Source organism: Rhodococcus sp. 15-2388-1-1a (assembly GCF_002259145.1).
GTDB lineage: Bacteria > Actinomycetota > Actinomycetes > Mycobacteriales > Mycobacteriaceae > Rhodococcoides.
The window spans coordinates 1-114,051 of record NZ_NPFP01000039.1; the positions used below are offsets into that span (position 1 = coordinate 1).

Below are 114,051 nucleotides of genomic sequence, written 5' to 3' on the forward strand. Positions count from 1 at the left end.
CTTCTTGGAGGTCAACACCCGCCTGCAGGTCGAGCATCCCGTCACCGAGGAAACCTCCGGCATCGACCTGGTGCTGCAGCAGTTCCGCATCGCCAACGGTGAAGAACTGTCCATCACCGAAGATCCCGAGCCGCGGGGGCATTCGTTCGAGTTCAGGATCAACGGCGAAGACGCCGGACGCGGGTTCCTGCCCGCCCCCGGACCGGTCACCACCTTCACCGCGCCGTCGGGGCCGGGTGTGCGGGTCGATTCCGGTGTCGAATCCGGCAGTGTGATCGGTGGCCAGTTCGACTCGATGCTCGCCAAGCTCATCGTCACCGGAGCCACCCGCGAGGAAGCGCTCGCGCGGTCGCGTCGTGCTTTGGCCGAATTCGATGTCCAAGGGTTGGCGACGGTGATTCCGTTCCATGCCGCGGTGGTCTCCGATCCGGCGTTCATCGGCGACGGGGAGTCGTTCTCGGTGCACACCCGCTGGATCGAGACCGAATGGGACAACCAGGTCCCCCCGTTCACCGCCGGGCAACCCATCGACGAGGACGAGGTCCTGCCGCGTCAGTCCGTGGTCGTCGAGGTCGGCGGCCGCCGTGTCGAGGTGTCCCTGCCCGGGGAACTGTCCCTCGGTAACGGAGGTGGCGGCGGTGCTGCAGGAGCGGTGCGCCGCAAACCCAAGGCCCGCACCCGCGGCGGAGCCGGAGCAGGCGCGGCATCCGGAGATGCGGTCACCGCACCGATGCAGGGCACCGTGGTCAAAGTCGCCGTCGAGGAAGGCCAAACCGTCGACGCCGGTGACCTCATCGCCGTCCTCGAAGCGATGAAAATGGAAAACCCCGTCAACGCCCACAAAGCAGGCACCATCACCGGCCTGACCGTCACCGCAGGCGACGCCATCACCCAAGGCACCGTCCTCGCAGAGATCAAGTAGGGGAGTGTCCGATGACTGCCCTCGCTGAATCGTTCGACGGTGGTACCTCGCCGGTCCATTCCACCGAGCTCGAAATCGTGTCCACAGTGCTGCGCATGGCGTCGGCCGCGCGCGTTCGTCTGGCGGAGGCACTGGACGCACAGGGGCTGAGCTGGGCGAGGTACGAGGTGCTGGAACTGGTGTCCAGGCGAGGGCCGATGTCCTACAGTGCGCTGTCTCGGGAGTTGGTACGGCACCGGACGAGTATCACCGCCACGACGGCCAGTCTCGTGGAGTCGGGGCTGCTGGTGCGGAGCGTCAATCCGCGAAATCGGCAGCAGTACATGGTCGAGGCCACCGACTCGGGGCACCGTGCGGTCGTTCGTGCCGAGCGTGCGCTCGAGCGCGCTCGGTCGAGGATGGCAGTCGATGCCGATTCGGCTCGGACGCTCGAGGTGTTGCGCGGCATCGAGAAACAGTGGAACGGCAGGCGTTGACCGGCGGGTGACAACAGCAGTCCGTCGACTCTGACATTCGAGTACCCCTGGAGGTGATACCCCCAGGGGTACTTGCATACCCCCTTGGGTATGTGCGAGGGTGGGCACGTTCGATCGTTCCGGGGTTTCGTCTGCCTCGTTCGATACCCCCACCCGTATAGGAGCACCATGTCGCTGCGCGATGCCGAAGTTGTTCGTCCACCGGATGATCGGCCTGTGGCCGAGCCGGGCCTGCTCGGCCGCGCGGGCGGCTCGATGGTGACGCACCGTCGATGGGTGTTCGGCGTGTGGCTCATCGTGCTCGTGGCCCTCGGTTCGTTTGCGCCCTCGGTGTTCTCGTCTCTCGCCGGAGCGGGATGGCAGGCGAACGGATCCGAATCCGTACAGGTTCGAGAGCTGGCCCAGCAGCACTTCGGCGGCAATTCCTCGGCGGCGGTGCAGGTGGTCGTCCACTCCGACACGGCACCCATCACCGATGCCGCCGTTCAAGATGTGATTGCCGACGTGTCCGACGTATTCGCCGGTGACTCCAGATTCGGCGACGTCGTCGCCCCGCAACCGGGGATGACGATCAGCCCGGACGGCCGCACCGGCATCGTCATCGCCGGCGCGAACGGAACGACCGACGAGATGGTCAAAGCCGTCGACGATGTGAAGGAACGGTTGACCGCGCTCTCGGGCGACGGAATCGAGGTGTATCCCACCGGTTCCTCGGCCCTGTGGTCGGACTTCAACAAGGCGAACCACGATGCGATGATCCAGGCCGAACTGTTTTCGTGGCCCGTCACTCTGGCGATCATGGTGCTTGCCTTCGGGTCACTGGTAGCCGCGGGATTGCCGCTGCTGCTCACCGTCGCCGGGCTCGTCGCATCCGCCGGTGGTCTCGTCCTGCTGAACGGCGTCACGCCGATCTCGGTGTGGGCCATGAACTTCGCGATGATGTTCGCCCTCGCGCTCGGAATCGACTACGCGCTGTTCATCGTCGCTCGATTCCGTGATGCGTTGCGAAACGCCGACCCTCGGGCGGCAGTGGCCGAAACCATGGACACCGCAGGCAAAGCCGTCGTGTTGTCCGGTCTGACGGTGTTGGTGAGTCTGTCCGCAGTACTGCTCGTCCCTGCGCCTGCGGTGCGCACCATGGCTGTCGGGATCATGCTGGCCGTCGCCTTCGTGTTGCTGGCGACCATGACGCTGCTGCCTGCGGCATTGGGGGCGCTCGGACCGAAGGTCAACGCCGCATCGTTGCCGTACGCCAAGCGTCAGGAGCATCGATCCCCGAAGTTCGCAGCATGGGGCGAGTTGTTGCACAAGCACCCGTGGCCGTTCGCCGTCGTCTCCGTGGGGATTCTGATCGCCCTGGCACTTCCGGTGCTCGGCTTGAAGGTGGCGATGCCGTCCATCGCCGTGGTGCCGGAAGATGCGCCGGTGCGGCAGGGCTACGAGCTGGTGCAGGCTCAATTCGGCCCGGGCGCACCGGGTTCGCTGCAGATCGTGGTTCCCGACGCCGATGCTCTCGACACCGCGACTGCCGCTGCGGGGGTCGACGGGATCTCGATGGTGACGCCGCCACAGACCGCGACCGACGGATCGGGATATGCACTGCTGCAGGCAATTCCGTCGGTGGATCCGTCCGACGAAGCGATGGGCTCGATTCTCGACGATCTGCGCGCCGCGCTGCCCGACTCGGCACTCGTCGGAGGAGCGCCTGCAGAGAACCTGGATCTTCAGCAGGCCTTGAACGACTACCTGCCGATCGTCGTCGGGATCATCCTGGTCCTCGGGTTCGTGCTGCTTCTGGTGGCGCTGCAGGCCCCGCTGATCGCTCTGCTCGGCACTCTGGTGAGCCTGCTGTCGACTGCCGCAGCCTTCGGAGTCGCCAAGTTGATCTTCCAGGACGGCCACGGCGCGTCACTGCTCGGCTTCACACCGCAAGGATTCCTCGACGGCTGGGGCCCGGTGTTCTTCTTCGCGATGATCTTCGCCATCGCCATGGACTACACGGTGTTCCTGCTGGCCACCGCCAAGGAACACTACGAGCGCTCGGGTGACTCCAAGGTTGCTCAGGTCGACGGGTTGGCCCACTCGGGGCGGGTCATCTTTGCCGCAGCAGCGGTGATGGTGGCAGTGTTCTTCACGTTCGCACTGTCCGAACCGTTGCCACCCAAGGAGATGGGCATCATCCTCGGTGTCGCTGTACTGCTCGACGCGTTTCTCGTTCGGCTCGTGCTGCTTCCTGTCTTGTTGCGGTTGACCGGGCACGGTGCCTGGTGGTCGCCGGCGTGGCTGCGCGCGGTGCTGCCCTCCATCCGCTTTTCGCACTGATACAACAATCTCCGAGGAGTCACCATGAACATCGCATTGTCCACCACATTGACCGACACCGATTTCGACACTGCGATCGACAACACGAGGAAGGCGTTGTCGGAGCAAGGATTCGGTGTTCTCACCGAAATCGACATGCAGGCCACCCTGAAAGCCAAGCTCGGCGAGGACATGGAGCGCTACGTGATCCTCGGTGCCTGCAACCCGGGACTGGCTCATCGCGCCGTCGGAGTGATGAAGCAGATCGGTCTGCTGTTGCCGTGCAACGTGGTGGTCCGAGAGAACACGGCAGTGGTGGGATCCGTCGTCGTCGAGGCGATGAACCCGGCCATCATGGTCGAGGTCACCGGTGAGCCCGAGTTGGGTGCGGTCGCCTCCGAGGCCACCGCGAAACTGCAGGCAGCGATTGCGGCACTGGGCGGTGCCGGATCCGATCACGCTTGATGCCCCCGGGGGTACCATCGGGTTCATTACCACAACCATCGAGGGGATCGACATGATCGGCGACGAAGACAGCATCGCACTGGTATTGAACCGGCTCAAGCGTGCGCACGGTCAGCTTGCCGGCGTGATCGGGATGATCGAGAACGGACGCGATTGCAAGGATGTGGTCACTCAGCTCGCCGCGGTCTCCCGCGCACTGGACAAGGCCGGATTCAAGATCGTGGCCACCGGTCTGCGTGAATGCATGACGGGTGAGAGTGCGGGCGAAAAGGAGCCGATGACCGAGGCCGAACTGGAGAAGCTGTTCCTGGCACTGGCCTGAGGTCGGGTCGAATCCCACGAGGGAGCGACGGGAGAGCGAACAGTGGGCGTCGTGTTCGCTCCGGGGCGGCGTTGCGGTCGACATCCGGTGAATTGGGCTGCATACTTGACTTTGTCCAGAAAAGCGGAGGATAGTATTACTGTGATGCCGATCTCACCGTACGCGGAGCTGTTACGCACCGCCGATATGCGCGTGACCCGACCCAGGGTCGCGGTGCTCGAGGTCGTCGGATCCAATCCTCATGCAGACACCGACACGATCCTCGGACTCGTGCGATCGGTGCTGCCCGAGGTGTCTCGGCAAACCGTGTACGACGTGCTCAATGCGTTGACCGCGGCGCGCCTCGTACGGCGAATCGAACCGGCAGGATCTCCCGCCCGGTACGAATCTCGTGTCGGCGACAACCACCACCACGCGGTGTGCCGCTCCTGCGGCGTCGTCGCAGACGTGGACTGCGCGGTCGGCGAAACGCCGTGTCTCACCGCATCGGACTCCGTCGGTTTCACGATCGACGAGGCGGAAGTCATCTACTGGGGCTTCTGCGCACAGTGTTCGACTGCTCGGGGGCAGTCGACAGCTCCTGTTTCGTTCCCTCCCGGTTCTCGGATACAGCAGAGTTCGTGAACCGACCTCGATCACAGCCCGATCGTCACACCCTGGAAGGAAGCACGTGTCAGAAGATCACGTAACACGCGAAAAAGAGATGAACGAGGACCAGCCACAGGAGTCGGGTGGCAAGTGTCCCGTCATGCACGACTCGATGCCGATGCCCGTCGAGGGTGGCGGCAACCGTGAGTGGTGGCCCAAGGCTCTGAACCTCAAGATTCTCAAGAAGAACCCGGCCGTCGGCGACCCGATGGGTGCCGATTACGACTACGCAGCCGAGTTCAACTCCCTCGACCTCGCCGAGGTCAAGCGCGACATCGAAGCCCTCATGACCAACTCGCAGCCCTGGTGGCCTGCAGACTTCGGTCACTACGGCCCCTTCTTCATTCGCATGGCATGGCACGCAGCGGGCACGTACCGCAAGCAGGACGGACGCGGCGGTGCCGGAGCGGGCATGCAGCGCTTCGCACCCCTGAACAGCTGGCCGGACAACGCCAGCCTGGACAAGGCTCGTCGTCTGATCTGGCCGGTCAAGCAGAAGTACGGCCGTAAGCTCTCCTGGGCCGACCTCATCGTGCTCACCGGTAACGTCGCCATCGAGTCGATGGGCCTGCCCACCTACGGCTTCGCCGGCGGCCGCGTCGACGCCTGGGAGCCGGACGAGGACGTCTACTGGGGCCCGGAGCAGACCTGGCTCGGAGACGAGCGCTACAACGGTGACCGCACGAGTCTCGAAAACCCCTTGGCCGCAGTGCAGATGGGCTTGATCTACGTCAACCCCGAGGGCCCCAACGGCAACCCGGATCCGGTGCAGTCCGCACTGGACATCCGCGAGACGTTCGGCCGGATGGCCATGAACGACATCGAGACCGCGGCACTCGCCGTCGGTGGACACACCTTCGGTAAGACGCACGGTGCAGCGGATCCCGACGAGCACATCGGTGCCGAGCCCGAGGGTGCACCCATCGAGCAGATGGGCCTCGGCTGGAAGAACAGCTACCAGAGCGGTGTCGGTGCGGACGCGATCACCAGTGGCCTCGAAGTCATCTGGACCCCCACGCCCACCCAGTGGGACAACAGCTTCCTCGAGACGCTGTACGGATTCGAGTGGGAGCTCCACAAGAGCCCCGCAGGTGCGCACCAGTGGCGCCCGAAGAACGGCGAGGGCGCAGATCTCGTTCCCGATCCCGCCGATCCCACCAAGCGTCGCCACCCGTCGATGCTGACCTCCGACATCGCGATGCGCGTCGACCCGATCTACGAGCAGATCACCCGTCGCTGGCTCGACCACCCCGAGGAGCTCGCAGAGGAATTCCAGAAGGCCTGGTTCAAGCTCACCCACCGTGACATGGGCCCGGTCTCGCGTTACCTCGGCCCCGAGGTTCCGGCGGAGCCCCTGCTCTGGCAGGACCCGATCCCGGCCGTCGATCACGAGCTGATCAACGACGCTCAGATCGCCGAGCTCAAGCAGGCGATCCTCGGTTCCGACCTGACTCAGGACCAGCTGATCTCGGCTGCCTGGGCCGCGGCATCGTCGTTCCGCGTGAGCGACAAGCGCGGCGGAGCCAACGGTGGCCGTCTGCGCCTGCAGCCGCAGGCCGGCTGGGAGGTCAACGAGCCCGACGAGCTCGCACAGGTCATCCGTGTGCTCGAAGGAATCCAGCAGTCGTTCTCCGGAACTGTCTCGTTCGCCGACCTCGTCGTGCTCGGTGGCGTTGCCGCCCTCGAGCAGGCATCGGGTGTCTCGGTCCCGTTCACCCCGGGTCGCATGGACGCGACGCAGGAGCAGACGGACGTCGATTCGTTCTCCGATCTCGAGCCGAAGGCCGACGGCTTCCGTAACTTCCTCGGCAAGGGCCAGAAGCTTCCGGCGGAGTACTCCCTCGTCGATCGGGCGAACCTGTTATCGCTCAGCGCACCCGAGATGACCGTGCTCGTCGGCGGACTGCGTGTGCTCGGAGCCAACTTCGGCAAGTCGTCGCACGGCGTCCTGACCGACAAGGTCGGAACGCTCACCAACGACTTCTTCGTCAACCTCCTCGACATGGGAACCGAATGGGTCCCCACCGCGGAGGACGGCATCTACGAGGCCAAGGACGCGGCGACCGGTGAGAAGAAGTGGACCGGAACCCGTAACGACCTGGTGTTCGGATCGAACTCCGAGTTGCGTGCTCTCGCAGAGGTTTACGCCTGCGACGACGCAAAGGACAAGTTCGTCGCGGACTTCGTCGCTGCCTGGGACAAGGTCATGATGCTCGATCGGTTCGAGCTCTCCTAGTTCTCTCTACCGAACTCGAAGTTATGGATGGAAACCGTGCTCGATCCATCCATAGCTTCGAGTTCGTCGTTATCGGTCCGTTACCTTTCGTTGCCAATTCGTGTCCTTCGTCCCCGACTCGCTGCAATTTCCGAGCGGCAGGCTACAAGACATGACACACGACGAGGGGGCGGCGGGAGCCGTCGACCACAACATGGACGAATCACGCAAGGGAGCATCCGGATTCGGGTCGTTCCTGGAGATGTTCCAGGACGCATCGACCGACAAGTCCGATCTCGAGCGCTGAGTCGGCGAAAAATTCAGCGAGTCCCGATCGTATTGGCGACCGATCCGATTCGCTCGATACTCAGTTCGACGCGATCGCCAGGGGCGATCCAGCGGTCGAGTTCGAGGCCGCATCCGCGAGGAAGCGTGCCGGACGTCAACAGCTCACCGGGATAGACGTTTTCGCCGCGACAGGCATACGCGAGAGATTCGCCGACCGAGTACCGCATGCCTGCGGTGCCGGTCGTCGACCACAGTTCGCCGTCGACCGTGACGGTGGCCGTCAACGAGTCCAGATGCGGCGTCACCTCGTCGGCGGTGACGATGTCGGCTCCCATGGAGCTGGCGAACGTCTTGGTCTTGACCACCGGACCGAACGGGGTGCGGCGCTGCTCCTCCCACTGGGTATCGCGGGCACTGATGTCGTCGAACACCACGTAGCCGCCGATCGCCGCGGTGGCCTCACGTTCCGATGCGTCGCGCACGGGCCTGGTCACCACGGCTCCGAACTCGAGCTCGAAATCCAGCGCCCGACTGTAGGACGGCCACTCGACCGGAGCCTCGTCGGCTACGACGGTGAGGTGGTTGCCGGTGTAGTAGACCGGATGATCCTCGAATCCCGGCCCCGGTCGAAGCGCTGGAAACGTCGATCGAGTGACGGCTTCGAATCCGCGGATGAAGGGAACGGCTTTCGGGAGGTTGCGACGAACCAGGTTGTGCGCAGCCAGATCCCAGTGAGCCTGCCAGCCGAGGAAGCAGCGAAGCGACGCCGGAACCACCGGAAGTGTCGGTGCCGGTCGGTCGATCACCGCGACTCCCTCGGACACCGCGCGCTGCACCACGGCCGAGGCCGCGTCGCGCGCACGTTCGCCGGCATCGAGAAACCCGAGCACGGTGCGGGTGAGTGCGCGTAGAGACTCGTCGGCACCCAACGTCGACACGGCGGCATCGAGATCGACCCACACCCCCGACTCGGGTGCGTACACGGCCAGGCGATCTGTCGAATCGGTAGCGATCAGGCGTCGCAATCGCACGTCAGGAAATCCGATCTCTGCGGGAGGGGGCCCTACAAAAACGGTCGAGGAACCAGGAGTGTAAGCGGCAGCACGGCCGTGATGTCAAGACCTCCTCGTCGAGGACTAGCGTGGACACATGAGATCGCCTGTTCCCGAATATCTCGCGTCCGTGTTGGAGGACTGTCGACAGTTCGACGGGGGGACGGTGACCGAGGGCAACCCGGTTGTGGCCGCGGCGGATCCCGACACGTTCGCAGTCGCCCTCGCCACCGTCGGGGGATCGCTGCACGGAGCGGGTGATACCGACACCGAATTCTCGATCCAATCGATAGCCAAAGCCCTCGCGTACGCGGTCGCCATCGAGGACAACGGCATCGAGGCGGTGCTCGAGGCCGTCGACGTCGAACCGTCGGGCGACTCGTTCAACGAGATATCCCTGGAATCGGAGACCGGAAGACCGCGGAACCCGTTGATCAATGCCGGTGCGCTGGCGGTGCATTCGATGATCCGAGGCCGCGGGAGCGAAGAGCGGGCGGGGCGAATGACGGATCTTCTGAGCAGGATGGCCGGACGCGAACTCTCCGTCGACCGTCAGGTGTACGAGGCCGAACTGGAATCCGACGATCGGAACACCGCGATCGCACACCTACTGAAGTCGGTCGGCCATCTCGGAGCCGAGCCCGCCGATGTCGTCGACGGCTATGCGCGTCAGTGTGCGGTGACCGTGACCTGCAACGACCTCGCCAGGATCGCCGCGGTGATGGCGAACGGCGGGAAGGATCCCGAGACGGGCGAACAAGTACTCGACCCAGCGATCGATCGCCACGTGCTGGCGGTCATGGCGACCTGTGGAATGTACGACGGCAGTGGCAGCTGGCTTGCGACCGTGGGTATCCCGGCCAAGAGCGGAGTGGCCGGGGCGATCATCGGTGTGTTGCCGGGGCAGGTGGGGATTGCCGTGCTGTCGCCGAGACTGAACGAGCACGGCAACAGCGTGCGTGGGGTGGCGGTGTTCGAGAAGCTGTCACGCGATCTGGGTCTGCACATGATGCATGTCGCACCCAGCGGTGAATCGGCCGTCCGTAGCGTGACCGAGTCGGAGGCCGTGACCACCGTGGAGCTGCAGGGCGATCTTCGATTCGCGGGTGCAGAGGCGGTCACTGCTCGGTTGGTCGAAGGTTTCGGCGAAACCACCTGTACGACGGTCGATTTCAGTGAGGTCCGTGCTATCGACGGCTCGGCTCGACGGCTCCTGCGCGATGCGTTTCGTGCGCTGGAGGACGACGGTCACCGGGTCGTCGTCCGCGACCCCGACGGGTTCATGGAGTCGCCCGACCGGTCAGAGTCGGCCGGCGAGAATCATGTTCCAGTAGGACAGCGGTAGACCGTATCGGTCGAACGCCCAGGCGGAGCGCCTGGGTTTGAGCGGATCGACGAACGACGGCAACGATGGCGTCAGCGTTCCGGTGCGATCGAACTCGGCGGCGATCAAGCTGTGTGCGCCGACCGCGATGGGCGCGACGGTGTAGCCGTTGTACTCCGACAACGGTTGCCCGCTGCGGGCCGCGATCAGATTGTCGACGAGAATCGAAATCTGCTTGCGCAGTGCGCCACCCGAGGAGTCGGTGTCGATGGCTGCGCCGTCACCCGCGGCCCAGACCTCCGGATACACCCGGTGGCGCAGAGTCCGTCCGTCGATGTCGACGACACCGTGCGGCGCGGACCCGCTCAGGTTCGATTCCTGCAGCCACTTCGGACCGCGGAACGGCGGTACGAGGTGCAGCATGTCGTAGCCGAGGCGCTCGTCGACGCCGTCGTGGTCCGTGACGGTGATGTGTCCGCTGTCCGGGTGCAATGCCGTCACCGCAGTGCGGGTCAGGATTCGCACGCCGAGCTCGCGGAGCCGTGCGAGCACCGATTCGTCGAGTTGCGGGACACCCAGTAGTCGATCGCGGTCCACCACCAGCGTGATGTCGATTCCCGGCATGCGGCCGGTGCGGGTCCAGTGGTCTGCGGCGAGGAACAACGGCTTGAGCGTGGTGCCGGTGCACCCGACCGGTGGGCGCGGCACGGTGAACACCGCGCTGCTGCGGGCAGGCAGATCGCGTACCAGCTGCCAGGTGCGTTCGGCTCGGTCGAGGTAATTGCTGGTGACACTGGGGGATCGGAGAGCAGCCCACACCCCGGGCAGCGCGTCGTTGTCGACGTCCAGGCCTTGACCGAGCACCAGATCGCGGTAGCCGTATACCGTGCCCGAAGCGCATCGCACCAGACGGTTCACCGGGTCGATCGCTGTCGCCGAGTCTTCCAGCCACACGCATCCGGTCGGAATCACCGAACGCTGGGTGCGCTCGGCCTCGGCCAGCGCCGCCTGACCGGAGCCCACGTACGACAACAGTGGGCGATAGGTGTGCACCTGCTTGGGCTCGAGCACCGCGACGTCGGTGATGCCCTTCTTCAGCAGCCGCGCTGCCGCACTGATGCCCGCGTTGCCGCCGCCGACGACGAGCACGTCGTAGGTCGTGTCAGGGGTGGTCACAGCAACACCTTTCGCGGATCGACGGGTGCCCGTACCGTCACCGAACGGATCACCTGGGGTCCGCTGTCGGCATGATCACTGGCTCGGTCGTCGATCGACGCACCTCGACGCGATCCGGTACGAGATCGATGCCGGACTGCTGCAGAGCTGGTGAAAGCATCACTGTCAGTTGCTGATTCCATCGTCCGAGTCGAATGGCGGTGGCGTCGAGCACGGAGTGGACACCCGCGGCAACGCCTGCCACCGACGACAGGTCGAGAATCAACGCTCGCCCGCGCTCGGCGGCCTCACCGAGCGTCTCGGCCAGAACAGGAACGTCCGAGTCACCGATCGTGCCGATCACTCGCACGACGATGTCGGCACCTGCGCTCTCGTCGACCGAGAGCGTCATCTCGGATTCGAGGCTCTGCGAGTCGGTCAGTGACGGAATCACTTCCGCGAGCGGGGACGTGATGGACGGTACGACGGTCATGAACACTCTCCTGAGCAGCCGAACTCTTGCCCAGCGCGCGGGGGAGTCGACAGTCGACATACGGGGACCGCGGGCTACTCCTCAACCACGCTTCACAGGACTACCCGGGGTTGGGCGTTCGTAAGCCTCGAAACGGCAACGGGTTTGACTGCGGGCCCGACGGGAATACGACAACGATCGCTACACCGTGGGAGGCACGCCGATGACGACAGCCGAATCCGATTCCGTTCGAACCCTGACGTCGGTGCACGCCGATCCCGGCGTGTACGAACCGCAGGAGGATTCGCTTCTGCTGTGCGAAATCGCGGCCACGACGGGTGTTGTTCCCGGGGCGCGAGTACTGGACATGTGCACCGGAAGTGGTGCGGTGGCCATCACCGCTGCACTGTTGGGTGCACGTGAGGTGGTGGCATTCGACATCGCACCCCGTGCAGTCCACTGTGCCCAGCGCAACGCGCGCTCGGTCGGGGTCGAGGTGGACGTCAGAGTGGGATCCTTGGCCGAGGCTGCCGAACTCGAACCGTTCGACGTGGTGCTCTGCAATCCTCCGTACGTTCCCTCCGAGGTCGTGCCGACCGGAATGGGGTTGCACCGTGCCTGGGACGCAGGCGAGGACGGCCGGATGGTGCTCGATCCACTGTGCCGAGCCGCTGCCTCCTTGCTGGCTCCGGGCGGGGTGTTGCTCGTCGTCCACTCGGAGTTCTCCGGACCGCGACGCACCGTGAACATGCTCGCCGACAACGGATTCTCGGTGGCGGAGGTCAGCAGACGAAGGATCGACTTCGGACCGGTGATGCATCGTCGCGCACAGTGGCTCGAAGCTCGTGGCGTACTGGCTGCCGGTCGTCGAACAGAGGAGTTGGTGGTTGTTCGTGGCGACAAACGATGACTCGGCAGCTGCTCGCACCACGGTGAGAATCGTTCGCGGCGGACCGATGCTGATCGACGGACCGGTGAACATCGAACTCGACGACGGTACGCGAGTGGAGTCCGATCGCTTCGTCGTCGCGGTGTGCACGTGTCGGCGCAGCAAGAACTATCCACTGTGCGACACGAGCCACCGAGCGAAGAGGCGACCCTCTCAGTCCAACGAGGACTGACCGGCAGACCATCGCCTCATCACGTGGTCGGCGAGTTCGTTCTCGACGAAATCCAATGCACGCATTCCGAACACCACGTCTTCCGCGAGTTCGGGCTCGTGGCGCAGAAGACTTCCGACCACGTCGTGACGTAGCACCTGCTCGTGCACGGCGTCGGCCTCGACGTGCTCGGCGTAGAACGCAATGCATGCCGCGGGGGCGTCGAGCCTCCGCAGCCCCTCGACATAGCGCTGCGAGCCGGGCGACGAGGTGATCTCGGTCGCGGCGAGGTGGCCGACCGTGGCACCGCGCAGACCCCGGTGCAAACCGAACAACGACATGAGATTGACCCAGGCCAGTGTCTGTGCCGGAACGCGATCGACGTAGCCGAGGTACGACGCATCGAGGTTTGCGGCCACCATCGATTCGGCCCACAGATGCTGGTGCAGTCGGTCGCCCTTGCCGCCGCCGTACTCGTCGAATTCGACTGCCACGTACGACGCCTTGGTCTGACCCGTCAATCGGGGGATGGCCCAGGCATGCGGATCGGCTTCCTTGAGGTGGTAGACGGACCGGTGCACGAAGTACTCGCACATCTGCTCCCATGTCCCCTCGTCGCGCAGGAACCATGACGGACCGGTTCCCGAGGTCGCCTCGACGGACAGCGCATCCATCTCCGCAACCGCGTCCGTGCCGGGTTCCACGTTCTCCCGTACGTACGTCAGGAAGGCGGATTCGAGCGCGGCTCGGAGTCGAAGGAGTTCGGGGTCCCATTCCCAGGCGTCTGCGACACCCTCGAACCCGCGGTAGTGCAGTTCGTAGCAGATGAGGAGTGACAGTTGCACGTCTCGTGACGTGGGATCGACCTCGGTCGGTGCCGGCGCGATCGCAGTCCCGTTCGGCTCACCCGCGGTCAGGCATCGGGTGATGGCCTCGGAGATCGGCCCACAGGGGGTGGGCAGTGCGGGAGAGCGAGCGGTGGACGGGTCGACTGAGAACAGCGCGGTCATAGTGGTGGCTACCCGCTGCGGGGCGGTACCAACCACTCACGGCGTCTGGGTTTGTCACCTGTCACAACAGGCAATGCGCAGTGCACGACATCGAACTTCGGAGTCGTTCCATCGGAAGGACCACATGCGCGCAGTGACCTGGCAAGGCAAGAGGAAAGTCAGCGTGGACACCGTTCCCGATCCGCGGATTGAACTGCCGACGGACGCGATCGTGAAGATCACGACCACCAACATTTGCGGTTCGGACCTGCATCTGTACGAAACACTCGGTGCCTTCATGGACGAAGGTGACATCCTCGGCCACGAGCCGATGGGCATCGTCGAGGAAGTCGGTTCGCAGACAGGCGATCTGGCAGTCGGAGACCGAGTGGTCATTCCGTTCCAGATTTCCTGTGGGCATTGCTACATGTGCAATTCGAGCCTGTACACCCAGTGCGAGACCACCCAGGTTCGTGAGCAGGGAATGGGCGCAGCACTGTTCGGCTTCTCCAAGCTCTACGGGCAGGTTCCCGGCGGTCAGGCCGAGTATCTCCGCGTCCCGCAGGCACAGTTCACCCACATCAAAGTTCCGGAGGGTCCGCCGGATTCGCGATTCGTCTACCTCTCCGATGTGTTGCCGACCGCATGGCAGTCCGTCGAATACGCGGCAATTCCCGACGGAGGATCGGTGACGGTTCTCGGTCTCGGGCCCATCGGAGACATGGCAGCACGCATCGCACAGCACAAGGGTGCGCGAGTGATCGCCGTCGACCTCGTTCCCGAGCGACTTGCCCGCGCCGAGGCACGGGGAATCGAGACGGTGAACCTGGCCGAGCACAGCGGTGGCGTCGGCGACGTCATTCGCGAGATGACCGACGGTCGGGGCACGGACTCGGTCATCGATGCGGTGGGCATGGAGGCGCACGGATCTCCGGTCGGCAAACTCGCGCAGCAGATCGTCGGAATGCTCCCGGACGCGGTCGCCGCGCCGATGATGCAGAAGGCCGGTGTCGATCGGCTCGGCGCGTTGTACTCGGCGATCGATATCGTCCGCCGCGGCGGAACCATCTCGATCATCGGGGTGTACGGAGGTATGGCCGATCCGCTGCCGCTGATGACCATGTTCGACAAGCAGATTCAGCTCCGTATGGGGCAGGCGAACGTCAAGAAGTGGGTCGACGACATCTTGCCGTTGCTCGGTGACGACGATCCTCTCGGTGTCGATTCGTTCGCCACACACGAGCTTTCGATCGAGGAAGCTCCGCATGCATACGAGATCTTCCAGAAGAAGCAGGACGGAGCGATCAAGGTCTTGCTGAAGCCCTAGTCGAGTGCTTCGAATACAGCGATGCGGCCCGGAAGTTCACGGGCCGCATCGGTATTCGCAGAAGGATCGGTCGATCGTCGTCAGTCGACGGAGATGACATCCTTGGCGATTGCTGCCACGCGCGTCTGTCCTGCGGACACGACTCCGTGGCGGTTCTTGTGTGCCTCTTCGTACGTCACGACGGTGCGAACGTCGGCCGGGTTCGTGAGGTCCTTGATGGCGGCGACGGCGTCCGAAACGTTCAGGTCGTCGTAGTCCGCGATCGGCAACTCGTCGGCGTCCAGGGTTCCGCCGGCCGACCGTGCGGTGTGGATCGCGTCGGCGACCGAATCGACTCCCTCGCTGCGGGTGACGTCCTCGGCTGCCTCGAGTGCCGCGTCGCGACTTGCCGTCAGAGTCTTGACAGCCACGTCACCGGCGTGAGCGCCGCGGCCCAGAAGCGCTGCGAGGCGGTCCGGGGTGGCGCGAGCTGCGTCCAATGCGCGGTCGAGTCCGCGAGCCGACCAGGTTGCCGGTGCGTTGACGATCTTGACCGCGGTGCCTGCGGCGGCCTGGAACGGAGTACGACGCAACGCTGCGGGTCCGCCAAGGGCGTCTTCCGCGAGCACGGTCTCGAGCCACTCCACCGTTGCGCTGTGCGCCGTGACCAGCCGAGACGCCAGTGCGACGACGGTGGGCTCGTCGGCTGCCGTGGCCAGTGCCTTGATGTACTTGGCGCGGCCCAGGAGCTGCTGCTCAAGTGCGAGATCGCCCAGCAGGGCCTCGTCGAACGGCTGTGCCTGCTCCGCGACCGTCTTGACGGCGGCGAGTGTGCGGCCCAGGAACGGTGCGACGAGTTCGGGCAGTCCGCCGAGTCCGCGAAGGGCTTCCTCGATGGCTGCTGCGCGCTCGCGTCCGTTCGCGGCGTTCTGAGTCAGCTCCCTGCGTACCGCCTCGGTGCGCGCCTGAACGACGCGAGTTTCCGCGATCTGGATTTCGGTGTTCGTCAGCTGCAGTGCGATGCGCAACTGCGCGATCAACGTGGATGTGCTCATGGTGCTCCCCTTTCGGTCGGGTGGTCGATTTTCTCTGGCCGATGCCTGTGGGTCACAGCGTGATGCTCGGCCCTGACAGCAGCGTTACCCGTGAGTAGGTTCGGTCAAACTGATGTGTGCGATATGTGAACATCGACACGTACCCTCCGGTCTCGTCTTGCGCTCGCCTGCTCCGGCGGTTTCGATCGGCTGCCGACTGGACATCCGACATCGATGAACACCGCGCTGTACACAGCAACTGTCTCTGCCACCGCAACGGGAGTCACCTCCGACGACGGCGTCCTCTCGCTCGGTGTGCGCGAACCCGAGCAACTCGGTGGGCCGGGGCAGTGCACCAACCCCGAGCAGCTGATGGCCGCCGCACTGTCGAGCTGCCTGGTCGAATCTCTGCGTATCGCGCTCGGAACCGTCGGAGGCAGCGTCGACGATCTTGCGGTGAAGGGCACCGTCGTACTCACCGACTCCGACGCATCCGGTTACGACGCGAGGTTCGCCCTCGCGGTTTCTCTCCCGGGCACCGACGACGCCGAAGCAGTGCTGGCGCAGGCAAAGTCGATCTGCCCGTTTCTCAAGGTCATCGACGGAGTGGACATCACCCTTGAATGAGGCCGTGAGGGTCGGCGTGTTCTTCGGTGCCCGCGCGAGATGACCGCGTGATGACCTCGATACGCACCCGGGCAGCGCGGGGAGTCGGCGCGATCAAAGCTGGATTCGCCCGCGAGGACACCACCTTGATCGCGGGCGGACTCACCTTCTACGCCGTCATCGCCGTGGTGCCGCTGCTGCTTCTCACCATCCGCGCCTGCACCCTGTTGGTGTCGGCGGACTGGGTCCGTGGCGGATTCGACGCCATGTCGGCGTTGCTGCCCGACGCCCTCGGTGCGCGCGCGGCAGTGGATGGATTGGCTACGGCCGGAGTCGAACTCGGACCGATCGGCGTCCTGATCGCCATATTTCCCGCGACGTTCTACGGTGAGGGTCTGCGACGGGCGATCGTGCGGTTCGCACCGACTCGAGAATCGTTCACCGGTTGGCGCGGTCGGCTTGCGATGGTGCCGTTCTTCGCCGCGGCACCGGTCCTACTGGCCGGCGTCCTCTGCGTTGCGCGGTTGCTCGACGCATTGACCGGGGGCGGCGGAATCGGTGCCATGACGCTGCGCGTGTTCCTCGGCTTCAACTGCCTGTGGTTGATCCTGTCGGTCCCGTTGGCGTGGACCTATCGCGTGATCGCGCCTCGCGCGGTGGGCTGGCGGGCGTTGATCGTCGGATCACTCGTCACCTCGTCCATCGTCACCGGATTCGTACACGGATTCATCTTGTTCCTGGCGATTCCGGTGGACCTGGGTGCGCCGTTCGGAGGCCTCACCGCTATCGGCGGCGGGGTGGCAATCATGTTGTGGATGTTCGTGTTCCATGTGCTGGCTCTCGCCGGCTGGCTGGTCACTGCCGAGTTCGATCGGCTCGACGATGCAACCCGAACATCAACTGGGTGAACCCGACGACCGCGAGTGCGCACGTCACCGACATTCCGATGGTCGCCGATGTTCCGGCAGCAGCCGGAGCGGCACCGGCGACGGTCGCCGTGACCAAAGCCGCGATCACCCGCGAGGGACGCTCCCACACCGTCAGGAAGCCGACATCCTCGATGCCGGAACCTACTGCGCGGGCACGGGCCATCTCGTGCAGCAACGTCGTCACGCCCACCGCGACGACGAGCGGCATCGGGGCTCCGAGAGCAAGACCGCTGGCCAGTAGCAGCAGGTCGCTGCAGCGATCGGCGACGGTGTCGAGCAGGTACCCCCATTGGGATTGGGAACGGCCGATCATCGCGACGCCGCCGTCGATACCGTCGAGCAGGCCGGAGATCGCGATCAGTACAGCTGCGATCAGTGGTGCCGAGGTGCCGGGTCGCGACAGAGCCACTGCCGCTCCTGCCACGACGACGGCGGTGAGGGTGATGGCGTGAGCGGAGACGGACGCGCGCACCAGCGGCGCGCTCAACGAGTAGACGACACGGAGCCAACCCGAGACCAGCGCGGACGAGGATGGATCGATGTGGTTGTGCAGCGTCGACCACGTCGACAGATACTCCTCGCGAGTCGCCGGCCGTGCCGGAATACGCTGCTGCTTCGACGTACTGCGCTGATTGACCATCGAGGACCCTTGCTCGGCACTGACTGAGAGGAACTCGACGAGCGGGTGACCGGCGTGTGCGCGTCGAGACTTCGAGGCGGAGTACCCGCCCACAGCGTTCTCAATCCGCACCCCGGCCGAGTCCTCAGTCGTCTTCGGAGTTGCTCGCTCTCCTGCGTGCTTTCAGTCGCGAGATCTTGATGCCGACGGCAGCGAACACGAGCAGCCATCCCGAGATCAACACTCCGCCACCGACGAACGCCGCTCGGCGCAGCGGATGTTCGTCGGCATACACGTATCCGACTGTGCCCCAGATCAATGCAACCAAGGCGATGATCGCCATCATCCAGATCATCGAATACAGCGTTCTGTTCATTGTCCACCCGACCTTGCTGTTACGTCGTCCCCGACGAGCGCGGACTCCCATTCTTCCATCAGTGGCCACCACACCGTATTCGCCATCACCAGGACAGATTCGGTTGATGTTCACCGGTCGAGATCCCGAATTCGACGGCCGTGCGGTGCATGTGCCCGAAAAGCTCTCCGGCCGCGTCGAGCGGATCACGACCGAGCGCATCGGACCACCGCGCCGCACGCGCACTCGAACGCGAACTGCGACACTCGACGACACCGCTGCCGCCGACGTCCACGGTCATGCGATCGGCGCCGGTTGCCAGCATTCGGCGCAGAGCGTGATCACCGAACAACACGAGTCCGCGCACGTGCACGACGACGTGGCTGCGACCGGTGTCGGCAGGGCGACCCAGATGAATGCGTGGGTCGACGTCGCCCCACGGCTCTCGCAACGTCGCCGCGTCCGGACCGTCCATCCACACCGCGCAATCTCGCTCGCGCAGAACGGAACCGACGGTGGCGAGCAGCGAAGCCGAACTGTGTCCGGCGGAATCGACGATCACGACGATCTCGGGCACGGCGTAGACGAGGCCGTGCGTGCGAGCGGCAGGGTCGGTGATGCGCGAGGACAGCATCAGGGCTTCGAGATTCTTGCGTTCGCGATCCCCGCCCGTCCGCTCGGCCCATTCGGGTCCGTCGTGCCAGGCGACCGCTCGGGGCAGGTGCGCGAGGACGGCGCCTGCGTCGTACGCGCGATGTGCGAAATCCCAGTCCTCTCCGCCGTATCCGACGAAGGTCTCGTCGAATCCACCGATCTCGGAGAACAGCTGACGGCTGCACGACATGACGGCGCTGATGATGTACCGGTACGAACGTCGATCGGCGTCGAGCAGGTCTCGCGAGTGGGAATACCCGTCCCGAAGCCACGCAGGCTCGGACAACTCCGGCGGTCCGGACGATCCGCCGCCGAACCATCCGGCCACGTCCTCGGCGGACCAGCCCGTCAGATCGGCGTGGCGTCGCCGACCCACGGTGAGGGCATCGGGAAGGGCCCCTGTCAGCCGTACCGATTCCGCGATGTACCCGGGTTCGGGGACGGTGTCCGCGTCCAGAAAACACAGGATCTCCCCGTCGGCGACCGATGCGCCGAGATTGCGCGCAGCCGCTGCGCGAAAGCCGAGATCCTCCTGTCGAACGACGGTGATGTCGAGAGCGGGCCGAAAGGCATCGACGTCCGGTGCTTCGGGGGACCCGTCGTCGGCCACGATCACCTGTAGCAGGGAGGCCGAGTAGCTCTGCAGTGTGAGCGCAGTGAGTACGAACTCCAGCTGACGCTGCTGGCGAAAGTACGGGATCACCACGGACACTCGCGGATCCCGATCGACGTGCTCGGCGAGATCCCACCGATTGCTCGGTACCACCCACCGGCCGTCGGGTAGCTCCGTCGCCGTTGTCGCACATCGTTCGTCGAACAATCCGCGGTACAGCGCGGCGGCCTGCTCGAGCGTGGGGTAGGTGACCACGTCGTGCTGCTGCCATGTCCTGTCGGGATGGAGCAGAGCCTCTGCCATCGCAGCGGCGAGACCCTCGACCGAATTCTCGTGAATCCACAGCGCGCCGGGGGAGTTGGCCTCCATTTCCTCCACGTATCGACCGCGCGGGACGAGTGGCCGACGGCCTGCCGCGATCCAGGAATTGATCGAACCCGATGCCGATACGTGTCGGTGGAATGCGACGGGAATCGCAACCGACCGCAGGAGCTCGTTCAGCGCGACATCGGGAACGAAACCGGTGGAGGTGAACGATCGCCCGAGTTGCTCTGCAGCACGACCGAGTTCGCCGATCATGGATTCGTGGCCCGGTGACGCGGACCCGATCGAGAGAACGTCGACATCGGTGTCCAGCGACGTCATGGCATCGAGTACCTCCTCGTGCCCCTTGCCCGGATAGACGAATCCGAGTATTCCGACGATTCTTCGCGGGGCGACGCGGTCCTCGGTCCGCGCCGCCGCGCGTCCGATCGGGAGCGGGATCACCCGAACGTCGTGCCGACGATCCAGGACGTCCTCGAGCAGCAGCCGCTCGTGCATGCTGGAGACGACGACGGCCGAGGCGCAGTGTGCCACCCGTCGATAGCAGTCCTTCCGCACCTCGAACGCGTGGCCGTCGGATGCCTGCGGAACATCGTGCACCGTGACGGTGATCGGTGCACGGTGCCGCTGCGCGAAGGCGACGAAAGCATCCGCTGCCTCCCCAGCAGTTCGGCCGAACAGCCGGTCGGTGAAGTGCACGTGGAGGGGAGTGTCGAGCGGAGGATGCTCGAGATCCGACACCACCGGACTCGCTGTTGCGGAAGCCAATTCGCGTGCGCAGCGGACGACACCGTGCTCGTTCGGCCCCATCACCAGATGATGTACCGTGCCGGTCACGGTGTCAGCTCCAGTGTTCGGATCAGCTCCGCGTGCCGTTCGAGCGCCGCACCGACGAATTCGGGACGATCTGCGTACCACTGCAGGTGAGCGCGGTGAACGGAATCCGGCGAAAGAGGAGCGCCGTCCACCGACCAATTCGGCCGCGAATCACCCTGCAGGCCAAGAGCATTCAGCACTCGTCTCTCGACTGGCGCGCGAACACCTCCGAGCAACTCGCGTCCCGGATCCCGGACCGTACTGCCGGTATCCAACTGATCGAGTATCCGTTGGGCGAGGGCACAGAGCACCACATTGGTCGCATGGTTGATCGTGTGGGTGGCGTTGCTCCCGGCACCTCCGAACAGATCGGAGGCGACGATATCGGTGTCCCGGCGTTCGCGTCGCCGCAACTCGTCGAGGCTCGCCTCGGCTGCCTGTCGCAGACCGTCGTCCGAGACCGATCGATCCCAGTCCTCGTCGCCGCCGAGGCCGCGACGGGCGGCGAGAATCGTCCGTAAGTCGTGGTACGGCACCATGTTCGGGACCGCAGCGGGGTCGCTCGGGTGTCGAACGATGACTTGGAAGGGGTGCAGCCCCGCGTATCTGAGCACCGGCCACCGGACGACGGTGGCGTCGGGTGCGAGTGCTTCCGTGAGGTCGGGCACCCCCAGCGGCAGTGACCGATAGCCGGCTCGTACCGGCTGGGTGAGCAGCACCGACGCCTGACACACGAGGCGGTCGACGTGGGGCAGGTCCGAGGATTCCAGCTCGTGCACAGGAGGGATGCGCACCGTGCGCAGCGGCATGGCCGGATCGGAAGCGAGGAGGATACGCAGCGCCTCGGCCTGGCAATTTCCCCAGACGAGCAGAAGCGGTCTGTCGTCCTGGGCGCGGAGACCCGGGTTGTCCGCCAGTTCGTAGAAGTCGCCGTAGTGGCGGGTGCGACCGTCCATGCTTGCCCCGACGTCGTGTGCTCGTTCGTGTTGGACCATTCTCTCGTCAACGTAGACCCGGTGAACGGGCTTCGCCAACCCCGATTGAATCCGGGTGCAACTGGGTACTGGCAACGTATCGCGTGTCGGGACCAGGCACGATCCGCCTGCTCGTACCCGAAGGAATTCATGATTCGCGTCGCATCGGTTCCGTCCTCGCACGCCTATGTCCGGCACCTGCAGCCCGTCGTCGGCGACGCCGCGCAGTCCGGCGACACGTCGGTGGTCGTGCTGCCCGATCCGGCCCCCGCCCGAGTCGACGTACCCGGCCAGTGGTGGCCCCCACGACTGCTCGATGCTCAGTGGCTCGCCGAGCAGACCGACGTGCACTTCGATGTTCTGCACGTGCATTTCGGGTTCGAGTCCTTCGCGCCGGACGAGCTCACCCGTACGGTCGACCATCTGCGCGCCCACCGTCAGCCATTGGTTCTGACCGTCCACGACCTGCACAATCCCCATTTCGCCGACAACGCCGATCACCTGCGACAGTTGGACGTACTGGTTCGCGCCGCCGCCGCCGTCATCACCCTCACCGCGGGAGCCGCTGCCTGGATTCGCGAGCGGTGGGGCGTCGAGGCAACGGTGGTCGACCATCCGCACGTCGTGCCGCTCGAGCGGATGGCTCTACCGCGCGCGGCGTCGGACTCGTTCGTCATCGGTGTACACGCCAAGAACCTGCGGTCCAACATGGATCCGTTGGCTGTGATGGATGCGGTGGTCGAGGCCGCTCGATCTCTGCCCGACGCCACCGTCCGGTTGGACATCGACGAGGCCGTGTTCGAGTCCTCCAGCCATTGGTACAGCCCGACGGTCGGCGCAAAGTTGCTCGACTACACGAGTTTTCCCGATGTCGACGTGCGAGTGCACCGACGTTTCGACGACGATGCGCTGTGGGACTATCTGTCCTCGATCGACGTCTCGGTGCTGCCGTACCGATTCGGCACGCACTCGGGCTGGCTCGAGGCCTGCCGCGATCTCGGTACCTCCGTTGTCGCGTCCGACTGCGGCTTCTATGCAGATCAGGCCCATGTGCACAGTTTCCGAATGGGAATCGATTCGTTCGATCCCGACACCCTCGTTGCTGCCGTGCGGGCATCGCACGCCGATCGAACGCCGGCAGTCGATTCCGACGTTCGCGCGGAGCAACGACAACGAATCGCCGCAACTCATGCAGCGATCTATTCAGCAGTGACAAAGGAGATGCGTTGAACGAGAGCCCACTTCGCATCGCGGTGCTGGCGTCGTCGAGTTTTCCGGTGGCCCAGCCATTCGCAGGCGGTCTGGAGGCACACGTCTACAACCTGGTGCGCGCGCTCGCCGAGCGTGGACATCAGGTGAGTCTGTTCGCTGCAGACGGATCGAGCGTCGACCTCGACGCGACGCTGTTGCCGGTCCGAACGCTGGATCTGACGCCGATCTCCGTCGCCGACGTTTCGATCACTCCCACCGCGATCCGCGAGCATCACGCGTACCTGGCGGTCATGTTGGAACTCGCCGGGACGCTGTCTCGGTCCTTCGACATCGTGCACAACCACAGCCTGCACTACCTACCGCTGGCGATGTCGGCGACGCTGTCGGTACCGATGGTGACGACACTGCACACACCTCCGTTCGCGTGGCTGGAGTCCGCAGTTGCGTTGGCCCCTCCCCGTGCCAACACATTTGCCGCGGTCAGCGAGTTCGCTGCCTCGCAGTGGGCCGATGTCACCGACGGAACCGTCGTCATTCGCAACGGAATCTCGTTGGCGGACTGGCCGTTCGGCACCGGCGGTGACTACGTGGTGTGGTCGGGTCGGGTGGTCCCGGAGAAGGGGCTGCACCTGGCCATTGCGGCTGCGAAGGAAGCGGGCCGCTCGCTGCGTATCGCCGGCCCGCTGAGCAATCTCGAGTACTTCCACGAGTGCGTCGAGCCGATGCTCGACGAGAACATCCAGTACGTCGGGCACCTCGATCAGCCCGCCCTGGCGGCATTGGTGGCGGGTGCCGAGGTCGCACTGGTCTCGCCGGTCTGGTCCGAACCGTACGGCCTGGTGGTGGCCGAAGCACTGGCCTGTGGCACTCCGGTCGCCGCGTTCGCCAGAGGCGGCATACCGGAGATCGTCGATGGCTTGTCGGGAGTTCTGGTGGCGGCCGACGACGTTCACGGCCTCGCCGCAGCGATCCCCGCGGCGGCAGCGCTGAAGAGGTCCGACGTCCGGGCGCGGGCGGAGAAGGTGTGCTCGATGGATCGGATGGTGGACGAGTACGAGGCGCTCTACCACTCGACACTGGCCGCATCCGCCGACTCCGTCGACGAACGACTCGCGATCGCATGATCGGCTACTACGCGCATCATCACGGGGTCGGTCACATCACCCGATCCGACGCCATCGCACGCTCAATGTCGGAACCGGTGACCGTGCTGTCCTCGAGAACTCGACCTCCGGGGCATGCGGCGGCCGAATGGCTCTCGTTACCACTCGATGTGGACGACTCCACGGACGCTGTGGCACAAGATAGTTCGGCAGGCGGAGTGCTGCACTGGGCTCCTCACGGAGTGGACGGTCTGACCGAGCGGATGGCGATCATCGCGGAATGGGTGGCGCGCGAGCGGCCGCGGGCAGTGGTGGTCGACGTATCGGTGGAGGTCGCGATGTTCTTGCGGCTCATGGGCGTTCGCGTGATCGTGATGGCAATTCCGGGAGAGCGGGACGATCCGATTCACAATCTCGCCTACCGGGCGGCGACCCACATCGTCGCGCCGTGGTCCCGCGAGGTCTACGACCCGGCCTGGCTGCGCCCCTTCGCCGAGAAGACCACCTATGCAGGCTCGATCAGCCGGTTCGCCGAACGTGAGCGAGTCGGCGCCCACGCCGATCCGACGGTGGTGGTTCTCGGCGCCGCCGGTGGCACGGCGCTGACCCGAGACCTGGTGGACTCGTGGTCGGCAGTGGACGCCCGCTTCGAGTTCCGCGCACTCGGCGTCGCAGGCGGCGACTGGGTGGACGACGTGTGGCCGGTGTTGTGTTCGGCAGCACTCGTCGTCACGCACGCCGGCCAGAACGCTGTTGCCGACGTCGCCGCCTCGGGCGCGCCCGCCATCGTGGTGCCGCAGGCTCGACCCTTCGGCGAGCAGTCGGCCACCGCCGCGGCACTGGCGCGCGGACCGTTCGCCGAAGTTCTCGACTCGTGGCCCTCCGTCGCGCGGTGGCACGCCACGGCGAATCGCGCCCGCGAGATCGGTGGTCGAGGGTGGTCCGCGTTGCGTACCGAGGGAGCGCCCGCCCGTGCCGCCAGGGCGATCGAGTTGGCCGCACCTCGAACGGTGCGACAGTGAAGACCGTCGTCGTCACCGTGGTGTCCGGTCGACACGAGCACTTGGCCGCTCAGGTGCGCGGTCTGGGCACATCGACGGAAGAGCAGGTGGAGCACGTCGTCGTCTCGATGGGGGACCACGCGATCGTCGACGTGCTCGCTCGATCGGGTTCGGCGGCGACGTGTATCGACATGCCCGCGCAGAGTCCGCTCCCGCTGGCTCGCGCCCGCAATCGGGGCGCGGCCGCAGCCCTCGAACGGGGCGGAGAACTCTTGGTGTTCCTGGACGTCGACTGCATTCCTGGCCCCGACATGATCGAGCGATACCGCCGGGCGGCAACGCTGCCAGGCAACGAACGATCCCTGCTCTGCGGTCCGGTGACCTACCTGAAAGAGAAGGACATCGGTGTCGAGGGCGAGGCTCTGACGTCGCTGACCGCGCCGCATCCGGCGCGGCCGAACCCGCCGGTCGACGCCGTCGAGCACGGAGACAACTTCGATCTGTTCTGGTCGCTGTCCTTCGCGGTCGGGGCAGCGACCTGGACCGAACTCGGCGGCTTCTGCGAGGACTACACCGGCTACGGCGGTGAGGACACCGATTTCGCGGCCAGCGCGGAGGCGTCGGGCATGGGGTTGCGGTGGGTCGGCGGGGCGCACGCCTACCACCAGTTCCATCCGGTCTCCGATCCTCCGGTGGAACATCTCGACGACATCGTCGCCAATGCGCGCACGTTCTTCGATCGATGGGGTCGGTGGCCGATGATCGGCTGGCTCGACGCCTTCGCCGCTCGCGGCCTCGTCGAGTTCGACGGCTCCGGGATTCGCCGCACGGCCGACCGATTCGTTTAGGCTGGGTCGAAATTCGGCCGAATGGAGTCTCGACGTGCCTACGCCTTCTCGTCCGTTGCGTTCGCTCGGATTTCTCACGATCGGGCTGTTCGACGAGGCCGATCCGGCACGCGGCCACGAATCGACGCTGAACATCATCGAACTCGGTGAGCAGTTGGGCTTCGACAGCGCGTGGCTTCGGCATCGTCACCTGCAGTTCGGAATTTCCTCACCCATCGCAGTCATGGCTGCGGCATCGCAGCGTACCGACCGGATAGCGCTCGGTACGGCGGTGACACCGCTGGGTTGGGAGAACCCCCTGCGGCTCGCCGAAGATCTGGCGACCGTCGACGTGTTGTCCGGTGGGCGGATCAATCCCGGAGTCAGTGTGGGACAACCGATGCAGTTCGAGCGGGTCAAACATTCGCTTTATCCCGACACCGCCGATAGCGAGGATTTCGGGTACGAACGGGTATCGAGGCTGCTCGGGTTCGTTGCCGGAGAGCCGGCGTCGGCGTGGTCGGGGACGGAGGGCATCGAGTCGTATTCCGCTCGCGTGCAGCCGTATTCACCCGGTCTGCGCAGTCGAATGTGGTACGGGGGAGCGAGCCTGCGGTCGGCGCAGTGGGCCGGTGAGAACGAGATGAATCTTCTGGTCAGCAGTGTGGTGCGCGCAGAGGAGTCGACCGATTTCGACGACATCCAGCTCTCGCACATTCGGCGCTTTCGGGAGTTCCACCCGGCCGGGGGCGATGCGAGGGTCTCGCAGGGTTTGGTGGTGATTCCGACCGACAGTGCGAGTCCTTCGCAAACGGCCAAGTACGAGGAGTACGCGCGTGGGCGATTCGCGCGCACGCTCGAGCCGCAGGGTCCGGCTCGGATGTTGTTCGCGCCCGACCTCGTCGGGACTTCGGACAGGATCGCCGAGAAGTTGTACGCCGACAGGTCGTTTCGTGAGGTGGACGAGGTGGCGTTCGCATTGCCGTTCAGCTTCGACCACGAGGACTACGTACAGATCCTGACCGACATGGCACACACGCTCGGGCCCCTGCTCGGATGGGTGCCCGCGCAGCAGTGAGGGCGACCGGCGTCGATGGCCGATCGCCCTCACCGAGGTGAACTAGCCGCCGGTGATCGGTGAGTTGAATGCACACGGGATCGACTTCGTGGGGAAGCCCTTCGGATCCAGTGCATTCTTCACGATGCCGATCGCGCGAGGCGAGACCGAGATCGACAGGTGGTCGGACAGGTCGATTCCGCAGCCGTCCTGCAGGGTGATGTTGTTGACCGTGGCGCCGGGGCCTGCGGTGAGGAACGTCGTCTTGTACGGGGTGACGACCTCGTCGTACTTGGTGCCGATCACGGTGTACTTGATGCCGGGGTCGGTGTCACCGCCCACTGCCAATCCCTTGACCAAGTCCGAGTCGATGACCTGATCCGAGGCTGCGGGTCCGGCGATGGCCCCGACGACGCCGAGCACGTTGAGGCCGATGTTGTTGATCGTGCGGCCCAGGGTGCCGATGCCGACGAGGGTCGTTCCGTGGTTCGAGCCGGCGACGCTGACGACGGTGTTCACCTTGTTCTTCGTCGGGTCGGCCGGGTTGGCACCGCCCTCGAAACGCAGGTACTGACGGGTGACGAGTCCACCCTGCGAATGGCCGACGATGTCGACCTGTGCGGAACCGGTGGCAGTACGTACTGCATCGACGTAGGTGGCGATTTCCTTGGCGCTCGACGCCACGGACGCGGTGCCGCGCAGCGACGGTAGGTTGCCGACGACGCTGGCGTCGCCGTCTCCGTAGTTCAGCGCGAAGATGCAGTAGCCCTCCTTCTTCAGGGCAGGCGACATACGAGCGAAGTTGTTGTACGCGTTCTCCCACGTGCCGTGCAGTAGCACGACCGGGCGCGGGTGGGCTGCGGACGGCTTGCAGTTCCAGTCGTTCGCACCCTGAGGCGCGACGTCGGGGTTGACGAGGCTGTAGAGGAATCCGGCCAGGAAGTTCTTCTGTTCCGGTCCGTAGCCCTTGGTCTCGGTCCGGGGGTCGTAGGTGATCGTCGCGGGAGCGGCGGATTCGATGTTCGGCTGGGCGATGCCCTGGTCGGCTGCCTTGGGCGATGCCTCGGTCGGACCGGGCGGAACAACTGTGTCGCCCTGCACGGTGGCGGGCGGAGCGGGCGTGGTGGCGGGCTGTGCCTGTGCTGCAACACCGGCACCGAGGGTGAGTGAGCACGCCATTGCCGCGATCATTGCAGCGCGCACCGTCGTTGCCTTCCGCGTCGTGCGGAAGGTGGTCCGAGAAGTGGTCATGGAGCCTGACTTTCGACGAGGTTGTTGGACAAGGCGGAACAGTAAACGCGGATTTCGGTCGATTGCGCTCTCCTGCCCGGCGTTTGGAATCCGCCCGCAACCGATGTCTCATATGTGAGAGAACGTCACAAGTGAGCTGATGTCCCGATTCAAGATGGACTGCCGGATATAATCGTCGAAACAATCCGCAGGTTTGATTTTTGTTCTACTGTTCGTGTGTCCGCATCCCGCTCGGCGTCGGTCGATACGGATGCAGTCACGCGAGGTCGGGGCCGAGCGATCGTCGAACGATGCCGGTGGGGCGGGGAAACAAACCTGAAGCAGGTTTCGAGTTCGAGGGGTGGGGTCTTCGGTGACGGCAGCAGGGAGCGTGCAGGTGTCGCAGGAGGAGTTCGTCAGTGGGCGACGGGCGTCCGATCGTCTGCGGACGCCGCGAGAGACGGCCGCACGCATGCTGGATCAGCACTTCGGCGAACCCGAGGACACACCACCGCCGCGCGAGTGCGCCCGCGGTGAGCTCGACGACATGACGACGACCTGCTGCGAGCTGGCGATCGGAGTCCTCGAGTCCGGTCGGCTGCCGATACCCGGTGCGATGGACGTCTTTCGCGACGCAGCAACCCGGTGGGCGCGTGACGGCGTACCGCTCGGCCGTATTCAACATGCGATCAACGAGGGCTGCGCACTGGCTGTGCGACAGGCACCGCGCGCGGTCGACGAGGGTGCCGACGATCGGCTCGTCGACGGAACCGTCCTGATCATGGAGCTGTTGGATGTCGTCACCGCAGCCGTGGCCGACGCCTACCTGGCCGAATTCAGGACGCTGACTCAGAACGGTCCCCGTCACGACGTGGAACTGCTCGACGCGTTGCTCACCGGTGACGGCACGGCCCGCAAGATCGCCGACCGGATGGGTACGCTGCTCGCCGAGGACTATCACGTTGTCGCCCTGCACTTTCCGACCCACGTCGACGAAGGTGGCCGACGGATCGACGCCGCGATGATGGCGGCTCGAAAGCTACGAAGAATCCACACTGCGCTGGCCACGTTCGACGCGACCTGCGCGCCCATCGCGTCCATCGGTCCCACCGGCGGTACCGTCCTGCTGCCCGACGTCCCCGGTGTCGACATCGGCGAACTGGTCGATCGTCTGGCCGAAGCGGGCCAGGTGCCGGTGACCGCGACGACCGGGTCGGCCGCGATCGACGACATCGCCACGACCTCGCCCCACCTGTACGAACTGCTGAGTCTCGTGCGTCGGCTCCGGTACGCACCCGGGACGTACCGGATTTCGGATCTCGTGTTCGAGTACCAGGTGAGCAGGCCGGGCCTGGGTCGCAGACATCTTGTGACACTGATAGATCCGCTACGCGATTCGGTCGACCTGTTGCCGACTCTGCAAGCGTTCGTCGACTCGGATTCCAACCGAAAGAAGACGGCCACCTGGCTGACGGTGCATCCGAACACCGTCGACTACCGCTTGAAGAGGGTGGAGCAGCTCACCGGACTCGATCCGATGAAGCCGTCCGGTCTGCGAAGGCTGCACGCTGCTCTGATCGCAGACCGCCTCGAAGCCCGCCGCCCGGTGGACGAGCGATCACTGTGACCGCGCCGGACGGCGCGGTGCTCGCAGCGTCGGCGGCGCTCGATCAGGTGGAGTCCGTGGCGGCTCTGTTTCAGCCCGTCGTAGAACTGGCCACCGGGGCAGTCGTCGGATACGAGGCTCTGGCCAGGTGGCCGTCTCCGAGTCTGGCCGTACCCGAGGACGTGTTCGCGCTGGCGCGAGAGCGCGGGATGGTGGGTCGCGTCGATGTCGCGTGCCGCGCCGCTGCACTCCGCGCGGCACGCGAGCGCGCGTACTCGCGTCGGGTGCGCTTCTTTCTCAACATCGAGCCGGGCTGTTTCGTCGACGAACGCGACGTCGATATCCACCTCGATGCGATCGGCGACGACCTCGACGTCGTCCTCGAGATCACCGAGCGAGACCTCGACCGAAACGTCCCGTTGTTGATGACCCTGGTTCGAGGAGCCCGCGCTCGCGGCATGTCGGTGGCCATGGACGATGTCGGTGCCACACCTGCAACGTTGGAACTGTTGGACTCGGTCGCGCCGGACATCGTCAAACTGGACGCGTCGATCGTCCGGTCCCCGTATCGCTCGCGTGCCGCGGTGCGGCAGGTGCGGGCCTATGTTCGGTCGAGTGATGCCGTTCTGCTGGCCGAAGGAATCGAAACCCCTAGGCATCTACGTCGAGCCGTGTCGCTGGGAGCAACCCTCGGTCAGGGCTGGCTGTTCGGCCGTCCGATGCCGCTGCCGAATCCGCCGATCTGACGAGTGGCCAAGGGACGAGGAAACCCCGCACCTTCACGGCCTCGGCCTTGGTGCGGGGTTTCGGTACGACCGATCGAGACGATCAGTTCGTGAACTTGTCCTTGATGTTGCCTGCGGCGTCCGAGACGTCGTCGCCGACCTGCTTGGTCTTGCCCGACGCCTGATCCTTTGCGCCTTCGGCAGCAAGGTCGTCGTTGTCGGTCTTGTGGCCGATCTTTTCCTTGGCTTCGCCCACGAGCTCTTCTGCCTTGTGCTTTGCCTTGTCGATGAAATCAGCCATGGTGAACTCCTCGAAATCGATTGTTCTATCCGTTCACGAGGAGCTATACCCGTGACAGCCCGCAGTAATCATCGAAGCGCGCGCGGGTAGTGCCGGGGTGATCGGGGTAGTCCTCGCCAATGGATACAGAGATCGGTGCACAGCCGTCACACGAAACCCCATCGGCCGAACATCGGCGCCCGAGCGGCGTGGACGATGCGACCGTGGCCGCAGTGGGAAAGATGTCCGAGGCGCTCGAGTGCGTGGAGCGGGCCCGGGGACATCTCTACTCGTTCCACCAACTGATGGGACATTCCGACCTGCTGCTGGGAGAGGCCGTCGAGGCACTTGCCGATGCAGATCACGACGCGATCGCGCAGCGAATCGACGACGACATGATCGGTCGAAACATCGCACCGGGGCGTTGGACGTTCCAGCTCGTCGAAGAATTCGACGACGGGTACTGGAGTCCGTTGCGCGAACACGAGAGGGCCGTCCGGGACGAGTTGCTCGACGGACGTCGCCACGTCTTCGAGGCCGAGATGAAGGAAAAGCGTCGAACCCACGGCCGCAGCGGGCACGAAGCGAGGCCGGCCGACTGACCGCCGGTTCACGACAAAGCACCGACCCCGCCGGTTGACGGCGAGGTCGGTGCTGGAGTGTGAGTGTCTAGCCTGCTTGCTTCGCCGCGTCGACCTCGCTGGTCGCGTTGGCGGTGGACAGCTGACCACCGGAGTTCTCCAGGTGTGCCCGCACGAACCAGTGGAAGAGTTCGAGCTGCGCGCTCTGGCCGATGAGCATGTCCTCGGTCACCGGGTCGATCTCGCCGACCTCTTCGATGTTCTTGCGGGTGGTCTCGATGACACCGGTGTAGACCAGGTCGAGAGCTCCGAGGTGCTCGATCGCCGTCGCGCGACCGATCGAGTAGTCGTCCCAGGTGCGCTCGGAGACGATGGTGCCCGGTGTGCCCTTGGCGGAGGAGCCGAGCGTCGCGATGCGCTCGGCGACATCGTCTGCGAAGCCACGAACAGCCTCGACCTGCGGGTCGAGCATCTCGTGTACCGAGATGAAGTTGGGTCCGACGACATTCCAGTGAATGTGCTTGAGCGTCAGATGGAGGTCGTTGTACGCGTTCAGTCGATCTTGCAAGATCTCGGCGACGCGCGCGCCCTTTTCCGAGGTGAGTCCGGGAACGGTGTACGAGTTCTTTTCAGCCATGATCAGTGATTGCCCCAACGCCCCGGAACACAAACATGCCCCGCCGAACAGATCGGCGGGGCATGTCTCGTGCGGTGCTTCTACTTGTCGAGTCTCGGTGAATCCGTACCGGAGGTTCCCGTCGGCGACGTGCCGGCGGTGGATGTTCCATCCGTCGGATCGACGATCGGACTGTTGGCGGCGACCTCGTCGATCTTGCCTGCTTCGTCGTCTTCCTTCGGCGGGTTCTTCAGGCTCAGGATGATCGAGCCTGCCAGGACCACGATGATGACCACCAGGCTGACCAGCGAGGGGATCTCGGGGATCGAGGTGCTGATCACCTTGTGTCCGGCCTGCAGGATCAGCTTGACGCCGATGAAGGCGAGGATGATCGCCAGTCCCTTGGACAGGTAGTGGAACTTCTCGAGCAACCCTGCGAGCAGGAAGTACAGGGCGCGAAGGCCGAGGATGGCGAACGCGTTCGAGGAGTAGACGATGAACGGGTCGTCGGTCACCGCGAGAACGGCAGGAACGCTGTCCACTGCGAAGACCAGGTCGGCGGCTTCGATCGCCACCACGACGGCGAGAAGTGGCGTGGCCACCCGCTTGCCGGCTTCCTTGACGAAGAACTTGGTGCCCTCGTATTCGTCGCGGACAGGAATGATCTTGCGAAGCAGGCGAACTGCGATCGAGGTGCTCGGGTCGTACGAGTCGTCCTCGTCCTTCATCAGCTTGTAAGCGCTGTAGAGGAGGATGGCTGCGAAGACGAACAGAACGGCAGCGAACTTGCTGACGATGGCCACACCGGCGGCCAGGAAGATCGCACGGAAGACCAGGGCACCGATCACACCGAAGAACAGCACGCGGTGCTGGTACTCACGCGGAACCTTGAAGTAACCGAAGATCAGCGCGAAGACGAAGAGGTTGTCGACGGACAGACTCTTCTCCAGCAACCAAGCCGTCGTGTATTCGACTCCGGCCGTGGTTCCCAACGTGAAGAACACCACGATGCCGAAGATGATGGCCACGCCGACCCACAGGGCGCTCCACCACGCGGCCTCCTTGAAGCCGATGATGTGGGCACCGCGGTGCGCCAACAGGTCGATGGCCAACAAGATCAGGACGACGGCACCGAATGCCGCCCATGCCCACCACGGGACGACGTTCATGAACGGCCACCTCTACTAGTGAATTTGCTGCCGAGCTGCTTCAACTTCGCCTGATTCTCGGGCTTGGTCGCATACCGACGTGCTTGATCGATCATCTTCTTGCCCTGCGGGCTGCGAGCGAACGATGTCAGCTTCTGTGTCAACGACATCTGTCACATGCTCCTTTACGTTTCTCGTACGTCCGAATTCGATGGTGTTACTGGCCGCGAGTGGACCCGGTGCGGCTCGACAAGTCGTTCCGCGGGCTCCACTCGTGCGGCTTCGACCTCGACTACTCCAGTGTGACTGTTCACTTTCCTGCAGGCATGGTCGTTTTGCGGACATCTTCTGTCGCATTTGGTTGCCGGATACCGGCAATGTAAGCATCTTTGCTAGGTCAAGATGACAGACGGGTGGACGGCCAGTCGAGCAACATTGCGCCGAGCACCGCTGTGTGCAGCGCAAATGCCTCGACGGGGTTGCCCACATCCTGCCCGGTCAAATCCTTTATTCGCGACAATCTGTAGGTGACCGCGCGCACGGACAGATGCATGCGGCGCGCAGTCGACGCAGAGTTCGCGCCTGTGTCGAAGTACACCTGCAATGTCTCGAGGAGGGGACCTGCTCCACCGCGGGCGACCAGGAGTGGGGTCAGCAACGTGTCCACCAGGTCGGCGATAGCCGCGCGATCACTGATCAGCACCCGATAGACGAGCAGATCGCGGGCGTCGACAACGGGTGCGTCGAGCCCGAGTGCCGAGGCCAGTTCGAGTGCGTCGAGCGCTTCTCGGTAGGACGCCGCAACACCGACAGCTCCACCTCGAGCGCGGCCGACCCCGATCTGTGTCCGGCCGTACTCGCCCGCCCGGCGGAGATCGACCGATTCGTTCGACGCGAGGGCGGGCGTGCCGAGGGCGCGTCCCACCCGGGTCAGTACGTGGTCGACGGCGTCCAGGTCGGGTGCCGGAAACACGAGGATCAAACGGTCCTGCTTGGTCGCGACGAGTAGTTCGGCATCGCCCTTGCTCCCCTGCACGGTGCGCTCGACGAGGCCGATCGCGGAACTGGCGTCGGTGAACGGAGTGGTCGAGGTCACGACGGCCACCGCATGTGGACTCGACAGGTCCAGCCCGAAGGCCTGTGCACGCCCGAGCACCCCGGCCACATCGGAGGTGCCCGAGAGCAGATCGTCGACGAATTCGCGTCGGGCGAGCACCTCGGCGCGCACCAGAGTGCGACGCGCGAGCTGATAGCCCTCGGCCAGTTCGGCCACCGCGTCGTCGACGGCACGCAGCATCACTTCGCCCGCGGTGACGACGCCGGAGGGATCCTCGGCGGCCGCGGCGACGGCGGGCAGCTCGCGCCACAACCGCCACGCGGAGCTCAGATACAGATCGAGCAAGGCTCGCAATGCGACTCCCGCCCGCGCCGCGGCATCGCCCTGCGCACGAAACTCGCGTAGCTGCTTGCGTCTGAGGGGGACGCCCGCATCCACCGCGTCGGTGAGAACGTGCAGAAAGCTGCCCAGTAACGCGACGTCGAGTCCGCCTGCGTCCGACGCGGCGAGCGCGGCGACCGTGTCGAGCGGTACCGCGTCCCGCTGTGTGGCCATGTGGTGTCTTGCTCCTCGTCGACTCCCATCATGGTAAGCCGCCGACACCGATCGGTTACACGGGTGTGGAAGCATCGTTGCGCTCGACTCGACGTTCGACTTAGGCAGGTAGATGATCAAGCTCGGCTCGACAGCCATCGTCGCGATCTCGTGTGCGCTGTTCTCGACTGCGTGCTCGGCACCGTCGCAATCGGGACTCGCATCCTCGGACGGACTCGTGTTGGCCGACGGCTACGAACTCGGCGGGTACAACCCGGTCGCCGGGTACGGCGCTGCCGGCGAGGCGAAAATGTACGACGGGTTGTTGCGCATCGGCGGCGGCGACGGTCTGCCACCGCTCGAACCCGCACTCGCAGTCGAGGTTCCGACGGCCAACGACGATGCCACGGTATGGACTGCGACGCTTCGCGATGGGGTGGTCTTCTCCGATGGGTCCACGTTCGACGCAGCAGACGTCGTCGCTACCTACGAGGCGATTCTGGATCCGGCTTCGGCGTCGGAGGCGCGGTCGTCGTTCGACATGATCGACGACGTCGTCGCGGTCGACGATTCGACCGTCGAATTTCGACTTGCGTACTCGTACGCGCCGTTTCCGACGAAGTTGCTCATCGGAATCGTCCCGTCGGAGGCCGTCGCGGAGCCCGGGCTCGCCGCCGAATCGCCACTCAACCGCGCTCCTGTCGGAACCGGCCCCTACGTCCTGGTCGATCTGTCACCGGATCGAGCGGAATTCGAGGCCAACGAAAACTACTGGGGCGGAGCGCCCGAGGTGAAGAAACTCACCCTGCTGTACGTCCCGGACGACAACACCAGAGCCCAGCGGATGGCGGCAGGCGACATCGACGGGACGAACCTGCCGCCGCTTCTGTCGCAGAGTCTGGACGGACGTGAAGGCATGACGTTGTCGTCCAACGTCTCCGCGGATTGGCGGGGTGTGTCGTTACCGACGAACTCACCGGTCACCGGAAATCGAGACATGCGGCTCGCCCTCAATCTCGCCGTGAATCGACAGGCGATGATCGACGGGGTCCTCGGCGGATACGGCCGACCGGCGGCCACCCCCGTACCGTCCGTGTTCGGCGAGTCCTACGAGCCGACTGCGGTGTTCGAGTACGACCCGGCCGCTGCCCGGCAGATACTGTCCGACGGCGGCTGGATCCCCGGTCCCGATGGCATTCGCGCGCGTGGTGGGCAGCGCGCGGAGATCACCGTGATGTACAACTCGACCGATACCGTACGGCGAGATCTGGCCCAGGCCTTCGCGTCCGATGCGGTGGCGGTGGGGGTCGAGGTCACCCTCGAAGCGTTGTCCTGGGACCGGATCGACCCCAGAATCGGCGTCGATTCCACGCTGCTCGGCGGTGGAGAAGAGCCCTACGATGCCGATACTCAGGCCTATCGCGCACTCGACTCGTCGTTCGTCGCGCCGGGCGTCGGAAGTATCTACGACAACGCGGCCGACTACTCGAACCCGACGGTCGACGCCGCCCTGGACACCGGCAGGCGCAGCCTCGATCCTGCGGTGCGCGCGGAGGCGTATCGGGAGATGCAGCGCGCCTACGTGGCCGATCCGGGATACGTCTTCCTCGTCTTTCTCGATCACACCTACGTATCCAAGGATTCGGACTGGACGATGTCCGGACCGGTGCTCGAGCCGCATTCCCACGGCGTCACGTGGGGTCCGTGGTGGTCGTTGCAGACGTGGGCTCGCTCTTCGTGAACGTCGATCAGCGGCACTTCACGACCTCGCGCGGCATCGGCGTGATGGTTCGCCGTCGACTGATGCTGCTGATTCCGGTGTGCGGCGTCGTCTCGCTCGGTCTCTTCGCCGCCGCAGCGGTATCCCCGTTCGATCCACTCGTCGGCTACCTCGGAACCCGATACACGACGACGACAGAGGCGGACAAGGCATCGATGACGGCTGCCCTCGGCCTCGATCGGCCGTGGTTCGTCGCCTACTGGCAGTGGTTGCAAGGTGTCGTCACAGGAGACCTCGGGCAGTCGCGATCCTATGGACAACCGGTGAGTCAGGTTCTCGTCGAACGTATTCCGTGGACGATGTTGTTGGCGGGAGTCGCGCTGACGGCTGCAGTTGCGATTGCCTTCACGGTCGGCATCGTTGCCGGCATCCGTGCCGGTGGCCGGTTGGACCGCCTCGTCGGCACTGCGTGCATCACCGTCCAGGGGGTGCCGCCGTTCGTGCTCTCGCTCGCCGCGATCGCCGTGTTCTCGCTCGGTCTCGGGTGGTTGCCCGTGGCCGGAATCTCCGACGGTGGCAGCGATCCCACCGTCGGCGGAGTGCTCCGCCATCTACTGCTTCCTACATCGGTTCTGGCCCTCTCACAGGTTCCGTGGCTGCTGCTGTCGGTTCGCGAGTCGCTCGTCTCGGCACGAGGTGAGGACTTCGTGGCCGGTGCGGTAGCTCGCGGCATTCCCACCGCGCAGATCACTCGCCGACACATCGTGCCTGCCGCATCGGCCCCCTTCGTCAACGTCGTCGGAGTTCGATTGCCCGAGTTGGTCGTCGGGGCAGTACTGGTGGAAGAGATATTCGGGTGGCCGGGGGTCGCAGGAGCCGTCGTGCAGTCGGCGCGAGATCTGGACATGCCGTTGCTGGCCGTCCTCACTCTCGGGACCACCGTTGCCGTCGTGCTCGGCTCGCTGCTCGCCGACGTACTGGTCGTGCGGCTGGACCCTCGGGTGCGCGCGGATGGATAGGCGAACGGCGATTGCGAGCGGGGCCCTCGCCGCTCTGGCCGTGTACGCGATCTTCGTCCCCATCTTCGCGGGGGTGGACGATCGGGTCGTCGACTTCTCGTCGGCGAGGCTCGGCCCTTCGGCGCAGCATCCGTTCGGCACCGACTCGGCCGGCCGAGATCTGTTCGTGCGCAGTGCATCGGCCATCGGCACATCGTTGCTCGTCGCGGTGGCCTGCGCGGTACTGGCGACGGTCCTCGGCTGCGTCGTCGGTCTGGCCGCGGGGGTGTGGGGTGGGTGGGTCGATCGAATCGTCATGCGCAGCACCGACGCCGTCAACGCGTTGCCCCACCTGCTGCTCGGCATCGTGATCGTGGCGATGTTTCGCGGTAGCGTCGTCGCCATCGTGGCGTCGATCGCATTGACACACTGGACGCAGGTGGCTCGCATCGTGCGATCGGAGATCCTTCGGCTGCGCGAGCGCGCGTTCGTCGACGTGGCAATCGTGGCCGGAGCCAGTCGGTTTCACGTGGCGACTAGACACTTCGTTCCCGCCGTGTTGCCCCAGGCCATGATCGCCGTCGTCCTGTTGCTCCCCCACGCGGTATGGCACGAATCGACGCTGTCCTTCCTGGGGTTCGGCCTGCCTCCGCACGAGCCGAGCCTGGGTACTCTGCTCGAGGAAGCCCGCAGTTCACTGCTGCTGGGGAGTTGGTGGACCTTGGTGTTCCCCGCCGCGATCCTGCTCGTCGCCACGCTGTCCGTGGCCGTACTGGGCTCGGCACTACGGGCGCGGGTGACGCCGGCGCGGCCGTCGGAGCTTCGCCTGTGACTCGTGGCCTCTCCGTCCGACGCCTGTCCGTCCGCATTCCGATCGGTCGACGGTGGGTGCACGCTGCCTCCGATGTCGATCTCGAGGTACCGGCCGGGACGGTGAGCGCGCTGGTCGGCGAGTCGGGCTGTGGCAAGTCGATTCTCGCGGCGACGGTGATGGCGATGTTGCCGGTCGGGACCACCGTGAGCGGGTCGGTCGTGGTCACCACCGCGGAGCGAGAATTCGACGTGACGAGAGCGGCAGGGTTTCGGGGCAGAGACGTCGCGCTGATTCCCCAGTCCGCGGCAACGCATCTCACGCCCACCCGTACCGCCCGATCGCAACTCGACGAAACGATCGCCGCACACGGAGCCTCGTCCACGCCCGATCGGCTGGCGGAGCGGGTGGGGCTTGCTCCGGCACACCTCGATCGCTACCCGCATCAACTCTCCGGCGGAATGGCGCAGCGGGTCGCTCTCGCCGGAGCGCTGGCCGCGGATCCCACGGTGATCGTCGCAGACGAGCCCACCTCGAACCTCGACCGCGCCGCCGCCGACCACGTGCTCGCCCTGCTGCGGGCGGCCGCCGACGACGGCGCAGCCGTACTGCTGATCACCCACGACCTGTCGTCGTTGATCAGGACGAAAGTCGCCGACCGCATCGCCGTCATGTACGCCTCACGAATCATGGAAACGGGCCCTGCCGCGTCGGTGCTCGAGGAACCGCTGCACGAGTACACCCGGGACCTGCTGGGCGCGCTGCCGTCCCGAGGGATGACTCCACTACCGGGATCGCCGCCCGAGTTGACGGACCTACCCGACGAATGCGTCTACCACCTCCGCCGTCCACTGTCTTCACAGTCCGGTGGACCCACGGAAATGGTGACGGTCGGCGCGCGGTCGTACCGAACGAGAGTGCACCGATGAGCCTCGATGCGGTGGCCGTGAGCGCCGGCTACCCAGGTGGCTGTGATGTGTTGACGGAGGTCACCGTCTCTGTCGAGCCGGGAACGATCACGGGACTGACCGGCCCGTCCGGTAGCGGAAAGACAACCCTCGCGAGAGTGCTTGCGTTGCTGCAGAAACCCCACACCGGAACGGTGCTGCTCGACGGAACCGCCGTGCGAGGCGTCGGATATTCGGTACCCGCGAGCTCGCGTGCACAGATCGCGTTGCTGTTCCAGTCTCCGCGGCAGGCGACCGATCCACGGATGACCCTGCGATCGATCATCGAGCAACCGGGGGTCATCGCCGGGCGCACCGTCGATGTCGCGGATCTGGCAGAGCAGGTGGGTCTGACCGCCGATCTGCTGACCCGTCGGCCGCACCAGGTCAGCGATGGGCAACTGCAGCGCGCCTGTGTCGCACGGGCGTTGGCCCAACGGCCGCGCTATCTGATCTGCGACGAGGTGACGTCGATGCTCGACGCGGCGACGACGGCGTCGATCGCGAGGGTGCTGCAGCGTCAGGCCGTCGATTCGGGGGTCGGTGTCCTCGTGATCAGCCACGACGCGGATCTGTTGGACGCACTGTGCTCGTCGGTGCACCACCTGAGCTGAGAACGACCTGGAGTGCTCGCGGAAATGTGCGAGTCGGTTCGGTGTGCGAATCACTCGATCGGGGAGCAGAATCAGCCGAACCGGTTGATTCGAGAGTTTCTCTCCAGGTTGGGAGTCGCCTACATGACCTCGTCGAACAGACCTGCATCGAGTCTGCGATCGCAACTGCTTCGTAGGAAGCCGATCGTGGATCCGGACCAGCAGAGCAGTGGCGGACTGGAACGGACCATCGGCACCTTCCAACTGACGATGTTCGGCGTCGGTGCCACCATCGGTACCGGCATCTTCTTCGTCCTGTCGCTCGCGGTTCCCGAAGCCGGTCCCGCAGTGGTGCTCTCGTTCCTGGCCGCGGGTATCGCGGCCGGGCTCGCCGCCATCTGTTACGCCGAAATGGCATCGGCGGTGCCGGTTTCGGGCTCGACCTATTCCTACGCGTACGTGACGATGGGCGAGGTGGTCGCGATGGGCGTCGCCGCCTGCCTGTTGCTCGAGTACGGAGTGTCCAGCGCTGCCGTCGCCGTCGGGTGGAGCGGGTACCTCAACGAGCTGTTGAACAACCTCTTCGGCTTCACCATCCCGCACGCGTTGTCCGCTGCGCCGGGTGACGCCGACCCCGGCATCATGAATCTGCCTGCGGTTGTGCTGATCGTGCTGTGCGCAGTTCTGCTCATTCGCGGTGCGAGCGAGTCGGCGGCCGTCAATGCCGTCATGGTCGTCATCAAACTCGGTGTGCTGGCTCTGTTTGCGATCGTCGGATTCACTGCCTTCGACTCCGGCAATTTCTCCGACTTCATGCCCTTGGGCGCAGCAGGTGTGACGGCTGCCGCGGGCACGATCTTCTTCTCGTTCATCGGACTCGACGCGGTGTCCACCGCGGGCGACGAGGTGAAAGATCCGCAGAAGACCATGCCGCGAGCCATCATTGCAGCACTGATCGTCGTCATCGTCTTCTATCTCGTCGTGGCCGTGGCCGCTCTGGGGACTCAGCCCTGGACCGACTTCGCCGGCCAGGAGGAAGCCGGGCTGGCGGAGATCCTGCGCAACGTGACCGGGCAAGCCTGGCCGGCAACGATTCTGGCCGCAGGTGCGGTCATCTCCATCTTCTCGGTGACCCTGGTGACGATGTACGGACAGACTCGAATCCTGTTCGCCATGGGTCGGGACGGCATGTTGCCCAAAGCTTTTGCCAAGGTCAGTCCTCGTACGCACACGCCGGTCAACAACACGATCGTCGTCGCCGTCGTGATCTCGATCCTCGCCGCGTTCATTCCGCTCGACAAGCTGGCGGACCTGGTGTCGATCGGCACCCTCGTCGCGTTCATCGTCGTGTCCATCGGAGTGATCGTGCTGCGCCGCTCGATGCCCGATCTCGAACGGCCGTTCAAGGTTCCGGGATACCCGGTGACTCCGGTGCTGTCGGTCCTCGCGTGCCTGTACATCCTGTCCGGACTGCACTGGACCACGTGGTTCTGGTTCGGACTCTGGCTCGCGGTGGTGTTGACGTTCTACTACTTCTGGGGTCGGCACCACTCGACGCTGCGTGGTGAAGAGCAGGGCGCACGATGAGCGTCCTGATCGCTTTCGCACCGGGGAAAGGCAGCGTCGGTGCCCTCGATCTCGGTGCCCAGCTCGCTCGGTCGTCGGGCACCGACATCGATGTGGCGACGGTGGTTCCCAAGCCGTGGTCGACTCCGTCGATGGCACGGGTCGATGCGGAGTTCGCCGACTGGGCTGTGACGACCGCAGCCGAGTCGGAGGCGAAAGCGCGCCACTACCTCGAAGATCGAGCACCCGACATCGCCGCGTCGTTCCATCGATTCGCACACCGCTCGGTGTCGACGGCGTTGACCGAGGCGGCCGAGAGCATCTCGGCCTCGGTACTGGTTCTCGGGTCCTCGGGCGACGGCGCTCTGGGGCAGGTGGTCGTCGGGTCGACGGCAGACAAGCTGCTGCATTCGTCCCCGGTGACCGTGGCGCTCGCTCCTCGCGGCTATCGGATGCGCGAACGCGCCACTTTGACCCGGATCACGTGCGCGTTCTCCGGTGACAGCGAGGCCTCGCGCGTCGTGGGCCCGACCGCCGAACTCGCCCGCGACGCGGGCATTCCGCTCCGCCTCGCGTCGTTCGTCGTCCGCGGGGCGACGATGTATCCGCCCGAAGTCGGCCTACGCGTCGAGGACGACGTCGCCACCGAACTCGCCGTCGGGTTGAGCGAGGCCTTGACCGCAGCGATGGACGACGCAGTCGCAGTAGGGCTTCCGGCCGAACAGGTGACAACCGAACTGGCCATGGCAAGTAGCTGGCGCGAGGCTCTCGACGAAGTTCACTGGCAGGACGGCGAAGTGCTGGCCATCGGATCGTCCGGGCCACTGGGGCCGATAGCCCGAGTGTTCCTCGGGTCGCGGGCGACCAAGATCATCCGGCACTCACCGGTGCCGATCCTGGTGTTGCCACGGCGGTGATGCGGGCGAGTCATCGGTTGAGGGCCAGCACCGACAACAGCTCGTAGGCAACATGTGCCGCCGCGATTCCGGTGATCTCGGCGTGATCGTAAGCGGGTGCCACCTCGACGATGTCGGCACCGACCACGTTCAGGCCGACGAGTCCGCGCAGGGTGTTGAGCAACTCTCGGGACGTCATGCCACCGGCCTCGGGAGTGCCGGTACCCGGCGCATGTGCCGGGTCGAGAACGTCGATGTCGACGGAGACGTAGACCGGGCCGCCGTCGAGACGTCGGCGCATCCGTTCGACGATGCTGGCCACGCCGTCGACCTCGTAGTCGTCGGACCGAATCACCTGGAAGCCGAGCACACGATCGTCCTCGAGGTCCTGCTCGCTGTAGAGCGGGCCGCGAATGCCGATGTGCTGTGAGCGTTCCAGATCGATCAGACCCTCTTCGCTGGCTCGTCGGAACGGGGTGCCGTGTGTGTAGGGAGCACCGAAGTACGTGTCCCACGTGTCGAGGTGCGCGTCGAAATGCAGCACCGCGATCGGCCCGTGATCGCGTGCGAGCGAACGCAGGATCGGTAGTGCGATGGTGTGGTCGCCGCCGAGGGTGAGAACCGACGAACCGTCGGCGCGCAGGTCCGTCACCGCGTCGTGCACCGTGGTCAGTGCCTCGGTGATGTCGAACGGATTGACGCCGATGTCACCGAAATCCGCCACCTGTTGGCGGGCGAAGGGAGAGACCTGCAGCGCTGGGTTGTAGGGCCGCAACAGTTTCGACGCTGCCCTAATGTGTCCCGGGCCGAAGCGTGCGCCGGGCCGGTAGCTCACTCCGGAATCGAACGGGACGCCGAGGATGGTCACGTCGGCGCGAGACACCTCGTCGAGCCTGGGCAGCCGTGCGAAGGTGGTCGGCTCGGCGTACCGGGGCACCTTCGTGGCGTCGACCGGGCCGATCGGTCCGTGCTCGGGATTGCTCGGGTTCATCGAGAATTCCTTCCGAAGTCGAGGTGACCGGTCACCGTGGGGTCGACCATGTCGCCCGCCAAGCGTTACGCTGATGCCCGGTCTTGTCAACACGTGTTTCCTGAAAGGTGGAGCGGTGTCGGTAGCTACCGCGGTCGTCGGTGATGCGCCGCGTATCGGTGCGCGGCTCAAGGAGGCGCGGCAGAAGAAGCGACTGACTCTCGATGCACTCGCCGACACCTGTGGAGTGACCAAGGGGTATCTGTCCAAGCTCGAACGCGACCAGGTCAATGCGTCGGTGGCGTCGCTGGTCAAGGTCTGTGCCGCTTTGGAGCTTCCGGTCGGCTCCCTGTTCGACGACGCCCCGTCCGGCGAGGTGGTTCGGGCGCAGTCGTTGCCGCGCATCATGTTCGGCGGAGAGTCGATGACCGAGTACCTGCTGACACCGGTGGGGGAGCGTCGGGTGCAGGTGCTGCTGAGCCGCATCGACGCCGGCGGCGGGAGTGGAGCCGAGGCGTACAGCCTCCCGCTCGACGTCACGTTCGTACACGTGATCACGGGTGAGTTGCGGGTGAGCTTCGAGGCCGAAGCGGACGGTACGTTCGCGGGCGACGAGGTGCTGCTCGGTCCTGGAGATGCGTTCACCTTCTCGCCGCGTCGCAGGCACAGTTTTCGAGCCGAAGGCAGGGGCGGTGCTCAGGTCCTGTGGGTGTTGGCACCCGCACTGCCCGAGGAGTTGCCGACGAGGAAACAGGAGTTGCCGCAATGACCGTCACCGTGTCGCTGTTCCAAGGGCCGGAGAACGCCGGCGATGTCGACGCGAACCTCGCCGCACTCGACGACGCAGCGAGGAGCGCGGCCGCGGCCGGCGCGTCCATCCTGGTGACTCCGGAGATGTCGGTCAGCGGGTACGACATCGGCGATCTGGTGCTCGAACGAGCCGAACCGTTCGACGGTCCGATCTTCGAGAAGGTGTCCGCAATTGCTCGATCTCGCCGCGTCGCAATCGTCTACGGATATCCCGAACGCAGTCACTCGAAGCTCGGTGGTGAGGCGGTGTTCAATGCGGTGCAGGTGGTCGATGCATCCGGTCGGTCGGTGGCGCGCTACCGCAAGACCCACCTGTTCGGTGAACTCGATCGCGCTCACTTCACTCCCGGGCCGGAACTGTTGGTGCAGTTCGACTTCGGTGGACTGCGGTGCGGCCTGCTCACCTGCTACGACGTCGAATTTCCGGAAACCGTTCGCGCGCACGCCGACGCCGGAACGCAGTGGCTCATCGTCCCGACCGGCCTGATGACCCCGTTCGAGATCATCGCAACCCACGTCGTCCCGACTCGGGCGTACGAGAGCCAGCTGTTCCTCACCTACGTCAACCGCTGTGGCACGGAGACGAGTCTGACCTACTGCGGACTGACCTGCGCCGTCGCGCCGGGCGGCACCGACCTCGCGCGGGCCGGTGCGCACGAACAGCTGCTGACGGTGGATCTGGATCCGGCCGAACTCCAACGATCACGCGCCGTCAACACCCACCTGGCCGACCGCCGAACCGACCTCTACCCGACAGGACCCTCGCGGGCCGAGCAGGAGACCGACCGATGACCACACCCGTCACCCCGGACAGCGCAATCGAATCCGAGGACGACCAGCCGCTCACGATGTTCGGTCCGGACTTCCCGTTCGCCTACGACGATTACCTGGCGCACCCGGCCGGCCTCGGCAGCGTTCCCGACGCTGCCCTCGGTACCGAGGTCGCGGTGATCGGGGGTGGTCTCGCGGGTATGGTCGTCGCGCGCGAGCTGCTCGAACTCGGGCTGAAACCCGTTGTGTACGAGTCCGATCGGATCGGCGGGCGCATGCGTTCGGTGCCGTTCGACGGGCACCCGGGTGTGGTGGCCGAGATGGGCGCGATGCGGTTTCCACCGTCGTCGACCGCGCTGTTCCACTACCTCGACGCCGTCGGGCTCGAAACGACGCCGTTTCCGAACCCGCTGGCCGAGGTGACCCCGAGTACGGTGATCGATCTGAAGGGCGAGAGTCACTACGCGCAGAAACTCGACGACCTTCCGCCGATCTTCGCCGAGGTGGCCGAGGCGTGGAACAGGACGCTCGAGGATCACGCCGAACTGATTCCCCTGCAACGTGCCATCCGCAGGCGGGACGTGGAGACGATCAAGCGAATCTGGAACGAGCTGATCGTGAAGTTCGACGATCAGACCTTCTACGGATTTCTCGCTGCGTCCGAGCACTTCTCGTCGTTCCGAATGCGAGAGTTGTTCGGCCAGGTCGGCTTCGGAACGGGCGGATGGGACACCGATTATCCCAACTCCATTCTCGAGATCCTTCGTGTCGTCATCACCGCAGCGGACGATCACCATCGCGGAATCGTCGGCGGATCACAGCAACTGCCGTTGCGGCTGTGGACCGACCCGCCCGCGACCATGGCGCACTGGCCCGCGGGTACCTCGGTGGCCTCGCTGAACGGCGGCACCACGATGTCGCGAGTCACCGAGATCAGGCGCACCGACGGCGGCACCACGATCCACGACGACCGCGGCAACATCCGCACCTACGCTGCCGCCGTGGTGACCGCACAGAGTTGGATGTTGCTCAGCAACATCAGATGTGACGACGATCTGTTCCCCATCGACCACTGGACCGCCATCGAACGCACCCACTACATGGGGTCGACCAAAGTGTTCGCACTCGTCGATCGGCCGTTCTGGAAGGACAAGGATCCGGTCACCGGTCGAGACCTGGTCAGCATGACGCTGACCGATCGAATGAGTCGCGGCACCTACCTACTCGACCAGGGCGAGGGCAAGCCCGGGCTGATCTGCCTGTCCTACACGTGGTCCGACGATTCGCTCAAGCTGCTGGCCCTCGACCCGACCGAGCGCATGAACATCATGCTGCGCTCACTGGAGGAGATCTATCCCGGCGTCGACTTCCGCAGCCACATCATCTCGACCCCGGTGACACTGTCCTGGGAAACCGAACGCGATTTCATGGGTGCCTTCAAAGCCAATCTGCCGGGCCACTACCGCTACCAGGAAAGACTGTTCACCCACTTCGTCCAGCACCAGCTCGACCCCAGGCATCGAGGAATCTTTCTCGCCGGTGACGACATCTCGTGGACCGCGGGCTGGGCCGAGGGTGCCATCCACACCGCGCTCAATGCGGTGTGGGGCGTCGTGCATCACTTGGGCGGTTCGTCGGCAGAAGGCAACCCGGGACCGGGCGATGTGTTCGAGTCGATTGCTCCGCTTCGGTTGGGCGACTGACCTTTCGGGGCCAGCGACCTGGGTGTGTGCTCGTCGAACACGAACAGTGCCAGAGCGATGGTCAGCATCACGGCAACCACCCAGATCGCCCGTAGCCCGAACAGCTCGACCGCGACTGCGCCGAGCAGCGCCCCGCCGAAGAATCCCGAGATCACTGCGCCGAACCGTCGGGTGCGGGTGCCGGCCTCCAGATCGTGTTCGACCACTCGATGGAATGCAGCCATCGCCATACTGCGGAGATTGCCTGTCGTCATGGTGGTGTTGAACGGCGAATCCACCAGCACGCGAAAGGTGGTCACCTGCACGCCTGCAACGTGAGCGAGGATCACCGAGACCACCGCATCGGGCACGGTCGCCGGCAGAAATCCGACGACGAGGACCACGAGGATCTCGAACACCAGCACTGCCCGCACCGGTCGTCGCACGATCTTCGCAACCGCGGGCAGCGCGATGAACTCCGCGGTCGCGACGCCCAGGACGAAGGCCGCCAACGGGGGTAGGAACGCCAGTGCCTCGACCCAGCGGCCGCCGGCGACATCGACGCCGAGTAGCACCACGTTGCCGGTCTGCGCGCCGGCGAACACTCCGCCACGGGTGATGTAGGTGTACGCGTCGAGGAATCCACCGACTGCCGCCAGCAGTACTCCGAGCCGAACCGACTTCGCAGTGGCGACGGCGGTATGGGGTTCGGGACGAGGCGTGGTCATCGGGAAATCCTGACACGAAGGCCGATATTCACGTTGTCGCGGCAAGCAGCGAGAGCAACAATTCGGCTCGCACCCGCGCCGACGTCAGATCCACCGCGAGCAATTCCTCGCACCGCGTGATCCGGTTTCGCAGCGTGTGACGATGAACCGACAGGTGTGCCGCAGCGGTTTCCCAATGCCCGTTCGCCTCGAGGAAAGCCCGAAGTGATCCCACCAGATCGGCGGAATGGGTGCGGTCGTACTCGGCCAGTACCGCGATGGTCACTGCAGCCATGGCGCGCAACGACTCCTGTACCGGTTCGGAGGCCAGCAGCATCGATCCGGTGAATTCGACGATCCGGTCGTGGGGACCCGCCGCCGCGCAGGCGAGTGTGGCTTGCCGCAGCGCCGCAGGCGACTCGTAGATGTGCAGCCGGGAACTGATGCCTGCACACGTCGACCGAGGGAGTGATTCGACGAGGTGAGCGACGAATCGGGTGTCGTCGGAGCCGCGCAGCAGCAGTTCGCAGCCGGTATCGGTGCGACGGGCGTAGGTCGGCCGCGCGCGGAGCCGGCACTCGGCATCGACTGCGTCGGCGATGCGTTCGGACGGTCCGCGGATCACCGCAACCCTGATGTGGGAGTCGTCGTCGGCAGCATCGGCGAGATAGCTCGGTAGGGCCGTGTCGTGGGTGGGCGGGAGGTGCCCGTCGAGCAACAACCCGAGTGCGAGGGTGTTGAGCCTGGACTGCTCCGCGCGCAAACGTGCCGGCTTCTCGAGGTCGAGCGTCACCAGTGATACCGCGTGTCCCAGCAGGATCTGCTCGACCCCGGTCATCGGCCCTGTGGTGCGAATGGCCAGGAAAGTCGGAGCGCCACCGGTGATCGCAACCGCATGCAGGGTCACTGTGCGCCCCGGTTCGCTCGCCGACACGGTGGCGGGAGAGGACGACGGCCGGATGCTGCGGGCGATCTCGCGGGCCTGCTCGACGAGGTCGGAAGCGTCTGCGGGATGAAACGGCTCGGTGCGCCGGCCGATCAGCGCCACCGATGTCGACGTGGCAACGGCGAGTTCACGGACGATCGCGTTCACGCCGCCGTGCAGTGCTGCCCGAGTGATGCGGTTCTGCACGGAGGCCGCGCGAACGACCTGCTCGTACTCCTGCTCGGAGATTCTCTTCATGACCGCGCGAATGACGGCGGCGAAGGGAATGTCGTAGGGGACCTCCACGACGGGAAGGCCCACATCCTCGGCGGTCTCGAGGATGTGTCGCGGAATTGTGCTGTGGGACAGTCCGACTCCAAAACCGAGGCAGGCGACACCAGCGGCGGCGAGGGTGCGGACGTAGGTGGACAGCGCGGGGCCGTCGGAGTCGAACCCGAGCCCGGTCGTCAGAATCAGCTCACCGCCGGACAGCCACGGGCTGGGGTCGGTGAGCTCGGTCGCCTGCGCGAAGGTGATGGGTACGGCGCTGCGTTCGGGTCCTCCGCGGTGACTCAGTCGAAGGTGTCGTTGCCTCAGCAGCCAGGACATCTGCACGCTCACCTGTCGAACTGTAAACCCCGGGTCGACGAAATGGAGTGCAACCTCCCCTTCGAATGGACGAATTGGCAGCAGGCCTGGGCGGTCGACCGGTCGCATACTTGCTGGACCAGCCCACACGAAAGGTGCGACCATGGCCTCGATCGAGTACCGACTTCCGCAGGAGCGCAAGATCGTCACCGCCTTCCCCGGGCCGAAGTCGGCGGCGTTGGCGCAGCGCCGCAAGGCCGTCGTCGGTGCAGGCGTGTCGTCGACGTTGCCGGTGTACGTGGCCGACGCGGACGGTGGCGTCGTGGTCGATGTCGACGGGAATTCGCTGATCGACCTCGGGGCCGGAATCGCCGTGACGACAGTCGGTGCGTCCAACCCGGCAGTCGTTGCTGCAGTGCAGGATCAGGTCGGACACTTCACCCACACGTGTTTCATGATCGCGCCGTACGAGGGTTACATCGAGGTCGCCGAGAAGCTGGCCGAGTTGACGCCGGGCGATCACGACAAGCGCAGCGTTCTGTTCAACAGTGGTGCCGAGGCCGTCGAGAACGCGGTCAAGATCGCACGTCACGCCACCGGGCGGTCGGCTGTCGTCGTGTTCGACCACGCGTACCACGGTCGTACCAATCTGACGATGGCGCTGACGTCCAAGTCGATGCCGTACAAGAGTGGGTTCGGGCCGTTCGCTCCCGAGGTCTATCGAGCGCCGATGTCGTATCCGTTCAGGGAGGGCCTGAACGCCGACGGTTCCGCGGTGACCGGTGCCCAGGCTGCGGCCCGGGCGATCTCCGTCATCGAGAAGCAGGTCGGCGCGGGCAATCTCGCGGCCATCCTGATCGAGCCGATCCAGGGCGAGGGCGGCTTCATCGTGCCCGCAGAAGGATTCCTCCCGGCACTGGCGGACTGGGCACGCGAGAACGGCGTCGTGTTCATCGCAGACGAGGTGCAGGCCGGATTCACCCGCACCGGTGCGTGGTTCGCGAGCGAACACGAGGGCATCGTGCCGGATCTGATCACCATGGCGAAGGGTATCGCAGGAGGTATGCCGCTGGCCGCGGTCACCGGCCGTGCCGATCTGATCGACGCCGTGCACCCCGGTGGACTCGGTGGCACCTACGGCGGCAACCCCGTCGCCTGCGCCGCGGCACTGGCGTCCATCGAGCAGATGGAGACACTCGACCTCAATGCACGCGCCCGCGACATCGAACGCATCGTGTTCGAGCGACTGAATGCGCTGCGTACCGAGATCGGCATCATCGGTGAGGTGCGTGGTCGCGGAGCCATGCTTGCGATCGAACTCGTCCTGCCGGGTGGGCGTGAGCCCAACCCGGAGGCCACCAAAGCCGTTGCGGCGGCGGCACTCGAGGCCGGGGTGATAGTGCTGACGTGCGGCACCTACGGCAATGTCATCCGGTTGCTGCCGCCACTGGTGATCTCCGACGACTTGCTGAGCGAGGCGCTCACCGTCCTCGAAGATGCGCTCCGCGCTGTTGCACAGGGGAACTGACATGTCGGCTGCCGACCTGATCTCCTCACTGCCCACCGATCTGTGGCTCGGCGGCGTGCAGTCGACCTCTGCGTCGGGTGCACGATTCGCCGTGCTGAACCCGGCGACCGGCGAGGAGTTGACCACCGTCGCCGACGCGACCGCGGCCGATGGCATCACCGCGCTCGACTGTGCCGCCGAGGCGCAGCCGGGATGGGCGGCAACGCCCGCTCGTGAGCGAGCCGAGATTCTGCGGCGCGCCTTCGACCTGCTGCAGGAGCGTGCTGCCGACTTCGCTCTGCTGATGACGCTCGAAATGGGAAAGTCGTTGGCGGAGAGCCACGGTGAGGTGAAGTACGGCAGCGAATTCCTACGCTGGTTCGGTGAGGAAGCCGTCCGAATCGGTGGACGGTTCACCCCCGCCCCTGCGGGTAACGGCTCGATCCTGGTCACCAAGTCGCCGGTCGGCCCGGTCCTGGCGATCACCCCGTGGAACTTTCCGCTGGCCATGGGCACACGCAAGATCGGCCCGGCACTGGCGGCGGGCTGCACCGTCATCGTCAAACCGGCCGAGGACACCCCACTGACGATGCTTCTGCTCGGCCAGGTGTTCGCCGACGCAGGGTTGCCGAGTGGTGTGTTGTCGATGCTTCCCACCTCCGACGCCGCCTCCGTCACCGGCCCGTTGATGGACGATCCGAGGCTGCGGAAGATCACGTTCACCGGATCGACCGGAGTCGGAAAGCTGTTGGTGCGCAACGCAGCAGATCGACTGCTGCGGACGTCGATGGAACTCGGTGGCAACGCTCCGTTCATCGTGTTCGACGACGCAGACATCGACGCCGCTGTCGACGGAGCGATGCTGGCCAAGATGCGCAACGGCGGCGAGGCCTGCACGGCGGCCAACCGCCTGTACGTCGCGAACTCCGTGCGTGAGGAATTCACCGCGAAGCTGACCGCGCGGATCGAGGCACTGACGGTCGGTCCGGGTGACCGCGAGGGCACCGACATCGGGCCGCTCATCAACGACAAACAGCGTCGAACTGTCACCGCCCTCGTCGACGACGCCGTCGCGAAGGGAGCACGGGTGCGCACCGGCGGAGCTGCACCCGAGGGGCCCGGATTCTTCTACGCGCCGACGGTTCTCGACAGCATCCCGGCCGACGCGAATCTGTTGCAGGACGAGATCTTCGGCCCGGTCGCAGCGATCGTCGGATTCGACACCGAGGACGAGGCCGTGGCCGCGGCCAACGACACCAGGTACGGGTTGGTGGCGTACTTCTACACCGAGAGCCTCGACCGCGCCCTTCGGGTGTCGGCGGCTCTGGACACCGGCATGGTCGGCGTCAATCGCGGTGCGATCTCCGACGCCGCAGCCCCGTTCGGTGGTGTCAAGGAATCGGGCTTCGGACGCGAGGGCGGGTCGGAGGGTATCGAGGAATACCTCGAGACCAAGTACATCGCGCTCAGGTAGCGGTGCACGTATCGCTCCACTCCGCGACCGAGGGCGCGGGAATCCGCGACTTTCGGCCGGGAGTGGAGCGAGAGGGTGCTGAGATCATCGACCCATCTGTCGGTCCAGTTCGTACCTGACCGCGTCGAGGAACTGCTCGGTGGTCAGGTAGTCCTGGTCTTTTCCGATCAGTGTGGCGAGGTCCTTCGTCATTCGACCGTCTTCGACGGTCCTCACGACGACGTGTTCGAGTAGTCGGGCGAACCGGCCCACTTCGGGTGTTCCGTCCAACTTGCTGCGGTGTTCGAGGCCGCGAGTCCACGCGAAGATCGACGCGAGCGGGTTGGTCGATGTGGGTTCGCCGGCCTCGTGCTCACGGAAGTGCCGTCGTACGGTTCCATGGGCAGCTTCGGCCAGGCATGTTCTGCCGTCCGGTGTCAGCAGGATGGACGTCATCAAACCCGGTGAGCCGAATCCCTGTGCAACCGAGTCCGATTGCACGTCACCGTCGTAGTTCTTGCAGGCCCAGATATACCCACCTTTCCACTTCATGGCCGACGCGACCATGTCGTCGATGAGGCGGTGTTCGTACGTCAGGCCGGCTGCCTCGAACTCGGCCTCGAACTCGGTCCGGTAGATGTGCTCGAAGACGTCCTTGAATCGACCGTCGTACGCCTTCAGGATGGTGTTCTTCGTCGACAGGTAGACCGGATAGTTCTGCTGCAAACCGTAGTTCAACGAGGCGCGCGCGAAATCGATGATGGACTGGGTGAAGTTGTACTGGCCCTGCACCACTCCGCCGAGGCTCTCGTCGGTGAACCTCACCAACTCGTGCTGTATCGATTCGCTTCCGTTGTCGGGGGTGTAGGTGATGGTGACGGTACCCGGCCCGGGTACCGTGAAATCGGTTGCGCGGTACTGATCGCCGAAAGCATGACGCCCGATGACGATAGGTTCGGTCCACCCAGGAACGAGTCGGGGAACATTCGAGATTATGATGGGGGATCGAAAGATAGTTCCTCCGAGTACATTCCGGATGGTGCCGTTGGGCGAGCGCCACATCTGTCTCAGGCCGAACTCCTCCACTCTGTCGGCGTCGGGCGTGATGGTGGCGCACTTGACGCCGACACCGTACTTCTCGATAGCTCGTGCAGCGTCGATGGTGACCTGATCATCGGTGGAGTCGCGAGACCGGATGCCCAGGTCGTAGTACTCGAGGTTCACATCGAGATACGGAAGGATCAGATGATCCCTGGTGTACTGCCAGATGATTCGGGTCATCTCGTCGCCGTCCAGTTCGACGACGGTGCCCTCGACTCGGGTCTTGGATTTCGGCATGAGAGTTGAGTCCCTTCAGCGGGCTCTGCACTGCGGCAGAGTCATTCGTTGTATCCGAAAATCGAATTCCACGCGGCCTGATCCTCGGCGGAATGGGTGGTCGATTCCTCCTGGGTGATCCGGTGCACCTTGGGATCGGTGAAGTCGGGGAGCTGAACACCGAGAATGTTCGGCGGATCGACGTCGGTCCGTACCGAGTACTCACCGAGGTCGGTGAACACGCGCTGGCCGCGGGTGGAGAGGTTCCAGTTCATGAATACCTGTGCGGCAGCAAGATTGCGTGCGGTGTCGGCCACTCCGGTGTAGTAGTCGTACGAGGTGACTCCCTCGTCCGGTACGACGAAATCGACAGGGGCGTTCTCGTTGTTCGCGATGTTCACGCTGCTCACGACGACGGTGCCGGCATTTATTTCGCCGCGGGCCAAGGCGTCGAGCTGGGCCCCGATGGAGTCGAACACTCGAGCCTCCGAGGAGTATCGGCGGAGGTAGTCGTCGCCGAGGACATCGCGCTGAAATCGAGTCAGAGCGAGCGCGCTTCCGCCCGAACCGGCCTGCGCGATACCGAGTTTGTCGTCCCAACGATCCTCGAGAAGAGAATTCCACGACGTGGGGGTGTCGGTGTCGTCGACGACTGCGCGGTTGTAGCCGAAAGTGTAGATCGGGTTGAACGTGCGGAAATATCGGTTGTCGTCGAACGAGACGTCATCCTGCAGATTGTTCGCAGTACCTGGCAAGTAAGGTTGGAACAGTCCGCGCTCGGCCAAACCCCGAACGAACCCCGGGTCGGAGATCCGGATGACGTCTGCATCGAGGCGACCGGTGCTGTATTCGGCCGTGAGGCGTTCGTAGAGCCGATTCGACGTCAAGCGAACGAGTTTCACATCGATACCGGTGTCGGCCTCGAACTGTTCGAGCACCTCGGATTCGGTGTCCTGGGTGTATCCGCTGTACAGCGTGATCGTGCCCTCCGACGTTGCTTGCGACCACAGATCAGGGTCTGCGATCTGCTCGCCGTCGATCACCAGAGCACCACCTGGTTCGGTGATGGACGCGGCGGACTGTGCCAGCGAGGGGGCTTGCGGTGGTGGACTGCATGCGGGCACCGCGGCGACTGCGATTGCGCACACTGCGGCACCGAATCGCCGGATCGTCGATGTGGTCATCTACTTGGACTCCTTTGCGCCGAATCGGCGGGACAGTGCGGCAAGAACGCCGATCACGACGCAGTAGAGCAACCCGAGTTCGGCGGCCGATCGGATGGATCCGTTGTCGTAGGCGTCGAAGATCGCGATGGACAGCAATCTCGTATCGGAGGTGAAAAGGAAGAGAGCGGCTGTCAATTCGCGCACCGACAACATGAGCAGCAGCAGAAAGGTCGAGGACAGGCCGATGCGGAGCAGGGGCACTGTGACGAATCGGATGGCCTTCGCTCGGCTCGCGCCGAGCATCACTGCGCTGTCCTCCAGGTCCTGGTCGAGCTGAACGATGGAGGATGACACTCCGCGGTATCCCTGCGGCAGGAAGACTGCGATGAATGCGACGACGAGGACGGCGAGAGTTCCATAGATCGGAACGGGCAACGCCAGCCAGGTCCAGAGCAAACCCAGCCCGAGCACGATCGCGGGAACTGCCAACGGCAGCATTGCCACGTACTCCAGCACCGATCGTCCAGGCGACCTGGTCCGGTAGCGGGTGTACGCCAGCGCGAAACAGAAGGTAGTGCCGATGGCCGCGGTCGAGACACCGACGATGACACTGTTGAGCACAACGTTGTGGAAGTCCGGGTCCTGAACTGTTTGCCCCAGGCTCCACAAGGACAATGCGCCGGCGTCGAACAACTCCCCGAGTCGGGCCAGGTACGGGCTGGTCTGGATTGACGCCACTACGAGGGCTCCCATCGGGAGCGCCACGGCGAGAACGAAGTACAGCCATGCGAGAGCGGCGGCCGGCCAACGCCAGCCTCGAAGCGGCACCTGCCGTGCGCGCACTCCTTTGCCGCTCACCGTGGTGTATTCCTTGCTGCCGGTCACTCTGTTCTGCAAGGCCACGACAATCACGAGCAGAACGGTGAGGACGACTGCGATGGCTGCCGCATCGTTGCTGCGAGCCGGCGCAGCGTTCATGAGTCGATAGATGAGGGTGGGCAGGGTGTCCACGCCGCCGGGCACACCGATGACCTGTGCGACGGCGAAGTTCTCGACGGTCAGGGCGAAGACGAGTATGCCGGATCCGATCGTGGCAGGAAGCACGAGCGGAAAGGTGATCTTGCGGAGCATCTGGGTGAGCCCTGCACCGTGCAGGCTGGCCGCATCTTCGAGATCCGGATTCATCAACGACAACGCCGAGTGAATCATCAGGAACGGGTACGGAGCGTAATACAGGCCGAGAACGAAGATCATTCCGGCGAAACTGTAGATGTCGACGAATCCGGGCAGTCCGAGGGCAGTCAGGGCGAGATTGAGGTAGCCGGTTGCGGGTCCCGCGAGCAGAGCCCACGCCAGCGCGCCGACGAGAGATGGCAGGAACAGCGGAGCAATGCCGATGCCGTAGATCAACTTTCGACCCGGGATATTGGTTCTGGCGGCCAAGAACGCCAGTGTCGCACCGATGAGGAGGGCGAGAATCGACGATCCGATTCCGACGATTGCGGAGCTCCACATCGCCTCCTGAGCCGACGCACGCCCCAGTGGAGCGAAATTGTCGAAGGTGAAGTTGCCGAAGTCGAAGACGTTGCTGCGGTCGGGATTGTCGGTGAAGGCACCCATGACGATGAAGAACATCGGGCACAGGACGATGAGCGCGAGAAGCGCGAGTTGGACGAGTGTCGGAAGGCTCCGGCGCAGCCGAGGGTTGCGGGTGCGCGAAACCGAGACACCCGGCGTCGGTGCCGGTGCTTGCCGCGGACGGTCGGTGGTCGGCGTGCTCACGAGAGAGCCCCGACGAGCTGGTTGCGGTCGTCGACTAGCAGCTGTGCAGCTCCCGGTGGGACATCGACGGCGACCCGTTCTCCTATGTGCAGCGCCCCTTTCGAGGATCCGGTGGCGAGCGCCTCGATACTCGGCCCGCCGTCGAGAGTGATGCGGTAGCGAACGGACGCCCCCTGGTAGCTCGCGACGTCGATACGCCCCGCCCACCCCACTCCCGCAGTCGTCTCTTCGTGCAGGGGCGTGACGGTCAGGTCCTCGGGACGCAGACACACGAGCAGTCGGTCCGAATGGTCGGGCACGGTGGCGTCGACTCTGATCGTGAAATCGTGGTCGGTGAGCGTCACGGCTCCGGACAGGCCAGGAGTAGGTGAGCACGCGAACAGGTTGCCCACGCCGAGGAACTCTGCGATCGACCCACTAGCGGGTGCGGTGTAGATCTGATCGGGTGCCCCACTCTGGACGATGCGACCGTTCAGCATCAGCGCAATGCGGTCGGCCAGGGCGAACGCTTCCACCTGATCGTGCGTGACGTAGATCGTGGTGAGGCCGAGTCGTAGTTGCAGTTCACGTAGTTCCATTCGCAGGCGTTCGCGCAGGCGCGCATCGAGATTGGACAGCGGCTCGTCGAGCAACAGGACGTTGGGACGCATGACCAGACTCCGCGCGAGCGCTACCCGCTGCATCTGCCCACCGCTCAACAGGCTGGCTCCGCGCTCGGCCAACTCACGCAGCCCGACCAGATCGAGTGTCTCGTGCACACGAGAGACGAGTTCGTCCTTACCGACTTTCTGCATCTGCAACGAGAATGCGACATTCTCGAACACGGTGCGATGAGGCCATACCGCGTACGACTGAAAGACCATTCCGACGTTGCGCTTGTTCGGCGGTACGGTTCGACCGCTGGACGAATTGTGCATCACGTTGTCGCCGATGGTGATTCGTCCTTCGTTCGGACTTTCGAGACCTGCAACGCAACGCATGGTGCTGGTTTTGCCGCAGCCCGATTGGCCGAGTAAAACGAGAGATTCTCCGTCGGCAATCTCGAGATCGAGCTCGCGAACGACGGTGTTCTTGCCGTAGGCAAGGGTCAAGTTCTCTATCGATACTTTCATGGGAATTCCTTCGATTTGTCGGTTCTTCTCAGACCCGAGACTCGACGAGCTGATGCAACGCTCGAATATCGCTGTCGTCGAGCGTGATCCCGTCTCGGATCTGCTCGTGGTACCGCGCCATCTCGTATTCGCCCGGTAGTCGAACGGGATCGGCGGGATCGGTTGCCGGAACCGAATGCAACCGATCACCGAAGTCCTGGACGCGCTCGTGCAAATCGGGCCCGGAGAGCAGCAGCTCGGTGTCGACGAGGATGAAGAAATGACCCAGGTTCTGGGCCCGCTCCGGTGAGACACTCCATGAGCTGACCTTGTCCAGATATGCTGCACCGGAGAGTAATCCGGCGAACAGGTCGACCATTACCGCCAGCCCGTATCCCTTGTGACCCGCGATCGGCTGCAGGAAGCCCGAGAGCGCAGCGCTCGGATCGGTCGTAGGGCGGCCCGCGCTATCGGTGGCCCAGGTGGCGGGAATGGCGCGGCCATCGGTTTGGGCGGCGCGAATCTTTGCTCGCGCTGCGACGCTCAACGCGATGTCGAGAAAAATGGGGTCGCCACCCGGATTGGGGACGCCCCATCCCATCGGGTTGTTGCCCACTCGCGTGGCCTTCCCTCCGGACGGCGCGATCGTGGTCGTCGCATTGCTGGCGATGATCGCCGCAAATCCCTCCGAGGCAGCCTTGAAAAGATATGGCATGACCGGGCCGAAATGGTTGCTGTGTCTTGCGAACGCCGCTCCCACGCCGCATGTTCGGGCACCGTCCATGGCTGCGGCGAGTGCAGCACTACCGACCAGAGGTCCCACCGCGTTGGCACCGTCGATCAAGGCCAGAGCCGGGGCCGGCCGAGCGGTGGTCACCACCGCGTACGGATCGATGCCCCCGACGGTGGCGCGATCGAGGTACTGCGGGACCCGTTGTATTCCGTGAGTATGAATGCCGAACAGGTCGGCCAACACGAGGACTTCGGCGATGGTCCGAGCTGAGGCCTCGGACATGCCGCACGTGATCAGTGCTCGCGATGCGAGATCCTCGAGGTGGGTGGCGGAAACCGTAACTGTCGACATGGCGCCATGGCTTTCTGTGCGGTCGGGGGAGTGACGAGGACGTTCGTCGAACAGGTCCGGTGAACGGTGGCCTATGGCCTGGATCACTCTCGAAAGCCACTATGGCAGCGCTGGCCGATAAGTAGTAGTCAAGGTTTCTTGAGCCCGACATAAGCGGTGCTAAAGTCGGGCCGATGAAGGCTGATTTGACCCGACTGCAGATCTTGTCAGCTGTCGGACGACACGGATCGATGGCCGCCGCAGCAGACGAGCTGAGATACACCTCTTCGGCTATCTCGCAGCAGATCAGCAAGCTGGAGTCCGAACTGGGCGTCGAGCTCGTCGAACGACATGCCCGCGGTGTGCGCTTGACCGAGGCCGGGCGAGCGGTTGTCGTGAGGGCACGCGCCATCGACGAGCAACTCGACGGCATGAAAGACGATCTCCGTGAGCTCGCCGGAGGGTTCACCGGGACCGTTCGCTTCGGAGTATTTCCCACGTTTGCCGCGTCGTTGTTGCCCGACGTCGTCATCGGACTACGTGAGACACATCCGGGAATTCGCCTGTCGGTACATTCGAGCCGAATCGCACCCTTGCAGGAGTTGCTCGAGACCCGGCAGCTCGATCTGGCGCTGACGTGGGACTATCCGTGGAATCGAACCGTCGACGAAGGTCTGACCGTTCGCGAAATTCTCAGCGACTCAACGGTATTGATCGTTCGGCGCGATCACGAACTTGCGCACGCGGATACGGTCGAGCTCTCGGATCTGAGCAACGACGACTGGATCGTGCGAGCTGGCGGTCACCCCACCGCGGAGCATCTCTGGCGCTGTGCCCACACTGCCGGCTTCAGGCCGACGGTGGCGGTCGAGGCGAGCGACTACCAGGAAACGCAGGCCATGGTCGCTGCGGGTCTCGGCGTTACGCTGTGCCCCCAACTGGCCACCAGCTACGTCCGCGGCGAGGTCGTCGTCAAGCGGCTCGCCGCGTCCGTGCCGCCACGGCGCATCTGTACGGCCCGTCCGTCGGACGTCAAACCGTCCGTCGCCAGTCTCCGCCTGGAGGGACTTCTTCACCAGGTTGTGAAGGGGTACAACCTTTCTCAGGGGTAGGCCTCCGACAGGCCGTCGTCGGTGCGGGATGTCGGAGTGATACCTCCTCTCAGTTCTGCGCGGCGGCGATTCGATCCTCGGCCAGGCGATCGGCTGCGGCTCCCAGCAGGATGCCCTCGGCGCGAGCGATGGCGAAGATGCCCGCGACCGTGCTGCGGATCTTGCCGATCGTGGCCATCACCTCGGTCGAATCCTTGCCGCGCAGTTCGCCTTCCACCTGGATCAGGCCGCCGGCGTTGGCAACGTAGTCGGGTACCCAGACAATCCCGCGCGCAGCCAGCATGGCTTCGACATCGGGTGTGAGGAGTTGATTGTTCGCTGCGCCGCACACGATGGACGCCGACAGCCGGGCCACCGACGAGGCGTCGAGAGTGGCACCCATGGCGCACGGCGCATAGACGTCGATGTCGGCACCGATGATGTCGGATTCGACGGTGACACCGGGGAAGTCGGTGACGATGCGATCGAGGGCGGGCGCGTAGGAGTCGCTGACGATCACCTCGGCACCTGCCTCGCGAAGCAGTGCGACGAGGTTGTAGCCCACTTTGCCCGCACCTTCGACGCCGACGCGCTTGCCGGTCAGATCGTCGGAGCCCCAGGTCGATTCGGCTGCGGCCAGAAGAGAAAGGAAGACTCCGAGCGCGGTTTGGGGGCCGCTGTCGCCGGTGCCGCCTGCGGTGGTGTTCTTGCCGACTACGTGCGCCGTCTCCTCGGCGATCATGTCGAGATCGTCGCTGTTGGTGCCCACATCGCCTGCGGTCACGTATGTTCCGCCGAGCGACTCGACGAACCGGCCGTACGCGCCCAGTAGCGTCGGGGTCTTGATGGCGTTGGGGTTGCCGATGATCACCGCTTTTCCGCCGCCGAGATCGACGCCCGCAACGGCGGCCTTGTAGGTCATTCCCCGGGAGAGCCGTAGTACATCGGTCAACGCATCCTGCTCGGATGCGTAGGGGTAGAAGCGCGTTCCGCCGAGAGCGGGTCCCAACGCAGTGGAGTGGACCGCGATGATCGCGCGCAACCCGGTGTCGCGATCCTGGCAGAACACGACGCGCTCGTGTGCGGAGTCGCGCGGCATGTCGGGACGATCGAACACGCCCGTCGGCAGGGGATCGTTCGAGGTGGGTACGACGGCGGGGTGGTCGGCAACGATGGACACAGGCAGTCTCTTTCGGTGATGAGGCGGCGGTACCCGGAAATGGATGGTGTCCGGGAACATGTCCGTCGAAGAGTGCCGTGAACGTGCACGCTGGTCAACCACCGTTGCCGAGAACGTGCATGTTGCACTGTGGCGCGTGAATCGACTCGGCAGAGCTGGTCTGGCTGCTCAGCGTCGGCCCTCCTCGGCGAGCTGCTCGAGCAACGGCTTGGTGCGGTACTGGATCAGCTCCGACATCGCGATGGACATGTTGGTGCGCTCGACGCCGGGAATGTCGAGGATGAGACCTGCGATGCGATACAGGTCGTCGGCGTCGACGGCGGCGATGCGGATGTGCATGTCCGCAGCCCCGGACAGCCCGAACACCTCGAGCACTTCCGGAATGGTGCGCAGGTGTTCGGTGACCGCCGCCAGGGTGTGCTGGTTGACCTGTGCGGTGACGAAGGCCTGCAGCGGGCGTCCCAGCGACTTCGGCGGAATGCGGTGATCGATCGGGGTCAGTGATCCTTTGTCGTCCCATCGACCGAGGCGTGCCTGGACGGTGTTGCGAGACAGGTTCAGTGTGGTGGCGAGTTCGACACCGGTGGCTCGTGGCCTCGCGCAGAGGGCGAGCAGGAGCCGGGCGTCGGTCTTGTCCAAATCGGTCATTGCGCACTTCCTGTCGCTCGGTCGTTACCCAATATTGTGCACGCTGCGCAGTTCTGAAGTCATCGCTTGTGCAGTGTGGATGTCGGTGGTGTCCTTGTGAAGGACATCACATCAGGACGGAGAGTGCCACGACCATGAACACCAACTCGCTGGTTCAGCTGATCAAAGAATCGGGAACAGTGGTGCGCAACGAGACCTACTCGCCCCTCGTCGCCGACATCGACACGGCCGCGATGATGGAGATGTACCGCGATCTCGTTGTCGTCCGGCGTATCGATTCCGAGGCCACCGCCCTGCAGCGACAGGGCGAACTGGGCTTGTGGGCACCGTTGCTCGGGCAGGAAGCAGCACAGGTCGGATCCGCTCGTGCGCTCGACACCGAGGACTTCGTGTTCGCCAGCTACCGCGAGCATGGTGTCGCTTACTGTCGCGGAGTAGACCCCACCCAGATGCTGCGGTTCTGGCGCGGATCGACACTGTCCGGCTGGGACCCGTACGAGTACCGCATGACTACACCGGCGATCATCGTCGGATCGCAGGGTCTTCACGCGACCGGTTACGCGATCGGTATGCAGCTCGAGGGCGCCGAGGGCGCAGCCATCACCTACTTCGGTGACGGCGCGACCAGCCAGGGCGACATCTCCGAGGCGCTGGGTTTCGCCGCCAGTTTCCATGCACCGGTGGTGTTCTTCTGTCAGAACAATCAGTGGGCGATCTCCGAACCGGTGACGGTGCAGACGAAGGCGACGATCGCCGCTCGCGGTGAGGGCTACGGAATTCCATCGGTGCGCGTCGACGGTAACGACGTCCTCGCGGTTCTGGCGGTGACCAGGGCAGCGCTGGCGCGGGCGCGTGAAGGCAGTGGCCCGACGCTCATCGAGGCCGTCACCTACCGCATGGGCCCGCACACCACCTCCGACGATCCGACGCGGTACCGCTCGGGTGCCACCGACGACGAATGGCGCGCCAAGGATCCGATCGACCGAATCGAGAAGCTGCTCAAGCGAATCGGCGTGTTCGACGACGCGTTCGCCGCCTCGGTGAAGCGCACGGCCGACGACGTCGCCGCCGAGCTTCGTCGCGGATGCCTGGAGACAGTCGAACCGGCGGCGATGTCGGTGTTCGACAACGTCTACGCCGACCCCCACCCCCTCCTGGACGACGAGCGAGCCCAGTTCGCCTCGTACCAAGCCGGATTCGAAGGAGCCATGTCATGACCACCCTGGAACGGCCCACCAGTCTTCCGTTGGGCAAGGCCATCAACGCAGGTCTGCGACGAGCGATGGAGAACGATCCGAAAGTCCTGCTGATGGGCGAGGACATCGGCAAGCTCGGCGGCGTCTTCCGCATCACCGACGGCCTGCAGAAAGACTTCGGCCCCGGTCGTGTACTCGACATGCCGCTGGCCGAATCGGGCATCATCGGCACCGCAGTCGGACTCGCGATGCGAGGATTCCGCCCCGTGTGCGAGATCCAGTTCGACGGCTTCATCTATCCGGCGTTCGACCAGATCGTCTCGCAGGTCGCCAAACTGCACTACCGCACCAGTGGAAACGTCAAGATCCCGATGACGATCAGAGTGCCCTACGGTGGCGGAATCGGTGCCGTCGAGCATCATTCGGAGTCTCCCGAAGGATATTTCGCGCAGACCGCAGGCCTTCGTGTCGTCACCTGCAGCAATGCCGCGGACGGCTACTCGATGATTCAGCAGGCCATCGCCAGCGACGACCCGGTCCTGTTCTTCGAGCCGAAGCGCCGGTACTGGGAGAAGAGCCCGATCGATCTGGAGTCGCGTGATCTCGACGCGTCCTACCCTCTGCATCGCGCGCGGGTGGTCACCGAGGGCACCGACATCACCCTCATCGCCTACGGCCCACTCGTTGCCACCGCCCGCAAGGCGGCCGAAGTCGCTGCCCACGAGGGAATCTCGATCGAGGTCATCGACCTGCGTTCTCTTTCGCCGATCGACTTCGAGACCATCGAGGCTTCGGTGCGCAAGACCGGACGGCTGGTCGTCACGCACGAGGCCCCCGTGTTCATGGGCCTCGGCTCCGAGATCGCCGCTCGGATCTCCGAACGCTGCTTCTACAACCTCGAAGCGCCGGTGCTGCGCGTCGGTGGCTTCGGTACTCCGTACCCGGCATCGAAGCTGGAGAAGTTCTATCTCCCCGACGTCGACCGGATTCTCGACGCAGTCGACCGCTGCCGCTCGCACTGACCTCGCGCTCACCGACCGCCGCCGATACGTACCGAACAGGATTCGACGATGCCCACCATCAAGAGCTTTCCGTTGCCCGACCTCGGGGAAGGACTCACCGAAGCCGATCTGCTGACCTGGCTCGTCGCCGTCGGTGACACCATCGAGCTGAATCAGAACATCGCCGAGGTCGAAACGGCCAAGGCCGCCGTCGAACTTCCCTCACCGTTCGCGGGCGTCGTTGCTGCCCTTCATGTGTCGGAAGGTGACACCGTCGAGGTCGGCGTCCCGATCATCGACATCCGCGTCGATGGAGGCACCGACGATGTCGCAGCTACCCCCGAGCTAGCCGCCGATGTGGACGAAGCGAGTCCGGTGGAGGACAGCGAGGAACGCGTCCCGGTTCTCGTCGGCTACGGCGTGGCGAAGGAAGGGTCGAGTCGACGCGGCGGCAGAGGGACCACGCCGGTCGCTTCGACCTCGAGTGGCCAGAACGGTAAACCGCTCGCTACACCGCCGGTGCGAAAGATTGCCAAGGACAACGCTGTCGATCTTGCCGAGGTACCCCCGACCGGAGCTCGCGGCGACGTCACCCGCGACGATGTCGAGTCGTATCTGCACGGAGCGGACACTGCAGGGGAGCAGACCCCACCGCGGGTCGGACGCGAGGTGCGCACACCGATCAAGGGAGTGCGCAAGCACACGGCGGATGCGATGGTGCGCAGTGCATTCACCGCTCCACACGTCACCGAGTTCGTGACCGTGGACGTCACCGAGACCCTGACACTGCTGGAATCCCTGAAGTCCTCGGCTCACTTCGCCGACGTGCGGCTGACTCCGCTGGCTCTGGTCGCCAAGGCGGTTCTCGTTGCGTTGAAATCGAATCCCTCGCTCAATTCGTCCTGGGACGAGGCAGCTCAGGAGATCGTCACCAAGTACTACGTGAACCTCGGCATCGCCGCGGCGACCCCGCGCGGATTGATGGTTCCCAACATCAAGGATGCCCACGAACTCTCGTTGGTGGATATCGCGCGCGCACTGGCAGAGCTGACGCGCACGGCCAAAGAGGGCAAGAGCAGTCCTGCCGACCTGGCCGACGGCACAATCACCATCACCAACGTCGGAGTGTTCGGTGTCGATGCAGGCACTCCCATCCTCAATCCCGGCGAAGCTGCCATCCTGTGCTTCGGTTCGATCCGCCGCATGCCCTGGGAACACGAGGGTGCCATCGCACTGCGGTCGGTGACGACACTGTCGCTCTCGTTCGATCACCGTCTCGTCGACGGCCAGCAGGGATCGCAGTTCCTCGCCCTCGTAGGCCGGTTGCTCAGCACTCCGATGGATATGATCGCCCTGAGCTGATTCACGCAGCTCGGCTCGATGGAGACGGCTCTACGGGAACAAGGGTGCGAGTGTGGCCGAGGCGATCGACGAGTACTTCCTGCAGCAGGTTCGGTCGATCCGGCCCGGTCGGTCGGTCGACGCGGATCCGCAGCGTCTGATCCGGTACTTCGACGCGCAACTCGCGAGCCGGCATCTCGACTTCGCCGCGCGCTGGTTGCAGTCCGCGGGCTTCGGCTACTACACCATCGGCTCGTCCGGGCACGAGGCCAACTCAGCTGTCGGTGCCGCGACCACGGTCACCGACCCGGCGCTCCTGCACTACCGATCCGGCGGCTTCTATGCCGCACGCGCACAACAGTATCCGGGTTCGACGCCGATCCAGAACGTGCTGGCGAGCCTGATTGCCTCGACATCCGATCCCATGTCCGGTGGCCGCCACAAGGTGTTCGGGCATCCGGACCTGGGCATCGTTCCGCAGACATCGACCATCGGTTCACAGGTGCCGCGCGCGGTCGGTCTGGCGTTCGCACTGGGGCGGGCGAAGGCACTCCGGCATCGAACCCCGTGGCCCGAGGACGCCATCGTCGTGTGCAGCTTCGGCGATGCCTCGGCCAATCATTCGACGACGGTGGGTGCGCTGAACTCTGCGGCCTATTGCGCACACCAATCCGTTCCGATGCCGATCCTGTTCGTCTGCGAGGACAACGGAATCGGGATCAGTACCCGATCGCCGCGGGGTTGGATCGCGCAGTCGCTCGGCCGATTACCGTCGATCGAGTACGTGCGCGCCGACGGCGATGATCCGATCGAACTGATGCGCACCGTCGACGCTGCGGTAGCGACGGTACGGGCAAGGCGGCGTCCGGTGGTCCTCCACCTCGAAACGGTGCGGTTGATGGGCCACGCCGGTTCCGATGCCGAACTCGCGTACCGCACCAACGCAGACATCGTCGGTGACTACGCACGAGATCCGTTGCTCGCCGGCGCACGCGCGCTGATCGGGGCCGGTGTGCTCTCGGCAGCCGACGTCGAAGGCCGCTACGAGGCGATGCGCGAGACCGTCATGACCGAGGCCGAGGCAATGGTCGAGTCCCTGCGGTCCGGGGCGTCGTCGCGCCTGGCTACCGCGGACGCGGTGATGGCCCCGCTCACCGAACGGCGACCGACTGCGGTAACCGCCACCGAACAGAGCCTGCGACCTGCAGAGGGCGGGTCGCGTCTGACGCTTGCAGCCATGATCAACAGGACGCTCACCGACATCATGGCGGCGCGACCGGACGTCCTCGTGTTCGGCGAGGATGTGGCCGTCAAGGGTGGCGTCTACGGCGTCACGAAAGGCTTACGCAAGAAGTTCGGCGCAGCACGGGTTTTCGATACGCTGCTCGACGAGCAGACCGTGCTCGGCACCGCCCTCGGTGCTGCGCTCGCGGGATTCGTCCCCATACCCGAGATTCAGTATCTCGCCTACCTGCACAACGCCGAGGACCAGCTTCGCGGCGAGGCGGCGTCGCTGAAGTTCTTCTCCGACGCCCAGTACACCAACGGGATGGTGGTGCGCATCGCCGGTCTGGCGTATCAACGCGGTTTCGGCGGACATTTCCACAACGACAATGCGGTCGCCGTTCTGCGCGACATTCCGGGCATAGTGGTTGCTGTCCCGAGTTCGGCGGCGGAGGCCGCCGGTCTGCTCCGAACGTGTGTGGCACTGGCCGTCGAGGAGGGGCGGGTGTGCGTTTTACTGGAGCCGATCGCGTTGTATCACCGCACCGACCTGCTCGACGGTGACGGGGCATTGCGTTGTGCCGACCATGCTTCGACCGAATTCGGCACGGTCGCAACGCATGGCGATGGCGTCGATCTGGCGATCGTCACGTTCGGGAACGGCGTGGTGATGAGTAGACGAGCCGCGTCCACGTTGCGCGAACACGGGATCGCTGTCACGGTTGTCGATCTGCGATGGGTCGTTCCGCTCCCGAGCGAGGATCTGCTGCACCGGCTCTCGGAATTCGATCGGGTACTGATCGCCGACGAGACCCGGCACGACGGGGGAGTGGGCGAGGGTGTTGTGACCGCTCTGGTCGAGGGAGGCTACGACGGTGCCATCCACAGAGTGTCGAGTGCGAATTCGTTCGTACCACTCGGTGCCGCGGCCGATCTGGTCCTCCTGTCGGAAGACCGGATCGTCGCCGCGGCCCTGAAGCTGATCGAAGTCGAGTGACTCAGTGAACCGGTTGGGCAGGGGCGACGGCGTCGCGATCACTGCGCGCCGGTGCCCGGATGAAGAACGACGCTGCCACCGCCACCAGTGACACGGCCCCGCCGTAGAGGAAGGCGGTGTGGATCCCGGCCTCGGAGCCGCCCACAGCGGTTGCGCCGTCGGCGATTCGGGCTGCTGCGGTGTTCGACATCACGGTGACGAACAGTGCGGTACCTGCGGCACCTGCCAACTGCTGAACCGTGCTGAAGATAGCGCTACCGTGCGAATACAGCTGGGTGGGAAGCGATCCCAGCGACGAGGTCATGAGCGGCGTCATGATGAGCGCGAGGCCGGCCGAGAGCAGCATGTGGATACCGATCACGAGCGGAAGGGCGGACTGCGCGTCCAGGACGGTCATCGACCACAGCGCGGCGCTCACCACCATCGCACCTGGAATGACCAACGGGCGCGGTCCGATTCGGTCGAAGATGCGTCCGACGAACGGCGCGAGCAGGCCCATCAGCAGTCCGCCGGGGAGCAGCATCAGGCCGGTGTCCAGGGTGTCGAGACCGCGGACGTTCTGCAGGTACATCGGTAGCAGGATCAGAGCGCCGAACAGGGCCATCATCGAGATCGCGATCATGCCGAGGCCGATGCTGAAGGTGGGGGTACGGAACGGACGCATGTCCAGTAGAGCTCCACCCTGATCTTGCCGGGCGATCTGACGCAGCACGAACACCACCAGGGCAATCGCTCCGACCACCAGTGGCAGCCATACCGGCACCACGGACTCCTCGGCCGAGTGTCCCAGGCTGCTCAGGCCATAGACGATCCCGCCGAAAGCCAACGCGGACAATACGACCGACGGCGGATCGAACGACGGCCGACCGGTCTGGGTCACGTTCTTCACCAGAGTGGTCCCGATGGCGAACGCGACGAGTGCGATCGGCAGGACGAGCCAGAACATCCAACGCCAGTTCAGCGAATCGAGGATGACTCCAGAGATGGTCGGACCGATGGCGGGGGCCACGGCGATGACGATGGAGATCACGCCCATCATCGCGCCGCGCTTGTGCGCCGGAACCACCGTGAGCACGGTGGTCATCAGCAGCGGCAACATGATCGCCGTGCCGCTGGCCTGGGTGACGCGTCCGAGCAGGAGCAGCTCGAAGCCAGGGGCAGAGGCTGCGAGCAGCGTGCCGACGGTGAACAGAGTCATCGCCGCCACGAATACCTGGCGCAGTGTGAAGCGCTGGAACAGGAATCCGGTGATGGGGATGACCACCGCCATCGTCAGCAGAAATCCGGTGGTGAGCCACTGTGCGGTGGTCGCCGTGATGCTCAGGTCGACCATCAGTGTGGGCAGCGCCACGCTCATGATCGTCTCGTTGAGGATCATGACGAACGCGGCGATGACGAGGATGCCGATCAACAACTTGCTGCCCGGCGCGAGCTGCCCGTCGGGTGCGTGGTCGGTCTCAGGTGTGGTCATGTGTCGAGAACTTTCGCGTATGGGTTCAAAGGTGCAAAGGAATACTGTCGAGACAGCCTGACTCATTGTGACAGTGACTGTCAACTTGAATATTACTGGTAAGTTGACGGCGAGAATACCGAGAAGCGGGCGATGGGTGGAGGACGATGAGCGAGCACGTACCGGATCTGCGAGAGCGTCGTCGCCGAGAAACCCAGCTCGAGATCACCCGTGCCGCGCTCGAACTGTTCGAGACGCAGGGCTGCGCCGCGACGACGGTCGACCAGATCGCACGTCGGGCCGGAGTATCGCCCAGCACGTTCTTTCGTAGCTTTGCATCCAAGGAAGAATCGGTTCTCGGCCTCGCCCCGGAGTTCGAGCTCGACATCGACGCCTGGCTGGCGTCGTCCGCACCCGAGGACATCACCCTCACTGCGATCGAAGCACTCTACGAGCGATCGGTCGAACGATTTTCCGCCGCCCCGCACGAGGCGCGGGATCGACTACTGCGTACCCGACGGCTCATCGGGCGTGACGACCACCTCCGAGCCGCTGCCTTCGCGACCGAGGCCATGACGCTGTGTCGCGTCACCGACTCGGTGGCCGCCAAACTCGGTGGCCACGAATCACGTTCGTACGCACGGTTGCTGATCGAGGGTGCCGGAATGGCCATGCGCATCGCCTTCGACGACTGGGCCGAGCGCATCGACGCCGGGCAGGACGCCGACCTGGTGGACATCTACCGAACCACGCTGCGCGATCTACGACGCGTCGTGGGCGGCTGACGTCGCACGTCGTGCATGGAACTTCGTAGCAGGGGTCGAGTTTTCGTGCACGTGGCGCGAAGCGCCTCTCACCCCAAGCGACTGGGCGAGAGGTCCGCTTCGACGAGTCCGCGCTCGGTGACGTCGACCGGAAGTGGTTGCCGCCGAACCAGAGACGCGCCGACTCTGGCCAGCGCCGCACACGTCTGGATTCCGTATCCGCCCTGACCGGCGCACCAGAAGAAGCCCTCGAGCTTCGTGTCGAAGCCCACGACCGGGGTGCGATCGGGGACGAAACTGCGCAGACCCGCCCAGGACGAGCGCAGATGTCGTCCCGTCAGCGTGGTCGCCTCGGCAATGTCGTCGAACGCTCGGGCGATCTCCAACTCGTCCGGGCGGGCATCGCTGGGCTCGGTGGGCGTCTCATCGGCAGGTGAACACAATAGTTGTGCGCCTTCCGGTTTGATGTAGAACTTCTCGTCCATATCGCTCAACGTCGCAAGATTCGCGGTGTCGAGATTTTCGGGCGCGGCGACCATGAACACCGACCGACGCATCGGGACGAGTCCGATCGGATCGGCACCCGCCAGTGCGCCCACGACGTCCGCCCATGCGCCTGCTGCGTCGACGACGAGCGGCGCAGTGTGGACCGAACCGTCCGTGGTGTGCACGTGCCACAGTCCGTCGATGCGTCTCAGTTGCGTCACGCCTGCCCCGGTGTGGACTCGACCACCTCGATCGCGCAGCCCCCGCACGAACCCCTGATGCAGCGCGTGTACGTCGACCTCCATCGAATGTGGTTCGTACAGTGCACAATCGATCAGTTCGGGGCGCAGCGGCGGAAAGAACGCACGCGCGTCGGTAGGAGAGACCAATTGGGCGTCGGGTGTCAGTCGGCTGACATCGGCGTACATCGCCTCGAGCGCGTCACCTCGCCCGACGGCCGCGATCTGCAGCAGCGGACGCGGGGCGAGCAGTTCGGACCGGAAGTGCTCCGGCGGGTTCATCAGGAATTCACGACTGGCGGTCGTCAGAGCACGAATGGTGCTGTTGCCGTAGGTCTCCAGGAACAGCGCGGCCGAGCGGCCGGTGGTGTGGAAGGCGAGGGTCTTCTCGCGCTCGAGCAGTGTGACGCGTCGGTCGCTCGCGAGTTCGTAACCGAGCGAGACGCCCCCGATTCCGCCGCCGATCACGATGACGTCGGTGGAGTTCGGTTCTCGCTCGGACGTGGTCATGGATTGCTCCCGTTCGTTGTCTCTGCGGTCCACTGCGCGCCGGGGCCGATCGACTCGTCGAAGATCAGCCAGGTTCGCGTCGACAGTATCCCGTCGAGTCCCTGCAGCTTGTCGAGCACCAGATGGCGTAGTGCCGACGTGTCCGGAGCCCGAACCAGGACGAGCGCGTCGAAATCTCCGCCCATGAGGCTGACGTGTTCGACGAACGGGAAGGTGCTCAGGTCGTCGGCGACGGCGCGCCAGGAATCCTGCCGAATGGACAGAGCCACATACGCCGACGCGCCGAACCCCGCTTTCTCGTAGGAGATGCGTGCGGTGAATCCCTCGATGACCCCTTCGTCGACGAGACGGTCGACGCGCACGTAGGCGTGTGCTCGCGAGATGTGGGTGGCCTCGGCCAGGGCGCGCATGGACATCCGGCCGTCCCGGCTGAGCTCGGTGACGATGCGTCGGTCCACGTCGTCGAGTCGGTACTCGGGTCCGTGCTGTGCCATCCGTCCACTCCAGGTCGCTCGAGAACGGTCTGTGTAGACGAATTGTCACATTCTTTGGCACATCAAGCCATCGATCTTCGTTTCCGCTCACGATTTGAATGTCGGTCCATCTGGCCGCACTCTGTGTAGAACACATCGATCCGCGACGAACACGAGCAGAAGGGGTACCGCATGACCACGACCGATACGCTCGATCACGTCACGACCTCGGTCGCACGACGCGTCCGTCAGGGATACGAAGCCGACTTCGTGGAGTGGACCGATCGCGGTATGGATCTCGTCCGAACCTTTCCCGGATTTCTCGGTGGCGGTTGGCTGCGCAGTTCCGGTGATTCCAGCGACTACCACGTGGTCTATCGATTCGAGACACACGACAACCTCGACGCCTGGCTGCGCTCGGATGCCCGGCGCACCTGGCTCAGCACCGGCCGTCCCATCGCCGACGACGTTGCGACACATCGACTCTCCGGTGTGGAGGGATGGTTCGAGCCGCAGTCCAACCTCACCGACGCCGTCCGGGTCATCGGTGGTCCGCCGCCGCGGTGGAAGCAGGCGATCTCGATCGGCGTGGCCTTCTACGCCGTCAGTCTGCTCGTCAACATCGTTCTCACGCCACATCTGACGGACCTGAACGTGGCTCTGCGCACTGCACTGGTGGTGATGATGTGCACGCCGCTGATGGTCTACGTGGTGATGCCGTTCGTCACCGCCCGGCTGCGTCGGTGGTTGGTACCGCGCTCGTAGCATCACCTTCGATAGGGTCGAAACCATGCGCAACGCCCCGGTACACGATCAATTCGCCCTCGACGGGGCCTGGAACTTCCGCGATCTCGGCGGTACGCGCACCACGGACGGGGCGACGATCCGGCCCGGATTGTTCTATCGCGCATCCGAATTGAGTGGGTTGACGGAGATCGGGCAGCGCGCTGTCGCGGATCTGGGCATTCGTACCGTGTTCGATCTCCGCGGCGATTCGGAGGCCGAACGGAGCGGCGTCGACCGAGTTCCCGACGGCGTCGAGTCGATCTCCGTGCCGTACGAGAATCTGAAAGGTGAGCGAGCCCCACACGAGGCAGCTCCGATTCAGGACGAGCAGACTCAAGTGGACTACATGATGCGGGCGTATGCCTCCTTCTCGACTCTCGACGGAGCGTCCCACGCGATCAAGCGGGTGGTGGACGAGATCGTGGAGCAACGCGGCGGCGTCCTGGTGCACTGCGCAGCGGGCAAGGACCGGGCAGGGTGGACGGTCGCGACGGTGTTGCGGGCGGCCGGCGTCGACGAGGACGACATCGTCGCGGACTATCTGAGAAGCAACGACGCGATGGAGCCGTTGCTCGCGCACGTCCGCCGAACCTGGACCGGACTCCACGACGTTCTCCCCACCGAGGCGATACTGGGTGTCCGCGCGTCCTACCTGGAGCACGGCCTGGAGGTCATGGCGAGGTCGCACGGCTCGTTCGACGGGTACCTGAACTACCTGGGCATCGATCGGGATCTCCGACGACGTCTGACTGCCTCGCTCGTACAGGACTGAGCGGTACCCTCTGCGTCATGCGAATCGGACGGACGGCCCCGGATTTCGAGCTCCCCGATCATTCGGGTGAATCCCGTGCGCTCTCCGAGCTGACCGAGTCGGGTCCGGTCGTACTGTTCTTCTACCCGGCGGCCAACAGTCCCATCTGTACCGCCGAGGCATGTCACTTTCGTGACCTGGGAGCAGAATTCGAACGGTTCGGTGCTCAGCGAGTAGGGATCAGCACCGACACCCGCGACAAGAATCAGCATTTCGCTCTGCAGAGGTCGTTCGACTTTCCGTTGCTGTCCGATCCCGACGGTGCGGTGGCCGAACAATTCGGCGTGCGACGCGGCGGGTGGTTCACTCGGCGGCGTAGGCTTCGAGAGCTCGAACGCGGCCACTCGAACGCGGGTCGACGCGGGTATCTGAGGCAGTTGCTGTCTGTGAAGAGGACGACGTTCGTGATCGATCGGCACCGAGTGGTGCGGATGATGGTGCAGAGTGAGCGCGGTCACGTGCATGCGACCAAGGCGCTGGAGTACCTGCGCTACCTGTCGTGAGAGTTGTTCGTTGTCGTCCGAACGTCAGTCGTTCGCGCCGCTGAACAGGGCGGTGTAGACGGCAGGCTTCGAGGCTTCGGCGTGCGCATCGGTCGATGCGTCGTCGGGGTGGCTGAAGAGTGCCTCGTTCTTGTCTTTGTGTTCCATTCCCCGAGCATGCCCCTGATTCGCCGCAATAGCCACTTGCCGCGCGGAACGACCGTGTCCGACCGGTCGGGTTCGGGTGGGATACTGCCCGTGTGCCCGATGAATCCCTGTTCGACGCCCTGCGGCGTGAGCCCGACGCCGAGGCACCCAACCTCCATGCCGTCGATGCTGCGGACCGCCTCGTCCTCGATACCGCCGACGAACTCCCCGGAATCGACAGGACGACGCCGATCGCGGTGATCGGCGACCGGTACGGAGCCCTGACCCTCGGAGCCGTTTCTCTCGGGTTCACCGCGGTCCGAGTTCATCAGGACGCCGTCACGGGCGCGCGGGCGCTCGAGCTGAACGCCGCGCGGGTTGCGATGACCGGGTCGTACACCCAGCACGCATTGGGTGCCGAACTGCTCGACGGCGTCGGGGTGGTGTTGATGCAGTTGCCGCGAGGTCTGGCCGAACTGACCGAGATCGCCGAACACATCGCCGCACATGCGCCGGCGGACGTCGTCGTCCTCGCAGGCGGACGAGACAAGCACATGACCCCGGCGATGAACGACGTCCTGCGGAAGTCGTTCGAGACGGTCACGGCCGGCCGCGGCCGGCAGAAAGCCCGAGTGCTCACCGCACGCGGCGCGGTGGCGTCGGGCATGACGTATCCGGTGAGCAAGCGGATTGCCGACCTGGACCTGACGGTGGTGGCGCACGGTGCGGTGTTCGCGGGGGCCGGTCTCGACATCGGGACGCGATACCTGTTGGAATACGTTCCGAAGATGCTCCCGCGAGCCCGTGTTGCCGTCGACTTGGGCTGTGGCACAGGAATTCTCGCGACCGAGTTGGCCCGAACGAGGCCCGATCTCGAGGTGATCGCCACCGATCGCTCGTCCGCAGCCATCGCGTCGGCAGCGGCCACCGCGGAGGCGAACGGGACGAGTGTCGCGGTGATCGCGGACGACGCGATGTCGACGTTCGAGTCGGAATCGGTCGATCTGGTGGTGTGCAACCCGCCGTTCCACGAGGGGGCGGCGGTGCACACGGGTGGGGCCAGCAAGTTGTTCGTCGCGGCCGGTCGGGTGCTGCGGCCGGGCGGTCAGCTGTGGACGGTGTTCAACACCCACCTGAACTACCGACGTGAACTGGCCGACGCCGTTGGCCCCACCGACCTGATGGGGCGCAACGGCAAGTTCACCGTCGCTCGCTCGGTACGCCCGAGCGAGCAACGGTAGACGGTCAGCTGACCGGGCCACCGTCCTCCGGGGTTCCGTCGATCTGTCCCCGGTTGCGTCCGAGATCCTCGACGAGAGTGCCCTCGACGATCTCGGCCTGACGCTGGCCCTCCGCGTAGTCGATGTCGGGATCCTCGTCGGATTCCTCGATGACGTGGTCGACCAGTTCCTCGGTCAACTCCTCGTCGGGGGTCTCGGTGATCGGGCGGTCGAGATCTTCCTCGACGGCGACATCGGGTTCTTCCTCGCTGAGCTTGAGGTCCAGGCTCTCGCCCTCGGCTGCCTCGCGGGCGGTGGTGCCGAAGCTGTTGGCCTCGCTCCAGTGGTCGGGAGGATCGACCACGGTGTCACCGTCGTCGTTGCGCACCTCGTCGGAGTCGACGCTTTCACTGGGGTCCAAGGTCTGGTCGGGTCCGTCTTCGATTGCCATTTCCTCATAGTGCCCGTTTCGATTCGGTGTCACACACGCGGTCGTCTCCGCGTGTCGGGGCCCTACCCGGTAGAGTCCGATTTGTCCGTCGTAGAAGTTCTCCTCCTGGGAACTTTTGTCCGGATGTCAGACGTTCTACTGATGACCGACGGGGAGATCCCCGGTGGGGATCAGAACTTACGAAGGGAAGAGACACGGTGCGCACCTCCAGCAACCCGGTGTTCCGCAACCTGCCCAAGCAGCAGGGCGGCGGATACGCCACATTCGGATCTGCGACGGCTGGAGCCTCGCAGGCCGCAACCTTCGGCCAGCATCCCGGAACGCAGGCCGATCCGTACACCACGCAGCCCGCACAGCGGGCCATGACGATCGACGACGTTGTCACCAAGACCGGCATCACCCTCGGTGTGCTGAGCGTGACGGCGATCATCTCGTACCTCCTCGTCTCCAACAACACCGACTTGGCCATCCCGTTCGTGATCGGCGGCGGTTTGATCGGCTTCGGTCTGGTCATGTTCGCGACCTTCGGTCGCAAGATGGACAACAAGGCCATCGTTCTCGCCTACGCCGCCGCTGAAGGCGTGTTCCTCGGCGCTCTGTCGCTCATGTTCACCGGCGTCGCGTTCGGCGGAGTCGGTGGATCGGCCCTCATCGGCCAGGCCGTCCTCGGAACCTTCGGCGTGTTCTTCGGCATGCTGATCGTCTACAAGACCGGCGCGATCCGTGTCACCCCGCGGTTGACCCGCATGGTCGTCGGTGCCCTCATCGGCGTCGTCGTGCTGATGCTCGGCAACCTCGTCGCGAGCTTCTTCATGGAAGACGGCTTCGGACTCCGCTCCGGCGGACCGCTGGCCATCATCTTCAGCCTCGTCTGCATCGGCATCGCCGCGTTCAGCTTCCTGCTCGACTTCGACCAGGCCGATCAGCTGATCCGTGCACAGGCTCCGGAGAAGGCAGCCTGGGGCGTCGCCCTCGGTCTGACCATCACGTTGGTCTGGCTGTACGTCGAGATCCTGCGTCTGCTGAGCTACTTCCAGAACGACTAGTACTCACGCGAAAAGCCCCGCCACTCCATCGAGGAGGGCGGGGCTTTTTCGTTGTGACTCGGATCAGCTCAGGCGTTCCAGCACCATCGCCATACCCATGCCGCCGCCGACGCACATGGTTTCGACGCCGAACGTCTTGTCGTGGGTGGTTAGGTTGTTCAGCAGGGTGGTGGTGATACGGGCACCGGTCATGCCGAACGGGTGGCCGATCGCGATGGCACCACCGGAGACGTTGAGTTTGTCCTCCTCGATGCCGAGGTCGCGTGCCGAGCCGAGGACCTGAACAGCGAAGGCCTCGTTGATCTCGAACAGGTCGATGTCGGAGATCGACATGCCCGCGATCTTCAGCGCCTTGCGGGTGGCCTCGATGGGGCCCAGGCCCATGATCTCGGGGGACGTGCCGGTGACTCCGGTGGAGACGATGCGAGCCAGCGGGGTCAGGCCCAGTTCCTTGGCCTTGGTGTCGCTCATGATGACGAGCGCTGCTGCGCCGTCGTTGAGCGGGCACGCGTTACCGGCGGTGATGGTGCCGTTGGGGCGGAAGACCGGCTTGAGCTGGCTGATCTTCTCGTAGGTGGTGCCGGCGCGAGGGCCGTCGTCGGTGTTGACGACGGTGCCGTCGGGCAGGGTCACCGGGGTGATCTCCCGCTCGAAGAAGCCGGCGTTGATGGCCTCTTCGGCGCGGTTCTGGCTGCGGACGCCCCAGTGGTCCTGATCCTCGCGGGTGATGCCGGTGAGCAGTGCGACGTTCTCGGCCGTCTGGCCCATCGCGATGTACGCGTCGGGCAGCTCGCCGTTCTCGCGGGGGTCGGTCCAGCTGTCCGCGCCCTCTTCCTGTGCCTTCTTGGTGCGGGCCTCGGCGTCGGCGAAGATCGGGTTGTGGCTTGCCGGAAGCGAATCCGAGCTGCCGTGGATGAAGCTCGACACACTCTCGACGCCTGCGGAGATGAACACGTCGCCTTCGCCTGCCTTGATCGCGTGCAGCGCCATGCGGGTGGTCTGCAGCGAGGACGAACAGTAGCGGGTGATCGTCGTTCCGGGCAGGGAGTCGTAGCCGAGCTGCACTGCGACGATACGAGCGAGGTTGTTGCCCTGCATGCCGCCGGGCAGACCGCAGCCCAGGAGCAGGTCGTCGATGTCCTTGGGGTCCAGCGAAGGCACCTTGGCCAGCGCGGCGGCGACCATCTGAGCGGTGAGGTCGTCAGGACGAATGTCCTTGAGCGACCCCTTCATCGCCCTGCCGATCGGTGAGCGCGCGGTGGCGACGATGACTGCCTCTGGCATGAGATCTCCTTCGAATCGATACTGCTTACCTGCTCTGTTACCGCCGAGTAGGCGATGTCTCCTGACCGAACTTACAACCCCGCCCGACCGCCGCCGCCACGACGTACGAGATCCTCCGATGCAGTGACGATCTCGGCGTCGAGCTCCGCGGTTCTGCGACGCAGGAAGCGGTCGAGTGCGGCCGTGGCGCGGGGGATGGCCTTGCGTGATTCGGCGGCGGCGGACACGGTCGGCAGCTCGGGCAGCGGGCCACCGTGCCACACCCCGAGCGCCGATGCGAGCACCGGCAGAATCTGCTGCGCGGCGAGCTCGTAGCCGGCGGCCGACGGATGGAAACGATCCGCCGAGAACATCGTGTCGGGTGCCGCGAGAAACTCGGGGGAGAGCAGATCCGCCACCGCCACCGGATGCCCGCCGGCGCTGAGCGTGCGGGCCGTCTGCGCGTGCGCGAGGCGTCGACCCCAATTGCGGACGACGGTGCGCAGAGGCTGCGGGATGGCCGTCACGACACCGAGGTCGGGGCACGTCCCCACGGCGACGACACAGCCCTTGGCCGTCAGCCGCTCGACCGCGTCGCCCAGTCGCGCCGCCGACGCGGGAATGGAGAACTTCTTGGTGACGTCGTTCGCGCCGACGAAGATGACCGCTGCATCCGGGGGCGGGCCCGCGACGAACATCGCGTCGACCTGGCCTTCGAGCCCCTTCGAGGTGGCACCGGCAATTGCTTTGGTACTCAATCGAATTCGTTGCCCGGTTTCCTCGGCCAGTCCGCGGGCGAGCAGAACCCCGGGAACTTCGTCGGCGACGACGCAGCCCACGCCTGCCGCCGTGGAGTCGCCGAAGATCATCAGATGAATATCTGCTGAACTTCCCATCCGCCACCGTTCGGGGGCCGCGCATCCCGCTGTGTAGACGCCGTCGGCCTCCGGTGGCTTGGCGGTGGTACGCCCGATGACGCCGCGCGCCGCAGCGGCCTGCGCCATCAGATGTCGGTAGGCGGCCCAGGACGCAGTCCCTGCTCCAGAGCCCGCAAGTACCGTCGCGGCGCTCGCCTTCGCAGCGGTTCGCCATCCGCTCGCCGTCACAGATCGATCCCTCTCGTCGCGCCGTCGACACCATCGTAGGCGGGCGTCGACAGCCGTGGCCGAGAGTCGAATACCTGCATCTGGGAAGATGGTGCAATGCGCATCGCTCAGCACATCACCGAACTCATCGGCAACACCCCGTTGGTGAAGCTGTCCACCGTCATCGGCGACGGCGTCGGCACGGTCGCGGCCAAGATCGAGTACCTCAACCCGGGTGGTTCGTCCAAGGACCGCATCGCGGTCAAGATGATCGACGCGGCCGAGGCATCCGGCGAATTGAAGCCCGGCGGCACCATCGTCGAACCCACGTCCGGCAACACCGGCGTCGGTCTCGCGCTCGTCGCGCAGCAGCGCGGCTACAAGTGTGTGTTCGTGTGCCCCGACAAGGTCGGTGAGGACAAGCGGAACGTGCTGCGCGCCTACGGAGCAGAGGTCGTCGTCTGCCCGACGGCTGTCGCACCCGAGGACCCCAACAGCTACTACAGCGTCTCCGATCGACTCGTTCGCGAGATCGAGGGAGCCTGGAAGCCCAACCAGTACTCCAACCCGGCCGGACCGGCCAGCCACTACGAGACCACCGGCCCCGAGATCTGGGCCGACACCGACGGAAAGATCACGCACTTCGTCGCAGGCGTCGGCACCGGCGGCACCATTTCCGGCACCGGCAAATACCTCAAGGAGGTCTCCGGCGGCAAGGTCAAGGTCATCGGCGTCGATCCCGAGGGCTCGGTCTACTCCGGCGGCACGGGACGACCGTACCTCGTCGAAGGTGTCGGTGAGGATTTCTGGCCGACGGCCTACGACCCGTCCATCCCGGACGAGATCATCGCCGTCTCCGACGCCGATTCCTTCGACATGACCCGTCGCCTCGCCCGCGAGGAAGGCCTGTTGGTCGGCGGCTCGTGCGGGATGGCCGCCGTTGCCGCTATCCAGGTTGCCGAGCGCGAAGGTCCCGACGCGTTGGTCGTCGTCCTGCTGCCCGACGGCGGGCGCGGCTACCTGGCGAAGATCTTCAACGACTCGTGGATGTCGTCGTACGGATTCCTGCGTTCGCGTCTGGACGGCACAACCGAGGAGACCTCCGTCGGCGCTGTGCTGCGCGGAAAGTCCGGTGCGCTGCCGGATCTGGTGCACACCCACCCGTCGGAAACCGTGCGCGACGCCATCGAGATTCTGCGCGAGTACGGCGTCTCCCAGATGCCGGTCGTCGGAGCCGAGCCGCCCGTCATGGCAGGCGAGGTAGCAGGCAGTGTCACCGAACGGGATCTGCTCAGCGCAGTGTTCGAGGGTCGCGCAGCGTTGGCCGATCCGGTCGCCAAGCACATGAGTGACCCGTTCCCGCTGATCGGTGCCGGCGAAACCGTCTCCGACGCCACCAAGGCGCTCGGCGAATCCGACGCGCTGATGGTCGTCGAAGAAGGCAAGCCCGTCGGCGTCATCACTCGCCACGATCTGCTCGGATTCCTCAGCAAGGGTGCCTAGCGGCAGTGGTGTGGTCGATTGCCCCTGATGGGCACTCGACCCACACCACTGCGCGTCAGCGCACCGCGCTGGTGCCGGTCAGCGCCTGCCCGATCACCAGTTGATGGACCTCGGACGTGCCCTCGTAGGTGAGGACGGATTCGAGGTTGTTGGCGTGACGGAGCACCGGGTACTCCAGCGTGATTCCGTTGGCGGCCAGAATCGTTCGGCATTCACGTGCGATCTTGATGGCCTCGCGGACGTTGTTGAGCTTGCCGAGTGACACTCGCTCGCCCGGCAGTTCGCCCTTGTCCTTGAGTCGACCCAGATGCAGAGCGAGCAGTTGGCCCTTGCCGAGTTCGAGAGCCATGTTGGCGAGCTTGGCCTGGGTGAGCTGGTAGCCGGCGAGTGGCTTGTCGAACACCGCGCGGGTCTTGGAGTACTCGACGGCCGATTCGATGCAGTCCCGCGCCGCGCCCATCGCGCCGAAGACGATGCCGAAGCGCGCTTCGTTGAGGCAACTCAGGGGTCCGCGGAGACCGCTGGCCTCGGGCAGCATCGCGTCTGCGGGGAGTCGGACGTCGTCGAACACCAACTCGCCGGTGATCGACGCACGCAGCGACAGCTTCTTCTTGACCGTGTTGGCGGTGAATCCCGGTGTGTCGGTGGGGACGACGAATCCGCGGATCTTGTCGTCTGTCTGTGCCCACACCACGGCGACGTCGGCGACGGGTCCGTTGGTGATCCACATCTTGCTGCCGTTGAGGATCCAGTCGTCACCGTCGCGCTTGGCGCGGGTGAGCATGCCGCCGGGGTTCGATCCGTAGTCGGCCTCGGTGAGTCCGAAGCAGCCGATCAGCGTTCCCTCGGCCATCCCCGGAAGCCACTGCTGCTTCTGCTCCTCGGAGCCGTACTTCCAGATGGCGAACATCGCCAGCGAGCCCTGCACCGAGACCAGCGACCGGATGCCGGAGTCGATGGCTTCGAGCTCGAGGCAGGCCAGGCCGTACGCCGTCGCCGAGGTTCCGGCGCAGCCGTAGCCCTCGAGGTGCATGCCGAGCAGGCCGAGCGAGCCCAGCTCCTTGGCCAGTTCGCGCACCGGGACCGTGCCTTCGTCGAACCAGTCGGCGATGTGCGGCCGGATGCGCTCGTTGCCGAACTTGCGCACGGTGTCCCGGATCTGCCGCTCCTCGTCGTCGAGGAGTGAATCGATCGCGAACAGTTCGTCGACGCTCTGGGAGTTGGCCACGGTGCCTCTTTCCGCTGGGGGTTGTCTTCGCAGGTTACCCACGCCCCCGCCTGACGACGAAGGCCGATTAGGGTGGAGGCCATGAGTGAGCAGCGCAGCAAGGCAGACAACACCTCCTGGCAGGGCTTTTCCACCAAGGCGGTTCACGCCGGCTACGAGCCGGATCCGCTGACCGGCGCAGTGAACGTGCCGATCTATGCCAGCTCCACCTTCGCCCAGGACGGCGTCGGCGGCATGCGCAGCGGATTCGAGTACGCGCGCACCGGCAACCCGACGCGTCGGCCGCTCGAAGCCAATCTCGCGGCCATCGAGTCCGGCACCTACGGGCGCGCGTTCTCCTCGGGCATGGCGGCCACGGACTGCCTGCTGCGCTCGGCGCTGCGTCCCGGTGACCACCTCGTCATCCCCAACGACGCCTACGGCGGCACGTACCGATTGATCGACAAGGTCTTCACCCAGTGGGGCATCGAGTACTCGGTTGCCGCAGTGTCGGACGTCGACGAGGTCCGTGCAGCGATGCGTCCGAACACCAAGCTCGTCTGGGTCGAGACGCCCACCAACCCGCTGCTCAACGTCGGTGACATCGAGGCCCTCTCGGGCGTCGCGCACGAGGGTGGGGCCAAGCTCGTCGTCGACAACACCTTCGCCTCTCCGTATCTGCAGCAGCCGCTGAGCCTCGGTGCCGACGTGGTGCTGCACTCGACCACCAAGTACATCGGCGGACACTCCGATGTGGTGGGCGGCGCACTGGTCACCGACAGCGAAGAACTCGATACGGCGTTCGCGTTCCTGCAGAACGGCGCGGGCGGTGTTCCCGGACCGTTCGACGCATTCCTGACCTTGCGCGGCATCAAGACTCTCGCGTTGCGGATGGAGCGACACAGCGACAACGCCGAGAAGATCGTCGAATTCCTCGACGGCCATCCGGCCATCTCGCAGGTCATCTACCCCGGGCTCGAATCCCACCCGTCCCACGCGGTCGCCGCGAAGCAGATGCGACGCTTCGGCGGGATGGTCTCGGTGCGTCTGGCCGGTGGCAAGCAGGCAGCACTGGACTTCTGCGCGAAAACCGAGATCTTCACTCTCGCCGAATCCTTGGGCGGCGTCGAATCGTTGATCGAACACCCCGGCGCGATGACCCATGCGTCGACGGCCGGTTCGTTGCTCGAGGTGCCCGACGATCTGGTGCGTCTGTCGGTCGGCATCGAGGACGGTGCCGATCTGGTCGGTGACGTCGAGCAAGCGCTGGCATGATCGTCGCACTGATCGACTCGGGCCTGGGGATGCTTCCGACGGCTGCGCGGCTACGACAAGCGCGCCCCGAGCTCGATCTGGTGCTGATGATGGACCCCGACAACGCTCCGTGGGGACCCAAGCCGGACGGTTGGGTCGTCGACCGGGTAGTCGGCACAGCGCAGCATGCGGTCGAACTCGGTGCCGAGGTGGTTGTGCTTCCGTGCAACACCGCCAGTGTGACGGCGCTGAGTCACGTCCGGGCCGCGCTCGGTGACACGATTCCGGTGGTGGGTACCGTCCCGGCGATCAAACCCGCTGCAGCGGTGAGCGATCGGATCGCGATCTGGGCGACGGCGGCCACGACCGCCAGCGCCTATCAGGGGCGTCTGATCGAGCAGTTCGCCTCGCACCGAACGGTGACGAGTGTGGCGTGCCACGGTCTGGCGGATTCGATCGATCGCGGTGATGTTCGCGGGATCGGTGCGGCCATCACCGCGGCCGTGGCAGCCACGCCCACGGACGTCGACTCGATCGTGCTGGGGTGCACGCACTACCCGCTGGTGTCGGCCGAGATCGTCTCGCAGCTGCCGAGCGGCATCACGATGTTCGACAGCGCCGAGGCGGTGGCCAACCAGACGGTGCGACGCGTCGACGAAGTCGGTTCCAGCGGTTCGGGAACCGGACGTGTATCGGTGTGGTTGAGCGGAATCGAGGGCGGTTTGCCTGCGAGCGCGCAGCGGTACCGCGAGGGCCAGCTGCTGCTCGACGGTGCGGGAGCACACCGACTCTGAGTCCGTCGGGAATGCGAGACCTTCCTACGCGTTGTCCTTCACTGAGGTAACGGTCGCTGCGGTGGAGGGACAACACATGGTCGACGTGGACGTGCGGGGTAGTGCAGGAAGGACTGCGGTGAGGATGCCGCACCGGTACGCCTTCTGGGTGGTCGGTACCGCCTTCATCGTGCTGATGGCGTCCTCGGCAGCACCGTCACCGTTGTACCCGGTCTACCAGCAGTCCTGGGGATTCAGCGCGATCACGCTCACGGTCATCTTCGCCGTGTACGCCCTTGCTCTGCTGCTCACGTTGCTCACCGTCGGTAGTTTGTCGGACCACATCGGGCGTAAACCAATTCTGATCGCGTCGCTGTTGCTGCTGATCGTCGGCCTGGTGTTGTTCATCGTCGCCGACAGCGTGCCGCTTCTCATCGCGGCTCGCGTCGTGCAGGGAATTGCTGCCGGTGCGGCTACGGGTGCTATGAGTGCGGCCATCATCGATCTGCAGCCCAACGTCTCCACCGGGCCGTTGCTCAACAGTGTGGCCCCATCGTTCGGCCTGGCGGCCGGGGCGCTCGGTGCCGGCTTGCTGGTGCAGCTCGCACCGGCACCGGAGATCCTCGTGTTCGCCCTGTTGATCGGCGCGGCGTCGGTTCTCACGGTGGCACTGCTGTTCGTGCCCGAGACCTCGGCGTTGCGCGGCTTCGATTCCCGCCGTCATCTCGCGTCGACGCTGCTGCCGAGGGCATCGATGCCGAAATCGGTCCGGGCACCCTTCGTCGTCATCGCTCCCGCGCTGTTCGCCACCTGGTCCCTCGGCGGGTTCCATCTCTCGCTGGGGCCGTCGATCATCGGCACCGTCTTCGGTATCGACAACCACATCGTGGGCGGGTTGGAGATCTTCGCACTGTTCGGTTCCGGTTCGATAGCAGCTGCCGTGGTGCGCAACGGATTTCCTCGCCGGGTGATGATGATCGGTGCGTCTGTGCTCGCAATCGGTGTGGCGCTGACCTTGGTTTCGGTCCAGATCGGCTCGATCGGGCTGTACTTCGTCGGTGCCGTCATCGCCGGGTCGGGTTGGGGAGCAACATTTCTCGGCGCGATGCGTACGCTCGGTGCCCTGGTCCCCGCCGCGGAGCGAGGCGGGGTCTTCGCCACGACATTCGTCATCAGCTACCTCGCCTTCAGCGTGCCCGCCGTGGTCGCAGGACTGGCCGTACACCGACTGGGGCTCAGCACGACGGTGGAACTGTACGGAGGATTCGTCATCACGCTCGCTCTGATCTCGGTTCTCGGATTCTCGCTGGCGCAGCGGCGAGATCGGTAGTGCGCCAGAGTCCGTGAGTCTTCCTCTGCCGAGGGTGAGCGAGTACTCCTACCCGATCGGGTAGTTCGGTCGGGTCGTTGGCAGGGTTCCCGCCTCGAGGTGTTCCCACGCGGTGCAGGGCAGTGGAGTGTGTTCACCAGTGAGACGCCGATCACAAAAGAAGGCGTCTTGTCACTCACACTCACCGAGGAGACACCGATGGTCATCGAGCTCAACCAGATCTGGGAATTCCCCATCAAGGAGTTTCACCCGCTGCCGCGCGCCAAGCTGGGAGTCGGCGCCCACGACATGATCGGTGTCGAGGCCAAGGAACTCGGGTTCAAGCGCTCTCTGCTCGTCACCACCGGACTGCGCGGTTCCGGAATCATCGAGGAACTGATCGGCAAGATCGAGTACCAGGGCGTCGAGGTGGTCCTCTACGACAAGGTCGAGTCCAACCCCAAGGACTACAACGTCATGGACGGTGCCGCGCTCTACCAGAAGGAGAAGTGCGACAGCGTCATCTCCGTCGGTGGTGGCTCGAGCCACGACGCAGCCAAGGGCATCCGCGTCGTCGTCGCCCACGACGGCCGCAACATCAACGAGTTCGAGGGCTTCTCCAAGTCCACGAACAAGCAGAACCCGCCGCACATCGCGGTATCCACCACTGCCGGAACAGGGTCGGAGACGTCCTGGGCCTACGTCATCACCGATACCTCGGACATGGAGAAGCCGCACAAGTGGCTCGCCTTCGACGAGGCGTCGACACCGACTCTGGCTTTGGACGATCCGCTGCTCTACTACACCTGCCCCCAGCAGTGGACCGCGTTCTGTGGCTTCGACGTCCTGGCACACGGTGCCGAGCCGTACGTCTCGCGTCTGGATTTCGCGCCGTCGCTGGGTAACGCGATCTACTCGATCGGTCTGGTGTCCAAGCACCTCCGCGAGGCCGTGTACGACCCGGGCAACCTGAAGGCCCGTGAGGGCATGATGAACGCTCAGTACATCGCGACACAGGCGTTCAACTCCGGCGGACTCGGTGTCATCCACTCGATCTCGCACGCGATCAGCGCGTTCTACGACAGCGCTCACGGCCTGAACAACGCCATCGCATTGCCGCGCGTGTGGGAGTACAACCTGCCCTCGCGCTACGAGCGCTATGCCGAAATCGCTGTGGCCATGGGCGTCGACACGAAGAACATGACCACCGTGCAGGCAGCCGATGCTGCCGTGGAAGCCGCCATCAGGCTCGCCAAGGACGTCGGCATTCCCGACAACTTCGGATCGATCCGTTCCGCGACGTACGACAAGAACCGGATGAACACCGGAAAGTACGCGGGTAAGGGCGACGTCATCAAGGGCGACGAGAAGTCGGTTCTGAAGATCTCCGAGCACATCCAGGAGGACTGGTGCACCCCGGGCAACCCCCGTGAGGTCACCGTCGAGTCGATGATTCCCGTCGTTTCTCACGCGATCAACGAGTCGTACTAACCGCCACCCATGTGAGCGGAACTTCGTAGCAGGGAACGAGGTTCCGCTCACATGCGGCGCAGCCGCCTTCCGAAGGGACACACATGACCTCGCTGTCGACAGTGCGTAGCGACGACACCGGCACCGTTCGATTCACCGACGCGGCTCATCTGCAGCGCGCGCTCGGCGAGCAGGACTACATCGCCGACGACGACCTCGCCACCGTGGTGCATCTGGCGACAGCACTCGATCGCCCGCTCCTGCTCGAAGGCCCTGCGGGCGTGGGCAAGACCGAGCTGGCCAAGTCCCTCGCCGCGGCGAGCGGACGCAAGCTGGTTCGGCTGCAGTGCTACGAGGGCCTCGACGACAACCGGGCCCTCTACGAGTGGGACTACGCCAAGCAACTGCTGCACGTGCAGATGCTGCGCGAGCACATCGGTGCGCTCACCCAGCACGTCACCGATATCGACGACGCCTCGAAGATGCTCGCCGCCAAAGACTTCGGCCTCTACTCCGAGCCCTTCCTCGCCGTACGCCCCCTGCTGGAGTCGGTGCTCTCGGAGGAGCCGGTGGTGCTTCTGGTCGACGAGGTCGATCGCACCGAGGAATCGATGGAGGCGTTGCTGCTCGAGGTTCTGGCGGAGAAGCAGGTGACCATCCCCGAGGTGGGTACGTTCACCGCGCGCAGCGATCCGTGGGTGATATTGACTTCCAACGACACTCGCGAGCTGTCCTCGGCGCTCAAGCGTCGCTGCCTGCACTTTCACCTCGACTACCCGACGGCCTCGCGCGAACGTGAGATCGTCACCGCTCGCGCTCCCGAGGTGCCCGCACACATCGTGGCCGAGATCGTGGCACTGGCCACAGAGTTGCGAGAGCTACCGCTCCGCAAGAGCCCGTCCATCTCGGAGGTGATCGACGCGGCCCGCATCGCGTCGGTCCTCGGACACACCGACGACACCCGCAAGTATCTGCTCGCCGCGCTGGTCAAGTACTCCTCGGACATGAAGATCGCGCTGGCCGGACCGGTAGCAGAAACATCCTCTGCAGCAACGTCACTCGGCACGGTCGTCAACACGACCGCGACGGCTTTCCGAGGGCACGGTGGACGCGACAAGGGCGGCATCGGAATACGACGATGACTGCTGTACAGCCGTTCACGCCGTCGGTAGTACTCGACGTGTTGGCGGCGGTCTTCGGGCGGACGCTGCGGCGCTTCGGAGTGGCGGCGTCGCCGGCCGAGGTCATCGAGGTTCGACGCGTCCTCGGTCTCCTCGGGGGCCGTGACCTCACGATTCTGCGTGCCGCTCTGCGCGCGACGTGTGCCAAGTACGACCACGAACAGCACGGTTTCGATCTCGCCTTCGAGTCGATGTTCGAGGCCCCCATCGACAGTGCTGTGGACGGGCATCGTTCGTCCGTGGGTGCTCAGGTCGCGGGCGGACTTCCGACGGACCTGGACGTGGGAGCGGATCAGGAGGCCGCCAAGTACGCCGAGTACAACGAGCGTGCCGTCGAGATCGGGGATCTGCTCGATGCCCCGGAAGCGGACAAGGGCTTCAACCCCCACAAGGACGACGACGACATCAGCCTCTCGTCCGAGGATCACGATCTGTCGATCGACACCGACGGCGACATGGGACGGCGGGGCGTCACCTACACCGTCGACCTGGAGCGGTCCGGATCGACGGCGGCAGGGGAGTTGGCGTCGAGCACCAGTGGAGCGGTTGCGGGACAGCTGAACTGGGAAGATCCGGCGAGCATCCTGGCGTGGTTCGATGCCTACGATCCGAGTGGCGTCTACGGCGACGGGGATGATTACGGTCCGCTGAGTGCAGCGATGCTCGACCGCATCACCGATGCCGTCGAAGCCTTCGTCGCAGCGCTGGGGGATCTGACCGGGGCGATGTCGTCACCGGCGCCGGACGACGGTGCCGCGCAGGCGATCGGCCGGCACGCCGAGATCGAGCGCGCGAGTCACGAAGTGCTCAAACACATGCGGGGCACTCCTCGCCCTCGGCCGCGCGAACATTCACGCGGCCCGCTCGACATGCGGCGCACCGTCCGGTCCAGTCTGCGTACCGACGGCATCCCCTTCCGTCTGGTGACGAAAACTCCTGTACCCGGCAAGGTTCGATTGCTGGTGTTGGCGGACGTGTCGTTGTCGGTTCGGCCCATCACCGCGTTCACGTTGAGGCTCGCGCAAGCCATGCATGCGCGCGCACACCGATGCACGGTGATGGGGTTCGTCGACGCACCGGTGGACGTGACGACCACCCTGCTCGGCAGCACCGGCGACGGCGCACTCGCTGCCGTGCTCGCCGATGCGCGACTGGACCTGGAAGCGAGCAGCGATTACGGCAGAACCTTTGCGGACCTGTTGGACTCGCACGGGGACGTGCTGGACAAGCGGACGGCCGTGATCGTCGTGGGGGACGGCCGGTGCAACGGCCGTCCGTCCGGACTCGATGCGTTGGAGAAAATTCGGTCCAAGGTCCATCGGATCGCGTGGATCACCCCCGAAGCTCGTCGCTACTGGGCGCAGGCAGCGTGCTCGATGGAGGAGTACGAGCAGATCTGCGACCGGGTCGTGGTTGCGAGGGACGGGGAACAGCTGACTGCGCAGGCAGCCGAACTGGGGCATGCGCTGTCGTGACCTGACCGAGTGCACCGTGGACCTACCCGATCGGGTAGGTCCCAACCTGGCCGGGCGCTGGTGGGATCGAACCGGCCACGCCCGTAAGGTTGTAACCTGAATCACAGGTCCGGATATTTTCGGACCGAAGGACAGCGAGGGTGAGAACGGTGGACCAGGCAGCTACTGCGGACGTCGGCAAGGCGCTGCACGACCTCGATGCCCAGCGCAGCCGGACCGAGGCACCTCGAGTTCTCAAGTTCCATGCACCCGAGATCGTGTTCGGTCCGGATTCTCTGGGGGAGGTCGCGCACGCGACACGTCGTCTCGGTGGGGTACGGCCGATGCTTGTCACCGACTCGGGGTTGCTCGACAGTGGCTGGGCGGGACAGTTGGTCGACCTGCTGGTTGCGCAGGGCCTCGAACCCCAGGTCTGGAGTGCGTTGACACCCAACCCCAAGGACTTCGAGATCGAGGCCGGGCATGGCTACTACGCCGACTACGGCTGCGATGTGCTGGTGGCGATCGGCGGAGGATCGGTCATGGATGCGGCCAAGGGGATTGCCATCCTCGCCGGAAACGGTGGCAGAATTCTCGACTACGAGGGCGTCGATCAGGCCACGCGGCCGATTCCGCCTCTGGTGATGGTGCCGACGACCTCCGGCACCGGGGCCGACGTCTCTCAGTTCTGCATCGTCACCGATACGGCACGCTCGACCAAGATCACCATTCTCGGCCGTGCCCTCGTTCCGGACATCACCGTGATCGATCCGATGTTGCTGACCACGATGCCCGAATGGCTCAACGCCGCAACCGGTTTGGATGCCCTCACGCACGGGATCGAGGCATTCGTCTCCCTCGGTCACAACCAGCTCACCGACCATCACGCGCTTCGAGCCATCACCATGGTGATGTCGCAACTGGCCCGCACCATCGACGAACCTACCGACATGGTTGCCCGCGGATCGATGGCGCAGGCAAGTCTGGAAGCAGGTCTGGCGTTCACCAACGCGATCCTCGGTGCCACGCACGCCATGAGCCATCAGGTGGGTGGCCTGCTCGACCTGCCGCACGGGGTGATCAACGGGGTACTGCTGCCACACGTCATCCGCTTCAACGCCGCAGAGGATCCGTTACCGTACGTCGCCATCGCGATGAGCCTCGGACTACCCGAGGGTAGGGCAAGGCCGGAGGAGGCCGCCATGGCCGTCGCGGACCGGGTCGATCGCCTTGCACGTCAGGTCGGTGTCCCTACCGGTCTTGCGCAGATCGGTGTCAGCGAGACCGACTTGGATGTGTTGGCGACCAACGCATTACGGGACGCCTGTATGTCCACCAATCCGCGCTCGGCCACGCACCGCGAAATGGTCGATCTGTTCAGGAGTGCGCTGTGACATCCGGGCCCGACCTGTCGCTGCTGACGGGACTGCGCTCGGGTAAGAACACGTTCTACCCCCAGTATCGCGGCGCGGCAGAACGTCTGGAGCGTGTCGTCTATGCGCTGGAACTGATTTCGCGGGCGCTGGTGCGCACGGTCGACGGTCCGGAAACGCTGGTGTGCGCTGTGGCCGAGGCCGCCCGCGCCCATCTGAGTGCCCGCTGGGTCGTGTTCGCTCTCGCCGACGGCGCTCTCCCGGACGCCGGTCCTCGCCGCCTGGTGCTCGGACCCGACGCCACACCGTTTCTGGTCGACAACGTGGAGGGGCCACCGTTGCCGGACGATGTCGTCGACTGCCTCGAGTCGATTCGAAAGTCGACGTGCGGCGACGGGCAGACCCCGGTGATCTCTGCTCATCACGCGTTCGTGCCGATCGCGTTCGACGGCGGTGTCGTGGGCGCGTTCGCCGCCTGGACCGGAGAGCAGCGGGTGCTCGACGCCACCGACGCCGCGGTGTTGAGCATCCTCGCCAGTCAAACGGCTGTGGCTCTGCAGAATTCGGCGCTCTTTCAGAGTCGGCGGCAGTTGCTCGAGCGCACCGAGAACGCATACGCCCAGGCGAACCGCACAGCGGCCGATCTCGCAGCCCGCAATGCCGAACTGTTGCTGACGCAGCGGCAACTGGGTGCCGCACATCGGCATCAGGTCCTCGACGACGAACGGCACCGCATCGCTCGCGAACTGCACGACAGCGTTACCCAGGCCGTGTTGTCGGCGGGTATGCAGATCGAAGTGTGTCGCAGCGACATCTCGGCCGAGGAGCGTGGGGACAGGTTGGATCTGGCCAAGGATCTGACGCGTCGAGCCGTCGAACAGCTGCGGTCGGCGATCTACGCACTCAATCACCCTCAGGACGCCGATCGGACGTCGCTGCCCGAGATGCTCGAGCAACTCTCGGTGGTTCACATGCCGGACGAGTTGCAGGTGTCGTTGCGGGTGGAGGGAACTCCGGTCGAGCTCAGCAGCGAATGCGAGCACGCCCTTCTGCGCATCGCCGGCGAGGCACTGTTCAACACTGCGGTGCACGCGCATGCGTCGCGAGCGATTCTCAGACTGACCTACTCGTCCGATCAGGTGCAGTTGTCGATAGCCGACGACGGTGACGGCGATCCGGCCCATCTGCGGATGATGCTGCATCTGTCCGAGTCCACCGACGTCGACGGTCGGCATCGGGGATTGGCGAACATGGCGGCCCGTACCCGTGAACACGGTGGTGTCTTCGAGATCAGACGTGCCCGTACCGGGGGAGTGCGTGTGGCAGCACGCATTCCGTTCCAGAGACAATCCGAGAAGGGCCGAGAACAGTGAGCGTTCCGACGGTACGTACGGGCATGGGGCAGGTGGCCGCACCCACGGTCCGCATCGTGCTGGTCGACGATCATGCGATTCTGCGCGACGGGTTACGGTCGGTGCTCGAACGTGAGTCCGACCTGACGATCGTGGGGGAGGCGTCGACGCGGGAGGAGGGCTTGGCCGTCGTCGCGCGGGTGGAGCCCGACATCGTGCTGATGGACCTCAAGCTCTCGGCCAGCTCGGATTACGAGGGCTTGGCTCTGTGCGCACAACTGGCCAAGGCGCACAACGGGATCGGATTGCTGGTGCTCACGACCTTCCTCGACGACCGACTCGTGGTGGAGGCCGTGCACGCGGGAGCGCGGGGCTACGTGGTCAAGGACGTCGACACCACCGAGTTGGTTCGCGCGATCCGCGCCGTCTCGCGAGGTGAGAGCGCCTTCGACTCGCGGAGCGCCTCGGCCGTCGTTCGTTCTCTCAACGGCACGCCGAGCAGTATCGAGCGCCTGACCGAGCGTGAACTCGAAGTGCTTCGTCTCCTGGCAACGGGATTGTCCAACAACATGATCGGAACCAGACTCTTCATCTCTGCGACAACCGTCAAATTTCACGTCAGCAACATCATGCGCAAGCTTGCGGTGTCGAGACGAGCCGAGGCCGTGTACGCGGCGAGCAAGCAGGGTTTGATCTGAGCGACGACCGATGAGGCACCGAGCGCAAAGTAGACGGCGCTCCGCGTCCTGTTCGGCGCGTTCGGGAGGTGCAGGCTTCGGATAACACACACCAGTGATATCCATGCCGAGGAGCACCCATGACCGTTCAGGAAGACACACGCCCAGACGACGCTCCCACGGATCGCCCCACGGAGCTCACCGTTCTCGGGGCCTGCGGCCAGGACTGTCCGGACTCCTGCTCGATGGTGGTCACCGTCGCGGACGGTGTGGCGACCAGCGTCAGCGGGAGCAAAACCAACCCGTACACCAACGGTGGGCTGTGCGTGAAGGTGGACAATTACCTGGACAAGGTCTACAGCCCCGATCGAGTTCTGTACCCGCTCAAACGGTCCGGACCCAAAGGCTCCGGCCGCTTCGAACGAATCTCGTGGGACGAAGCCGTGGCCACCATCGCGGAGAAGTTCACCGCCATCGCCGAGGAATTCGGTCCGGAAGCGATCATGCCGTGCAACTACCTCGGCACCCAGGGGATCACGCAGGGGCTCAACGTCGGGGACGCATTCTTCAACCGCCTCGGAGCGACGGTCGCCGAGCGCACCTACTGCGACGCCGGCTCGTGCACTGCCTACGCGATGACGGTCGGCGACACGGCGGGCGTCGACCCCGAAAGCTTCGTCCATTCCAAGTTCATCCTGATCTGGGCGTCGAACATCATGAGCACCAATCTGCACCTCTGGCCGTATGTGGCCGAGGCGAAGAAGCGCGGTGCCAAGGTCGTGGTCATCGATCCGGTCAAGACCAGAACCGCGAAGGCTGCGAGTTGGTACATCCCCATCCGGCCCGGCACCGACGGCGCACTCGCACTGGCGATGATGCACGTGATCATCGACGAGGGACTGACGGACGCCGACTACATCGAGCAGCACACCATCGGCTTCGACGAGTTGGCCGAGCGCGTGCAGCAATACACCCCGCAGTGGGCATCGGAGGAGACGGGCATTCCCGTCGAGGACATCTACACGTTGGCAAGGGAATACGCGCAGAGTCAGCCGTCCGTGATTCGTATCGGCGTCGCGATCGAGCGCAGTGCCGGTGGTGGACAGAGCGTTCGGGCCATTTCGTGTCTCCCCTCGTTGGTGGGGGCGTGGCGCAAGCCCGGTGGAGGAATTCTCCAACTACCCCTATGGGCATTCCCGGTCAACTGGCCCGAATTCCTGCAGACGGATCTGCAGACTCCGGGTACTCGCGTGATCAATCTGTACCAGCTCGGCGAAGCACTGACCGGCGGGCTGAATCTGGATACGCCACTCAAGGGCCTGATGGTCTACAACTCGAATCCGGTGGTGGTGTGCCCCGATCAGAAGCGGATGATCGACGGGCTCAGCCGCGAGGATCTGTTCACCGTCGTCAGCGACCATTTCATCACCGACACAGCCGATTACGCGGACATCATCCTGCCTGCCACCACTCAGCTCGAGCAGGACGACATCAATTTCTCGTGGGGCCACCTGTTCGTCACCTACAACAACCGTTCGATCGAGCCGATGGGTGAAGCAGTCCCCAACACCGAGATGTTCCGGCGATTGGCCAAGGCAATGGGGTTCACCGAGCCGGTGTTCTCTCGAACCGACGACGAGCTCATCGGTCTCGCCTACGACTGGAATGCCCCGGCGATGGAGGGCATCACCATCGAGTCGCTCAAACGGCTCGGCTGGCAGAGACTCAATCTGCCCGGTCCCGACGAGTACGCGCCACACGCCGACGGAAATTTCAGGACCCCCTCCGGCAAAACGGAATTCCTGTCCTCGGCAGCGGCGGGCGGCAACTTCGTTCTTCCTCTGTTCCGGCAGGGCTCGAACGATCACCAACCGGGCCAGCCGGTCGATCCGCTGCCGCACTACATCGCGCCCCGCGAATCGCTGCGCACCAACCCCGAACTGGCGCAGAAGTATCCGCTCAACCTGCTGACTCCCAAGTCGCACGCCTATCTGAATTCGAGCTTCGGGAATTTGGACATGCATCGCAAGGTGCAGAAGGAGCCGACATTGCTCATCAACCCAGTCGATGCCGAGCGTCGGGGAATCGCGTCGGGGGATGTGGTGCGGGTCTTCAACGATCGTGGAGAGTTCACCGTTGTTGCCAAGCCGGACAAGACGGTCATGGAGGGCGTCACGGTCTGTGCGATGGGCGCGTGGCGCAAGAACATGCTGTCGCTGTCGACTCCGGCTTCGCTGAACCCGACCGTGTTCGCAGACCTCGGAAACGCCCCGACGTTCTCCGACACCCTCGTCGAAGTGCGACCACTCGACGCCTGATCATCGTCACCACTACGAACAAGAGGATTTCGCCATGGCCTACGTCGTCACCGAAGCGTGCATCGACCTACTCGACAAGGCATGCACCGAGGAGTGCCCCGTCGACTGCATCTACGAGGGCGCTCGGATGATGTACATCAATCCCGACGAGTGCGTCGACTGCGGAAAGTGCATGCCCGCGTGCCCGAACGACGCGATCTTCTGGGAACACAAGATCCCGGACGAGCAGAAGCGATTCGTCGACATCGCAGTGGAGTTCTGCGAGGACGCCGAGGCCTCCGGCGGCGCGGAGGATCTCGGGCCGGTCGGGCACGACCATCCGACGATCGACGAAGTGGCGAAGAAGTGAGTGACACAACGGTTTCCGAGTGTGACCTGATCATCGTCGGAGCCGGCCCGGCAGGGCTCTACGGTGCCTACTACGCGGGCTTCCGAGGACTGACGGTCACCGTCGTCGATGCCCTGCCACACCCCGGCGGCCAACTGGCCGCGCTGTACCCGGAGAAGAAGATCTTCGACGTCGCGGGCTTCCCGGCGATCAAGGCGCAACATCTGGTCGACGCACTGGTCGAGCAAGCCGAGCAGGCGAGACCGACGTATCTGATGGGACACGTCGCGACCGAGCTCGAGGAGTTCGAGGACTCCGTTCGCATCACCACCGACAAGGGTGCCACCGTCGTCGCGAAGGCCGTACTGGTGGCAGCGGGGATCGGGAAGTTCACGCCGAGGCCGCTGCCCGCCGGGTCGGAGTTCCACGACCGCGGGTTACGGTATTTCGTGCCCAGGCTGAACGATCTGGCCGGCGAACACGTGATGATCGTGGGCGGCGGTGATTCGGCGGTGGATTGGGCACTGAGCTTGGAGCCGATCGCAAAATCGGTCGTACTGGTGCACCGGCGCAACGACTTTCGAGCGCACGCCCACAGTCTGGGTCTGCTCGAGCGGTCGAGTGTCGATGTTCTCACTCCGTTCGAGGTCGAGGAGATCGCAGGCGAGGACGCTGTCGAATCGGTGACGATCGTCGACGGTGCCGGGGTGGAGCGGCGACAGCTGGCGGTGTCGAGTGTGGTTGCCGCACTGGGATTCAAGGCGGCGCTCGGACCCATCGCAACGTGGGGGTTGGACAAGTACCAACGCGACATCGCCGTCGACCGAACGATGCGCACCAACCGGAGGCGAGTGTTCGCGGTGGGTGACGTTGCCGGACACGAGGACAAGGTCAAATTGATCGCGGTCGGCTTCGCGGAGGCAGCCACCGCGGTCAATCACATCGCTCCGCTGGTGGACGGCTCGGCACCGATCGTGCCGGGGCACTCGAGCGACTCGATTCACTGACCCCAGCGGGTCCTACGGGTCAGTTCGGTCGCATCGAGCGGGTGATCGCTCGTGGGTCGTCCGAGTGGGCGCACGCAGCGGCGCGGTACTGACGGGGGCTCATGCCGTATTGCTCGCGGAATGCCCGGCTGAACACGGCGAGGTCCGCAAATCCCCACCGTCGACTGATCTGCCCGAGAGAACGGTCGGCCGAGATGCTGGCGATGATCTCACGACGGCACCGCTCGAGTCGCTTGACGCGGATGCTGCGGGCCACCGTCGTGCCACTGGCGGCGAAGACGCGGTGAAGTTGGCGGGTCGAGACGAGCATCGCCGCCGCGACCGTGCCGGGCGAGAGCTCGGGGTCCGCGAGATGATCGTCGATGTACCGCTGTGCGGACCGCACGAGTGCTGCAGTAGGGGAGTCGATCGTCGGGTTGGTGGTGGTGTTGCGGGCGATCACGCTGACCAGATCTCCGACCTCGTCGGCTATCGCCTGGGCCCCGGAGGCACCGAGTGCCGAGCGGGTCGACCCCAGGTCGTGCAGAAATCGTCCGAGGAGGCCGCTGAAGCCGGCCGACCCGTCGAAGGCCATGGCTGTCATGTCGCTGGACTCGCGGTCGTCGAGTCGAAGCATGTGCCGTGGCCAGGTGAAGACCTCGAGCTCCCATTGGTCGTCGTCGGGGTGGCCGTCGATGATCCAGTCGAACGGTCGCGAGGTGTCGTAGATGGCGAAGTCGCCGCGTGAGAGCGAACATTCGCGACCGTCCTGAACCACGATCGCGCGGCCCCGACGGATCATCCCGATCTGCACGTACTCGATACGGTCCTTCTCGATGAGCGAGTCGGTACGAGCGATGCGTTGTGTCGTGGATCGAACGCTCGAAACCTGCAGGTGCGCAAGCGACATCGAGCGAACGGCCCCGGTGAATCGGCTGTCGGCCACATCGGCGACATCGAGTGCCACGAAGTGTTCGTTCAACATGTCGCACCAGTCCCCGCGGCTGGTCGTCCGGGCCGGGATGGAGAATCCGGATCTGGAGAGCATGAGAACCCCTTGTCGTAGGAGCCCACCGTGATCGACTCGTCGTGATCGTGTCGATCACCGCGATGGAGGGGCTTCGTTCGAGGTTAACGCGCAATGTTTCGGCTCGATTGGCTGTTCGTAACATTGCCGGAAAGTCCTGCGACGACGTCGCAGCGTGGTCTCTGCGGATCAACTAGCCGTCACTGACGGTCAACTGTGGATCACCCGATTCGGCAATCCTCGGTGCACACGAGGTGGAAGGGGTGTGCCGTGGGCGAAGTCGACACTGTCCGAGAAGTGGATGCGAATACGACTCCGAAAGCACGCGCGACCGATACGTATGTCGCCGTGGTAGCCGACGATCTGTCGGTCGAGGCGACGATCGACTGGGCGACACTGCCGCAGTGCGGGGCCGTCGTGATCTTCACCGGGGTGGTTCGCGAATACTCGACGGACGTCGCGGGTCGCCCCGCAGATGGTGTCGTGTCGATCGACTACCAGGCCTACGAGTCGGTGGCGCGAGTGCGACTGTTCGAGATCGCGGCCGCGGCGCGAGACCGGTGGCCGGGAATCGGACGTATCGCGTTGCTGCACAGAGTCGGATCGGTTCCACTCGGTGAGGCCGGCGTCCTCGTCTGTGTGTCCTCGGGTCATCGCGTCGATGCCTTCCTGGCCGCGCAGTTCTGCATCGACGTTCTCAAAGCGTCCGTGCCGGTGTGGAAGCTCGAACAGCGGGCCGGAGTCAGCGACTGGGTCGAGACCGGAGTGCAGATCGAGGGCGTCGAGCGGGCGGCCTCGCAGTGGCTGCCCGCCACCTACGGACGTTCCTCGTGAGCGGACTCGACGTGGGCGTTCGCGATACTCGTGGGCGAGTCCTTCGCGATCTACGGATCTCGGTCACCGATCGGTGCAATTTTCGCTGCGTGTACTGCATGCCCCGTGCCGAATTCGGCCCCGATCATTCGTTCCTGAATGCGAGCAGGCTGCTGTCCTTCGACGAGATCGACAGAGTTGCCCGCGCGGCGGCAACCATCGGAATTCGCAAGGTACGTCTCACCGGCGGTGAACCGCTGCTACGCGCCGGAATCACCACGCTGATAGAGCGATTGAGTTCGATCGAGAACATCGATCTGGCGATGACCACCAATGGTTCACTGCTCGCTGCGCATGCCGAAGAACTCGTGGCGGCCGGGTTGCGCCGTGTCACCGTCAGCCTCGATTCAACGGATCCGGATACGTTCGCCCGGATGAGCGACACCCGCGTGCCTGTGCAGACCGTGCTCGACGGCATCGACGCGGCTGTGCGGGCCGGGATGTCGCCGGTCAAGGTGAACGTCGTGGTGCGCCGGGGAGTGAACGACGGCTCGATCCTGGCCGTTGCCGAACGGTTCCGAGGCACCGACGTCGTGGTGCGCTTCATCGAATACATGGATGTGGGCGCGACCAACAGGTGGGAGCTGGCCCAGGTCGTCGACGTCGAATCGATCGTCGACACGATCGGACGGAGCCATCCGCTGGAGAGAGTCGACGCGGAATACGACGGTGAGGTGGCGGTGCGGTATCGCTACCTCGACGGCAGCGGCGAAATCGGCGTGATCGGTTCGGTATCGGAACCGTTCTGCGGAACGTGCACCCGCGCGAGGTTGTCCGCTGACGGCAAGGTGTTCACGTGTCTGTTCTCCTCGACGGGAACCGATCTGCGGGCCCTGCTGCGATCGGGAGCCTCGCAGGACGACCTCGTTGCGCGCTTGTCGGCGCTGTGGCTGCGCCGCGACGATCGCTACTCGGAGCTACGAGCCGGAACGAACGACGGTGCAGTGCGCGACCGCATCGAAATGTCCTACATCGGTGGATGATCGGAGAGTGAGAGGTTCATGGCCGAAGTCCTGATGTTCGCAGCGGCCCGTCAGATCGCCGGTGAGGCGGCGCGAGAGATTCCTGGGTCGACCGTCCGAGGGGTGCTCGATTCCGCGGTCGAACGGTACGGCGCGCCCTTCGCGGATGTGCTTGCTGTGTCTCGGATCTGGATAAACGGTCGTTCGCTGGGTCGTAGCGAGGATTCGCCGTGCTCGGACCGGGACGAGATCGCAGTGCTGCCTCCGATTTCCGGCGGATGAAGTCGGCAGGAGTCGATATTCGTCCGACGTCGCATCGGACGGTCGACGAACATCGCTGTGCTGTGGACCGACTGGGCGTGTCGCCACGCGTTCGCTCGGTGCCGATCCACAGTGCCGTGGGACGAGTGTTGGCCGAGGACATCGTTGCCGACCACGCGTTGCCGGCGTTCGACAACTCGGCGGTCGACGGATTCGCCGTCCGCGCTGCCGATGTGGACGGTGCGGGCCGTGCGCCCGTTCGGTTGCTCGTCTCCGCTCGCAGCGTCGCAGGCAGGCAACCGGTGCCGCTGCACGTTCTGCCGGGTCAGTGCGTCCAGATCATGACCGGGGCCGTGGTGCCGTTCGGTGCAGACGTGGTGATCCCGGTCGAGAGAACCAGCGGATTCGTCGAGTCGTTCGGTTCGGCCGAGGTCACCGTCCACTCGCTCGATTCCAAGAGCAACATTCGCGCCCGGGCGTCGGATCTGGAGGTCGGTGATATCGCTGTCGGGGTAGGGACGATGGTCACCCCCGCCCAGGTCGGCCTGTTCGCCGCTCTCGGCCGCACCCACGTTCGGGTCGAATCGTCTCTGGTTGTCGCTGTGCTCTCGACGGGATCGGAGATCCGCGGCCTCGGGACCGAACTCGCGAACGGTGAGTTTCACGATGCCAACGCCGCGATGATCGTCGCCGATCTCACCCGGTGCGGTGCCGACGTGCACCTCGAACCGGCTGTGGCCGATGACGTGGACGCATGTCGGGCGGCACTCGCCCGGTGCGCCGACGCTGCGGACGTCATCGTCACGACCGGTGGTATCAGCGCCGGTACCGAGGAAGTGGTTCGGCTGGCACTCGCGGATCAGGAGGTCGACTTCGTCTCTGTCGCAGTCAGGCCGGGAAAACCGCAGGCGTGCGGTCGATTCGGCGGAACTCCGATCGTGTGCCTGCCGGGAAATCCGGTCAGCGCATTGATCTCCTACGAACTGTTCGTCCGGCCGGTGGTCGTTACGGCACTGCGAAACCCGCAGGCGGAAAGAACGATGAGAACGGTCAGGGCGCAGGGGCAGACGCCTCCTGCCTCGGCGATACCCCGGGTGATGCTGGGCGTCGTCGACGGTGACGACGCCACGATCATTCGATCGCACTCGGTCGGTGCGCTCGCCCATGCCAACTGTCTGATCGTGATTCCGCCCTCCGACGGCGGCCTGGGTCCGCCGGATGAGTACCCCGCCTGGATGCTCGACTCGGTCGCGTCGACGCGGTGAGGTACCTGCCTCCGACGGCGCGGGGAACCTCTCCGCGCCCTGCACGCCGGTGTGAGGAGAGTGCACGCATTTCGTAACGCAAATGCCTCGGATGGCTTACGCCCAAGGCTTACCGTGTGTGCACTCGAACCTAGCGCGGAGTGCATCATGACGTCGTATTGGACAACCCGGGGACTCGGCCCGGCCGATCAGATGAGCTATTGGGCCGATGTTCTCTGCCAGGCATTCACCCCTCTTGCACCGTGGCGATCCCGGGATCACGTCGAACACAGTTCGTCGCGTTCCGGACTTCCCGGATGGGTGCGCTCCGCGGCGATCGGGGGTGGCAACGCAGCGGAGATCGCCTCCTGCACACAGCGAATCGATCACGGAAGGCGCGAGGTCGCCCGCGCGGACGAGGACGTCGTCTTCGTCAATCTGCAGCTCGACGGCCACTGTACGACCACTCAGGACGGGCGGCAGTGCACGGTCTCCCGAGGCGAGTTCGCCATCGTCGACTCGACTCGCCCGTACCGGCTCGAGTTCGTCGAGCCCGGCAACGACGAACTGTGGCGAGTGCTGTCCTTCCGACTGCCGCGCCCTCTGCTGGCAGATGTGGTCGGCCCGTCGGCAGCGACCACTGCGCGGCGTTTCGCAAGTTCGTCGGGTTCTGCTCGCCTGCTCAGCTCGTTGATGGTGGAGACCTGGCGGACCGATTCCTCGCTGCAGACCGCCGAGCGGCAGATGATCGGTGCTGCCCATGTCGATCTGCTGCGTGCAGTACTGGGAGGGACACAACGGGGTACTGGATGCTCGTCGGAGACCGACGAAGCACTTCGGGTGTCCGTAGTTCGGTACATCGACTCCAGGCTTGCATTCGGCCGAGTTCCCGCTACCGATGCGGCCCGCCATGTCGGGGTATCGGTACGCACGCTCCATGCGCTCTTCGAGAGGACGGGAACCACGTTCGGTGCCGTCGTACGTGAGCATCGCGTCGAAGCGTGTCGCCGTGAGCTTGCCGATTCGCGTGACACTCGATCGATCGGAACGATAGCTGCAGCGTGGGGTTTCTCGGATTCGGCCCATCTGGCCAAGACCTTTCGATCGCGCTTCGGATGCAGTCCGGTCGAATACCGCGCGTCGGTGAAGACAGGGGAAATGTCGCAGTTGGCGTAGGAGGACTCTCTGTTCGGGAGTGCAGAACGGTACCGACGACGGCGCAGTCCGGTACAAGACCGGGATGCATCGGGCCGTGAAACATGGTGTGCAGGGCAGCGTCGCCCGATTCCGTTCTTCACCCCCACCAGGACAGACATCGAGGAGTCTCACATGACCCTGAGTTTCGAGCTCAGCCCCGAGCAGATGGCAGTGCGCATGCAGGCGCGGCAAGTGGCGGACGACATTCTGAGCGAAGTAGCGCCCGCTATTTCCTCCATCCCGCGCCCCGAGGATCGCTTCTACGCACTGCAGCCGGTCTACAAGCAGCTGGCCGGTCTCGGATTCGTCAAGGGACTGGTTCCCGATCAATACGGCGGCGCGTACTTCGACAATCTCACCTTCGCGCTGGCGGCGGAGGAACTCGCTCGGGTCGACATCAACACTCCGACTGCATTGCTGGGCACGGGATTGGGACTCAACCCGATCATCAACTTCGGTACCGAGGAGCAGAAGAATCGTTGGCTCCCGTTGTTCTGCGACGGCGAACCCCGATTGGCTGCGATCGCCTACACAGAGGTGACCGGCGGAGCGAATTACGATTCGGAGGACCCGACCGTCGGAATTCGGACCTTCGCGCGTCGCGAGGGCGACGAGTGGGTCATCAACGGTGCCAAGCACTACACCACCAATGCCTCGGGCTGGGACGGTCAGGGTGCCGACCTGATCAGTGTGGTCTGCCGTACCGATCCTGCACTGCCGCCGTCGGAGTCGCTCGCCGTCATCGTCGTGGAGAAGGGAACGCCCGGGGTCGAGATCACCGACATGATCGACACCATCGGACATCGCGCCACCAATTCGCCGCGGGTGGAATTCCGCGACGTACGGGTGCCGGTCGGCAACCTCATCGGCAAGCCGGGCGACGGGTTGGACATCGTCGCCACTGCCTTCTCCTGGACCTGCTCGTCCATCGCTGCCGCGTGCGTGGGCAGGATGCGAGCTGCATTCGACTACTCACTGCACTTCGCCAAGACCGACCACCGCTCCGGTCCGGTACCGGTCATCGAGTATCAGAACGCCGGATACATGTTGGTGGACATCAAGACTCGTATCGAGGCGGTCCGCTACTTCGCGTGGAAGGCCGCCGACCACTTCGACCGCACCGGCGGACGCGATCGTGAATTGGCGAACGAGGCAAAGATTTTCGCGTCCGAGACGGCCGTGCAGGTGGTGTACGACGCGATGCGTCTCGTCGGCGTCGATGCGTACACGAACCTGACCCCGATCGCCGCGATCATGGAAGACGTCCTGTGTTTCCCGGTCTACGACGGCGGCAACATGGGGGTCCGACGGCGCAACGTCCACAATCTGCTGAAGGCAGACGGATTCGACTCACTCGCCGCTGCAGAGAATCGACTGTCGGTACCCGAGCACGCCTAGACCCACAGAGGCAGTGGTGTCAGGATCCACTGCGATCCTGACACCACACCGGTACTGCCGTGTGCTGTCTCCAGCGGCCGGTCAGACCAATTGGTGAGTCGTGGCCTTGTCGATCACGAGCCACCCGCCGTGGTGTTCGGACGTCCGAAACTGCCGGCCTGTCGACCGACCGAGCTCGACCAACGACGCCTCGTCGAACGTGCGGACGTGTCCGTGGCAGGCGGTGGTCTCGGTCTCGAAGGGCACGGCAACCACAACACGAGTGCGTGCGATGCGTAGCGCTTCTTCCACTATGCGGGAGCCGGTCTCGGCGTCGACGTGTTCGAGGAGATGCAGTGCAGTCACCGTGTCGGCACTGCCGTCGGCAACGGGAACATCCGCAGCGTCGCACACCATGGTGTCGAGCGTGATCCCGAGGTGCGGGGCAACGGTGGCGAGCAACCGCATGGTGCCCGCCGACAGGTCCGTCGCAGTCACCGAGTGACCCTTCATCGCCAGGCGTAGCGGAAAGAAGCCGAAACACGAACCCAGGTCGAGGACCGATCCGACGACCGATTTCTCGGCGCGTTCGTGGACCGGTGCGAAGTCGGCGGTTCCCGAGAGCAGCTCGTCCAGCGAATTTCGGTAATAGGTGGCCCATGCGTCGACCGGATCGGCGACGGTGGTGCGGACGATCCCGACCAGGACCAGCTCGAACTCGCGCTGAGAGAGACCCACATGACGCGCCTGTGCGGTCACGATCGGAACGAGGCGCTCACCGATGTCGGCCGACGTCAGGCCGTGGCCGACCTGCACGGTCGACCCCGTCCGGGCCGCGTCGAACTCCAGTCCGGGAAGATGCCGAACGACCACGTTCTCGTGAGCCCACACTCCATCCGGGCTCGGTGCCAGTGCATCCAGCTCGGTCATCGAAAGCCATTCTGTTCGTCGGACGCCCGGTGAGGTCGTCCCCTCGGTGAGGTCGAGCGTTCCACACGACGCTCGGCGAATCTGCCGCTCCGGAGCAGTTCGGGCCGCTCGGACGCTGCGGACCCCGCGCGCCGGACGGGCGGCTACCTACCCGGATGGTCAGTTGCTTTCGACGGCCGACCGATTCCTCCCGTCATGCCGGCCCCTCGGACGGTCGCCGGTGTCAGTCCGCTTCCTCGCCGATCCACTGTGCCAGCAGGTGGTGGATGTGCCGGATCTTGACTTCCTGGTATCGAGCCAGCGGCAGCGTCTTCGACTGCGCCGACTTCAAGCCCTTCTGTACCTTGGGCATGTTGTACGCGTCCTGGTCGAACACCCGCGCCGAACTGCCGAGCACGGTTGCCTCCAGCCACGACTGCTCCGGTCGCAACCACTGGGTCTTGGCAGGCTTGGGCCGTTCGCCCTTGAACGGTGCGAGTAGGTACACATCCATGATCGAGGTCTCGTGGTCGTCACCGTTGGGTCGGAATCGGTAGACGATGCGCTGGTATGCGCCCCAGGGATGGAAGTTCGGGAACACGGTGTAGTAGATGCTGTCCAGTGATTCCGCGTCGGACATGTTGTCCGCCTTGACATCACCGATGATCTCGCGCAGACCCTCGCGGGCCAGCATGCCGGACATCTCGCGCGCGGTGACACCCTCGGGGAGCGTCACCATCGGGTCCTCGTCGATGCGGGCATCGATCATCGAGTCGAACATCTCCTGCTCGGACGGGACGAAGTTGATGTGCGGGCTCGGTACGCCGTTCGCCGTGATACCGCGGTTGAAGTTGCCCCAGCTGTCGTACTGGCTGTTGGAGTCACCGGTGCCCACGACGCGCTGTGGGTGAGTGGTGATCACGTGGAAAGCTTCGGAGAACGCCTCTTGCGCGATCTTCCAGTTGGCCGCAATGACCTGCGCAACGTGCGCTTGGATGAAGCGATCTTCCAGAGGCCAGGCCTCGAAGTGCTTTCCGAGGTCACCGAGAAAGCTGTCCAGTGATTCGGACTCGGGGTCCATGTTGACGAACACGAAGCCGCCCCAGGTGTCGACCTTGACCTGCGGCAGATCCATCTTCGACTTGTCGACCTGGGGGAAGTCCCAGGCACAGGTCATCGACTTGAGCGAGCCGTCGAAGTTCCAGGCGAAACCGTGGAAGGGGCAACGGATTTCGTTTCCGGCCGGGCCGTCCTCTTCGCGGAGGGTGCGGCCACGGTGCAGGCACGAGTTGTAGAACGCACGGATGCCCATGTCCTTACCGCGGACGAGGAGAATCGACTTCTCGCAGATCTCGTACACGAGCGTGTCGCCCGGCTCGGGGATCTCTTCTTCACGGCACGCCATCTGCCATACCTTGTACCAGACTCGATCTCGCTCGAGTTCGTGATACTTGCGACTGATGTAGCGCGACACCGGAACGAAGTTCTGGTCGGCGTATTGCTCGTGCGACTCTTCGCGCAGGATGTCCGGCACCGGATGAGTATCGGTCTCGAGCAGTCGTTGGTACCCCGTCCCGTTCTCGACGGGTGGTGTGGCGCGCTCATCGATATCGGTCACAGCTTGCCTCCCTGTTCCAGCGTGATGGCGAGGGCGTCCTGCGCCTGTTTGTCGGCCTGCATCTTCTCGAGCAGCTTCGCAGCGCCCATGAAACGTCGGTTCTGGGTGATGGGAACGGGAGCGCGGGGGCCGAGCCCCACCCATCGGGCCAGTTCGGGATCCACAGCCTTCACCTCGCCGTGGAGGTAGCGACCTTCCGGGTCGAACGTGCCGGTCTTGCCGTCGCGAGTGGTGACCAGGACGTTGAAGTCGTCGTCGAACTCGTAGATCGCGTGGCTCATCGGATGCTTGATCTGTCGCATCGCAATCTCCTTGATGATCAGTAGAGGTGTTACTTAATGCTCTATCCACTAACTGTATCAGCGAACAGTGACGATGAGCACAGTTTTCTTTAGTGCGACTCCAATAACTATTGCCGAGCGGCCCATCGGAGCGCTGCCCCCACGAGCCTGCGGTAGACGGGGTCCGACAGGGTGGGAGCCCCGTCGCCCGGTTGCAGGTAGGCCAGCCGGCTACGACCGTTCGTCTTGGTCCACCCGACCAGCGACGAGCCGGGCGCGTGCTGCCATCCCGTGCGATCGTCGCGCCTGCCCGCCATGGCCGAGGCGGTCGAGAAGTGAACGGCGTCGGTCATCTCGGCGTCGGTTCGCAGCAGCGGTGTCACGTCGTCCTCGAAGACTTCGCACAGGTAGGTCTCGTCGGTCAGGTCGAACGACTCGGGAATCCCTGCGACGATCGGATGGTCGGTGTCGACGACGGAGATGTGCTGCGGAACCGCGTGTCGATAGCCCGAATCGGGTCGCTCGACGCCCCGCACCACGCCTGGTCGATACAGGTAGCGGCCGCCGACGAACTCGGCCCACTCGTCCCAGGCGGCCCACGATGCGATGGCGTGGTGGAGCACGACATACCCGTGTCCGGACTTCGGTGCGGCCCTCACTGCGTCGCGTAGTGAATCGGGGGGCGCGGACGGCCGGGGCAACGTGCCCGGCATGTCGTAGTGCAGTGAGACGTCGAACGCTTCCGGCCCCGGATTCGCGTCCGGGTGCTCGAACCAGGTGACTTCACCGGGCATCGACTCCAGAAATCCGGCGAACGCGTCGCGATCGAAGGAGTGTCCACCGGAAAAAGCCGCGATACGCATGAGGGACGTCCATTCAGAGTCTCGACTGTTGTTTCAGTCAAGTTACTCGACGGTGGTGCCCGTCCGTCGGAGGTTCAGCGACCCTCGATCATTTTCGCGCACACATCGGTGGTGGCCGACCGGAGACGCGACACCGCGATGTTGGACAAGGGCCCGCCCTCGATCCTCAGGGGCTGGATGGCGATGGTCGTCGCAATCATCGTGCGTGCTCGCAGCGATCGCGCGGCGTGCTGCGCCGCGGCCGATCGCTTGTTCGCCGGTATCTCGGCGTCGGGGAAATAGTCGAAGGCGCGACGGACGTGCCTGTCCTCGTATTCCTTCGTCAGCAGACGTGTCCCCGGCGTGGCACCGCCGGCCACCTGCAGAAACAACATCCGGGCCGCATTGGGATGTTCCTCGGTCCAGTCCCATACGGCATCGACGACATCCTTGAACGCAGCGGCATCGGCCTCGGTGTCGTCCGGTCGAACTGCCTGGGCTGCGGCGGTACTGGCATCCATCGCGTAGCCCAGTGCGGTATCGAACAGCTCTTCCTTGCTGGCGAAGTGGTAGTAGACCGCAGTCGGGACCATGCCCGCTGCCTCGGCGATCTCCTGAATCGACGTCTCCGCGAATCCTTTGCGGGAGAAGACGCGCACCGCTGCCTGGACGATGAGGTGGCGTCGAGAGGGCCGGTGGGCAGATCCTTTGAGGGATGCGGCATCCGGCTCGGACGCAACGGGAGAATCGGCGGCAGCCTCCGGCTCGGAACTCTCGTCGACTTTCGACTGTGAGCTGCTGGTTCGTCGCGGCACAGCGTCCTCCTCGGCACCCGGGTCACTGCATGGTGCCATGATCTACGTCATGGCAGCAAAGGCAGTGAAGCCGAAATCGACGGTGACGCCCCCGGCGGACAAGGGTGCCAAGCGTGCGGCGCACCGGCCGTCGCGACGCGAAGTAGTGGTGGACGCTGCCATGCATCTGTATTCGGTCAGGTCCATCGAGGACGTGACCGTGGCCGATATCGCTGCGGAGGCCCAGATGACGTCGGCGGCCGTCTACTACCACTACCCGTCGAAGGACGAGGTTCTGCTCGCCGGGTTGCGTTTGTTCGCGGACGGCCTTCTCGGCGAACTGCGGGCAGAGATCGCGGCCGATCCGGACGCTGCTCTCGGTGACATCATTTCGTCGTTGCTCGAATGGACGGATCAGCACCGTGCTGCGGCATTGGTGTACTTCACCCGATCGCCCGGTTGGAGTCTGTCCATCGAAACTCTGCGAAGAGAAGTGCGTTCGGTGATGCTGGCGCTGTTCTCGGCCGAATTGCGCACTCGAAGCGGCATCGCGTCCAAAGCGAAGCAGGGTGCGGCCGCTGTCGCGTTGACGACCCTGCTCGAAGTGTCGGCCTCGTCGTGGCTCACCGAGGACGCGGTCCTGGCCGATCTCGGACGTCGTCGATTCTCCGAGGAAGTTCGCGAGCTCGCGGCCGACATCTCGAGCGTCTGAAAGGGCTCTCGCGGCACCGATTTTGCGAAGTATCTTTAGAGCGACGACAGTTTGTGGTTGACTTGGGTTCATGCCGCGCGCCAGGTCGATCGATCTCGACAATCCCTTTGCCCCGCTGACCGGGCTCTGTGAACTGATTCTGGTTCGGCACGGTGAGCAGGTACTGAGCAGAGAACTCAGTGCGCGGGAGACCGTCGACCCACCCCTGTCCGAACTCGGTGAGCGACAAGCGGAGGCGGTCGCGAACCGACTCGCGCGCACACGGGTGGATGCGGTCTACAGCTCCCCGTTGCGTCGCGCACTACGTACCGGCACTCTCATCGCGAGTAAGCACGGGTTGGAGCCCGTCGTGCGTGACGAACTCTCCGAATACGAACCGTGGCAGAAGTTTCCGGCCGACCAGTCTCCGTTCGAGGTGCTACCGCACGAGGAGGTCGCGGCCATGTTCCGCGATCACATTCGCACTCGTCGCTACGGTGCGTTCACCTACGCCGAGGACGGCGCAGAGTTTCATGCGCGCGTTCTCCGCCAGATCTCGTCGATCGTCGACGCGCATCTGGGCCGGCGAGTGGTGATCAGCTGCCACGGTGGTGTCATCAATGCCGTGCTCGCCGACGCATTGGGTAGCGCATTCGACATGCCGGTCCGAGTCCACCACACCTCGCTGAGTGTGGTGCGCGGTGCCGATACGCGTCGCGCGGTCCAATCGGTGAACGATTTCACTCATGTACTCGACTTCCAGTCGCACGTCGGAGCCATGAATCTATAAGTCCTGCAGTCGAATCACGTCATATTCAAGGAGTCTCACATGGATCTCGATCTTCGCGGAAAACGCGCAATCATCAGTGGCGCGAGCCGCGGCATCGGCCTGTCGATCGCCCGCACACTTCTGGCGGAGGGTGCCTCCGTCGGTGTGTGCGCCCGCGGCGAGGAGCATCTGAACGAGGTTGCCGGAGAACTGTCCGCATTGGGGACCGTCTTCCACAAGGCGGTCGACGTGGGTGATGCCGCCGCGGTTGCATCGTTCGTCGAGGATGCAGCCGGTGCCCTCGGTGGAATCGACATCGTCGTGGTCAACGCCTCCGCTGCAACGGGCAAAGGCGCGCAGGCATGGCAGAACAGCTTCGACGTCGACCTGATGAGCCTGGTGAACTTCATCGAAGCGGCCAAGCCACACCTCGAGAAGTCCGGCTCCGCATCGGTGGTCACGATCAGCACGACGTCCGCGCTCGAGGCCGGACCGATCAGTACGGCCAACAGCTACGGTGCACTCAAGGCCGCTGTCCTGCAACATTCGTCGGCGCAGGCCCGCGCACTCGGACCTGCCGGTATCCGAGTGAACGCGGTATCACCGGGCCCCGTCTTCTTCGAGGGCGGTGCCTGGGACACCATCAAGACGAGTCGTCCGGCACTGTACGAGGCTGCCCTCGAGTCGGCCTCGCTCGGTAAACTGGCTGCGGCACAGGACGTTGCGAATGCCGTGGCCTTCCTGTCCTCGCCCGCCGCCGGGCACATCACCGGAATCAACATGGTGGTCGACGGCGGCTTCACCAACCGCTTCGATTTCTGAGCGCGGCGTGACACGTGAGCTGACGGGCACCGCCGACGTCGTCATCCTCGGCGGCGGTTCGGGCGGGTACGCCTGTGCACTGCGGGCAGCCCAGCTCGGCATGTCGGTCATCATGATCGAGGCCGGCAGGCTCGGCGGCACGTGCTTGCACACCGGATGCATTCCCACCAAGGCGCTGCTGCACGCGGCCGAGATCGCCGATTCGGTCCGAGAGGCATCGACTTTCGGGATCGAGGCGACGCTCGACGGCGTCGACATGACTGCGGTGAACAAGTACAAGGACGAGGTGGTGGCCGGCCTGTACCGCGGACTGCAGGGGCTGGTGGCGTCCCGTGAGATCGAGCTCGTCGCCGGTCGCGGACGTGTCGTGGACAATCGCACCGTGCAGGTCGAACTCGCCGACGGCGGAACCGGCACGTACCGCGGTGAAGCCCTGGTGCTGGCCACGGGCTCTCGACCGAAGTCGTTGCCTGGCCTGAACATCGGCGGTTCGGTCATGACCAGCGATCGTGCTCTGGAGTTGAATGTCGTTCCGGACAGTGTCGTCGTGCTGGGCGGCGGTGTGATCGGATGCGAGTTCGCCAGCGTCTGGACCTCGCTCGGCGCGCACGTGACCGTTGTCGAGGCCGCCGCGACGCTACTGCCGACGGAGGATCCGTGGACAACCAAACAGATAGAACGAGCCTTCCGCAAACGAGGTCTCACTCTGCGTACCGGGACTTCGTTCAGCGGAGTCACCGAACGACCGGGCGGCGGCGTGCACGTCGATCTCAGCGACGGATCGCAGCTCGAAGCGGACCTGATGCTCGTGGCCGTCGGCCGTGGGCCGCGTACTGCGGACATGGGGTTCGAGGAGGCGGGAATCGAGCTCGACCGGGGGTTCGTCGTCATCGACGAATGGCTGCAGACGACGGTTCCCGGGGTCTTCGCGGTGGGCGATATCGTGGCCGGTCCGCAACTGGCACACCGTGGTTTCGCTCAGGGCATTCTGGTTGCCGAGCAGTTGGCAGGGTTGGACTGCACTCCCATCGAGGACACCGGAATTCCGCGAGTCACCTACTCGAACCCGGAGGTTGCGTCGGTGGGATTGACCGAGAGCGAAGCCGCGAAGCAGTTCGGTGAGGTCGCAACGGTGGTCTACGACCTCGCCGGTAACGGCAAGAGTCGGATTCTCCGCACGTCCGGCGGGGTCAAGCTCGTCCAGGCGGGACCGGAGGGTCGCGTTGTGGGAATCCACCTGGTGGGCGAGCGTGTCGGTGAACTGATCGGGGAGGCTCAGCTCATCTACAACTGGCAGGCGACCGCAGGGGACGTCGCCCAGCACGTACACGCCCATCCGACCCAGGCAGAAGCTCTGGGGGAGGCGCACCTCGCGTTGGCGGGGAAAGCGCTGCACGCGCACAGCTGACGAACAAGGAGAAGCAATGCCGGGACCGGCAGGCCGACTCGATGCTGTTCTCGTATGCGGAGGGCAGTGGCACGACTTCGATTACGCACGCCTGCAATTGTTGTCGGCAGTGGCCGAGTACGAGCAGGTTCGGACCAGAGTGTTCGAGGACTACGACTGTATCGAGGCGGTGGCCACGGCCGACCTCCTCATCACGTACACGTGCAATCGGGTTCCCGATCAAGCGCAGCAGAATGCTTTGGCGCAGTTCGTCTCTCGCGGTGGACGATGGCTGGCCCTGCACGGCACCAACTCGGCGATCGAGAGGACTTCACCCGGATCGGCGAGCAAATACGTGACGCCACGATCTCTGAGCACCATTGCTCCCGTGCTGGGAAGCCAGTTCCTCGGTCACCCACCGATCGCGCCGTACACGGTCGAGATCACCGATCCGGCCCACCCGTTCGTGGCCGGGATCGACTCGTTCGAGGTGACCGACGAGCTCTACGTCAGCGAACTCCATCAACCGATTCAGGTCCTGGCGCACACTCGATTCGTCGGTGAGTCGACGGGTTTCGAGGAAGGACACACCGCCGACGACGAGCCACGTCCGGTGCTATACCTCAAGGACCACGGTCGCGGGACCGTCTGTTATTTCACGCTCGGTCACTGCCGAGGGCGATTCGACGTACAGGATCTCGGCATCGACGATCTGGGCCGGGTGGACCGGGGGAGCTGGACGGTTCCGGAGTTCCGCACCGTGTTCGAGCGGTGCCTGTCGTGGGCCGTCACCGGAGATGCAGCGGCCCACGACTGACCGAGTGCTCAGATGATGTCGACGGTGTCGAGAATTTTCTCGGCGTAGGCTCGGTCACCCTCGATCGAGACATGCGCTCGCCACGGACTTCGTGTGGTGCCCCAGAGCACGAAATCCGTTGCAGTCGAACGGACCACGGTATCGGCACCCGAGATTCCGGATTCGACCGTCAGGAGTTGCGAGCCGGGCCGAAGGGTCCATTCGCCGCCGCCTGCACCGGTGAGTTGTACGCCGAGCGGCCGGTCGAGGACGCCGCTGACCGGGGTGCACATCTGCGGTAGGCCGGTCCACATCCAATCGACGGCAGTGCGGACCAGGTCGTCTTCGGGATCGGGTGTATCGCGTGTCACCGGACCGTCGGGTCCGAGCAGGTCGACGTAGAGATGGCACCACATGTCGAACGCGAACGCATCCGAGAGTTGATGGGTGGGATAGGTTCCCAGATCGGTCAGTGTCATCGGGGTCGCTGCCAGCTCGCTGCCCTGCATCGCCTCGAGCACGCCGAGTGCGCCGTCCGCGTTGGACAGGAATTCGTCGGCCACCTGCGCGCTCGACCAGTCGCGTCGTGCATCGACCAGTAGGTTCTGCGCCTGTTCCGCTGTCGTCGGAACGGGTGCCGACGGGTCGTGGGCCGGCGGGTCCACCATGATCTTGAAATTCGATCCCGTGTGCGCGACGAGGTCTTTGACGGACCATCCGGCGCAGCGACTGGGGGCAGCCCACTCGTCCGCGGTGAGCCCTCTGATCACCACCGAATAGCGCTCGGCGAGTTCGCGACTGGCAGACAATCCGGCTGTGCTCATGAATGAATCCTCGTCGTGTTCATGGCCGGTTCACTGCACCGGCGTCGATGGAGTACTGGGAGGCCGTTACGTTGCGTGCTTGGTCCGATGCGAGCCAGGCAACGAGGTTGCTCACCTCACGCGGGTCGATCCACGGAACGGGCAGCAGGTTGGATACCTTCATCGCCTCTGCGGCTTTCTCTCTGGTCGGGCTGGGATCGCCGGGCGAGAACAACCCCCACGTCCGCTCGTTCTGAATCATCGGTGTGTCGACGCCGGTGGGGTGAATGGAGTTCACCCGAATGCCATGTGGCCCAAGCTCTTGCGCGAGGCTCTTCATCAAGCCGACCACTCCGTGCTTGCTCGCCGTGTAGTGCGGAGCGTTTGCATAACCCTGTATGCCTGCCGTAGAGCTGGTCAACAGGATGACGCCGCCCTCGCCTTGTTCGATCAGTCGCGGAATGGCTACCTGCGCCGTGAAGAACACACCCGTGAGATTGATGTCGATGACGTCGCGCCACGCTTGCTCTGGTGCGTCCGCAGCGTCGTGGCTGATGAAGATGCCTGCGTTGGCCAGCACGATGTCGACTCGGCCGAGTTCGGCGAGGCCCTCCTCGAACGCATTCCTCAAGCTCGTCAGGTCACGGACGTCTGCCTCACGGGCGACGATCCGCCTGCCCAGGCCCTCCACGAGATCGACCGTGTCCGCGAGGTCGGACGGTTCGGCCAGTGAATAGAAGGGAGTCACACTGTCGATGGGTTTACAGATGTCGACAGCGATGATGTCGGCACCCTCCTCGGCGAGGCGGACGGCGTGCGAACGCCCCTGGCCCCGTGCTGCTCCGGTGATGAATGCGACTTTGCCGTCGAACTGACCCATGATCTTCTTTCGGTTGTCGGTTGTCGGTTGTCGGTTGGCGATCGGGGGAGCTCAGTAGGACGCAGTGCCGCCGTCGACGCTGAGGATGGCACCGGTGATTCCGGCACCTGCGTCCGATGCGAGCAACATGGCCATTGCCGACACTTCCTCGATCGTGTTGGGGCGCTTGATGGCCGACTCCTCGGCGAACAGAGCGACCATCTCCTCGAACGACATTCCCATTGCGGCGGCGGTGCTGGGGCCGTTGTTCTTGATGATGTCGGTGATGACAAGTCCGGGGCAGATCGAGTTGACAGTGATCCCTTGGGTTCCGACTTCACGGGCGATCGACTTCGTCATTCCGTTGATGGCGTGCTTCGCCGCGACGTATGCCGTGAACACGGGCTTGCCGTGCTTGCCTTCGACGGACGAGATGTTGATGATGCGGCCGTACTTGTTGGGCAGCATGTGTTTCAGGGCTCGGCGGGTCGCCCAGAAGTTGGAGTTCAGGTTCCAGTTCATCACCAACGTCCACTCCTCGTCGCTGAGATCGACCGTGGGCTGCAAGTCCTTCGCGCCACCGGCGTTGTTCACCAGTACGTCGATTCGACCGAAGGTGGAGACCGTCTGCTCGATGAAGTTCTCGACGTCCGCCTGAACGGTGACGTCTCCTGCGAAGAACGCGGCGCGATCTCCGACACCGAATTCGGCGAGGGCCTTGTCACCTTTCTCGGCCGAGCGGCCGTTGAGTGAGACCTTCGCGCCCTCGGCCAAGGCCGCCTCGGCGATGCCACGACCGATGCCCTGAGTTCCACCGGTGACGGCAACAACCTTGTCTTGCAGTTTCATCGAAGTTCTCCTCGGAAATGTCGGACGGGATCTCGGACAAGTAACTTGTCATCGTCTACAGTCTTGCATGTAGAGTGGCGGAAGTCACAGCAATGTGCAGAACGAATCAAAAAACTATCCACCGAGACGTCGACGATGACGTCAGAGACGAGAAGCGACATGTCCGAACAGCGTTGGTTGGTCGATACCGAGCCGAGCACCCGTCTCCCCGTGTACACACGTTTGAACGCGAGTGACGTGCTGTCGGACCCGATCACGCCGCTCGGCGCAGATCTGGGCTGGATTCAGAACATCCTGCCGGGATGGAACTTCGGC

At 64.8% G+C, this 114,051-nt stretch carries 112 protein-coding genes (1 of these 112 only partly in view); 70 read left to right on the forward strand and 42 right to left on the reverse strand.

Annotated features, from left to right (window positions below; all coding sequences use genetic code 11):
• The 8 genes from CH302_RS20480 to CH302_RS30680 all read left to right on the forward strand — a co-directional run.
• A partial coding sequence (locus CH302_RS20480) for a biotin/lipoyl-containing protein (RefSeq protein ID WP_141216699.1) occupies positions 1-922 on the forward strand: 922 nt, incomplete at its 5' end.
• Positions 923-933: 11 nt separating this feature from the next.
• Entirely contained in the window at positions 934-1,398 is a 465-nt protein-coding gene (locus tag CH302_RS20485) for a MarR family transcriptional regulator (protein WP_052047656.1), read from the forward strand.
• 168 nt (positions 1,399-1,566) lie between these two features.
• Entirely contained in the window at positions 1,567-3,720 is a 2,154-nt protein-coding gene (locus CH302_RS20490) for an MMPL family transporter (RefSeq protein WP_037190627.1), read from the forward strand.
• 24 nt (positions 3,721-3,744) lie between these two features.
• Entirely contained in the window at positions 3,745-4,164 is a 420-nt protein-coding gene (locus CH302_RS20495) for a DUF302 domain-containing protein (RefSeq protein ID WP_037190629.1), read from the forward strand.
• A 52-nt stretch (positions 4,165-4,216) separates the two neighbouring features.
• Complete coding sequence (locus tag CH302_RS20500) at positions 4,217-4,486, forward strand: metal-sensitive transcriptional regulator (protein WP_032397635.1); 270 nt, start codon at positions 4,217-4,219, stop codon at positions 4,484-4,486.
• Between the two features lie 144 nt (positions 4,487-4,630).
• Positions 4,631-5,110, forward strand: a complete 480-nt coding sequence (locus tag CH302_RS20505) for a Fur family transcriptional regulator (protein WP_037190630.1) — start codon at positions 4,631-4,633, stop codon at positions 5,108-5,110.
• A 79-nt stretch (positions 5,111-5,189) separates the two neighbouring features.
• Positions 5,190-7,370, forward strand: a complete 2,181-nt coding sequence (katG, locus tag CH302_RS20510) for a catalase/peroxidase HPI (RefSeq protein ID WP_052047657.1) — start codon at positions 5,190-5,192, stop codon at positions 7,368-7,370.
• 151 nt (positions 7,371-7,521) lie between these two features.
• Positions 7,522-7,656, forward strand: coding sequence for a hypothetical protein (locus CH302_RS30680; RefSeq protein WP_255138680.1), 135 nt, complete (start codon positions 7,522-7,524; stop codon positions 7,654-7,656).
• 13 nt (positions 7,657-7,669) lie between these two features.
• Here the strand turns inward: CH302_RS30680 and CH302_RS20515 are convergent, their stop codons facing one another.
• The gene (locus CH302_RS20515; RefSeq protein WP_037190634.1) at positions 7,670-8,668 is read right to left on the reverse strand and encodes a fumarylacetoacetate hydrolase family protein; all 999 of its coding nucleotides are present in this window, start codon (positions 8,666-8,668) and stop codon (positions 7,670-7,672) included.
• A gap of 118 nt (positions 8,669-8,786) precedes the next feature.
• On the opposite strand from CH302_RS20515, the gene glsA reads away from it, so the two are divergent.
• Positions 8,787-10,034 (forward strand): glutaminase A, encoded by a 1,248-nt coding sequence (glsA, locus tag CH302_RS20520; RefSeq protein ID WP_037190636.1) that lies wholly within the window; start codon positions 8,787-8,789, stop codon positions 10,032-10,034.
• On the opposite strand, the gene CH302_RS20525 is transcribed toward glsA, so the two are convergent.
• The gene (locus CH302_RS20525) at positions 9,990-11,189 is read right to left on the reverse strand and encodes an NAD(P)/FAD-dependent oxidoreductase (protein ID WP_037190637.1); all 1,200 of its coding nucleotides are present in this window, start codon (positions 11,187-11,189) and stop codon (positions 9,990-9,992) included. The two genes, glsA and CH302_RS20525, sit on opposite strands and share 45 nt — an antisense overlap.
• Before the next feature lie 49 nt (positions 11,190-11,238).
• Positions 11,239-11,661, reverse strand: coding sequence for a hypothetical protein (locus CH302_RS20530; RefSeq protein ID WP_037190638.1), 423 nt, complete (start codon positions 11,659-11,661; stop codon positions 11,239-11,241).
• A 202-nt stretch (positions 11,662-11,863) separates the two neighbouring features.
• Between CH302_RS20530 and CH302_RS20535 the strand changes: the two genes are divergently transcribed.
• Positions 11,864-12,550, forward strand: coding sequence for a HemK2/MTQ2 family protein methyltransferase (locus CH302_RS20535; protein ID WP_037190639.1), 687 nt, complete (start codon positions 11,864-11,866; stop codon positions 12,548-12,550).
• Between the two features lie 46 nt (positions 12,551-12,596).
• Positions 12,597-12,761 (forward strand): CDGSH iron-sulfur domain-containing protein, encoded by a 165-nt coding sequence (locus tag CH302_RS20540; protein ID WP_082323658.1) that lies wholly within the window; start codon positions 12,597-12,599, stop codon positions 12,759-12,761.
• On the opposite strand, the gene CH302_RS20545 is transcribed toward CH302_RS20540, so the two are convergent.
• The gene (locus tag CH302_RS20545; RefSeq protein WP_037190641.1) at positions 12,743-13,750 is read right to left on the reverse strand and encodes an iron-containing redox enzyme family protein; all 1,008 of its coding nucleotides are present in this window, start codon (positions 13,748-13,750) and stop codon (positions 12,743-12,745) included. The two genes, CH302_RS20540 and CH302_RS20545, sit on opposite strands and share 19 nt — an antisense overlap.
• A gap of 124 nt (positions 13,751-13,874) precedes the next feature.
• On the opposite strand from CH302_RS20545, the gene CH302_RS20550 reads away from it, so the two are divergent.
• Complete coding sequence (locus CH302_RS20550) at positions 13,875-15,056, forward strand: zinc-dependent alcohol dehydrogenase (RefSeq protein ID WP_037190642.1); 1,182 nt, start codon at positions 13,875-13,877, stop codon at positions 15,054-15,056.
• An 80-nt stretch (positions 15,057-15,136) separates the two neighbouring features.
• On the opposite strand, the gene CH302_RS20555 is transcribed toward CH302_RS20550, so the two are convergent.
• Positions 15,137-16,090, reverse strand: coding sequence for a hypothetical protein (locus CH302_RS20555; RefSeq protein ID WP_037190644.1), 954 nt, complete (start codon positions 16,088-16,090; stop codon positions 15,137-15,139).
• A gap of 213 nt (positions 16,091-16,303) precedes the next feature.
• Here CH302_RS20555 and CH302_RS20560 point away from each other — a divergent pair, with 213 nt between their 5' ends.
• Positions 16,304-16,696, forward strand: a complete 393-nt coding sequence (locus CH302_RS20560) for an OsmC family protein (RefSeq protein WP_037190645.1) — start codon at positions 16,304-16,306, stop codon at positions 16,694-16,696.
• Positions 16,697-16,746: 50 nt separating this feature from the next.
• Positions 16,747-17,583 (forward strand): YihY/virulence factor BrkB family protein, encoded by an 837-nt coding sequence (locus tag CH302_RS20565; RefSeq protein WP_037190646.1) that lies wholly within the window; start codon positions 16,747-16,749, stop codon positions 17,581-17,583.
• Here CH302_RS20565 and CH302_RS20570 read toward each other — a convergent pair.
• The 4 genes from CH302_RS20570 to CH302_RS20585 all read right to left on the reverse strand — a co-directional run bounded on the left by CH302_RS20570 (position 17,531) and on the right by CH302_RS20585 (position 21,941).
• The gene (locus CH302_RS20570; RefSeq protein ID WP_094650019.1) at positions 17,531-18,355 is read right to left on the reverse strand and encodes a CDP-alcohol phosphatidyltransferase family protein; all 825 of its coding nucleotides are present in this window, start codon (positions 18,353-18,355) and stop codon (positions 17,531-17,533) included. The two genes, CH302_RS20565 and CH302_RS20570, sit on opposite strands and share 53 nt — an antisense overlap.
• Before the next feature lie 13 nt (positions 18,356-18,368).
• Entirely contained in the window at positions 18,369-18,599 is a 231-nt protein-coding gene (locus tag CH302_RS20575) for a hypothetical protein (RefSeq protein ID WP_230596266.1), read from the reverse strand.
• A gap of 85 nt (positions 18,600-18,684) precedes the next feature.
• Positions 18,685-21,006 (reverse strand): glycosyltransferase, encoded by a 2,322-nt coding sequence (locus CH302_RS30685; RefSeq protein WP_230596267.1) that lies wholly within the window; start codon positions 21,004-21,006, stop codon positions 18,685-18,687.
• Entirely contained in the window at positions 21,003-21,941 is a 939-nt protein-coding gene (locus CH302_RS20585; protein ID WP_037190647.1) for a WcbI family polysaccharide biosynthesis putative acetyltransferase, read from the reverse strand. The genes CH302_RS30685 and CH302_RS20585 overlap by 4 nt, the downstream gene beginning before the upstream one ends.
• Positions 21,942-22,109: 168 nt before the next feature.
• Here CH302_RS20585 and CH302_RS20590 point away from each other — a divergent pair, with 168 nt between their 5' ends.
• From CH302_RS20590 to CH302_RS20610, 5 genes are read left to right on the forward strand one after another with little or no spacing between them, the layout of a single operon-like run.
• A complete protein-coding gene (locus tag CH302_RS20590) occupies positions 22,110-23,189 on the forward strand; it encodes a glycosyltransferase (RefSeq protein ID WP_037190668.1) in 1,080 nt (359 codons plus the stop codon).
• Positions 23,186-24,295, forward strand: a complete 1,110-nt coding sequence (locus CH302_RS20595; RefSeq protein ID WP_037190648.1) for a glycosyltransferase — start codon at positions 23,186-23,188, stop codon at positions 24,293-24,295. The genes CH302_RS20590 and CH302_RS20595 overlap by 4 nt, the downstream gene beginning before the upstream one ends.
• A complete protein-coding gene (locus CH302_RS20600; protein WP_037190650.1) occupies positions 24,292-25,296 on the forward strand; it encodes a glycosyltransferase in 1,005 nt (334 codons plus the stop codon). The genes CH302_RS20595 and CH302_RS20600 overlap by 4 nt, the downstream gene beginning before the upstream one ends.
• Positions 25,293-26,123 (forward strand): galactosyltransferase-related protein, encoded by an 831-nt coding sequence (locus CH302_RS20605; protein ID WP_037190651.1) that lies wholly within the window; start codon positions 25,293-25,295, stop codon positions 26,121-26,123. Before CH302_RS20600 ends, CH302_RS20605 begins: the two co-directional genes overlap by 4 nt.
• 34 nt (positions 26,124-26,157) lie before the next feature.
• Positions 26,158-27,180 (forward strand): LLM class flavin-dependent oxidoreductase, encoded by a 1,023-nt coding sequence (locus CH302_RS20610; RefSeq protein ID WP_037190652.1) that lies wholly within the window; start codon positions 26,158-26,160, stop codon positions 27,178-27,180.
• 42 nt (positions 27,181-27,222) lie between these two features.
• Here CH302_RS20610 and CH302_RS20615 read toward each other — a convergent pair whose 3' ends face one another.
• Positions 27,223-28,410, reverse strand: a complete 1,188-nt coding sequence (locus tag CH302_RS20615; RefSeq protein ID WP_037190653.1) for an esterase/lipase family protein — start codon at positions 28,408-28,410, stop codon at positions 27,223-27,225.
• A 352-nt stretch (positions 28,411-28,762) separates the two neighbouring features.
• Between CH302_RS20615 and CH302_RS20620 the strand changes: the two genes are divergently transcribed.
• Positions 28,763-30,016, forward strand: coding sequence for a PucR family transcriptional regulator (locus CH302_RS20620; RefSeq protein ID WP_037190655.1), 1,254 nt, complete (start codon positions 28,763-28,765; stop codon positions 30,014-30,016).
• A complete protein-coding gene (locus tag CH302_RS20625; RefSeq protein ID WP_230596268.1) occupies positions 30,013-30,741 on the forward strand; it encodes an EAL domain-containing protein in 729 nt (242 codons plus the stop codon). The genes CH302_RS20620 and CH302_RS20625 overlap by 4 nt, the downstream gene beginning before the upstream one ends.
• 82 nt (positions 30,742-30,823) lie before the next feature.
• Here the strand turns inward: CH302_RS20625 and CH302_RS20630 are convergent, their stop codons facing one another.
• On the reverse strand, positions 30,824-31,021 hold the full coding sequence (locus CH302_RS20630) for a CsbD family protein (protein WP_027496220.1): 198 nt from the start codon (positions 31,019-31,021) through the stop codon (positions 30,824-30,826).
• A 119-nt stretch (positions 31,022-31,140) separates the two neighbouring features.
• Between CH302_RS20630 and CH302_RS20635 the strand changes: the two genes are divergently transcribed.
• Positions 31,141-31,602: a hypothetical protein gene (locus CH302_RS20635; RefSeq protein WP_037190657.1), complete on the forward strand. Its 462-nt coding sequence runs from the start codon at positions 31,141-31,143 to the stop codon at positions 31,600-31,602.
• A 67-nt stretch (positions 31,603-31,669) separates the two neighbouring features.
• Here the strand turns inward: CH302_RS20635 and CH302_RS20640 are convergent, their stop codons facing one another.
• The 4 genes from CH302_RS20640 to CH302_RS20650 all read right to left on the reverse strand — a co-directional run bounded on the left by CH302_RS20640 (position 31,670) and on the right by CH302_RS20650 (position 34,957).
• Positions 31,670-32,218 (reverse strand): Dps family protein, encoded by a 549-nt coding sequence (locus tag CH302_RS20640; RefSeq protein WP_037190670.1) that lies wholly within the window; start codon positions 32,216-32,218, stop codon positions 31,670-31,672.
• Between the two features lie 80 nt (positions 32,219-32,298).
• A complete protein-coding gene (locus CH302_RS20645) occupies positions 32,299-33,366 on the reverse strand; it encodes a TerC family protein (RefSeq protein ID WP_037190659.1) in 1,068 nt (355 codons plus the stop codon).
• Positions 33,363-33,515 (reverse strand): hypothetical protein, encoded by a 153-nt coding sequence (locus CH302_RS30225; RefSeq protein ID WP_170945704.1) that lies wholly within the window; start codon positions 33,513-33,515, stop codon positions 33,363-33,365. Before CH302_RS30225 ends, CH302_RS20645 begins: the two co-directional genes overlap by 4 nt.
• Before the next feature lie 227 nt (positions 33,516-33,742).
• Complete coding sequence (locus tag CH302_RS20650) at positions 33,743-34,957, reverse strand: PucR family transcriptional regulator (protein ID WP_037190661.1); 1,215 nt, start codon at positions 34,955-34,957, stop codon at positions 33,743-33,745.
• Between the two features lie 112 nt (positions 34,958-35,069).
• Between CH302_RS20650 and CH302_RS20655 the strand changes: the two genes are divergently transcribed.
• The 7 genes from CH302_RS20655 (at position 35,070) to CH302_RS20685 (ending at position 42,488) form a co-directional block, all read left to right on the forward strand.
• Positions 35,070-36,677, forward strand: a complete 1,608-nt coding sequence (locus CH302_RS20655; RefSeq protein ID WP_052047661.1) for an ABC transporter substrate-binding protein — start codon at positions 35,070-35,072, stop codon at positions 36,675-36,677.
• The gene (locus CH302_RS20660) at positions 36,632-37,675 is read left to right on the forward strand and encodes an ABC transporter permease (protein WP_371828444.1); all 1,044 of its coding nucleotides are present in this window, start codon (positions 36,632-36,634) and stop codon (positions 37,673-37,675) included. The genes CH302_RS20655 and CH302_RS20660 overlap by 46 nt, the downstream gene beginning before the upstream one ends.
• Positions 37,668-38,486, forward strand: a complete 819-nt coding sequence (locus CH302_RS20665) for an ABC transporter permease (RefSeq protein WP_094650021.1) — start codon at positions 37,668-37,670, stop codon at positions 38,484-38,486. Before CH302_RS20660 ends, CH302_RS20665 begins: the two co-directional genes overlap by 8 nt.
• The gene (locus CH302_RS20670; protein WP_037190675.1) at positions 38,483-39,394 is read left to right on the forward strand and encodes an ABC transporter ATP-binding protein; all 912 of its coding nucleotides are present in this window, start codon (positions 38,483-38,485) and stop codon (positions 39,392-39,394) included. Before CH302_RS20665 ends, CH302_RS20670 begins: the two co-directional genes overlap by 4 nt.
• Complete coding sequence (locus CH302_RS20675; RefSeq protein WP_037190676.1) at positions 39,391-40,026, forward strand: ABC transporter ATP-binding protein; 636 nt, start codon at positions 39,391-39,393, stop codon at positions 40,024-40,026. Before CH302_RS20670 ends, CH302_RS20675 begins: the two co-directional genes overlap by 4 nt.
• A gap of 123 nt (positions 40,027-40,149) precedes the next feature.
• Complete coding sequence (locus CH302_RS20680) at positions 40,150-41,592, forward strand: amino acid permease (protein WP_037190687.1); 1,443 nt, start codon at positions 40,150-40,152, stop codon at positions 41,590-41,592.
• Positions 41,589-42,488 (forward strand): universal stress protein, encoded by a 900-nt coding sequence (locus CH302_RS20685; RefSeq protein WP_037190677.1) that lies wholly within the window; start codon positions 41,589-41,591, stop codon positions 42,486-42,488. Before CH302_RS20680 ends, CH302_RS20685 begins: the two co-directional genes overlap by 4 nt.
• Before the next feature lie 10 nt (positions 42,489-42,498).
• On the opposite strand, the gene speB is transcribed toward CH302_RS20685, so the two are convergent.
• On the reverse strand, positions 42,499-43,458 hold the full coding sequence (speB, locus tag CH302_RS20690) for an agmatinase (RefSeq protein WP_037190678.1): 960 nt from the start codon (positions 43,456-43,458) through the stop codon (positions 42,499-42,501).
• Between the two features lie 115 nt (positions 43,459-43,573).
• Here speB and CH302_RS20695 point away from each other — a divergent pair, with 115 nt between their 5' ends.
• From CH302_RS20695 to CH302_RS20705, 3 genes are read left to right on the forward strand one after another with little or no spacing between them, the layout of a single operon-like run.
• Positions 43,574-44,206, forward strand: coding sequence for a helix-turn-helix domain-containing protein (locus CH302_RS20695; protein WP_037190689.1), 633 nt, complete (start codon positions 43,574-43,576; stop codon positions 44,204-44,206).
• Entirely contained in the window at positions 44,203-45,039 is an 837-nt protein-coding gene (locus CH302_RS20700; protein WP_037190679.1) for a carbon-nitrogen hydrolase family protein, read from the forward strand. The genes CH302_RS20695 and CH302_RS20700 overlap by 4 nt, the downstream gene beginning before the upstream one ends.
• Positions 45,036-46,721 (forward strand): flavin monoamine oxidase family protein, encoded by a 1,686-nt coding sequence (locus CH302_RS20705; protein WP_037190680.1) that lies wholly within the window; start codon positions 45,036-45,038, stop codon positions 46,719-46,721. Before CH302_RS20700 ends, CH302_RS20705 begins: the two co-directional genes overlap by 4 nt.
• On the opposite strand, the gene CH302_RS20710 is transcribed toward CH302_RS20705, so the two are convergent.
• Positions 46,637-47,428, reverse strand: a complete 792-nt coding sequence (locus tag CH302_RS20710; RefSeq protein WP_082323661.1) for a YoaK family protein — start codon at positions 47,426-47,428, stop codon at positions 46,637-46,639. The two genes, CH302_RS20705 and CH302_RS20710, sit on opposite strands and share 85 nt — an antisense overlap.
• Before the next feature lie 28 nt (positions 47,429-47,456).
• On the reverse strand, positions 47,457-48,953 hold the full coding sequence (locus CH302_RS20715) for a PucR family transcriptional regulator (RefSeq protein WP_037190681.1): 1,497 nt from the start codon (positions 48,951-48,953) through the stop codon (positions 47,457-47,459).
• A 130-nt stretch (positions 48,954-49,083) separates the two neighbouring features.
• On the opposite strand from CH302_RS20715, the gene gabT reads away from it, so the two are divergent.
• Positions 49,084-50,448, forward strand: coding sequence for a 4-aminobutyrate--2-oxoglutarate transaminase (gene gabT, locus CH302_RS20720; protein WP_037190682.1), 1,365 nt, complete (start codon positions 49,084-49,086; stop codon positions 50,446-50,448).
• A gap of 1 nt (position 50,449) precedes the next feature.
• Positions 50,450-51,901 (forward strand): NAD-dependent succinate-semialdehyde dehydrogenase, encoded by a 1,452-nt coding sequence (locus tag CH302_RS20725; protein ID WP_037190683.1) that lies wholly within the window; start codon positions 50,450-50,452, stop codon positions 51,899-51,901.
• A gap of 84 nt (positions 51,902-51,985) precedes the next feature.
• On the opposite strand, the gene CH302_RS20730 is transcribed toward CH302_RS20725, so the two are convergent.
• From CH302_RS20730 to CH302_RS20750, 5 genes are read right to left on the reverse strand one after another with little or no spacing between them, the layout of a single operon-like run.
• Positions 51,986-53,218 carry an NADP-dependent isocitrate dehydrogenase gene (locus tag CH302_RS20730; protein WP_037190684.1) on the reverse strand — a complete coding sequence of 411 codons (1,233 nt, stop codon included), beginning with the start codon at positions 53,216-53,218 and terminating at the stop codon, positions 51,986-51,988.
• 41 nt (positions 53,219-53,259) lie between these two features.
• Positions 53,260-54,381 (reverse strand): ABC transporter substrate-binding protein, encoded by a 1,122-nt coding sequence (locus CH302_RS20735; protein WP_037190685.1) that lies wholly within the window; start codon positions 54,379-54,381, stop codon positions 53,260-53,262.
• Complete coding sequence (locus tag CH302_RS20740; RefSeq protein WP_037190686.1) at positions 54,382-56,145, reverse strand: ABC transporter permease; 1,764 nt, start codon at positions 56,143-56,145, stop codon at positions 54,382-54,384.
• Positions 56,142-57,257 (reverse strand): ABC transporter ATP-binding protein, encoded by a 1,116-nt coding sequence (locus CH302_RS20745; RefSeq protein ID WP_094650023.1) that lies wholly within the window; start codon positions 57,255-57,257, stop codon positions 56,142-56,144. The genes CH302_RS20740 and CH302_RS20745 overlap by 4 nt, the downstream gene beginning before the upstream one ends.
• 28 nt (positions 57,258-57,285) lie before the next feature.
• On the reverse strand, positions 57,286-58,320 hold the full coding sequence (locus tag CH302_RS20750; protein ID WP_037188520.1) for an Ldh family oxidoreductase: 1,035 nt from the start codon (positions 58,318-58,320) through the stop codon (positions 57,286-57,288).
• Positions 58,321-58,493: 173 nt separating this feature from the next.
• On the opposite strand from CH302_RS20750, the gene CH302_RS20755 reads away from it, so the two are divergent.
• On the forward strand, positions 58,494-59,411 hold the full coding sequence (locus CH302_RS20755) for a LysR family transcriptional regulator (RefSeq protein ID WP_037188518.1): 918 nt from the start codon (positions 58,494-58,496) through the stop codon (positions 59,409-59,411).
• A 49-nt stretch (positions 59,412-59,460) separates the two neighbouring features.
• Here CH302_RS20755 and CH302_RS20760 read toward each other — a convergent pair whose 3' ends face one another.
• Positions 59,461-60,570 carry a Glu/Leu/Phe/Val family dehydrogenase gene (locus CH302_RS20760; protein WP_037188514.1) on the reverse strand — a complete coding sequence of 370 codons (1,110 nt, stop codon included), beginning with the start codon at positions 60,568-60,570 and terminating at the stop codon, positions 59,461-59,463.
• A gap of 168 nt (positions 60,571-60,738) precedes the next feature.
• Positions 60,739-61,218 carry an Lrp/AsnC family transcriptional regulator gene (locus tag CH302_RS20765; RefSeq protein ID WP_037188511.1) on the reverse strand — a complete coding sequence of 160 codons (480 nt, stop codon included), beginning with the start codon at positions 61,216-61,218 and terminating at the stop codon, positions 60,739-60,741.
• A gap of 134 nt (positions 61,219-61,352) precedes the next feature.
• Here CH302_RS20765 and pdhA point away from each other — a divergent pair, with 134 nt between their 5' ends.
• From pdhA to CH302_RS20785, 4 genes are read left to right on the forward strand one after another with little or no spacing between them, the layout of a single operon-like run.
• Positions 61,353-62,435 carry a pyruvate dehydrogenase (acetyl-transferring) E1 component subunit alpha gene (gene pdhA / locus CH302_RS20770; protein WP_037188508.1) on the forward strand — a complete coding sequence of 361 codons (1,083 nt, stop codon included), beginning with the start codon at positions 61,353-61,355 and terminating at the stop codon, positions 62,433-62,435.
• Positions 62,432-63,436 (forward strand): alpha-ketoacid dehydrogenase subunit beta, encoded by a 1,005-nt coding sequence (locus tag CH302_RS20775; protein WP_037188505.1) that lies wholly within the window; start codon positions 62,432-62,434, stop codon positions 63,434-63,436. The genes pdhA and CH302_RS20775 overlap by 4 nt, the downstream gene beginning before the upstream one ends.
• A 48-nt stretch (positions 63,437-63,484) precedes the next feature.
• Positions 63,485-64,777 carry a dihydrolipoamide acetyltransferase family protein gene (locus tag CH302_RS20780; RefSeq protein ID WP_037188503.1) on the forward strand — a complete coding sequence of 431 codons (1,293 nt, stop codon included), beginning with the start codon at positions 63,485-63,487 and terminating at the stop codon, positions 64,775-64,777.
• Between the two features lie 52 nt (positions 64,778-64,829).
• Positions 64,830-66,977 (forward strand): thiamine pyrophosphate-dependent enzyme, encoded by a 2,148-nt coding sequence (locus CH302_RS20785; RefSeq protein WP_037188500.1) that lies wholly within the window; start codon positions 64,830-64,832, stop codon positions 66,975-66,977.
• Position 66,978: 1 nt separating this feature from the next.
• On the opposite strand, the gene CH302_RS20790 is transcribed toward CH302_RS20785, so the two are convergent.
• On the reverse strand, positions 66,979-68,448 hold the full coding sequence (locus CH302_RS20790; protein WP_037188497.1) for an MDR family MFS transporter: 1,470 nt from the start codon (positions 68,446-68,448) through the stop codon (positions 66,979-66,981).
• Between the two features lie 146 nt (positions 68,449-68,594).
• On the opposite strand from CH302_RS20790, the gene CH302_RS20795 reads away from it, so the two are divergent.
• Positions 68,595-69,212, forward strand: coding sequence for a TetR/AcrR family transcriptional regulator (locus CH302_RS20795; protein ID WP_037188494.1), 618 nt, complete (start codon positions 68,595-68,597; stop codon positions 69,210-69,212).
• Positions 69,213-69,280: 68 nt separating this feature from the next.
• Here the strand turns inward: CH302_RS20795 and CH302_RS20800 are convergent, their stop codons facing one another.
• Positions 69,281-70,426: an NAD(P)/FAD-dependent oxidoreductase gene (locus tag CH302_RS20800; protein ID WP_037188491.1), complete on the reverse strand. Its 1,146-nt coding sequence runs from the start codon at positions 70,424-70,426 to the stop codon at positions 69,281-69,283.
• A complete protein-coding gene (locus CH302_RS20805) occupies positions 70,423-70,920 on the reverse strand; it encodes an Lrp/AsnC family transcriptional regulator (protein ID WP_037188489.1) in 498 nt (165 codons plus the stop codon). Before CH302_RS20805 ends, CH302_RS20800 begins: the two co-directional genes overlap by 4 nt.
• A gap of 171 nt (positions 70,921-71,091) precedes the next feature.
• Between CH302_RS20805 and CH302_RS20810 the strand changes: the two genes are divergently transcribed.
• From CH302_RS20810 to CH302_RS20820, 3 genes are read left to right on the forward strand one after another with little or no spacing between them, the layout of a single operon-like run.
• On the forward strand, positions 71,092-71,664 hold the full coding sequence (locus CH302_RS20810) for an antibiotic biosynthesis monooxygenase (RefSeq protein WP_037188487.1): 573 nt from the start codon (positions 71,092-71,094) through the stop codon (positions 71,662-71,664).
• Positions 71,665-71,689: 25 nt separating this feature from the next.
• Positions 71,690-72,457 (forward strand): tyrosine-protein phosphatase, encoded by a 768-nt coding sequence (locus CH302_RS20815; protein WP_037188485.1) that lies wholly within the window; start codon positions 71,690-71,692, stop codon positions 72,455-72,457.
• Between the two features lie 17 nt (positions 72,458-72,474).
• The gene (locus CH302_RS20820; protein ID WP_037188483.1) at positions 72,475-72,999 is read left to right on the forward strand and encodes a peroxiredoxin; all 525 of its coding nucleotides are present in this window, start codon (positions 72,475-72,477) and stop codon (positions 72,997-72,999) included.
• 24 nt (positions 73,000-73,023) lie between these two features.
• Here CH302_RS20820 and CH302_RS30690 read toward each other — a convergent pair whose 3' ends face one another.
• Positions 73,024-73,146 (reverse strand): hypothetical protein, encoded by a 123-nt coding sequence (locus CH302_RS30690; RefSeq protein ID WP_255138702.1) that lies wholly within the window; start codon positions 73,144-73,146, stop codon positions 73,024-73,026.
• A gap of 92 nt (positions 73,147-73,238) precedes the next feature.
• Here CH302_RS30690 and CH302_RS20825 point away from each other — a divergent pair, with 92 nt between their 5' ends.
• Entirely contained in the window at positions 73,239-74,366 is a 1,128-nt protein-coding gene (locus tag CH302_RS20825) for a class I SAM-dependent methyltransferase (RefSeq protein WP_037188480.1), read from the forward strand.
• Between the two features lie 4 nt (positions 74,367-74,370).
• Here CH302_RS20825 and CH302_RS20830 read toward each other — a convergent pair whose 3' ends face one another.
• A complete protein-coding gene (locus tag CH302_RS20830; RefSeq protein ID WP_037188477.1) occupies positions 74,371-74,796 on the reverse strand; it encodes a hypothetical protein in 426 nt (141 codons plus the stop codon).
• 197 nt (positions 74,797-74,993) lie between these two features.
• Here CH302_RS20830 and CH302_RS20835 point away from each other — a divergent pair, with 197 nt between their 5' ends.
• Complete coding sequence (locus tag CH302_RS20835) at positions 74,994-75,842, forward strand: Bax inhibitor-1/YccA family protein (RefSeq protein WP_037188475.1); 849 nt, start codon at positions 74,994-74,996, stop codon at positions 75,840-75,842.
• A gap of 63 nt (positions 75,843-75,905) precedes the next feature.
• On the opposite strand, the gene CH302_RS20840 is transcribed toward CH302_RS20835, so the two are convergent.
• Together CH302_RS20840 and CH302_RS20845 are read right to left on the reverse strand one after the other, a co-directional pair.
• Positions 75,906-77,126 (reverse strand): acetyl-CoA C-acetyltransferase, encoded by a 1,221-nt coding sequence (locus CH302_RS20840; protein WP_037188472.1) that lies wholly within the window; start codon positions 77,124-77,126, stop codon positions 75,906-75,908.
• 71 nt (positions 77,127-77,197) lie between these two features.
• Positions 77,198-78,211 carry an SGNH/GDSL hydrolase family protein gene (locus CH302_RS20845; RefSeq protein ID WP_094650027.1) on the reverse strand — a complete coding sequence of 338 codons (1,014 nt, stop codon included), beginning with the start codon at positions 78,209-78,211 and terminating at the stop codon, positions 77,198-77,200.
• Positions 78,212-78,307: 96 nt separating this feature from the next.
• Here CH302_RS20845 and CH302_RS20850 point away from each other — a divergent pair, with 96 nt between their 5' ends.
• Positions 78,308-79,693: a cystathionine beta-synthase gene (locus CH302_RS20850; RefSeq protein WP_037188468.1), complete on the forward strand. Its 1,386-nt coding sequence runs from the start codon at positions 78,308-78,310 to the stop codon at positions 79,691-79,693.
• A gap of 55 nt (positions 79,694-79,748) precedes the next feature.
• Here CH302_RS20850 and CH302_RS20855 read toward each other — a convergent pair whose 3' ends face one another.
• Positions 79,749-80,921, reverse strand: coding sequence for an acyl-CoA dehydrogenase family protein (locus tag CH302_RS20855; protein WP_037188465.1), 1,173 nt, complete (start codon positions 80,919-80,921; stop codon positions 79,749-79,751).
• An 81-nt stretch (positions 80,922-81,002) separates the two neighbouring features.
• On the opposite strand from CH302_RS20855, the gene CH302_RS20860 reads away from it, so the two are divergent.
• The 12 genes from CH302_RS20860 to CH302_RS20915 all read left to right on the forward strand — a co-directional run bounded on the left by CH302_RS20860 (position 81,003) and on the right by CH302_RS20915 (position 95,396).
• Positions 81,003-82,175 (forward strand): cystathionine gamma-synthase, encoded by a 1,173-nt coding sequence (locus CH302_RS20860; RefSeq protein WP_032376589.1) that lies wholly within the window; start codon positions 81,003-81,005, stop codon positions 82,173-82,175.
• Positions 82,172-82,948, forward strand: a complete 777-nt coding sequence (locus tag CH302_RS20865; RefSeq protein WP_037188463.1) for a glutamate racemase — start codon at positions 82,172-82,174, stop codon at positions 82,946-82,948. Before CH302_RS20860 ends, CH302_RS20865 begins: the two co-directional genes overlap by 4 nt.
• A gap of 76 nt (positions 82,949-83,024) precedes the next feature.
• A complete protein-coding gene (locus CH302_RS20870; protein ID WP_037188461.1) occupies positions 83,025-84,257 on the forward strand; it encodes an MFS transporter in 1,233 nt (410 codons plus the stop codon).
• 198 nt (positions 84,258-84,455) lie between these two features.
• A complete protein-coding gene (gene mdo, locus CH302_RS20875) occupies positions 84,456-85,727 on the forward strand; it encodes an NDMA-dependent methanol dehydrogenase (RefSeq protein WP_032376592.1) in 1,272 nt (423 codons plus the stop codon).
• Positions 85,728-85,810: 83 nt separating this feature from the next.
• Complete coding sequence (locus CH302_RS20880; protein WP_037188459.1) at positions 85,811-86,848, forward strand: MadB family AAA-type ATPase; 1,038 nt, start codon at positions 85,811-85,813, stop codon at positions 86,846-86,848.
• Complete coding sequence (gene madC, locus CH302_RS20885; protein WP_037188457.1) at positions 86,845-88,362, forward strand: MadC family VWA domain-containing protein; 1,518 nt, start codon at positions 86,845-86,847, stop codon at positions 88,360-88,362. Before CH302_RS20880 ends, madC begins: the two co-directional genes overlap by 4 nt.
• A 185-nt stretch (positions 88,363-88,547) precedes the next feature.
• On the forward strand, positions 88,548-89,735 hold the full coding sequence (locus tag CH302_RS20890) for an iron-containing alcohol dehydrogenase (RefSeq protein ID WP_037189041.1): 1,188 nt from the start codon (positions 88,548-88,550) through the stop codon (positions 89,733-89,735).
• The gene (locus tag CH302_RS20895; protein WP_037188455.1) at positions 89,732-91,087 is read left to right on the forward strand and encodes a MadS family sensor histidine kinase; all 1,356 of its coding nucleotides are present in this window, start codon (positions 89,732-89,734) and stop codon (positions 91,085-91,087) included. The genes CH302_RS20890 and CH302_RS20895 overlap by 4 nt, the downstream gene beginning before the upstream one ends.
• A 23-nt stretch (positions 91,088-91,110) precedes the next feature.
• Positions 91,111-91,764 (forward strand): MadR family response regulator transcription factor, encoded by a 654-nt coding sequence (locus tag CH302_RS20900; RefSeq protein WP_032405004.1) that lies wholly within the window; start codon positions 91,111-91,113, stop codon positions 91,762-91,764.
• A gap of 119 nt (positions 91,765-91,883) precedes the next feature.
• Positions 91,884-94,061, forward strand: coding sequence for a molybdopterin-containing oxidoreductase family protein (locus CH302_RS20905; RefSeq protein ID WP_037188453.1), 2,178 nt, complete (start codon positions 91,884-91,886; stop codon positions 94,059-94,061).
• Between the two features lie 34 nt (positions 94,062-94,095).
• Entirely contained in the window at positions 94,096-94,410 is a 315-nt protein-coding gene (gene fdxA / locus CH302_RS30450) for a ferredoxin (protein ID WP_037188451.1), read from the forward strand.
• On the forward strand, positions 94,407-95,396 hold the full coding sequence (locus CH302_RS20915; protein ID WP_037188449.1) for an NAD(P)/FAD-dependent oxidoreductase: 990 nt from the start codon (positions 94,407-94,409) through the stop codon (positions 95,394-95,396). Before fdxA ends, CH302_RS20915 begins: the two co-directional genes overlap by 4 nt.
• Before the next feature lie 19 nt (positions 95,397-95,415).
• On the opposite strand, the gene CH302_RS20920 is transcribed toward CH302_RS20915, so the two are convergent.
• Entirely contained in the window at positions 95,416-96,423 is a 1,008-nt protein-coding gene (locus CH302_RS20920; RefSeq protein WP_037188448.1) for a helix-turn-helix domain-containing protein, read from the reverse strand.
• 249 nt (positions 96,424-96,672) lie between these two features.
• Between CH302_RS20920 and CH302_RS20925 the strand changes: the two genes are divergently transcribed.
• The 6 genes from CH302_RS20925 (at position 96,673) to CH302_RS20950 (ending at position 102,337) form a co-directional block, all read left to right on the forward strand.
• Entirely contained in the window at positions 96,673-97,236 is a 564-nt protein-coding gene (locus CH302_RS20925; RefSeq protein WP_052047387.1) for a molybdopterin synthase catalytic subunit, read from the forward strand.
• The gene (gene moaA, locus CH302_RS20930; RefSeq protein ID WP_230596171.1) at positions 97,233-98,258 is read left to right on the forward strand and encodes a GTP 3',8-cyclase MoaA; all 1,026 of its coding nucleotides are present in this window, start codon (positions 97,233-97,235) and stop codon (positions 98,256-98,258) included. The genes CH302_RS20925 and moaA overlap by 4 nt, the downstream gene beginning before the upstream one ends.
• Before the next feature lie 18 nt (positions 98,259-98,276).
• Positions 98,277-98,519, forward strand: a complete 243-nt coding sequence (locus CH302_RS20935) for a MoaD/ThiS family protein (protein WP_037188446.1) — start codon at positions 98,277-98,279, stop codon at positions 98,517-98,519.
• Positions 98,516-99,763, forward strand: a complete 1,248-nt coding sequence (locus CH302_RS20940) for a molybdopterin molybdotransferase MoeA (protein WP_052047386.1) — start codon at positions 98,516-98,518, stop codon at positions 99,761-99,763. The genes CH302_RS20935 and CH302_RS20940 overlap by 4 nt, the downstream gene beginning before the upstream one ends.
• Before the next feature lie 147 nt (positions 99,764-99,910).
• A complete protein-coding gene (locus CH302_RS20945; RefSeq protein WP_082323508.1) occupies positions 99,911-100,918 on the forward strand; it encodes a helix-turn-helix domain-containing protein in 1,008 nt (335 codons plus the stop codon).
• A 153-nt stretch (positions 100,919-101,071) separates the two neighbouring features.
• On the forward strand, positions 101,072-102,337 hold the full coding sequence (locus tag CH302_RS20950) for an acyl-CoA dehydrogenase family protein (protein ID WP_032404639.1): 1,266 nt from the start codon (positions 101,072-101,074) through the stop codon (positions 102,335-102,337).
• 81 nt (positions 102,338-102,418) lie between these two features.
• On the opposite strand, the gene mftM is transcribed toward CH302_RS20950, so the two are convergent.
• The 5 genes from mftM to CH302_RS20975 all read right to left on the reverse strand — a co-directional run bounded on the left by mftM (position 102,419) and on the right by CH302_RS20975 (position 106,781).
• Positions 102,419-103,246 (reverse strand): mycofactocin oligosaccharide methyltransferase MftM, encoded by an 828-nt coding sequence (gene mftM, locus CH302_RS20955; RefSeq protein WP_037188445.1) that lies wholly within the window; start codon positions 103,244-103,246, stop codon positions 102,419-102,421.
• A gap of 223 nt (positions 103,247-103,469) precedes the next feature.
• Positions 103,470-104,843 carry an aromatic ring-hydroxylating oxygenase subunit alpha gene (locus CH302_RS20960; protein WP_037188444.1) on the reverse strand — a complete coding sequence of 458 codons (1,374 nt, stop codon included), beginning with the start codon at positions 104,841-104,843 and terminating at the stop codon, positions 103,470-103,472.
• Complete coding sequence (locus CH302_RS20965) at positions 104,840-105,145, reverse strand: hypothetical protein (protein WP_052047385.1); 306 nt, start codon at positions 105,143-105,145, stop codon at positions 104,840-104,842. The genes CH302_RS20960 and CH302_RS20965 overlap by 4 nt, the downstream gene beginning before the upstream one ends.
• A 107-nt stretch (positions 105,146-105,252) precedes the next feature.
• Entirely contained in the window at positions 105,253-105,987 is a 735-nt protein-coding gene (locus tag CH302_RS20970) for a ThuA domain-containing protein (protein WP_037188442.1), read from the reverse strand.
• Between the two features lie 74 nt (positions 105,988-106,061).
• A complete protein-coding gene (locus CH302_RS20975) occupies positions 106,062-106,781 on the reverse strand; it encodes a TetR/AcrR family transcriptional regulator (RefSeq protein ID WP_230596169.1) in 720 nt (239 codons plus the stop codon).
• A gap of 49 nt (positions 106,782-106,830) precedes the next feature.
• Between CH302_RS20975 and CH302_RS20980 the strand changes: the two genes are divergently transcribed.
• From CH302_RS20980 to CH302_RS21000, 5 genes are all read left to right on the forward strand, one after another.
• Positions 106,831-107,472 (forward strand): TetR/AcrR family transcriptional regulator, encoded by a 642-nt coding sequence (locus tag CH302_RS20980; protein WP_230596168.1) that lies wholly within the window; start codon positions 106,831-106,833, stop codon positions 107,470-107,472.
• Positions 107,473-107,542: 70 nt separating this feature from the next.
• Complete coding sequence (locus tag CH302_RS20985; RefSeq protein WP_037188440.1) at positions 107,543-108,241, forward strand: histidine phosphatase family protein; 699 nt, start codon at positions 107,543-107,545, stop codon at positions 108,239-108,241.
• A gap of 39 nt (positions 108,242-108,280) precedes the next feature.
• Entirely contained in the window at positions 108,281-109,042 is a 762-nt protein-coding gene (locus CH302_RS20990; protein ID WP_037188435.1) for an SDR family NAD(P)-dependent oxidoreductase, read from the forward strand.
• 19 nt (positions 109,043-109,061) lie between these two features.
• Positions 109,062-110,450, forward strand: a complete 1,389-nt coding sequence (gene lpdA, locus CH302_RS20995) for a dihydrolipoyl dehydrogenase (RefSeq protein ID WP_037189035.1) — start codon at positions 109,062-109,064, stop codon at positions 110,448-110,450.
• 16 nt (positions 110,451-110,466) lie between these two features.
• The gene (locus tag CH302_RS21000; protein ID WP_037188434.1) at positions 110,467-111,246 is read left to right on the forward strand and encodes a ThuA domain-containing protein; all 780 of its coding nucleotides are present in this window, start codon (positions 110,467-110,469) and stop codon (positions 111,244-111,246) included.
• Positions 111,247-111,254: 8 nt separating this feature from the next.
• On the opposite strand, the gene CH302_RS21005 is transcribed toward CH302_RS21000, so the two are convergent.
• Genes CH302_RS21005 through CH302_RS21015 form a run of 3 tightly spaced genes read right to left on the reverse strand, consistent with a single transcriptional unit; the run spans position 111,255 to position 113,736 of the window.
• A complete protein-coding gene (locus CH302_RS21005) occupies positions 111,255-112,049 on the reverse strand; it encodes a maleylpyruvate isomerase family mycothiol-dependent enzyme (protein ID WP_037188433.1) in 795 nt (264 codons plus the stop codon).
• Positions 112,050-112,068: 19 nt separating this feature from the next.
• Entirely contained in the window at positions 112,069-112,911 is an 843-nt protein-coding gene (locus CH302_RS21010; protein WP_037188432.1) for a mycofactocin-coupled SDR family oxidoreductase, read from the reverse strand.
• Between the two features lie 48 nt (positions 112,912-112,959).
• Positions 112,960-113,736: an SDR family NAD(P)-dependent oxidoreductase gene (locus CH302_RS21015; RefSeq protein WP_037188431.1), complete on the reverse strand. Its 777-nt coding sequence runs from the start codon at positions 113,734-113,736 to the stop codon at positions 112,960-112,962.
• A 159-nt stretch (positions 113,737-113,895) separates the two neighbouring features.
• Here CH302_RS21015 and CH302_RS21020 point away from each other — a divergent pair, with 159 nt between their 5' ends.
• A protein-coding gene (locus tag CH302_RS21020; RefSeq protein ID WP_037188429.1) for a PEP-utilizing enzyme crosses the window boundary here: on the forward strand, positions 113,896-114,051 show its beginning. It continues 1,569 nt past the right edge of the window; 156 of the gene's 1,725 nt are visible here — the first part of the coding sequence; the start codon lies at positions 113,896-113,898; its stop codon lies beyond the right edge, outside the window.

Coding starts and splice junctions, on each gene's coding strand:
- CH302_RS20900 (WP_032405004.1), top strand. CDS start 91,111: ATGGGGCAGGTGGCCGCACCCACGGTCCGCATCGTGCTGGTCGACGAT.
- CH302_RS20765 (WP_037188511.1), bottom strand. CDS start 61,218: ATGACCGATTTGGACAAGACCGACGCCCGGCTCCTGCTCGCCCTCTGC.
- glsA (WP_037190636.1), top strand. CDS start 8,787: ATGAGATCGCCTGTTCCCGAATATCTCGCGTCCGTGTTGGAGGACTGT.
- katG (WP_052047657.1), top strand. CDS start 5,190: ATGAACGAGGACCAGCCACAGGAGTCGGGTGGCAAGTGTCCCGTCATG.
- CH302_RS20865 (WP_037188463.1), top strand. CDS start 82,172: ATGATCGTCGCACTGATCGACTCGGGCCTGGGGATGCTTCCGACGGCT.
- CH302_RS20815 (WP_037188485.1), top strand. CDS start 71,690: ATGCGCAACGCCCCGGTACACGATCAATTCGCCCTCGACGGGGCCTGG.
- CH302_RS20810 (WP_037188487.1), top strand. CDS start 71,092: ATGACCACGACCGATACGCTCGATCACGTCACGACCTCGGTCGCACGA.
- CH302_RS20485 (WP_052047656.1), top strand. CDS start 934: ATGACTGCCCTCGCTGAATCGTTCGACGGTGGTACCTCGCCGGTCCAT.
- madC (WP_037188457.1), top strand. CDS start 86,845: ATGACTGCTGTACAGCCGTTCACGCCGTCGGTAGTACTCGACGTGTTG.
- CH302_RS20945 (WP_082323508.1), top strand. CDS start 99,911: ATGACGTCGTATTGGACAACCCGGGGACTCGGCCCGGCCGATCAGATG.
- CH302_RS20750 (WP_037188520.1), bottom strand. CDS start 58,320: ATGTCGACAGTTACGGTTTCCGCCACCCACCTCGAGGATCTCGCATCG.
- CH302_RS20840 (WP_037188472.1), bottom strand. CDS start 77,126: ATGCCAGAGGCAGTCATCGTCGCCACCGCGCGCTCACCGATCGGCAGG.
- CH302_RS20550 (WP_037190642.1), top strand. CDS start 13,875: ATGCGCGCAGTGACCTGGCAAGGCAAGAGGAAAGTCAGCGTGGACACC.
- CH302_RS20665 (WP_094650021.1), top strand. CDS start 37,668: ATGGATAGGCGAACGGCGATTGCGAGCGGGGCCCTCGCCGCTCTGGCC.
- mdo (WP_032376592.1), top strand. CDS start 84,456: ATGGTCATCGAGCTCAACCAGATCTGGGAATTCCCCATCAAGGAGTTT.
- CH302_RS20545 (WP_037190641.1), bottom strand. CDS start 13,750: ATGACCGCGCTGTTCTCAGTCGACCCGTCCACCGCTCGCTCTCCCGCA.
- CH302_RS20705 (WP_037190680.1), top strand. CDS start 45,036: ATGACCACACCCGTCACCCCGGACAGCGCAATCGAATCCGAGGACGAC.
- CH302_RS20700 (WP_037190679.1), top strand. CDS start 44,203: ATGACCGTCACCGTGTCGCTGTTCCAAGGGCCGGAGAACGCCGGCGAT.
- CH302_RS20540 (WP_082323658.1), top strand. CDS start 12,597: ATGCTGATCGACGGACCGGTGAACATCGAACTCGACGACGGTACGCGA.
- pdhA (WP_037188508.1), top strand. CDS start 61,353: ATGAACACCAACTCGCTGGTTCAGCTGATCAAAGAATCGGGAACAGTG.
- CH302_RS20745 (WP_094650023.1), bottom strand. CDS start 57,257: ATGAAAGTATCGATAGAGAACTTGACCCTTGCCTACGGCAAGAACACC.
- CH302_RS20780 (WP_037188503.1), top strand. CDS start 63,485: ATGCCCACCATCAAGAGCTTTCCGTTGCCCGACCTCGGGGAAGGACTC.
- CH302_RS30690 (WP_255138702.1), bottom strand. CDS start 73,146: ATGGAACACAAAGACAAGAACGAGGCACTCTTCAGCCACCCCGACGAC.
- CH302_RS20555 (WP_037190644.1), bottom strand. CDS start 16,090: ATGAGCACATCCACGTTGATCGCGCAGTTGCGCATCGCACTGCAGCTG.
- CH302_RS20500 (WP_032397635.1), top strand. CDS start 4,217: ATGATCGGCGACGAAGACAGCATCGCACTGGTATTGAACCGGCTCAAG.
- fdxA (WP_037188451.1), top strand. CDS start 94,096: ATGGCCTACGTCGTCACCGAAGCGTGCATCGACCTACTCGACAAGGCA.
- CH302_RS20980 (WP_230596168.1), top strand. CDS start 106,831: ATGGCAGCAAAGGCAGTGAAGCCGAAATCGACGGTGACGCCCCCGGCG.
- CH302_RS20600 (WP_037190650.1), top strand. CDS start 24,292: ATGATCGGCTACTACGCGCATCATCACGGGGTCGGTCACATCACCCGA.
- CH302_RS20710 (WP_082323661.1), bottom strand. CDS start 47,428: ATGACCACGCCTCGTCCCGAACCCCATACCGCCGTCGCCACTGCGAAG.
- CH302_RS20985 (WP_037188440.1), top strand. CDS start 107,543: ATGCCGCGCGCCAGGTCGATCGATCTCGACAATCCCTTTGCCCCGCTG.
- CH302_RS20675 (WP_037190676.1), top strand. CDS start 39,391: ATGAGCCTCGATGCGGTGGCCGTGAGCGCCGGCTACCCAGGTGGCTGT.
- CH302_RS20680 (WP_037190687.1), top strand. CDS start 40,150: ATGACCTCGTCGAACAGACCTGCATCGAGTCTGCGATCGCAACTGCTT.
- CH302_RS20565 (WP_037190646.1), top strand. CDS start 16,747: ATGACCTCGATACGCACCCGGGCAGCGCGGGGAGTCGGCGCGATCAAA.
- CH302_RS20615 (WP_037190653.1), bottom strand. CDS start 28,410: ATGACCACTTCTCGGACCACCTTCCGCACGACGCGGAAGGCAACGACG.
- CH302_RS30225 (WP_170945704.1), bottom strand. CDS start 33,515: ATGTCGTTGACACAGAAGCTGACATCGTTCGCTCGCAGCCCGCAGGGC.
- CH302_RS20730 (WP_037190684.1), bottom strand. CDS start 53,218: ATGCCGAAATCCAAGACCCGAGTCGAGGGCACCGTCGTCGAACTGGAC.
- CH302_RS20755 (WP_037188518.1), top strand. CDS start 58,494: ATGAAGGCTGATTTGACCCGACTGCAGATCTTGTCAGCTGTCGGACGA.
- CH302_RS20965 (WP_052047385.1), bottom strand. CDS start 105,145: ATGCGACAGATCAAGCATCCGATGAGCCACGCGATCTACGAGTTCGAC.
- CH302_RS20790 (WP_037188497.1), bottom strand. CDS start 68,448: ATGACCACACCTGAGACCGACCACGCACCCGACGGGCAGCTCGCGCCG.
- CH302_RS20830 (WP_037188477.1), bottom strand. CDS start 74,796: ATGGCAATCGAAGACGGACCCGACCAGACCTTGGACCCCAGTGAAAGC.
- CH302_RS20850 (WP_037188468.1), top strand. CDS start 78,308: ATGCGCATCGCTCAGCACATCACCGAACTCATCGGCAACACCCCGTTG.
- CH302_RS20585 (WP_037190647.1), bottom strand. CDS start 21,941: ATGGACGGTCGCACCCGCCACTACGGCGACTTCTACGAACTGGCGGAC.
- CH302_RS21015 (WP_037188431.1), bottom strand. CDS start 113,736: ATGAAACTGCAAGACAAGGTTGTTGCCGTCACCGGTGGAACTCAGGGC.
- CH302_RS20535 (WP_037190639.1), top strand. CDS start 11,864: ATGACGACAGCCGAATCCGATTCCGTTCGAACCCTGACGTCGGTGCAC.
- CH302_RS20635 (WP_037190657.1), top strand. CDS start 31,141: ATGGATACAGAGATCGGTGCACAGCCGTCACACGAAACCCCATCGGCC.
- CH302_RS20880 (WP_037188459.1), top strand. CDS start 85,811: ATGACCTCGCTGTCGACAGTGCGTAGCGACGACACCGGCACCGTTCGA.
- mftM (WP_037188445.1), bottom strand. CDS start 103,246: ATGACCGAGCTGGATGCACTGGCACCGAGCCCGGATGGAGTGTGGGCT.
- CH302_RS20530 (WP_037190638.1), bottom strand. CDS start 11,661: ATGACCGTCGTACCGTCCATCACGTCCCCGCTCGCGGAAGTGATTCCG.
- CH302_RS20685 (WP_037190677.1), top strand. CDS start 41,589: ATGAGCGTCCTGATCGCTTTCGCACCGGGGAAAGGCAGCGTCGGTGCC.
- CH302_RS20820 (WP_037188483.1), top strand. CDS start 72,475: ATGCGAATCGGACGGACGGCCCCGGATTTCGAGCTCCCCGATCATTCG.
- CH302_RS20935 (WP_037188446.1), top strand. CDS start 98,277: ATGGCCGAAGTCCTGATGTTCGCAGCGGCCCGTCAGATCGCCGGTGAG.
- CH302_RS20920 (WP_037188448.1), bottom strand. CDS start 96,423: ATGCTCTCCAGATCCGGATTCTCCATCCCGGCCCGGACGACCAGCCGC.
- CH302_RS20495 (WP_037190629.1), top strand. CDS start 3,745: ATGAACATCGCATTGTCCACCACATTGACCGACACCGATTTCGACACT.
- gabT (WP_037190682.1), top strand. CDS start 49,084: ATGGCCTCGATCGAGTACCGACTTCCGCAGGAGCGCAAGATCGTCACC.
- CH302_RS20640 (WP_037190670.1), bottom strand. CDS start 32,218: ATGGCTGAAAAGAACTCGTACACCGTTCCCGGACTCACCTCGGAAAAG.
- CH302_RS20505 (WP_037190630.1), top strand. CDS start 4,631: ATGCCGATCTCACCGTACGCGGAGCTGTTACGCACCGCCGATATGCGC.
- CH302_RS21005 (WP_037188433.1), bottom strand. CDS start 112,049: ATGAGCACAGCCGGATTGTCTGCCAGTCGCGAACTCGCCGAGCGCTAT.
- CH302_RS20490 (WP_037190627.1), top strand. CDS start 1,567: ATGTCGCTGCGCGATGCCGAAGTTGTTCGTCCACCGGATGATCGGCCT.
- CH302_RS20970 (WP_037188442.1), bottom strand. CDS start 105,987: ATGCGTATCGCGGCTTTTTCCGGTGGACACTCCTTCGATCGCGACGCG.
- CH302_RS20775 (WP_037188505.1), top strand. CDS start 62,432: ATGACCACCCTGGAACGGCCCACCAGTCTTCCGTTGGGCAAGGCCATC.
- CH302_RS20645 (WP_037190659.1), bottom strand. CDS start 33,366: ATGAACGTCGTCCCGTGGTGGGCATGGGCGGCATTCGGTGCCGTCGTC.
- CH302_RS30680 (WP_255138680.1), top strand. CDS start 7,522: ATGACACACGACGAGGGGGCGGCGGGAGCCGTCGACCACAACATGGAC.
- CH302_RS20590 (WP_037190668.1), top strand. CDS start 22,110: ATGATTCGCGTCGCATCGGTTCCGTCCTCGCACGCCTATGTCCGGCAC.
- CH302_RS20800 (WP_037188491.1), bottom strand. CDS start 70,426: ATGACCACGTCCGAGCGAGAACCGAACTCCACCGACGTCATCGTGATC.
- CH302_RS21000 (WP_037188434.1), top strand. CDS start 110,467: ATGCCGGGACCGGCAGGCCGACTCGATGCTGTTCTCGTATGCGGAGGG.
- CH302_RS20655 (WP_052047661.1), top strand. CDS start 35,070: ATGATCAAGCTCGGCTCGACAGCCATCGTCGCGATCTCGTGTGCGCTG.
- CH302_RS20940 (WP_052047386.1), top strand. CDS start 98,516: ATGAAGTCGGCAGGAGTCGATATTCGTCCGACGTCGCATCGGACGGTC.
- CH302_RS20560 (WP_037190645.1), top strand. CDS start 16,304: ATGAACACCGCGCTGTACACAGCAACTGTCTCTGCCACCGCAACGGGA.
- CH302_RS20630 (WP_027496220.1), bottom strand. CDS start 31,021: ATGGCTGATTTCATCGACAAGGCAAAGCACAAGGCAGAAGAGCTCGTG.
- CH302_RS20950 (WP_032404639.1), top strand. CDS start 101,072: ATGACCCTGAGTTTCGAGCTCAGCCCCGAGCAGATGGCAGTGCGCATG.
- CH302_RS20860 (WP_032376589.1), top strand. CDS start 81,003: ATGAGTGAGCAGCGCAGCAAGGCAGACAACACCTCCTGGCAGGGCTTT.
- CH302_RS20870 (WP_037188461.1), top strand. CDS start 83,025: ATGGTCGACGTGGACGTGCGGGGTAGTGCAGGAAGGACTGCGGTGAGG.
- CH302_RS20905 (WP_037188453.1), top strand. CDS start 91,884: ATGACCGTTCAGGAAGACACACGCCCAGACGACGCTCCCACGGATCGC.
- CH302_RS20990 (WP_037188435.1), top strand. CDS start 108,281: ATGGATCTCGATCTTCGCGGAAAACGCGCAATCATCAGTGGCGCGAGC.
- CH302_RS20650 (WP_037190661.1), bottom strand. CDS start 34,957: ATGGCCACACAGCGGGACGCGGTACCGCTCGACACGGTCGCCGCGCTC.
- CH302_RS20735 (WP_037190685.1), bottom strand. CDS start 54,381: ATGACCACATCGACGATCCGGCGATTCGGTGCCGCAGTGTGCGCAATC.
- CH302_RS20805 (WP_037188489.1), bottom strand. CDS start 70,920: ATGGCACAGCACGGACCCGAGTACCGACTCGACGACGTGGACCGACGC.
- CH302_RS20795 (WP_037188494.1), top strand. CDS start 68,595: ATGAGCGAGCACGTACCGGATCTGCGAGAGCGTCGTCGCCGAGAAACC.
- CH302_RS20725 (WP_037190683.1), top strand. CDS start 50,450: ATGTCGGCTGCCGACCTGATCTCCTCACTGCCCACCGATCTGTGGCTC.
- CH302_RS20575 (WP_230596266.1), bottom strand. CDS start 18,599: ATGAACAGAACGCTGTATTCGATGATCTGGATGATGGCGATCATCGCC.
- speB (WP_037190678.1), bottom strand. CDS start 43,458: ATGAACCCGAGCAATCCCGAGCACGGACCGATCGGCCCGGTCGACGCC.